Here is a 115343-nt window from a genome sequence, read left to right on the forward strand (position 1 = left end):
GCATTGACTGCCGCCGCGACAAGGGTGTCGGTCGCGCTGTACCAATAGGCATCGGCGTCATCACCCGCGTAGTAGCGAGGTCGCTTCGGTTCGTCCTCATGCCATTTCTTGGCCACCGGAATGCCGGAAATCATCACATGTTCGATGCGATTGTCGGCCATGGCCTTGAGCAATTTCGGCATGCCTGCGGTTTCCTGAAAAAAATCCACGTAATGCAGGTGCGCATCGCTGTAGGCATATTCGCGAGCTTCAGCGCACGCACTGCACAACACCCACATCCAGGCAAGGCTCAAGCGGTTCAGGGGCACGGGCGATCTCCAGAGTCATGAACAGCGTAGACCCGGTACATCGGTCGGGGTTCACCGGCAAGAAAGTGGAACGCGTAACAGTCGGAATGCTCTATAACTGCGAGGTCTTTTTCGATAGAACGACTTTCCCCCGCCTGCGAGGTATCCCATGACCGTTACCGTCAATACCGTTTCCGCCGAAGGTTTTCGCCATAGCGTGGAAATCGATGAGCACGAACTCTTCGCCGATGTGCCGACGTCCGCTGGTGGCGAAGGCTCCGCACCGGAGCCCCATGATTATTTCGATGCGGCCCTGGGCACCTGCAAGGCCCTGACCCTGAAGCTTTATGCAAAGAAGAAGGACATCCCGCTGACCGGCGTCACCGTCGAGGTCAAGCGCGACAACAGCGAGGAACTCAAAGGCAAGTATGCCCTTCACGTCAAACTGACCCTCAAGGGCGTGCTGACCGACGCCCAGCGCGAGGAACTGCACCGCGTGGCCGACCGCTGCCCGATCCACAAGCTGATGACCACCACCGAGGTCAGCATCGAAACCCATCTGTCTGAAGGTGCCTTCAGCCAATAGCAGCAACCGCCGGGCAAGCGGGTTATGCTCCACGCGTCACCCGCTCAGCCTGGAACGCACCATGAACACTCCGCTCGTGATCCGCCCCCGCGCCGAAGATGTCGAAGGCCAACCGATTCTTCGCCCGCTGCCGTCAGCCAAATGCCGTAACGTCGGACCTTTCGTGTTTTTCGACCACATGCTCGAAACCCGCTATGACGCAGGCAAAGGCATGAACATCCGTCAACACCCGCACATTGGCCTGTCGACCCTGACGTACCTGTTCGAAGGCAGCGTCCAGCACAAGGACAGCCTCGGCTCCGACCAGGTGGTGCAAGCCGGCGACGTCAGCTGGATGACCGCCGGCAGCGCCATCGCCCACGTCGAGCGTACGCCCGAGGCCCTGAAAGCCAGCGGGTTCACCTTGCACGGCCTGCAGATCTGGCTGGCATCGCCCAGGGAGCATGAGCAGGGACCGGGGCATTACAGCCATCACCCGGCGGCCACGCTGCCGGTCAGCGATAACCTCGGGGTGAAGATCCGCATGATCGCCGGTTCGGGCTTTTGCCTGGAGTCTCCGGTGCCGGTGCTTTCTCCGACCCTGTATGCCGAATTGACCCTGCAAACCTCGACGACTTTGTTGATTCCTACCGAACACGAGGAACGCGCGTTGTATGTGTTGCAGGGTGACGTGCAACTGGAGGGCGAAACGGTGGAACCTCATTCCCTGGTGATTTTGCCTGCCGGGGAAGAAATGACCCTGTTTGCCGACAGCGATTGCCATGCGGTGTTGTTCGGCGGCGCACCGCTGGATGGGCCGCGCCGGATCAACTGGAATTTCGTGGCCAGCGATCCGGCAGCCATCGACGACGCACGCCGGCGCTGGGCGGCTGGGGACTGGCCGACGGTGCCGGGAGAAGTCGAGCGGATCGAGCTGCCTTAAGATTTTATGCGAGAGTGAAGGCGCTTTCGCGAGCAAGCCCGCCCCCACGGGTTGATCGCTTCCAAGTGTGGGAGCGGGCTTGCTCGCGAAGGGGCCCGATCAGAATCCGCCCATAAAAAAACCCGCCGAAGCGGGTTTTTTTTTACAACTCGATCAAGCCGACAGTTCAACCAGCAGCTTGTTGAGACGGCGCACATAGGCCGCCGGGTCCTTCAAGCTGTCGCCGGCCGCCAGGGCCGCTTGATCGAAGAGGATGTGCGACAGGTCGCCGAAACGCTCTTCGCTCTGCTCGCCGTCCAGCTTTTCGATCAGCGGGTGAGCCGGGTTGAATTCGAAGATCGGCTTCGAATCGGGGACCTTCTGCCCGCTGGCTTCAAGGATCTGGCGCATCTGCAAGCCCAGGTCCTGTTCGCCGATGGCCAGGATGGCCGGCGAGTCGGTCAGGCGATGGGAAACCCGCACTTCGGCAACGGAGTCGCCCAGTGCCGTTTTCAGACGCTCAACCAGACCTTCCTTGGACTTGGCGACTTCCTCGGCAGCTTTCTTGTCTTCTTCCGAATCCAGATTACCCAGGTCGAGGTCACCACGAGCCACATCGACGAAGCTCTTGCCGTCGAACTCGCTGAGGTAGCTCATCAGCCACTCGTCGATGCGGTCGGTCAACAGCAGCACTTCGATGCCTTTCTTGCGGAAGACTTCCAGGTGCGGGCTGTCCTTGACGGCCTCGAATTTCTCGCCAGTGAGGTAGTAGATCTTGTCCTGACCTTCCTTGGCGCGTGCCAGGTACTCGGTCAGGCCGACAACCTGCTCGCCGTCGGTGCCATTGGTCGATGCGAAACGCAACAGGCCGGCGATTTTTTCCTTGTTGGCGAAGTCTTCCGCCGGGCCTTCCTTCATGACCTGGCCGAAGTTCTTCCAGAAGCCCTTGTATTGCTCCGGCTCGTTCTTCGCCAGTTTTTCCAGCATGTCCAGTACGCGCTTGGTCAGCGCCGACTTCATCGAGTCGATGATCGGGTCTTTCTGCAGGATTTCCCGCGACACGTTCAGCGACAGGTCATTGGAGTCGACCACGCCCTTGATGAAGCGCAGGTACAGCGGCAGGAACGACTCGGCCTGGTCCATGACGAACACGCGCTGCACGTACAGCTTCAGGCCCTTCGGCGCTTCACGCTGATACAGGTCGAACGGCGCACGCGCCGGGACATAAAGCAGCGAGCTGTACTCGAGCTTGCCCTCAACCTTGTTGTGGCTCCAGCTCAGCGGGTTTTCGAAGTCGTGAGCGATGTGCTTGTAGAACTCCTGGTATTCCTCATCCTTCACTTCAGTACGAGGGCGAGTCCACAGGGCACTGGCGCGGTTGACGGTTTCCCACTCGACGGCCGGTTGCTCTTCGCCTTCGGCCGCAGTCACTTCCTTGGGCAACTCGATCGGCAGAGCGATGTGATCGGAGTATTTCTTGATGATGTTGCGCAGGCGCCAGCCATCGGCGAACTCGTCTTCACCGGATTTCAGGTGCAATACGATGCGTGTGCCGCGCTCAGCCTTCTCGACGGTGGCGACTTCAAAATCGCCTTCGCCTTTGGAGGACCAGTGCACGCCTTCGCTGGCGGACGCACCGGCACGGCGGCTGAACACGTCAACCTGGTCGGCCACGATGAACGCCGAGTAGAAACCCACACCAAACTGACCGATCAGGTGCGAATCCTTCTTCTGGTCGCCCGACAGGTTTTTCATGAAGTCGGCGGTGCCCGACTTGGCGATGGTGCCCAAGTGGGTGATCACGTCTTCACGGCTCATGCCAATGCCGTTATCTTCGAGGGTGACGGTTTTTGCGTCCTTGTCGAAGCTCACACGGATTTTCAGTTCGGCGCCACCTTCCAGCAACTCAGGCTTGGACAGGGCTTCGAAACGTAATTTGTCGACAGCGTCGGAGGCGTTCGAGATCAATTCGCGAAGGAAGATTTCCTTGTTGGAATACAGCGAATGGATCATGAGGTGCAGCAGCTGCTTCACCTCGGTCTGGAAGCCCAGGGTTTCCTTTTGAGTTTCCACACTCATGGTCATCAAACTCCAATCAGATGGCAGTGGCCGCGAACCACAGCGGTTGGCGGCGGGTTGTCATCAAAGTTGGGGGCGGTGATCAGGATTTCAAGGGCTCATCGACCTTGAAATGGGCGCGCGCCGTGGCGATGGGGTCGGCTTCGGTGGTTTGCCAGGCGGTCACAGCCACGTTGGCGACGCGGCGCCCCTGGCGGCAGACCTGACACCGGGCCCAGGTGTCGCGAAACTGCCCGGCACGCAGGTAATCCAGCGAAAAGTCGATGATTTTCGGCACCTGCGGCGCGCCCGTGAGGATCAGCAAATGCAGGGCGGCCGCCAGCTCCATGAACCCGGCAATCACCCCGCCATGGATCGCCGGCAATAAAGGGTTACCAATGTTGTCCTTGTTCGCCGGCAGACGAAACAACAACTCATCGCCGACCCTGGAGCACTCGACGCCGATCAACCGGGCGTAGGGAATCAGCTGCAACAGTGCAGCGTAGTCTCCGTCGTTGTGCGCCTGTTGCAGGTGTTCGCGCAGACTCTCGATCATTTCCCGCTCCCCGCGATGGCACCGCCCAGCCCCTTGGCGCCTTTGACCCCCTTGCCCATGCGCATGAACGTACCCACGACATGGGCGATGGGCTGCTCGGGATCGTCCTGATAGGCAAACCCGCGGGCGAAGATCACGTCCGTGGTGACCCGATAGCATTGGGAGAAGCCATAGATGTCCTTATGCGGTTCGGCGGCGTGCATGTAGTCGATGCGCAGGTCCAGGGTCGGGCACACTTCGAATTCAGGCAGCACGCAAAGTGTCGACATGCCGCAGGCCGTGTCCATCAACGATGTCAGCGCTCCGCCGTGGATGACGCCGGTCTGCGTATTTCCGACGATCTGCGGGCTGTACGGCAGAATCACGGTAAGACCGTCATTGCTGGCGCTATGCACCCGCAGTCCGAGCACCTGACAGTGTCGCAGCGCCGAGAGAAATCGCGTTGCACGCTCAAAAACAAGGTTTTCAGCCATAGGGTTACAACTCTAGGTAATTGTCGGACTGCGAGCTGGACGCTGTAGGAAAAAGTTCCATCAAACAGCGGACTTATATATCTGAACAATTCAAGGAACTTATGCAGCAGGCCTGTGCTCGAAAGGCCAAGTAGATGATTTCCATAAGGAGAAACACCCCATGCGTAAGACTTTAGCTATTGCCTTGATGTTGACCGCTTCCCTCGGTCTCGCTGCCTGCGACAAAAAATCCGAGGACAAAGCTCAAGATGCCCAGGAACATGCTGAGCAAGCCCAGCAAGATATGAACAAAGCTCAGGATAAAGTGAACGACGCTGCGAAAGAAAACGCCGAAGCTGCCAAAGCTCAGGCTGAATCGAACGAAGCCGCTGCAAAAGAAGCGCCTAAAAACTGAATCGGTTTTCAGCGCGAAAAGAAAACCCGCCTATTGCGGGTTTTCTTTTGTCTGGGATTCGCTCTGTTAGAGCAAAATAGTTCTAAAAGTCGGACTAATCATCAACAGTAGCGAACACACTAAACCGATCACCCACACCAGACTTCGCTGCCAGGCCAGATCACGCCAGTAACACAGCAAGTACAAGATGCGCGCAATCACGAAAATGATTGCCAGCGAATCAATCAGCCATCCCGCCGTCTGCGTGGTATGGGCCATCAGTACCCCCACCGCAAACAATATGAATGCCTCGATACTGTTCTGATGCGCCGCCACCGCCCGCGCGCCAAATCCCGTCAATTCTGCCTGTTGCTGCCTGGGCAGGTGATTGTTGTACCCCCCCTGCTCTTTCATCGCCTTGGTCACCGGCATGCGGGCGACGTAAATCAGCAGGGCACTGATAAACACGCACCAGAACGGAATACTCATCAAGCAGCCTCCTTGTTCGCTTCAGGCAATGGCGCCTCTGTAGGGGTATAGACCATCACGTCGAGCACGTCGGAATGAAATTCCCGACGATAGAGCACCAGCACCACGCCGGCGCTCATCAGCATGAACAGCCATGGGCTGATGAACCAGGCGAGCATGGTCATGCCGAAATAGTAGGAGCGCAGGCCAAAGTTGAACTGGTTGGCGGCCATCGAAATGACTCGCGCGGCACGGGCGGCAAAGGCCTTGCGTTCCTGTTCCGAGACGTGCCGCTCGCCGATCATCGGGGCCGACCCCACCAGGATCGCCGCGAAGTTGTACTGGCGCATGCACCAACTGAAGGTGAAGAACGCATAGACGAACACCAGCGCCAGGCACAGCAACTTGATTTCCGACATGCCCTGGGAGGCCTGTTGCACCATCGGGATATCGGCCAGCAACGACACCGCCCTTTCCGACGCGCCCAGCACCGTGAGAATACCGGCCAGGATAATCAGGGTACTGGAGGCGAAGAACGACGCGTTGCGCTCCAGATTGCCGATGACGCTGGCATCGGCAATGCGGTTGTCACGCAGCAGCATGCGGCGCATCCAGTCTTCACGGTACAGGTGCAGCACACTGGCCAGACACGCCGTATCACGGCCTTTCCACGTCGCATAACGGGTGTAGCCACCCCAGCAGATGACGAACCAGGCGGCGGCAATAATGTGGATCAGGTTGGCTTGGATGAACGACATGCAGGTCCTTGTGATGAGTTTATGGTGCACATAATCCCTGTGGGAGCGGGCTTGCTCGCGAAGAGGCCCCTTCAGGCAACCTGTGTATTGAATGTTATGCCCTCTTCGCGAGCAAGCCCGCTCCCACACTTGATGGGTGCTCGGCAAAAATTCGACAAAAAAAATGCCCCGCATCAATCAATGCGGGGCATTTTCGCTCGAGCATGCCCGTCGCGACAGAAGTCAGCGCTTAAGCCAGCGCTTCCTCGCGCTTGCCCAGCAGGCGGTCGCAAGCAACGGCGACCACCAGGGTCATGACCGACGGCACCAGCCACGCCAGCCCCTGCTCGCTCAGCGGCAGGTGAGCCAGTTGGGTCGGCATCCAGTCCGCCAGGCCCGCGCCTTTGAGCGCATCGACCAGACCGAAAAGGAACGACACCAGCATGACCGGGCCCACAATGCGCCGCTGCTCATGCCAGAAGTCCTTGCAGAAGCTCAGAGCGACCAGTGCGATGCACGGCGGATAGATCGCGGTCAGCACCGGGATCGAGAACGCAATCAGCTTGGTGAGGCCCAGGTTGGACACCAGCAGGGAAAACGCCGCCAGGATGACGACCAGGGTCTTGTAGGACAGCGGCAGTACGCGACTGAAGTATTCGGCGCAGGCGCAGGTCAGGCCGACGGCGGTCACCAGGCACGCCAACGAGATCAACACCGCGAGGAAACCACTGCCCAGCGAACCGAAGGTGTGCTGCACATAGGCGTGCAATACGGCCGCGCCATTGGTCGCACCGGCCGCCACTTCATGGCTGCCCGAACCGAGACGGAACAGGCTGACGTACACCAGTGCCAGGCCGACACCGGCGATCAGGCCGGCAATCACTGCGTAGCGAGTGATCAAAACGGGGGACTCGACGCCACGGGAGCGGATGGCATTGACGATGACAATGCCGAACACCAGCGCACCCAGGGTATCCATGGTCAGGTAGCCATTGATGAACCCCTGGGAAAACGGCGCCGCCACATACTCCGGCGTGGCCACGCCGATGTCACCGGCGGGCAACGCAAACGCGGCGATGCCAAGAATGGCCAAGGCAATGATCTTCAGAGGCGCGAGGAAACGCCCGACGGTGTCCAGCAGGCGGCCCGGGTAGAGCGAAATGAAGAACACCAGCAGGAAGTACACAGCGCTATAGAGGAACAGGGCCAGCGGGCTCTCGCCGGTCAGCGGCGCCAGACCGACTTCAAAGGACACGGTGGCGGTGCGGGGCGTCGCGAACAGCGGCCCCACCGCGAGGTAGCAGGCTGCGGCGAGCAACCCACCGGCGATCTTGCCGATCGGGCTGCTCAGCGCGTCCATGGCCCCACCGACCTTGGCCAGGGCGACAACGGTGATCACCGGTAGCCCGACGGCGGTGATCAGAAAGCCCAGCGCCGCCATCCAGACATGAGGCCCGGACTGCAAACCGACGATAGGTGGGAAGATGATATTGCCAGCCCCGACGAACAGGGCAAATGTCATGAAACCAAGCGCCAGGATGTCCTGGCCTTTCAACACTTTCATTAAGGAAACCACACTACTGAATCGGAATTTAGAGAGGGATTTCCCTATGGGTGAGGGAAATGCTGTCGATCCGTTTAGGGCCGACCCGGTTGGCGTGAGCATGCCTTGTGGGCTTCACGCGAAAAAATCGCGGCTAGACTAACGAATCTGGCAGAAAAACGCACTGTTAGAGGGCAAACATTCTGATCTGCGACATCTTTGTGTCGCGTTTTAGTATGAAATTGTGTTTCGATCAAAAGTCCGCCATCGCGAGCAGGCTCGCTCCCACAATAGATTCGGGTACACAGTTCCACTGTGGGAGCGGGCCTGCTCGCGATGAGATCAACAAAAAAATAAAACCTGTAGAACGACAAAGGCCACCCGAAGGTGGCCTTTGTTTGGTGAAGCGTCAGCGAAGCACGAGGCTTACTTGACTTCCCAACCAGTCAGCTCGGCCAGGGCCTTGCCGATGTCTGCCAGCGAGCGCACGGTTTTTACGCCTGCGTCTTGCAGAGCAGCGAACTTCTCGTCTGCAGTGCCTTTGCCGCCAGAGATGATTGCGCCAGCATGGCCCATGCGCTTGCCCGGAGGAGCAGTCACACCAGCGATGTAGGAAACAACCGGCTTGGTCACGTGAGCCTTGATGTAGGCAGCCGCTTCTTCTTCAGCCGAACCGCCGATCTCGCCGATCATGACGATCGCTTCGGTCTTAGGGTCTTCCTGGAACAGCTTCAGGATGTCGATGAAGTTAGAACCCGGGATCGGGTCACCGCCGATGCCGACGCAAGTCGACTGACCGAAACCGGCGTCAGTGGTCTGCTTCACAGCTTCGTAGGTCAGGGTGCCGGAACGGGAAACGATACCGACCTTGCCTGGCAAGTGAATGTGACCTGGCATGATGCCGATCTTGCATTCGCCTGGAGTGATCACGCCTGGGCAGTTAGGGCCGATCAGGGTAACACCCAGCTCGTCGCACTTAACTTTCGCGTCCAGCATGTCCAGGGTAGGAATGCCTTCGGTGATGCAGACGATCAGCTTGATGCCGCCGAAAGCCGCTTCCAGGATCGAGTCCTTGCAGAAAGGAGCCGGAACGTAGATCACGCTGGCGGTGGCGCCAGTGGCCGCTACGGCGTCTTTCACGGTGTTGAACACTGGCAGACCCAGGTGCTCGGTGCCGCCTTTGCCTGGAGTCACGCCGCCCACCATCTGGGTGCCGTACTCGATGGCTTGCTGGGTGTGGAAGCTACCTTGCGAACCGGTAATACCCTGGCAGATAACTTTGGTGTCTTTATTGATCAGGACGCTCATTACTTGCCCTCCGCAGCTTTAACGACTTGTTGAGCAGCGTCGGTCAGGCTGGTAGCAGCGATGATGTTCAAACCGCTTTCTGCCAGTACTTTAGCGCCCAGTTCAGCGTTGTTGCCTTCAAGACGAACAACAACCGGGATTTTCACGCCGACTTCTTTCACTGCACCGATGATGCCTTCGGCAATCATGTCGCAACGAACGATGCCGCCGAAGATGTTAACCAGTACTGCAGCGACGTTGGTGTCGGACAGAATGATCTTGAATGCTTCGGTAACGCGTTCTTTGGTAGCACCGCCGCCCACGTCGAGGAAGTTGGCTGGCTTGCCGCCATGCAGGTTGACGATGTCCATGGTACCCATGGCCAGGCCAGCACCGTTGACCATGCAACCGATGTTGCCTTCCAGCGCTACGTAGTTCAGTTCGAACTTGGCAGCGTGCGCTTCGCGCGGATCGTCCTGGGACGGATCGTGGAAAGTCTTCAGCTTCGGCTGACGGTACATGGCGTTGGCGTCGATGTTGATCTTGGCGTCCAGGCAGTGCAGATCGCCGTCAGCCTTGATCACCAGCGGGTTCACTTCCAGCAGGGCCAGATCGTGATCCTGGAACAGTTTGGCCAGACCTACGAAGATCTTGGCGAACTGGGCAACTTGCTTGCCTTCCAGACCCAGTTGGAATGCCAGCTCGCGACCCTGGAATGGCTGTGCGCCAACCAGTGGATCGATAGTGGCTTTCAGAATTTTTTCTGGAGTGTCGTGAGCGATTTTTTCGATGTCCACGCCACCTTCGGTGGAAGCCATGAACACGATGCGACGGCTCGAACGGTCAACGACAGCGCCCAGGTACAGCTCTTTAGCGATATCAGTGCACGATTCAACCAGGATCTTGGTGACAGGCTGACCATTTGCGTCAGTCTGGTAAGTCACCAGACGCTTGCCCAGCCACTGCTGTGCGAAGGCTTTGGCGTCTTCTTTGTTGCGAACCAGCTTGACGCCGCCCGCTTTACCGCGACCACCGGCGTGAACCTGGGCTTTGACAACCCACTCGCTGCCACCGATTTTGTCGCAAGCTTCTGCTGCTGCTTCCGGGGTGTCTACCGCGTAACCGGTGGATACTGGCAGGCCGTACTCAGCGAACAGCTGCTTACCCTGATACTCGTGAAGATTCATGCTTATTACCGTCTTCGTTAGGTACTGCGCATTCGGTGCTGCACTCGATCGAGTGCCGCACCACCTGTGACTGCTGCTTGCGTAGCCGGGCTACGCAAGACTGCGTCCAGCGGATATTCCGCGGTGAGTCTTGCACGCAAGGCTCACGACGGGCCAAACCGCCGTGGTTTCTTATTGTTCCTTCGCTTAACGCTTCTTGCGGTTGGCAATGTGGATGGCGCCGCCATTCACCGCCAAAGCTGCTTCGTGCAAGGCTTCGGACAGGGTCGGATGGGAGAAAACCATCATGCCCAGGTCTTCAGCGCTGGTGCCGAATTCCATCGCGATCGCGCCTTGCTGAACCAGTTCTGCAGCGCTTGGGCCAATCACGTGGACGCCCAATACGCGGTCAGTCTTGGCATCGGCGATGACCTTGACGAAACCACCGGTATCGTTGGCGGCCATGGCGCGGCCGGAGGCTGCGAACGGGAAGCTGCCGACGTTAACGTCTACGCCTTCAGCTTTCAAGGCCTGTTCGGTTTTACCGACCCATGCGATTTCCGGGTGAGTATAAATAACCGAAGGGATCAGGTCATAGTTCATCTGGGCCTTGTGGCCCTTGATGCGCTCGACAACCATGATGCCCTCTTCCGAGGCCTTGTGCGCCAGCATCATGCCGCGAACCACGTCACCGATGGCGAAAACGCCCGGTACGCTGGTCGCGCAGTGGTCGTCGACGAACACGAAACCACGCTCGTCAATGTTCACACCGCTGTCGGCAGCCAACAGATCAGTGGTCACTGGACGGCGACCAACGGCTACGATCAGCTTGTCGAAGGTGATGGTCTGTTCGCCGTTGGAATCGGTGTAGTTCACCACGACTTCGTCGCCGTTCACTTTCGAACCGGTCACGCGAGCGCCCAGTTTGATGTCCAGACCCTGTTTGGTCAGGGTTTTCAGCGCTTCCTTGGAAACGGCGGTGTCCGCAGCCATCAGGAAGGTGTCCAGGGCTTCCAGGACAGTCACTTCTGCACCCAGACGCGACCATACCGAACCCAGCTCCAGGCCGATGACGCCGGCGCCGATCACGCCCAGGCGCTTCGGCACGGTCTGGAATTCCAGGGCGCCGGTGGAGTCAACGATGACTTTCTGGTCAACAGGCGCTGGCGGAATGTCGATCGGACGGGAGCCGGAGGCCAGGATCACGTTCTCGGCTTCGATGACTTCAACCGAACCGTCAGGCTTGGTGACTTCGACTTTCTTGCCGGCCAGCAGCTTGCCGTGGCCCTGGATCGAAGTCACGCCATTGGCCTTGAACAGGGTGGCAACACCGCCGGTCAGGTTCTTGACGATACCGGCCTTGCGGCCAACCATCGCAGCGACGTCCATCTTGACTTCGCCAGTGGAGATGCCGTGGACATTGAAGCTTTCTTTCGCTTCCTTGTACTTCCACGAGCTGTCCAGCAGCGCCTTGGATGGAATGCAGCCGACGTTCAGGCAGGTGCCGCCCAGGGCCAGTTTGCCCTCGCCATCGGTGTATTTCTCGATGCAGGCAGTGGAGAGACCCAACTGCGCGGCCTTGATGGCGGCCACGTAGCCGCCAGGGCCCGCACCGATCACTACTACGTCAAATTTCTGCGACATTCAAAAATTCCTCTTTAGCGAAAAGCTTCAAGCCACAGGCTGCAAGCCAGGCTGCCGCTTCAGGCAGCTTCAGGCTTGCAGCCCGTGGCTGCTTCTATCAGATATCCAGCAACAGACGAGCCGGATCTTCGAGCAGGTTCTTGATGGTCACCAGGAAGGTTACAGCTTCTTTGCCATCGATCAGACGGTGATCGTAGGACAGTGCCAGGTACATCATCGGACGGATAACGACCTGGCCGTTGATTGCCATAGGACGCTGGATGATGTTGTGCATGCCCAGAATCGCAGCCTGCGGCGGGTTGACGATCGGAGTCGACATCATCGAACCGAAGGTACCACCGTTGGTGATGGTGAATGTGCCACCGGTCATTTCGTCCATCGACAGCTTGCCGTCGCGGGCTTTCTTGCCGAAAGTCGCGATGCCGCCTTCGATTTCAGCCAGGCTCATCAGCTCGGCGTTACGCAGAACCGGAACCACCAGGCCACGGTCGCTGGACACGGCAACACCGATGTCGGCGTAACCGTGATAAACGATGTCGCCACCGTCGATCGAAGCGTTCACAGCCGGGAAGCGTTTCAGCGCTTCGGTGGCCGCTTTCACGAAGAACGACATGAAGCCCAGGCGCACGCCATTGTGGGACTTCTCGAACAGGTCCTTGTACTTCGAACGCAGGGCCATGACTTCGGTCATGTCGACTTCGTTGAAAGTGGTCAGCATCGCCATGTTCGACTGTGCTTCTACCAGGCGCTTGGCCACGGTGGCACGAACGCGGGTCATCGGTACGCGCTTCTCGATGCGATCGCCTGCAGCGAACACCGGAGCAGCGGCCGCAGGTGCAGCAGCCTTGGCAGGCGCAGCGGCCGGAGCGGCCTTCTTCGCGGCAACAGCAGCGACCACGTCTTCCTTGGTCACGCGACCGCCTTTGCCGGTACCGGTAACGGAAGCGATGGCGATGCCGTTTTCTTCAGCCAGCTTGCGAGCAGCTGGTGCAGCAACAGGATCGTCTTCGCCTTCGCCAGCCGGGGCAGCGGCCTGCGCGGCGGCCGGGGCAGCAGCGGCTGCAGGAGCAGCGGCGGCAGCGCCACCTTCCACGATCGAGCCCAGCACTTCGTCGGACAGAACGGTGTCGCCTTCGTTCTTGACGATAGCGCCCAGCACGCCGTCAGCAGTCGCCAACACTTCCAGCACAACCTTGTCGGTTTCGATGTCGACGATCAGGTCGTCGCGCTTGACCGCATCGCCCGGTTGCTTGTGCCAGGTGGCAACGGTGCCATCGGCAACCGATTCCGGGAAAGTGGGGGCTTTGATCTCGATAGCCATTATCTGTGGTTCCTTAAATTCGGTTTCAGGTGCGCGAAGGCGTTAAACAGTAAAGGCGTCTTGCAGCAGTTTTTCCTGCTGCTCGGCGTGCATCGATGCGTAACCGCATGCGGGTGCAGCAGAAGCCTCACGGCCCGCGTACTCGAGTACGAGAGACTGGTTGAGGTTGCTGATGCTGCGACGCATGTGGTGTTGGCTGCAGTACCACGCACCCTGGTTCATCGGCTCTTCCTGGCACCAGACGGCATGCTTGACGTTGGTGTAAGGAGCCAGGACTTCTTTCAAGTCGTCCTCAGGGAATGGGTACAGCTGCTCGATACGCACGATGGCGATGTCGTCACGGCCTTCGGCACGGCGTTTTTCCAGCAGGTCGTAGTAGACCTTGCCGCTACACAGAACAACGCGCTCGACCTTGTTCGGATCAATGGCATCGATTTCCGGGATAACGGTCTGGAACGAGCCTTCGGCCAGGTCTTCCAGGGTCGAGATGGCCAGCTTGTGGCGCAGCAACGACTTCGGCGTCAGCACGATCAATGGCTTGCGCAGCGGGCGAATCACCTGACGGCGCAGCAAGTGGTAGATCTGAGCCGGCGTGGTCGGTACGGCCACCTGAATGTTGTGCTCGGCACACAATTGCAGGTAACGCTCCAGACGAGCCGAGGAGTGCTCCGGCCCCTGACCTTCATAACCGTGCGGAAGCAGCATGGTCAGACCGCACAGACGGCCCCACTTGTGCTCGCCACTGGTGATGAACTGGTCGATGACCACCTGGGCACCGTTGGCGAAGTCGCCGAACTGGGCTTCCCAGATCACCAGCGCATCCGGCGTGGTGGTCGAGTAACCGTATTCGAAGGCCAGTACCGCTTCTTCCGACAGGTACGAGTCGTACATCTCGAAACGCGGCTGACCGTCGTACAGGTTCTTCAACGGTACGTAGGTGCTGGCATCTTTCTGGTTGTGCAGAACAGCGTGACGGTGCGAGAACGTACCGCGACCGATGTCCTGACCCGTCATGCGGATCGGGTGACCTTCGAACGACAGGGTGGCGTACGCCATGGTTTCGGCGAAACCCCAGTTGATCGGCAGGCCACCGGCTTGCATCTTCTGACGGTCTTCGTAGATCTTCGCCACCTGGCGCTGAACCACGAAGCCTTCCGGAATTTCCAGCAGCTTGGCGGACAGTTCCTGCAAGGTCTTGAGGTCGAAGCGCGTGTCGTGACGTGCAGTCCAGGCGTGGCCCAGGTATGGACGCCAGTCCACGAACAGCTCTTTGTTCGGTTCCTTGACCAGGCTTTTCACTACGTGCAGACCGTTGTCCAGCGCGTTGCGGTATTCGTCGACTTTCGCCTGAACACGCTCTGCGTCCAGTACACCGGCCTGGGTCAGACTTTCGGCATACAGTTCACGAGTAGTGCGCTGCTTGGTGATCTGCTGGTACATCAGCGGCTGGGTGCCGCTTGGCTCGTCGGCCTCGTTGTGGCCGCGACGACGGTAGCAGACCAGGTCGATCACCACGTCACGCTTGAACTGCATGCGGTAATCGATGGCCAACTGGGTCACGAACAATACGGCTTCCGGATCATCACCATTCACATGGAGGATCGGCGCCTGGATCATTTTCGCAACGTCGGTCGCGTACTCGGTGGAACGCGAGTCCAGCGGGTTGCTGATGGTGAAACCAACCTGGTTGTTGATCACGATGTGCACAGTGCCGCCGGTCTTGAAACCGCGGGTCTGGGACATCTGGAAGGTTTCCATCACCACGCCCTGGCCTGCGAAGGCCGCGTCGCCGTGGATGGAGATCGGCAGTACCTTCTCGCCGGTAGGGTCGTTACGACGATCCTGACGGGCACGAACCGAGCCTTCGACCACCGGAGAAACGATTTCCAGGTGGGACGGGTTGAACGCCATCGCCAGGTGGACTTCACCACCGGTGGTCATGACGTTGGACGAGAAGCCCTGGTGATACTTGACGTCACCGGAACCCAGCTCGACCTTCTTCTTGCCTTCGAACTCGTCGAACAGCTCGCGCGGGTTCTTGCCGAAGGTGTTGACCAGCACGTTCAGACGACCACGGTGGGCCATGCCGATGACGATTTCCTTGGTGCCGTAGGAACCGGAACGCTGGATCAGTTCGTCGAGCATCGGAATCAGGCTCTCGCCGCCTTCCAGACCGAAACGCTTGGTGCCCGGGTATTTGGTGCCCAGGTATTTTTCCAGGCCTTCACCGGCGGTGACACGCTCAAGCAGGTGGCTCTTGATGTCCGCGGAGTACGTCGGACGGCCACGCACGCTTTCCAGACGTTGCTGGAACCACTGGCGCTGCTCGGAATCGGTGATGTGCGTGAATTCAGCGCCGATGGTGCGGCAATATGTCTGCTGCAACGCTTCGTGAATTTCGCGTAGGCTCGCCTCCTCTTTGCCGATGAACAGGTCGCCGGCACGGAAGGTCGTATCAAGATCGGCATTGGTCAAGCCGTAGTGATTGATCGACAGGTCTGCTGGTGCAGGACGCTGCCACAGCCCCAGCGGGTCAAGCTGGGCTGCCTGGTGGCCACGCATACGGTAGGCCTGGATCAATCGCAGCACTTCAACTTGCTTCTTCTCGTGCTCACTGCTCACGCTCCCGGCGGAAACCGGTTGGGCGCGGCGCTGGTTCTTTGCCAGCAAGACGAAATGATCGCGAATTGTCGAGTGCGAAACATCGGTGGCAGAGTTGCCTTCGGTCGGCAACTTCTGAAAGTAGGTGCGCCACTCTTCTGGCACAGCGTTAGGGTCGTGCAGGTAGAGCTCATAAAGCTCTTCCACATAGGCAGCGTTACCTCCGGAAAGGTAGGCGCTGTTCCACATGCGCTGCATCACGCTTTCTTGCATGCTTGGTCACCCTCGGTTAGGGGAACACCACCGGCGTCGACACCGAGCAAACTTGCAGAAGTCCGAATGCAGCGACCAAAACAAGCCACCTAGGATCACGCTGATAGTCCGGGTACCAGCCCGGATGCCCCTGCTTGTCTCATTTCTTCAAAATAAGAGCCGCAGCCTTGCAAGCTGCTGCTCAGGTTAAAACTACGGCGCCGGTTGAAGCCTGCGCCGTAGCATCCACGGGTACAGCGGTACTGCTTTATACAGTGGCCGTTTTACAACGGCCGGGTTACAGCAGCTGAATCACACGCCGCTTTGCAGCAGCATGTTACGTACGTGACCGATGGCCTTAGTCGGGTTCAGGCCTTTCGGACAGACGTTGACGCAGTTCATGATCCCGCGGCAGCGGAATACGCTGAACGGGTCATCCAGCGAAGCCAGACGCTCGGCAGTCTTGGTGTCGCGGCTGTCTGCCAGGAAGCGATACGCTTGCAGCAGAGCGGCTGGACCCAGGAACTTGTCCGGGTTCCACCAGAAGGACGGGCAAGAGGTCGAGCAGCAGGCGCACAGGATGCACTCGTACAGACCGTCGAGCTTTTCACGCTCTTCAGGGGACTGCAGACGCTCGATGGCCGGAGCCGGCGTGTCGTTCTGCAGGTAAGGCTTAACCTTCTCGTATTGCTTGTAGAAGATGCTCATATCGACAACCAGGTCACGGATCACCGGCAAACCTGGCAGAGGACGAACGATCAACTTGTTGCCTTTAACAACGGCAGACAGCGGCGTGATGCAGGCCAGGCCGTTCTTGCCATTGATGTTCATGCCGTCGGAACCGCAAACGCCTTCACGGCAGGAACGACGGTAGGAAAAACCTTCGTCCTGCTCTTTGATCAGCGCGAGCACGTCCAGCACCATCAGGTCCTTACCACCGGTATCGACCTGGAATTCCTGCATGAACGGCGCAGCGTCCTGATCAGGGTTGTAGCGATAAACACTGACTTGCAACATGGCGGTCACCCTTAATAAGTCCGGACTTTAGGTTCGAAAGTCGGAACAGTCTTCGGCGAGAAGTTCACGGCACGCTTGGTCACGCGCTTGTCACCCGGGAAGTACAAGGTGTGGCACAGCCAGTTTTCGTCGTCACGGTCTTCGAAGTCTTCACGGGCGTGAGCACCGCGGGACTCTTTACGTACTTCGGCAGCGATGGCGGTAGCTTCAGCCACTTCCAGCAGGTTTTGCAGTTCCAGCGCTTCGATACGAGCGGTGTTGAACGCTTGCGACTTGTCGTTGATCTTGACGTTGGCAATGCGTTGACGCAGTTCGGCCAGCTGGGCGATACCCTTCTGCATGTATTCGCCGGTACGGAATACACCGAAGTAGTTCTGCATGCAGCTTTGCAGCTCGCGGCGCAGGGTGGCGACGTCTTCGCCATCGGTGCGCTCGTTCAGGGCGGACAGACGGGCCAGAGCAGCCTTGATGTTTTCTTCGGTGGCGTCGTCGTACTCGATACCGTCGGTCAGCGCCTTTTCCAGGTGCAGGCCGGCAGCACGGCCGAAGACCACCAGGTCGAGCAGCGAGTTGCCACCCAGGCGGTTGGCACCGTGAACCGATACGCAAGCCACTTCGCCTACTGCGAACAGGCCCGGGATAATGGCGTCGACGCCTTCGTCGGTCTGGGTGATCGCCTGGCCGTGAATGTTGGTGGCAACGCCGCCCATCATGTAGTGGCAGGTTGGAACGACCGGAACCGGCGCAACCACCGGGTCAACGTGAGCAAAGGTTTTCGACAGCTCGCAAATGCCTGGCAGACGGCTGTGCAACACTTCCTCGCCCAGGTGGTCGAGTTTGAGCATCACGTGGTCGCCATTAGGACCGCAACCGTTACCGGCGATGATTTCCTTGACCATCGAGCGGGCAACCACGTCACGTCCAGCCAGGTCTTTCGCGTTCGGAGCATAACGCTCCATGAAACGCTCGCCGTGCTTGTTGATCAGGTAACCACCTTCACCACGGCAACCTTCGGTCACCAGTACACCGGCGCCGGCGATACCGGTCGGGTGGAACTGCCACATTTCGATGTCTTGTACCGGCACGCCTGCACGCAGCGCCATGCCGACGCCGTCACCGGTGTTGATCAGGGCGTTGGTGGTCGAAGCGTAGATACGACCTGCACCGCCGGTCGCCAGCACGGTGGCTTTCGCACGGATGTAGGTGGTTTCGCCGGTTTCGATGCAGATGGCGATAACGCCGACGAACGCGCCGTCATTGTTCTTCACCAGATCGACAGCGTAGTACTCGTTCAGGAACGTGGTACCGGCTTTCAGGTTGCCCTGATAAAGGGTGTGCAGCAGCGCGTGACCGGTACGGTCGGATGCCGCGCAGGTACGGGCAGCCTGGCCGCCTTTGCCGTAGTCCTTGGACTGACCACCGAACGGACGCTGGTAGATACGGCCTTGCTCGGTACGCGAAAACGGCAGACCCATGTGGTCCAGCTCGAAAACGGCAGCCGGGCCTTCCTGACACATGTATTCGATAGCGTCCTGGTCACCGATGTAGTCGGAACCCTTGACGGTATCGTACATGTGCCAGCGCCAGTCATCGTTCGGATCCGCCGAGGCGATGGCGCAGGTGATGCCACCCTGAGCCGATACGGTGTGCGAACGGGTCGGGAAGACTTTGGTGATCACGGCAGTCTTGTGACCGCCCTGTGCCAGTTGCAGCGCAGCGCGCATGCCGGCACCGCCACCACCAATGATGATGGCGTCGAAAGAAATCGTTGGAATGTTAGCCATGACTCAGATACCCCAGAGAATCTGCACACCCCAGACGAAGTAAGCGAACATCGCAACGCCGCATACTGCCTGGAAAAGGAAACGTATTGCAGTCGCGGACTTGCCGAACGCCATTGGCGTCAGGTAGTCGGTCGCGATGGTCCACATGCCGACCCAGGCGTGAGCGCCGAGGGCAACGAGGGCCAGGAGACTGAAAATACGCATCCAGTTGCTGGCGAACAGTTCATGCCATTGGGCGTAGCCGATGCCAGGGTGGGCAACGACGTATCCGATCAGGAAAATGAAGTAAGCCGCGAGAACGACCGCCGACACACGTTGCGCCATCCAGTCATAGAGGCCCGAACGCGACAGGTTCGTGACGTTAGTTACCATATCCAAACTCCTGCCAGAACGATTACCACCACGGAAACGGCGATAACGATTTTCGAGCCCAGCTTGCCGCCTTCCAGCGTCTCACCGATGCCCATGTCCATGATCAAGTGGCGCACGCCGGCTACCAGGTGATACAGCAGAGCGGACAGGATGCCCCAAATCACTAGCTTGGCTAGCGGACTGGTCAGACACGCTTTCACCTCGCCGAAGCCTTCCTCGGAGCTCAGCGACTTGTCCAATGCATAGAGCATGATGGCAAGGCACACGAAGAGGATGACACCGGAAATACGGTGAAGAATGGACGTGTAAGCAGTGACTGGGAGTTTGATGGTCCTTAGGTCTAGGTTTACAGGTCGTTGGCTTTTCACGGCTTTTTTTTCACACTGAAGAGCCCCTAACAATCAGGGCAAAGTTGTTGGGGAGTGCACTGGTCAGGTAACCACCACCCAGGGAGGCGACCCCCAATAACGCAAGCCCAAAAGCCCTTGGCGGTCGGCTGCCGAGTATAGACAGTTAGGCTACTAATGACAACGCGTTCACCTTCCCCTAATAGCGGATTGCGCAAGTTGGATAAAAGGCGTAAATGGCAGTCAATTTCGAGGAAAAAGTACGGTTAAAGCCTTCTGGGGCAAGACTTTAGGCAAATTGACATTCGAATTTATCTCACTATAGTGGTGCGGGCCCTGCGTGGGGGGTCTGTCAGATGATTTCAAGCATAAATAGGAGGCCACATGGCTGACAAAAAAGCGCAGTTGATCATCGAGGGCGCAGCCCCCGTCGAGCTGCCCATTTTAACCGGCACCGTTGGTCCCGATGTTATCGACGTACGGGGCCTGACGGCCACGGGCCGTTTCACCTTTGACCCTGGTTTCATGTCGACCGCTTCCTGCGAGTCGAAGATCACCTACATCGACGGCGACAACGGCATCCTGCTGCACCGCGGCTACCCGATCGAACAACTGGCTGAAAAGTCGGACTACCTGGAAACCTGCTACCTGTTGCTCAACGGCGAGCTGCCGACCGCAGAACAGACGGCCCAGTTCGTCAGCACCGTCAAGAACCACACCATGGTTCACGAGCAGTTGAAGACGTTCTTCAACGGCTTCCGCCGCGACGCCCACCCGATGGCCGTCATGTGCGGCGTAGTCGGCGCCCTCTCCGCCTTCTACCACGACTCCCTGGACATCAATAACCCGCAGCATCGCGAGATCTCGGCGATCCGCCTGGTTGCCAAGATGCCGACCCTGGCAGCGATGGTTTACAAGTACTCCATGGGCCAGCCCATGATGTACCCGCGCAACGACCTGTCGTATGCAGAAAACTTCCTGCACATGATGTTCAACACCCCGTGCGAGATCAAACCGATCAGCCCGGTGCTCGCCAAGGCCATGGACCGGATCTTCATCCTCCATGCGGACCACGAGCAGAACGCTTCGACCTCCACCGTGCGCCTGGCAGGCTCTTCGGGTGCCAACCCGTTCGCCTGTATCGCCGCCGGCATCGCTGCACTGTGGGGCCCTGCCCACGGCGGTGCGAACGAAGCCGTGTTGACCATGCTCGATGAAATCGGCGATGTCTCGAACATCGACAAGTTCATCGCCAAGGCCAAGGACAAGAACGATCCGTTCAAGCTGATGGGCTTCGGTCACCGCGTTTACAAGAACCGCGACCCACGCGCCACGGTCATGAAGCAGACCTGCGACGAAGTGTTGAAGGAACTGGGCATCAACAACGATCCGCAACTCGAACTGGCCATGCGCCTGGAAGAGATCGCCCTGACCGACCCATACTTCATCGAGCGCTCGCTGTACCCGAACGTCGACTTCTACTCGGGGATCATCCTCAAGGCGATCGGCATCCCAACCAGCATGTTCACCGTGATCTTCGCCCTGGCGCGGACCGTCGGCTGGATCTCCCACTGGAAGGAAATGCTCTCCAGCCCATACAAGATTGGCCGTCCACGCCAGCTGTACACCGGCTACGAGTCGCGCGACATCACCAAGCTGGAAGACCGCAAGTAAGACCTGTCTTGCTGTACCGCGTTGAGTTGCACCCCAAACGGCCTCTATCTCGATAGAGGCCGTTTTTGTTTGCCCCTTTTGCCCCGCCTTTGTCCCTGCCCTGGACCTGCACCTGTACCTGTACCTGTACCTGTACCTGTAGGAGCGGGCTTGCCAGCGATGGTCGTTAACGATGACGCTGGCTGCCTGGATGCCTGCGTTGCCTGGACGTTTTTCGCGAGCATGCTCGCTCCTAAAAGGGTCGCGGTCAGGCTTGTTTGATAACGCACACAAAAAAGCCCCGGTCTCTCGACCGGGGCATTTCTTCAAACGTTGCTATCTGAACAACAGCGTCAAGCCTTAGTGCGACACCGCCCCACTTGCGCCCAGACCGGTCTGCGAGCGGACGAATTGCGGGAAGAACAGCGCCCGCTCGTTGTCGGCTGCAGTCGATTTGTCGGTGATCGAGAAGAACCAGATCCCCACGAAGGCAATGATCATCGAGAACAGCGCCGGGTACTCATACGGGAAGATAGCCTTCTCGTGATGCAGGATCTGCACCCAGATGGTCGGGCCGAGGATCATCAGGCCAACGGCACTGACCAGTCCCAGCCAACCGCCAATCATCGCACCGCGGGTGGTCAGCTTCTTCCAGTACATGGAAAGCAGCAGGACCGGGAAGTTGCAACTTGCCGCGATGGAGAACGCCAGGCCCACCATGAACGCGATGTTCTGGCTTTCGAACAGGATGCCCAGACCGATCGCCAGCACCGCCAGGGTGATGGTGGTGATTTTCGAGACGCGGATTTCATCCTTCTCGTTGGCCTTGCCTTTCTTGATCACGCTGGCATACAGGTCGTGAGACACCGCCGACGCACCGGCCAGGGTCAGACCGGCAACCACTGCCAGAATGGTCGCGAACGCTACCGCCGAGATGAAGCCCAGGAAGATACTGCCGCCCACGGCGTTAGCCAGGTGCACCGCCGCCATGTTGTTGCCGCCCAACAGTGCGCCAGCCGCATCCTTGAACGCCGGGTTGGTGCTGACCAGCAGGATCGCGCCGAAACCGATGATGAAGGTCAGGATATAGAAGTAACCAATGAAGCCGGTTGCGTACAGCACGCTCTTGCGTGCTTCCTTGGCATCGCTCACGGTGAAGAAGCGCATCAGGATGTGCGGCAGGCCCGCAGTACCGAACATCAGGGCCAGGCCCAGGGAGAACGCGGAGATCGGATCTTTCACCAGACCGCCCGGGCTCATGATCGCCTCACCTTTAGGGTGAACCTTGATCGCCTCGGAGAACAGCGTGCTGAAGTCGAAGTTCACGTGCTTCATGACCATCAGCGCCATGAAGGACGCGCCGGACAGCAACAGCACCGCCTTGATGATCTGTACCCAGGTGGTGGCCAGCATGCCGCCGAACAGCACGTAGGCGCACATCAGGATGCCGACCAGGATCACCGCGACATGGTAATCGAGACCGAACAGCAGCTGGATCAGCTTGCCGGCACCGACCATTTGCGCGATCAGGTAGAAAGCCACCACCACCAACGAACCGCAGGCGGACAGCGAGCGGATCTGGGTCTGGCCCAGGCGATAGGACGCCACGTCGGCAAAGGTGTATTTGCCCAGGTTGCGCAGGCGCTCGGCGATCAGGAACAGAATGATCGGCCAGCCCACCAGGAAGCCGATCGAATAGATCAGGCCGTCGTAGCCGGAGGTGAACACCAGCGCGGAAATACCCAGGAAGGACGCCGCAGACATGTAGTCACCGGCGATTGCCAGACCGTTCTGGAAACCGGTGATCTTGCCACCCGCCGCATAGTAGTCGGCGGCGGAGTTGTTTTTCTTGGACGCCCAGTACGTGATGTACAAGGTGGCGCCGACGAAGGCCACAAACATCAGGATCGCGGCGACGTTCAGCGGTTGTTTCTGCACGGCACCGGTCAGGGCGTCAGCCGCCCAGGCCCCCGGTGCGAAGGCTGCAACGCTCAAAAGAGCCATCAGACGCCGGATCATTGCTGAGCCTCCTTGAGAATCGCATTGTTCAGATCGTCGAATTCGCCATTGGCGCGTCGCACGTAAATGCCGGTCAGGACAAAGGCCGAGAGAATCAGCCCGACACCGATCGGTATACCCCAGGTGACGGATGACTCGGGACTGATTTTCGCGCCCAGCACATGCGGCCCGTAGGCGATCAGAAGAATGAATCCGGAGTAAAGCCCAAGCATGATCGCCGATAGAATCCAGGCGAACCTTTCTCGCTTGCTAACCAGCTCCTTGAAGCGCGGGCTGTTTTGAATCGAGAGGTAAATGCTGTCGTTCATTGTTTTTATCCTCGCAGCACAGATTATTGTTGGAACGGTATCCACTTTATTCGGCTGCGAGCCGGGTTCCAGACGACCTTAGTCTTAGAACGCCATGACAGAATCGCCATTCTTGAGCACGCTGAAATAAATGTGGGAGCGGGCTTGCTCGCGAAGGCGTCAGATCAGTTGACTAAGAGGTCGACTGAAAGAATGCCTTCGCGAGCAAGCCCGCTCCCACAGGGTCATGCGCCTACTGCGTATTACTTGGTCCAGTCAGCCACGCGATCCGGGTGCTTGGCGACCCAGTCCTTCGCGGCGGCGTCAGGCTTGGCGCCTTCCTGGATGGCCAGCATGACTTCACCGATCTCATCCTTGGAAGCCCACTGGAAGTTCTTCAGGAACTTGACCACTTCAGGTGCCTTGGCTTCCAGCTCCTTGCTGCCGATGCTGTTCACGGTTTCAGCCGCGCCGTACACGCCTTTCGGGTCTTCCAGGAAGCGCAGTTTCCATTTGGCGAACATCCAGTGCGGCACCCAACCGGTGACGGCAATGGATTCGTTTTTCTTCTCGGCACGGGTCAGTTCGGCAATCATGCCGGCGCCGGAGCTGGCCTTGAGTTGATAACCGGTCAGGTCGTAATCCTTGATGGCCTGCTCGGTCTTGAGCATCACGCCTGAACCGGCGTCGATGCCGACGATGCGTTTCTTGAAGCTGTCATCGGTCTTCAGGTCTTCCAGCGACTTGGCCTTGACGTATTCCGGCACGATCAGGCCGATTTTCGCGTCCTTGAAGTTCGGACCGTAGTCGACGACCTGGTCCTTGTTCTTGGCCCAGTAATCACCATGGGTCACCGGCAGCCAGGCCGACAGCATGGCGTCCAGTTTGCCGGTGGCGACGCCCTGCCACATGATCCCGGTCGCCACGGCTTGAAGTTTCACGTCGTAGCCGAGCTTCTGCTTGATCACCTCGGCCGCCACGTGAGTGGTCGCGACGCTGTCGGACCAGCCGTCAACGTAACCGATGCTCAGGGTCTTGGTTTCTGCGCTGGCGAATGTCGAGCTCATCGCAAATGCCAGAACGGCACCTGCGCCTAAAAGTCGTCGCATCTTCATCGTTACTTCCCCGAAATGCTGCGCTCGACGGGTGCCGAGCCGCGTCAACGTATTGTTATGGTGCACAGCGCCCCCATCACGCCTCACCGCAAACTCGCTCGATCATCAGCGGAGTACTGACGCCTTGATAATCAACCTGACGCCAACCTGAACCTGTGCTGCCAGCGACCTCAAGGCACCGAGAAACGACATCAGAACGCCATTAACTCCGCGCCATATAAATGCACCGGGCAATCCGCCCGAACTTTGCATGTCAAAATCATGCAGACCACCAAGCCTGAGACAAATGCAGGTAACATGCGCCGCTTTGCTCCCACACGGCCTGACCATGTCCGCGACCTCACGCTTTCCTTTTGCTGCCTATGTATTCGCCTGCCTGCTGGGCCTGTTCGGCCTGGGAGGATTCTGGTATGGGCTTGGCCAGCCAGTGGTCCTGCCGGACGTGGCCAGCGCGACGCACAAGTTGCAATGCGCTTCCTACACCCCTTTCGACAAGGACCAGTCGCCGTTTGACCAGCCTTTCAAGTTGCGCCCCGAGCGCATGGACGCCGACCTGGCCCTGCTGTCGACCCGCTTCGAGTGTATCCGCACCTACTCCATGACCGGCCTCGAGGCGCTGCCGGATCTGGCGCGCAAACATGGCCTGAAACTGATGATCGGTGCCTGGATCAACAGCAACCCGGTGGACACCGCCAAGGAAGTCGACCTGCTGATCGCCTCGGCCAACGCCAACCCGGACGTCGTGACCGCTGTGATCGTCGGCAACGAAACCCTGCTGCGCAAGGAAGTCACTGGCGCGCAACTGGCGCGGTTGATCAACAAGGTCAAAAGCCAGGTCAAGCAGCCGGTGACCTATGCCGACGTCTGGGAGTTCTGGCTCAAGCATCCGGAAATCGCTCCCGCCGTCGATTTCCTGACCATCCATTTACTGCCGTACTGGGAAGACGATCCCTCCAACATCGACGCCGCCTTGCAGCACGTAGCCGAAGTGCGCCAGGTGTTCGGCAACAAATTTGCGCCCAAGGACGTGATGATCGGTGAAACCGGCTGGCCCAGCGAAGGCCGCCAGCGCGAAACGGCGCTGCCAAGTCGGGTCAACGAAGCCAAGTTCATTCGCGGTTTTGTCGCCATGGCCGAACAGCAGGGCTGGCACTACAACCTGATCGAAGCCTTCGACCAGCCGTGGAAGCGCGCCAGCGAAGGAGCCGTCGGCGGCTATTGGGGCCTGTTCGATGCCGATCGCGAGGACAAGGGCGTGCTGGCCGGTCCGGTGACGAACGTGCCGTACTGGTCGCAATGGTTGATGGTGGGCGGTTTGATTTTCATCGGTACGCTGATCCTTGGCGGACGCGTGCGCGACACCCGTGCAGCCTTGGTGCTGCCACTGCTGGGGGCTCTCGCGGCCTGCGCGCTCGGCGCCTGGGGCGATCTGGCTCGGGTGACGACGAGGTTTGCCAGTGAATGGCTGTGGGTCGGGTTGCTGACCGTGCTGAACTTGGTGGCGCTGGCCCACGCAGCGCTGACGTTGAGCCTTCGCACCGGCTGGCGCGGCCGCGCGTTCAATGTGCTCGAACGTCGTTCAGGCGCATTACTGGCGCTGATCGGATTTGCAGCCGCAGTCTCGATGCTGGAACTGGTGTTCGATCCGCGCTACCGCAGCTTTCCCAGCGTGGCGTTCATCGTCCCGGCGCTGATCTACCTGGTCCGCCCGGTGAGCGTGCCGCGCCGGGAAATTGCCCTGCTGACCTTCATCATCGGTGCCGGCATCGCGCCGCAACTCTTCCGTGAAGGATTGGAGAATCAGCAGGCCTGGGGCTGGGCGCTGGTGAGTGGGTTGATGGTCGTGGCGTTGTGGCGCAGTTTGCGGGTTCGCAAGGCTTAAAATTTCGGTGACCCCGCTGGCCTCTTCGCGAGCAAGCCCGCTCCCACTCTGGACTCCAGTGCATGCAATATCCCGGTGGGAGCGGGCTTGCTCGCGAAGAAGGCCTATAAGGCAACGCGAGATTCGCGTACCAACCGCAAGCCCGCAATCACCACCGCAAACACCGCCAGCGTCGTGTTGTACAACGCCAGTGCCGGCAACCCGAGCACCAGTGCCAGCACTGCCAGCCACCACCCTCCCCGCCCCGGCAGCACGAAGCCGATCAGTGCGGCGGCCAGGGCGCCCCAGCCCAAGACCTTGAAGTGAATCATCAAGCCCAGGCTCGAACGGACCTGGCATTCCCAGCGGCTCGCCTCATCGACGCAGATACCGACCCATTGCGCATCCTCCATGAAGCCGTAACGCGCGCCATAACTGGCGGCCAGCCACAACGGCAGCAAAACGAGCAGAAGAATCACGGGCAGGCGGCGGGACATGAAGCGCTCCAATCATCGAAATCGGCCGCCAGCTTAATCGCCCAACAGCGTTAAGCAAACGCTAACAACAGTTAACTGGTCATCGAATCACTGCAAAGTGTATCGTCCAGCTACTATTACTCCGAAATCTGGCCTGTTGGGTGCCGAGGCATGGCACTTTGGCGCATTTGCCGTGGTCATAGCCTGCGAACTTCATTCGGCACCTTTCCTTAAGGGATTCAGTCATGCTCCGTTCCTTGCGCTTCGCCGCCTTGTTTAGCGGCCTTATATTGAGTGCGTCCGCACTGGCGGCTGATATCGACGCCGCCAGTTATGGCTACCCTTTGACCAACCCGTTTGAAGCCACGATCGCCACGACACCGCCCGACTTGCGTCCGGAGCTGCCGCTGGATGACGACATCAATCAATCGGACCATACCCTCGCGCTACGCCCGGAGCGCGAGTTCCAGTTGCCGGACAACTTCTGGCCGGTGAAAAAACTCACCTACCGCATCGCCACCCAGGACAAGCCCGCACCGCTGATCTTTCTGATCGCCGGCACCGGCGCACGCTACGACAGCACCCTGAACGAGTACCTGAAAAAGCTTTACTACAAGGCCGGCTACCACGTGGTGCAACTGTCGTCGCCGACCAGTTTCGACTTCATCAGCGCCGCATCGCGCTTTGCCACCCCTGGCATCAGCAAAGACGACGCCGAGGACATGTACCGCGTGATGCAGGCGGTGCGGGCGCAAAACCCGAAACTGCCGGTCACCGATTACTACCTGTCGGGCTACAGCCTGGGCGCACTGGATGCCGCGTTCGTCGCCCACCTGGACGAAACCCGCCGCAGCTTCAACTTCAAGAAAGTGCTGTTGCTCAACCCGCCGGTCAATCTCTACACCTCGATCACCAACCTCGACAAGCTGGTCCAGACCGAGGTCAAGGGCATCAACAACACCACCACCTTCTATGAGCTGGTGCTGAACAAACTGACCCGCTACTTCCAGCAGAAAGGCTACATCGACCTCAACGACGCGCTGCTCTACGACTTCCAGCAGTCCAAGCAACACCTGACCAACGAACAGATGGCCATGTTGATCGGCACCTCGTTCCGCTTTTCGGCGGCCGACATTGCCTTCACCTCGGACCTGATCAACCGCCGCGGCCTGATCACGCCGCCCAAGACGCCGATCACCGAAGGCACCAGCCTCACGCCTTACCTCAAGCGCGCGCTGCAATGTGACTTCGACTGCTATATCACCGAACAGGTGATCCCGATGTGGCGCGCCCGCACCGATGGCGGCAGCCTGCTGCAACTGATCGACCAGGTGAGCATGTATGCGCTGGAGGATTACCTGCGCAAGAGCCCGAAAATCGCCGTCATGCACAACGCCGACGACGTGATCCTCGGCCCTGGCGACCTCGGTTTCCTGCGCAGGACCTTTGGCGATCGCCTGACCGTCTACCCACTGGGCGGCCACTGCGGCAACCTTAACTACCGCGTCAACAGCGACGCCATGCTGGAGTTCTTCCGTGGCTAAATACCTCCTGCTTATCGCCGCGCTGCTCTGTGCAACCACCGCCAATGCCGACAACAGCAAAGCCAACGCACCCGTGGTCATCGACAGCGATGGCTTCAAAGAACCGTTGAGCAAGCTCAAGTTCAACCCGGGGCTGGATCAACGCGAATTCGAGCGTTCGACGCTGAGCGCACTGAACGTCTATGACCCGCTGGAAGAGTGGAACCGCCGCGTCTACCACTTCAACTACCGCTTCGACGAATGGGTCTTCCTGCCGGTGGTCGACGGCTATCGCTACATTACCCCGAGCTTCCTGCGCACGGGTGTCAGCAACTTCTTCAACAACCTCGGCGACGTCCCCAACCTGCTCAACAGCCTGTTGCAGTTCAAGGGCCAGCGCTCGATGGAAATCACCGGGCGCCTGCTGCTCAACACCACCATCGGCATCGCCGGCCTGTGGGACCCGGCCACCGCCATGGGTCTGCCGCGCCAGAGCGAGGACTTCGGTCAGACCCTGGGCTTCTACGGCGTCCCCGCCGGCGCGTACTTCGTCCTGCCGATTCTCGGCCCGTCGAACCTGCGGGATACCGGCGGTCTTGTGGTGGATTTCAGCGCCGAGAATGCGATCAACTTCCTCAATGTGGCCGAAGTCAGCTCCAACCACCCGGAAGTGTGGCTGCTGCGCGCCGTCGACAAGCGCTATCAGACCAGCTTCCGTTACGGTCAACTGAACTCGCCGTTCGAGTATGAAAAGGTGCGCTACGTGTACACCGAATCGCGCAAGTTGCAGATTGCCGAGTAACGATCACCCCGATGTTCGGTGGGAGCGAGCAGGCTCGCTCCCACCGTTGAGCCTGCCCGGCCTCAGCCTTTCAGCGCTTTCCAGCTCTTACTGACCGCCATCACCACCCCCAGCACCACCGCCCCCGCCACAATCCCCACCACGCCATTGAGCAACATCGACACGACAAACCCCGCCCCACCGACCCCGGCGCTGACACCCTCGACCCAGTGATGCACCACCGGCACGCCATGGGTCAGAATCCCGCCACCGACCAGAAACATCGCCGCCGTGCCAATCACCGACAGGCTTTTCATCATGTACGGAGCTGCCCGCAGAATTCCGTTGCCGATGCTCTTCGCCATCTGCCCGGACTTTTGCGTGAGCCACAATCCCAGGTCATCGAGCTTGACGATACCGGCCACCAGGCCATAGACGCCGACAGTCATGACAATGGCGATACCGGACAGCACGAGCACCTGCTGGGTCAGCGCAGCGCCTGCCACGGTGCCGAGGGTGATGGCGATGATTTCTGCCGACAGAATGAAGTCGGTGCGGATCGCGCCCTTGATCTTGTCTTTTTCGAAGGCCACCAGGTCCACCGCCGGATCGGCCACGGCCTCGACCCGCTCGGCATGCTCCGCCTGATCTTCGGCCTTGCTGTGGAGGAACTTGTGCGCCAGTTTTTCGAAGCCTTCGAAGCACAGGTAAGCGCCGCCGACCATCAGCAGCGGCGTGACCAGCCACGGAATGAACGCACTGATGGCCAATGCCGACGGCACCAGAATCAGCTTGTTGACGAACGAGCCCTTGGCCACCGCCCAGACCACGGGAATCTCCCGCTCGGCACGCACACCGCTGACCTGCTGGGCATTGAGCGCCAGATCATCGCCCAGCACGCCGGCGGTTTTTTTCGCGGCCATCTTGGTCATCAACGCGACGTCGTCCAGTACGGCGGCAATGTCGTCGATCAGCAACAGCAAGCTGCTTCCTGCCATGTATCGCCCTTCCTTCATTTGATCAATGCCCTGCAGCATAGCGTGGCCGAGCGCCGCACGGCGTATTCTTGAGCGGCGCCAAAGGCCGGTGCTACCATGCGCAACCGCCAGAACAGGCAAGGAACCCCCTGGTTTATGAGCACGATCCGCGATCGCAACAAACAACTGATACTGCGTGCCGCCAGCGAGGAATTTGCCGACAAGGGCTTCGCTGCGACCAAAACCAGCGACATCGCGGCCAAGGCGGGATTGCCCAAACCCAACGTCTACTACTACTTCAAGACCAAGGAAAACCTCTACCGCGAGGTTCTGGAAAGCATCATCGAGCCGATCCTGCAGGCCTCGACCCCCTTCAATCCGGAAGGCAAACCCAGTGACGTGTTGAGCGGCTACATCCGTTCGAAAATCCGCATCTCCCGCGACCTGCCCTTCGCCTCCAAAGTATTCGCCAGCGAAATCATGCACGGGGCCCCGCACCTGAGCGCCGACCTGGTGGAACAACTCAACAGCCAGGCCAGGCACAACATCGCCTGCATCCAGACCTGGATCGACCGCGGCCAGATCGCCCCCCTCGACCCCCACCACCTGATGTTCAGCATCTGGGCTGCGACCCAGACCTATGCCGACTTCGACTGGCAGATCACGGCGGTCACCGGCAAGGAAAAGCTGGACGAAGACGATTATGAAGCAGCGGCGCAGACGATTATCCGTTTGGTGCTCAAGGGGTGTGAGCCAGACTGAAGGACCGAGTTGCCTTCATTCGCGAGCAAGCCCGCTCCCACATTTTGAAACGCGGCCTCCTGTGGGAGCGGGCTTGCTCGCGAATGGGGCAACTCGGTATCCGATCAAACCCAGATCGCATCCCACAATGGATAGTCGCCAAGCTTTTCCACCGACCCCGCCCTCAATGGGTTAGCCACCACATACCTGGCAAGCTTCACCAGATCTTCTTCCTTGCGGAGTGCATGATCATGAAAGCCCTGCTGCCAAAGACTCCCCGATCTGCCAGTGACTGAATTGACCGCTCGGGCGCTTAAAGATTTGGCCTGACACATCAGTTGGCCCAGCGAGCCTTTGTTCAACTGAACCAACCAATGGAAATGGTCTGGCATGACCACCCAAGCCAGCGAGTCGGCGAAGCCGTCATCCTGTGCCTGTCTGAATTGATGAACCACCAATCTGCCAAGGCAATAGTCCCTGAAAACGGGCTCTCGTCTCAGGGTGTTGGCAGTCAGCAGATAAATTCTATTCTGCTCGGCATAGCGACCGATGCGCAGGCGATGTGAAGCTGATAGTTCAGGCATTCCCTTGCCCCTCTCCTATTGAAGTCATAAGAAGGCTAGGTCAGTGCCTGTGCATGATGCGCACGGGCTTTTAGCTGGATGTGTCTGCAAGATTGCTTTCGCGAGCAAACCCGCTCCCATAGTTGATTTGCGGTGCTCAGACATTTTGTGTCTGACACAGAACCTCTGTGGGAGCGGGCTTGCTCGCGAAAGCGGCCGCTCAATCAGCGAAGAATCAAGCCACCACCCCCGCATCCGCCCTCAACCCCACCCCCTCGATCGCATTGATCGCACACTGCTCATCCACATCCGACAGATCCCCGCTGATCCCCACCGCTCCCAGCACATTCCCTTCCTGATCCCGGACGAGCACACCGCCCGGGGCCGGGACGACGCTGCCCTGACCGAGGCTGTTCAGGGCAGCGATGAAGGCCGGGCGTTGCTGGGCGTCCAATGCCAGCAGGCGCGAGCCCTTGCCCAGGGCGATGGCGCCCCAGGCCTTGCCGATGGCGACATGCGGGCGCAGCAGGCTTGCACCGTCTTCGCGTTGCAAGGTGATCAGATGCCCACCTGCGTCCAGAACCGCAACGGTCAGCGGCGCGGCGCCAATTGCCCGCCCTGCGTTGATGGCTTCGTCAGCCAGTTTGACTGCGACTTTCAAGGTTAAAGCGCTCATGGTGCTGTCCTCATTTTGTTTTAGGGAAAGCGTTTGAGCTGCGAATTTCGCCGCAGCCACACGCAACAAATAGAACACAAGAGGCAATCGTTTTGTATACAATAATTCCTGATTAACGCTCATCGAGACGAAAAGCCGCAGCACAACGGCCTTCCGACGAATGAACCAGCTGCTTGAGAAAATGGGTTGACCGGCGCGGCCCGCCATGAATAAACTCAGCGCAAAGCCACTTGTATACAATTATAAAACGTAAAGAGGCACAAAACCATGAGCAAAATGAGAGCAATCGAAGCCGCCGTTCTGGTGATGCGCCGTGAAGGGGTTGAAACCGCCTTTGGCATTCCCGGCGCTGCGATCAACCCGCTGTACTCCGCCTTGCAAAAGGTCGGCGGCATCGATCACGTCCTCGCTCGCCACGTTGAAGGCGCCTCGCACATGGCCGAGGGCTACACCCGCACCAAGGCCGGCAATATCGGCGTGTGCATCGGCACTTCCGGCCCGGCCGGCACCGACATGGTCACCGGGCTCTACAGTGCCTCGGCCGACTCGATTCCCATCCTTTGCATCACCGGCCAGGCTCCCCGCGCCCGGATGCACAAGGAAGACTTCCAGGCCGTCGACATCACCAGCATCGTCAAGCCGGTGACCAAGTGGGCAACCACCGTCCTGGAACCGGGCCAGGTGCCCTATGCGTTCCAGAAGGCGTTCTACGAAATGCGCTCCGGCCGTCCAGGCCCGGTGCTGATCGACCTGCCGTTCGACGTGCAGATGGCGGAAATCGAATTCGACATCGACGCCTATCAGCCGCTGCCATTGGCCAAGCCGAGCGCCACCCGCGTTCAGGTCGAGAAGGCCCTGGCCTTGCTCGATCAGGCCGAACGCCCATTGCTGGTGGCCGGTGGCGGCATCATCAACGCAGACGCCAGCGACCTGCTGGTAGAGTTCGCCGAATTGACCGGCATCCCGGTCATCCCGACCCTGATGGGCTGGGGCACGATCCCGGACGACCACCCCTTGATGGTCGGCATGGTCGGTTTGCAGACCTCACACCGTTACGGCAACGCGACGATGCTCAAGTCCGACGTGGTGCTGGGCATCGGCAACCGCTGGGCCAACCGTCACACCGGCTCGGTGGATGTCTACACCGAAGGCCGCAAGTTCATTCACGTCGACATCGAGGGCACGCAGATCGGCCGGGTGTTCACCCCTGACCTGGGCATCGTCTCCGACGCTGCGGCGGCGCTGACGGTGTTCATCGAAGTGGCCCGCGAATGGCAAGCCGCCGGCAAGCTGAAGAATCGCAGCGCCTGGCTGCAGGACTGCCAGCAGCGCAAGGCCAGCCTGCACCGCAAGACCCACTTCGACAACGTGCCGGTCAAGCCGCAACGTGTCTATGAGGAGATGAACCAGGTGTTCGGCAAGGACACCTGCTACGTCAGCACCATCGGCCTGTCGCAGATTGCCGGCGCGCAATTCCTGCACGTCTACAAGCCGCGTCACTGGATCAACTGCGGCCAGGCGGGCCCGCTGGGCTGGACCATTCCGGCGGCACTGGGCGTGGTCAAGGCAGACCCGAGCCGCAAGGTCGTTGCGCTGTCCGGCGACTACGACTTCCAGTTCATGATCGAAGAGCTGGCCGTCGGCGCACAATTCAAGCTGCCGTACATCCACGTCGTGGTCAACAACTCGTACCTGGGGCTGATCCGTCAGGCACAGCGCGGGTTCGATATGGACTATTGCGTGCAGCTGTCCTTCGATAACCTGAACGCGCCGGAACTCAACGGTTACGGTGTCGACCATATCGCGGTGGCCGAAGGCCTGGGCTGCAAGGCGCTGCGCGTGTTCGAACCGGCTGACATCGCCCCTGCCCTGCGCAAGGCCGAGGCGCTGATCGAAGAGTTCAAGGTGCCGGTGATCGTCGAGATTATCCTGGAGCGCGTGACCAACATTTCCATGGGCACCGAGATCAACGCGGTCAACGAGTTCGAAGACCTGGCACTGGTCGGCAACGACGCGCCGACGGCGATTTCGCTGCTTGATTAACGACTGAATGCTCTCCCTGTGGGAGCGGGCTTGCCCGCGATGACGGTGGATCGGTCACATTGATACTGGATGTGACGCCGCCTTCGCGGGCAAGCCCGCTCCCACAGGGACCTCACTGATACACGGAGACCACCATGCCGCGTTTCGCAGCCAACCTGTCCATGCTGTTCACCGAGCAGGATTTTCTCGCCCGTTTCGAAGCCGCCGCCAAGGCCGGCTTCAGTGGTGTCGAGTACCTGTTCCCTTACGACTTCAGCTCCGCCGAGATCAAGGCCAGGCTCGATGCCAATGGCCTGACCCAGGTGCTGTTCAACCTGCCGGCCGGTGACTGGGCCAAAGGCGAGCGCGGTATCGCTTGCCTGCCGGATCGGGTCGAAGAGTTCCGCAATGGCGTCGACCTGGCCATCGCCTACGCACAGGTGCTGGGCAATAACCAGGTCAACTGCCTGGCCGGCATTCGCCCCCAGGGCGTCGATGACGCCACCGTGGAAAAGACCTTCGTCGCCAACCTCAAGTATGCGGCCGACAAACTGCAGGCAGCGGGTATCAAATTGGTGATGGAAGCGATCAACACCCGCGACATCCCGGGCTTCTACCTGAACAACACGGCCCAGGCCCTGTCGATTCGCGAGCAGGTCGGCAGCGCCAACCTGTTCCTGCAATACGACATCTACCACATGCAGATCATGGAGGGCGACCTGGCCCGCACCATGGCCGCGCACCTGGGCGAGATCAACCACATCCAGCTGGCCGATAACCCGGGACGCAACGAACCGGGCACGGGTGAAATCAACTACCGCTTCCTGTTCGAACACCTGGATCGCATTGGCTACCAGGGTTGGGTGGGTTGCGAATACAAGCCGCTGACCACCACCGAAGCGGGCCTGGGCTGGTTGAAAACCCACAACGCGATCTGAACGAACAACCCGAAACCCTGTGGGAGCGGGCTTGCCCGCGATGGCGGCAGCACACCTGACAAATACGTCGCCTGACACACCGCCATCGCTGGCAAGCCAGCTCCCACAGTGAACTTGATGCGTCTTCAGGACTGCATTGCAGCATCAGAATAAAAAGAGGAATTTCTCATGGCTAAAATCGGATTCATCGGCACCGGCATCATGGGCCACCCAATGGCGGCGAACCTGCAGAAAGCCGGTCACAGCCTGTTTCTGTCCGCGCACCACGATGCTGCCCCGGCCGATCTGGTCGCCGCGGGTGCCATCGCACTGGCCAACCCGAAGGAAGTCGCGCAGGAAGCCGAATTCATCATCGTCATGGTCCCGGACACCCCACAGGTGGACGAAGTGCTGTTCCGCGCCGACGGTGTAGCTGCCGGCGTCGGCAAGGGCAAGGTGGTGATCGACATGAGCTCGATCTCACCGACCGCGACCAAGGCCTTCGCCGCCAAAATCAACGAAAAAGGCGCGCAGTACCTCGACGCCCCGGTGTCCGGCGGTGAAGTCGGCGCCAAGGCCGCGACCCTGAGCATCATGGTCGGCGGCGAGTCGGATGCCTTCGAACGCGCCCTGCCGCTGTTCCAGGCCATGGGCAAGAACATCACCCTGGTCGGTGGCAATGGCGACGGGCAAACCGCGAAAGTGGCGAACCAGATCATCGTCGCGCTGAACATTCAGGCGGTGGCCGAAGCCTTGTTGTTCGCCTCGAAAAACGGTGCCGACCCGGCGAAGGTGCGTGAAGCGCTGATGGGTGGCTTCGCCTCGTCGAAGATTCTCGAAGTGCATGGCGAGCGCATGATCAAGGGCACCTTCGACCCTGGCTTCCGCATCAGCCTGCACCAGAAGGACCTGAACCTGGCCCTGCAAGGCGCCAAGGAGCTGAACATCAACCTGCCGAACACCGCTAACGCCCAGCAAGTGTTCAGCACCTGCGCCGCCATCGGTGGCAGCAATTGGGACCATTCGGCGCTGATCAAGGGCCTGGAACACATGGCGAACTTTTCGATTCGCGATCGGTAAACGTCCCCCCTTTTGTGGGACCCGCGACTCAGGGAATGCGGTATATCCGTTACACCGAGCTGACTTCATCGCGGGCAAGCCCGCTCCTACAGTGAATGGTGTGGGAGCGAGCCTGCTCGCGATGGGACAACTCGGTCCCACTGACATCTTGAACTGCCATGCCTGCCAATCACTTCAACACCCACTGCCCCGACTGGGCCGAAGCCTTGCTCAATGGGTTCAGTCAGATATTCCTCCAGCGCCATCCGTTCTGCGGCCTTTTGTGCCTGAGCGCGATCCTGTTCACCGCCCCTGCTTTATTGGGCGGCGCCCTGCTCGGAGGCGTGGCTGGCTTGCTCACCGCACAACGACGCAACTACGCCAAGGCTGACCGCCAGGCTGGCTTGTTCAGCTACAACGGCGTGTTGCTCGGCCTGTTGCTGAGCCTGCATTACCCCTGGTCGCCGATGATGCCGCTGCTGATCCTGGCAGCCGGCGGCTTGAGTGCGATGCTGACCCAGCAGTGGCTCAAGCGAATTCGCGTCAATCAAGGCATGCCCCTCTACACCGCGCCGTTCGTGGGGCTTGGCTGGCTGTTGCTGAGTTTTGCCGCGCCTTCAATGACCCCTCCGCTGATCGAGTTGAACACGGCGAATCTGGCTGCCTCCCCGTTCAGGGCGCTCGGTCAGGTGATGTTCCTCGAGCATCCGCTGGCGGGGGCGATGATTGCCGCCGGTTTGCTGATCGCCAATCGCCGGGCCTTCTGTTGGGCGCTGATGGCCTCGATGCTCGGTCTGGCTTCCAACCTGCTGCACCATGAAACCCACACCGCGCTGCTGGGACTGGGCGGCTACAACGCGGTGCTGGCCGCGCTCGCATTCAGCACGCAGCGCCGGCAACCCTGGCTGCCACTGCTGGGCATTGCCCTGGCATTGCTGTTGACCCCTCTGTTCGCTGCCGTTGGCCTGGCGACACTGACCGCCCCGTTCATCCTCGCCTGCTGGCTGATCCGCGCGGGCCTTCGAATGATCGGTACCCATATGCCCGATGGCACACCTTGCGCTCACAGCGACAATCAACCTAGGCTGCGCTGATCTTCGATTCAGGCGTTATCCATGGACAGCAGCAAGAACTGGCGTGAACAGCTCTACATAATGATTTTCCAGACCGACACCCGGGCCGGTCGGCGTTTCGACGGCATTTTGCTGTTGATCATCCTCAGCAGCCTGGTGATTGTGATGCTCGACAGCATCGACACCGTCCACAAGAACTACGCCGATGTGCTGGCGTATATCGAGTGGGGCTTCACGGCGATCTTTCTCGGTGAGTACATCCTGCGTCTGTACTGCTCGCCCAAGCCGATGCGCTACGCCTTCAGCTTCTACGGGCTGGTGGACCTGCTGGCCATCGTGCCAGGCATCCTCGCCCTCTATTACGCCGACGCCCAGTACCTGCTGATCATCCGGATCATCCGGATGCTGCGGATATTCCGCGTGCTCAAGCTCAGCCCGTACCTCAAGCAAGCCAACTACCTGATGGCGGCGCTGCGGGGCAGCAAGCAGAAGATCGTGGTATTCCTGGTCAGCGTCTGCACCCTGGTCACGGTTTTCGGCACCTTGATGTACGTGATCGAAGGCCCGGAGCATGGCTTCACCAGCATTCCGAAGGGTATTTACTGGGCTATCGTGACCCTGACCACCGTGGGCTTCGGCGATATCGTGCCGAAGACCCCATTGGGCCAGGTGATCTCGTCCCTGGTGATGATCACGGGTTACTCGATCATCGCCGTACCGACCGGGATCTTCACCGCCGAACTGGCCAACGCCCTGCGTGGCGAACAACTGCAGCACGATTGCCCGGTTTGCAAGAAAAACAGCCACGAACACGGCGCTGCGTTCTGTTCACGCTGCGGCAACGCGCTGTTCAAGAAACTGGAATAAGCAAAGTGCTTTTTAATCTTTAAGGGCCTATGCCCGCCCGGTTATAGTCGCTGGCAAAATGCCTCACCTTTAATCTCGAACAAGGAATGCGCAGTGAAAAAACTCTTTGGCGCCTCACTTCTGGCCGCAGGCCTGGCCCTGACCAGCGTGGCTCAGGCCGCACCGACCCTGCTCAACGTGTCCTACGACGTGATGCGCGATTTCTACAAGGACTACAACACTGCGTTCCAGAAACACTGGCAAGCCGAACACCAGGAAAACATCACCATCCAGATGTCGTTCGGCGGTTCCAGCAAACAGGCACGTTCGGTCATCGACGGCCTGCCGGCTGACGTCATCACCATGAACATGGCCACCGACATCAACGCCCTGGCGGACAACGGCAAACTGGTTCCGGATAACTGGGTCACGCGCCTGCCGAACAACAGCGCGCCCTTCACCTCGGCCACCGTGTTCATCGTGCGCAAAGGCAACCCGAAAGCCCTCAAAGACTGGCCTGACCTGCTCAAGGACGGCGTGCAAGTGATAGTGCCGAACCCGAAAACCTCGGGTAACGGCCGCTACACCTACCTGTCCGCCTGGGGCTACGTGCTGAAAAACGGCGGCGACGAGAACAAGGCCAAGGCGTTCGTAGGCAAGCTGTTCAAACAGGCGCCGGTGCTCGACACCGGTGGCCGCGCCGCCACCACGACATTCATGACCAACCAGATCGGCGACGTGCTGGTGACCTTCGAGAACGAAGCGGAAATGATTGCCCGCGAGTTCGGTCGCGACCAGTTCGAAGTCATCTACCCGAGCGTGTCCGCCGAAGCCGAGCCACCGGTGTCGGTGGTCGACAAAGTCGTCGAGAAAAAAGGCTCCCGCGCCGCTGCCGAGGAATATTTGAAGTACCTGTGGTCGCCTGAAGGCCAGGAAATTGCCGCCGCCAACTACCTGCGTCCGCGCGACCCGGCGGTACTGGCCAAGTACACCGATCGCTTCCCGAAAGTCGACTTCCTGTCCGTGGAAAAAACCTTCGGCGACTGGCGCACCGTGCAGAAAACCCACTTCAATGACGGCGGGATTTTCGACCAGATCTACACGCAGTAATCTGGAACCATGAAAAAAGGCGACCTTTCAAGGTCGCCTTTTTTTGTCGGTTTATCACCCGACGAGGCTGCCGACGCCCGACCGTCTTACAGTACGGGGTTGATGTAGGGTCCGCCTGTGAACTGGATAAACAACCGACGATACTCTTCATTTTCCGGGTCAATGATCAAGGCCTGACGCAAAAACTCGATGCCCTCCCGGATATTGTCCAACTGGCAGTTGAGGGCAAACGCCAGGTACAGGAAGTGGGCATTGAAGAAGTCGAACGACAAGGCGACCTTGACCATGTGCAGCGCCTTGCCCAGCTCTTGTGCCGTCAGGTGTGCATTGAACACTTCATTGAACTGCTTGATGTCCTTGTAGACCAGAGCGGACAACCCGACCTGCTTCCTGAGCACCACGGTGTGACCGTTCCCGACCTTGGAATCCGTCTCTTCAACGCATTCGATCAGCCAGTGGCCCAACCCGACGGAGTTCATCAGGTTGATCGCTCGGATCATGCTTTGCAGAGAGAACACCAGATAATGACAGCGCCACGTATCGGTGGGTACGGAGTCCATGTCGACACGCTTTTCATAGGTGTCGATCATTTGATCCAGGGAGGTCAACGCACGCGGTCGATCGGTAGGTTCGGCGGTGCGTTTCGGGAAAATGCAGAAGAACACGCCACCGTCCCTTACCACTCGCGACGATTCGACATAGGCCGCGAACAGGTTGGGGACATGCTCGATCACATGGGAGTTGATCAGGTAATCGAAGGTGTCGTCAGCGAAAGGTATCGCCAGGAAGTCGCCCAGCGCGTCGACCCTGGCGGAGGCTACGTTATAGTTCGCTTGCTCTTTCTTGTAATGACCGTAGTCCACCAGGTCCTGCGGATACAGGAAGGACTCGCCATCGGAAGGCCCCAGGTTGATGCAGTCCGGCAGGTAAAAGGCGTTGTGCGCGGCGGCACCGACCTCCAGACCTGAGCCCTGACAATACTTGCTGGCCAAAGCCATGCCCTGCACACTCATATCGACTCCAAATCCCTGGGAGACGGCTCCAGGCAGCATCTGAAAAAAACCGGGAAATCGTATCCACGTTCAAAGGCTATCGGCAAGCGGGAAAAAACATTGAGCACTATCAGCCCGACCCCACTTCCGCCACTTCGATCAGTCGCTTAGGCTGCGCGCCTTTCATTTGCTCAACGAGACACCTCATGACCCCAGCGAACCGGGTGCCCAATAGCGCCGCGACAATGACCCAAGGCATGGTGCTGCTGTTTGCCTTCTGCTGCGGCGCCATCGTCGCCAACATCTACTATGCGCAACCGATCATCGACCTGATCGCGCCGGACGTCGGCCTGAGCAGCACCCTGGCCAGCCTGATCGTGTCGCTGACCCAGATCGGCTATGCGTTGGGCCTGTTTTTCCTGGTGCCGCTGGGCGATCTGCTGGAGAACCGCCGGTTGATGATCATCACCACGGTGGTGGCCATCGCCAGCCTGTTGGGCGCTGCGTTCACCGATCAACCGAACGTGTTCCTGTTGATCTCGTTGCTGGTGGGGTTCAGCTCGGTGTCGGTGCAGATCCTGATTCCGCTGGCAGCGCATCTGGCGCCGGAAGAGACACGCGGCCGGGTCGTCGGCGGCATCATGGGCGGTCTGCTGTTGGGGATTCTGCTGGCGCGACCGGTGTCCAGTGTCGTGGCCGACCATTTTGGCTGGCGCGCGATGTTTGTGATCGCGGCGCTGTTGATGGCGGCGATCAGCATCGTGCTCGCCCTGACCATACCCAAGCGCCAGCCCGATCACAGTGCCTCTTATGGCCAGTTGCTAGGTTCGCTGTGGACACTGCTGCGACAACAGCCGGTCCTGCGCCAGCGGGCGTTTTATCAGGGCTGCATGTTCGCAACGTTCAGCCTGTTCTGGACCGCCGTACCGCTGGAACTGGCACGCAGTCATGGTCTGTCGCAAACCCAGATCGCGATCTTCGCCCTGGTGGGCGCCATCGGTGCCATCGCCGCGCCGATTGCCGGTCGCCTGGCCGACGCCGGGTACACCCGCATCGCTTCGTTGCTCGCCTTGCTGTTCGCCAGCCTGAGCTTCCTGCCCGCCTTCATCCATCCGGTCTACAGCGTCATCGGCCTGGCGGTCACCGGCGTGGTTCTGGATTTCTGCGTGCAGATGAACATGGTCCTGGGCCAGCGCGCGGTCTACGCCCTGGACGCCCAAAGCCGCAGTCGCCTGAACGCGCTGTACATGACCAGCATTTTCATCGGTGGCGCGTTCGGCTCCTCGGTGGCCAGTGCGGTGTACGAGCACGGTGGCTGGTTGTGGATCGTGATCGTGGGCAGCACCTTTCCACTGTTGGCATTGTTGCGTTTTTTGAGTGTTTCACAGAAGGCTTCGTTGGCGTCGGCATAGCGCAGCAAAAGCTCACGAGCAGGTCTGCTGATATCTCTGTTGACTCTGTCGACCTCTTCGCGGGCAAGCCCGCCAGCGCCATCAGCGGCAAACCGGTCTCGCTCCCACTTTCCGGTATTCAACAGGCACAAAAAAGGCGACCCGGAGGTCGCCTTTTCCTATTGCCCGAATTGCCGTCCCAGGCCACCCGGTACGCCGTGGATATCGGTATCTTCCCACGGCCCGCTGGGGCTGATCGAGCGGCTCCAGCCGTTGTTCCAGCGGTAATAGGTGCGCTGGCGATAGAAGGTGTTGGGCTGGTCATCCAGCACATACACGCCCATCTTCTGGTCCCAGTGGCTGTTGCCACCCGGCGGTGGCGCGAAGCTGGCGGAGGTACGTGGCAGCGGTTTGGCCGGTTTGGCGGGCACGCTCGGCTTGCCGGGCGCCGGGCTTGTCGAAGGCGTCGGGCTGGGCTGCGCGGGCGGAATCGGCGGCAGCGGTGTCGGCTCGGGTCGCTGGACCGCACACGCGCTTAACCCCAACACCAGACTGAGGAGAGTGATACGTGCGATAGCGGTCATGGCGGCTTTCCTGTTATTGGTCCGGGCTGTCGATGGTCAGTTTTTGCGCGGCGGTGGTGCTGCTGGCCAGAGGCTGGCTGCGACCGACCCATTCACCGGCAGCCGGTTGACCGGCGCGGGAGATGCGCGCAACCAGTTGGACTTCAGGGAAGTTGGACAGTTTCAACTGCGGCATCATTGCATCGGCATCGCCCAGCTCCACCGTCGCCGGCAAATCGGCCACGGTCAGGCGTTTGGCGGCCAGCGGTGCCGGGGGGCCGGAAACGGCGCGGGCGAAAATGAACACCGTGTCGCCCGGCTGAACCTTGGCCTTGAGTTCCGGTGCCAGATCGACGCTGACCTTGAGCAGCGCCGCCTTCGTGGCGACGGCAGCCTGGGCGACTTTGCCGCCACTGGCTTCGAGTTTTTCCGTGGCCCGGTCAATGCCGCCCTGCAGCGCAGCGCGGGAATTATCTTCCGGCGGCAATTGCGTCAGCAGGCGCGTCCAATAGTCGATGGCGTCCTGATAACGCGCACTCTCGAACGCGGCGATGCCCAGCAAGCCGAGGCTGGTCACCTCTTTCGGGTCGGCCTTCAACGCTTCATCGGTCAGGGCCTGGACCTTGTCCGACCATTTTTTGCCATCGGCGAAATACTGAGCCTGGGCCCACTGCCCCAACAGTTCGGGCTGACGTCCAGCCAGATTGACCGTGCGCTCGAAGATCTTCGCCGCGTCGGCAGGACGATCCTGCGCCATGTAGGTCCGCCCGAGGAAATACAGGCCTTCGGCCGAATCCGGTTGAGCGGCGACGGCGCGCTCCAGGCGCAGGGTCATTTCTTCCATCGATTGCGGCGCCTGGGCGAACTCACGGGTCAGTTCGACCTTGTCGCTGGCACCGAAATGCAGGTAAAGCCCCAGACCCAGCAGTGGCACGAGGACGGCAGCCAGCAGCGGTAACGTCTTGCCCAGGCGCGACACCCGCGACGCATCGGCGCCTTCGGTGTCGGCCAGCAGCTCACGCGCTGCTTCGGCACGGCCGCTGTCCATTTGCGCGTTATCGAGAACACCCTCCTGCTGCTGGGTCTGCAACTCGGCCACGCGCTCCTGATACAGCGCAACGTTCAGGGCAGTACGATCCTCTTCAAGCTGGGCCCGACGGCCGCGCAGAACGGGGATCAGCAGAAAACTCAGGGCAACCAGTAGCAGCAGACCTGCAGCGAGCCAGAAATCAATCATTCTTGGTTTTTATCCAACAGTTGGTCGAGGCGCTCACGCTCTTCAGAGGAAAGCTCGGTCCGGTTCTCGGCACGTTGTTGCACGCGCCGGCGGCGGACGATCACGGCGATGACCACCACGCCGCCCAGCAACAGGCCGGCCGGGCCAAACCAGAGCAACGCGGTCTTGGCCGTCAGGGCCGGTTTGTAACGGACGAAATCACCGTAGCGATCGACCATGAAGTCGATGATCTGCTGGTTGTCCTTGCCCTCGCCCAGCATGCGGAAGATTTCCTTGCGCAGGTCGGCGGCGATCGGTGCGTTGGAATCGGCGATGTCCTGATTCTGGCACTTGGGGCAACGCAGCTCTTTGGTCAGCTCGCGAAAACGCTCGCGATCGGCTTCCCTGGCGAACTCGTAGGTGTCGATGGCGGCGTGGGCCACGCCCGCGATGCTCAAGCCCAGAATGGCGGCGGCAATCCAGCGCTTCATGGCTTGGCCTCGTCGACCAGGGCCTGGTACTTGGCCGCCAGTTTTTCGCGCCAGACCTGCTCATCGATCACGCCGACGAACTTGTCGCGAATGATCCCTTTGGCGTCGATGAAGAAGGTTTCCGGCGCGCCGTACACGCCCAGGTTCAGGCCCAGGGTGCCCTCGTCATCGCGGATGTCCAGTTGATACGGGTTGTGGAACTCCGCCAGCCACTTCAAGGCGTCGGCGTTGACGTCCTTGTAGTTGATGCCGTAGATCACCACGCCCTTCTCGGCCAGTTTGTTGAGCACCGGGTGTTCGACCCGGCAGGAAATGCACCAGGTGCCCCACACGTTGACCAGCGCCGGCTTGCCGAGGATGTCGGCCTTGGTCAGGGTCCTGTCGCCCTGCACCGCTGGCAGCGAGAACTCGGGAAACGGCTTGCCGATCATCGCCGAAGGCAACTCGGCCGGGTCCAGGTACAACCCGCGATACAGGAAAACAGCGACCACCAGAAAAATCGCCAGTGGCAACAGCATCAACCAACGTTTCATGCAGTGGCTCCACTCATGCCCAATGCTTCGCGCACGCGGCTTTTTACCTTGACCCTGTAACGCCGATCCAACGCGGCCAGCACGCCCCCCAGGCCGGTGAGCAAACCGCCGAACCAGATCCAGCGCACGAATGGCTTGACGTGGACCCGCACCGCCCAGGCGCCGTCGCCCAGAGGTTCGCCGAGGGCGACGTACAGGTCACGGGTGAACCCGGCGTCGATCCCGGCCTCGGTCATCACCGAGTTCTGCACGGTGTAGAGGCGTTTTTCCGGGTGCAGCACGCTGACTTCCTTGCCGTCGCGGATCACCCGCACGGTGCCCTTGTCGGAGGTGAAGTTCGGGCCTTCGAAGTGTTTGGCGCCTTCGAAGAGGAACTGATAACCCCCCAGCTCCATCGATTCGCCCGGTGCCAGGCGCAGGTCGCGCTCGGCGCTGTTCTGGCTCGACAGCACGACGCCCAGCGCGCACACGGCGATCCCCAGGTGCGCCACCTGCATGCCCCAATAACTGCGGGTCAGGGTCGGCAGACCCTTGATCAGGCCCTTGTGGCGCGTCTTGTCGAAGACGTCGCGTACCCCGGCCAGCAATACCCACGCGGCGAGCATGAAGGTCGCGATCACCGCCCAGTTGAAATCGCCGTAAGCGACGCCCGCCACCACGGCCAGCGTGGCGCTGCCGAGCAACACCGGGGTCAGCATGCCGACCAGCCATTTGACCGGGGTGTCTTTCCAGCGCACCAGCACGCCGACCGCCATCACCACCATCAACACGGCCATCAGGGGAATGAACAGCGCGTTGAAGTAAGGCGGGCCAACGGACAGCTTGGCACCGGTCATCGCATCGAGGATCAACGGGTACAGGGTGCCCAGCAGAATCATCGACGCGGCCACCACCAGCACCAGGTTGTTGCCCAGCAACAGGGTTTCCCGGGACCAGAGGTTGAAGCCGACCTGGCTCTTGACCACCGGTGCGCGCAGGGCGAACAGCGTCAGCGAACCACCGACCACACACAGCAGGAACATCAGGATGAACACGCCGCGCTCAGGGTCGGAGGCAAACGCATGGACCGAGGTCAGTACGCCGGAGCGCACCAGGAACGTACCCAGCAGGCTCAGCGAGAATGCAGCGATGGCCAGCAACACGGTCCAGCTCTTGAACACGCCGCGTTTTTCGGTGACCGCCAGCGAGTGAATCAGCGCGGTGCCCACCAGCCATGGCATGAACGAGGCGTTTTCCACCGGGTCCCAGAACCACCAGCCGCCCCAGCCGAGTTCGTAATAGGCCCACCAGGACCCGAGCGTGATGCCGATGCCGAGAAAGGCCCAGGCGACGATGGTCCACGGACGCGACCAGCGCGCCCAGGCGGCATCGAGACGACCGCCGAGCAAGGCGGCGATGGCAAAGGCAAACGCCACGGAGAACCCGACATAGCCCATGTACAGCATCGGCGGATGCACGATCAGGCCGATGTCCTGCAGCAACGGATTGAGGTCACGGCCGTCGGCAGGGATCTGCGGCAGGATGCGCGAGAACGGGTTGGAAGTCAGGATCAGGAACAGCAGGAACCCGCTGCTGATCATGCCCATCACCGCCAGCACCCGTGCCAGCATCACCTGCGGCAACTGCCGGGAGAAGACCGAGACCGCAAAGGTCCAGCCGCCCAGGATAAATGCCCACAGCAACAACGAACCTTCGTGCGCGCCCCACACGGCGCTGAATTTGTAGTACCACGGCAACGCACTGTTGGAGTTGCTGGCCACGTAGGCGACCGAGAAGTCGTCGACCATGAAGGCGTAGGTCAGGCAGCCGAAGGCAAACGCCAGGAAGGCGAACTGGCCCCAGGCAGCCGGCTGGGCCAGGCTCATCCACAGGCGGTCACCGCGCCAGGCGCCGAGCAACGGCACCACGGCCTGAAACAACGCAAAACACAGGGCCAGGATCATCGCCAGATGCCCCAGCTCCGGGATAAAAAGACCGGAAGTCATCGATCAACCCTCCTTCACGGGCGTGGGCGCAGATTGACCGCTTTCTTTCAAAGCCTTGGTCACTTCGGGCGGCATGTATTTTTCATCGTGCTTGGCGAGCACTTCGTCGGCCACCACCACGCCCTCGGCGTTGAGCTTGCCCAGGGCGACGATGCCCTGCCCTTCGCGAAACAGGTCCGGCAGGATGCCGCGGTAGCTGACGGTCACGGATTTCTTGAAGTCGGTGACCACGAATTTCACGTCCAGCGAATCGCCGGAACGTTGCAGTGATCCTTGCTCGACCATGCCACCGGCACGGATGCGCGTGTCCAGCGGCGCTTCGCCATTGGCAATCTGGGTCGGCGTGTAAAACAGGTTGATGTTCTCTTGCAGGGCACTCAGGGCCAGCCCGACGGCGGCGCCGACACCGACCAGAATCGCGAGAATGATGATAAGACGCTTTTTGCGCAGCGGATTCACTTGCCGTTCTCCCGGCGCAAACGACGCGCCTCTTGTTGCAGATACCGCTTGCGGGCCAGGACCGGCGCCGCCACGTTCAGAACCAGCACCGCCAGGCAGATGCCATAGGCCGACCAGACATACAGGCCATGATGGCCCATGGCGAGAAAATCGCCGAATGAAGCAAAACTCATCGAGCGGCCTCCAGGCTGTTCTGCACTTCCGCCTTGACCCAACTGGCGCGGGCCTCGCGCTTGAGCACTTCAAGGCGCATGCGCAACAACAGCACCGCGCCGAAGAAGCAGTAGAAGCCCAGCACCATCAGCAGCAGTGGCAGCCACATCTCGGCCGGCATTGCCGGCTTTTCCGTGAGGGTGAAGGTCGCGCCCTGGTGCAGGGTGTTCCACCACTCCACCGAGTACTTGATGATCGGGATATTGATCACGCCGACAATCGCCAGCACGGCGCAGGCCTTGGCCGCACTGTCACGATTACTGATGGCGTTGCCCAGTGCAATGAGACCGAAGTACAGGAACAGCAGGATCAGCATCGACGTAAGTCGCGCATCCCAGACCCACCACGAGCCCCAGGTCGGCTTGCCCCAGATCGCGCCGGTGACCAGCGCCACGGCGGTCATCCAGGCACCGATGGGCGCCGCGCATTGCAGGGCGACATCAGCCAGTTTCATTTTCCACACCAGCCCGACGATGCCGCACACCGCGAGCATCACGTAGCAGGACTGGGCCAGCAACGCAGTGGGCACGTGGATATAGATGATGCGAAAGCTGTTGCCTTGCTGGTAGTCCGGTGGCGCGAAGGCCAGGCCCCAGACGGCGCCGACGCCTATCAGCAGCAATGCAGCGACGCTGAGCCAGGGCAACAGCTTGCCGCTGATGCCATAGAACCACTTGGGTGAGCCGAGCTTGTGAAACCAGGTCCAGTTCATTGCTGTTTCCATCACGGTTGCCACGCGTCATCACGAGCGGCGCTGGGTCATTCTTCAGTCAAAAGAAGTGATCAAAATTTGATCAGACCTCATTATTATTCGCCGACGCTGATCTTCAGGCCAGCAGCGATTGCAAAGGGTGTCAGGGTTATCGCCAGGGCGGTCAGGCTACCCAGCCACAGCAGATAACCGGTCGCCGGCATACCCATCAGGGCCGCCTGCAAGGCGCCACTGCCAAGAATCAACACCGGGATATACAGCGGCAGGATCAGCAGCGCCAGCAACAGGCCACCGCGCTTCAACCCTACCGTCAGCGCTGCACCCACCGCACCGAGCAGGCTCAGCACCGGTGTACCCAGCAACAGGGAAAGCAGCAACACCGGTAGACAGGCGGTCGGCAAGCCGAGCATCAATGCCAGCAGCGGAGCGAGCAAAACCAGGGCCAGGCCGGAGAAGACCCAGTGTGCCAGTACCTTGGCCAAAACCAGAAGAGGCAGAGGGTGCGACGAAAGGACCCACTGCTCGAGGGAACCGTCCTCGAAATCACTGCGGAAAAGCCCGTCCAGCGAGAGCAGAACCGATAAAAGGGCCGCGACCCAGACCAGTCCCGGAGACAAGGTTTGCAACAATTGAGACTCGGGACCGACGGCCAGCGGGAACAGCGCCACCACGATCGCGAAGAACACCAGTGGATTGGCCAGCTCCGCAGGACGGCGGAACAACAAACGCGCCTCACGGGCGACCAGCAGACCGAACACACTCATGCTGCCCAATTCCCCAGGTCAATGTCGCGATACCCGGCCGGCATGCGGCTCAACGTGTGGTGCGTGGTCAGCATCACCATGCCGCCGCGTTCGCAGTGGCCGGCCAGATGAGATTCGAGTTGCGCCACGCCTTGCTTGTCCAGCGCGGTGAACGGCTCGTCCAGGATCCACAACGGCGGACTGTCGAGGTACAACCGCGCCAGCGCCACGCGGCGTTGCTGGCCGGCGGACAGGGTGTGACAGGGAACGTCCTCGAAGCCGCGCAGTCCGACGGATTCGAGCGCGCTCCAGATCGCCTCATGGCTGGCCGGGTGATGCAGGGCGCAGAGCCAACTGAGGTTTTCCTCCGGCGTCAGCAGGTCCTTGATGCCGGCGGCATGCCCGATCCACAACAGATTGCGTGCCAGTTCGTTGCGCTGTTCGTTGAGCGGCTGGCCGTTGAGCAGGATCTGCCCGGCCGTCGGCTGCATCAGACCGGACAGCAAGCGCAACAGGCTGGTCTTGCCGCTGCCGTTGGGGCCGCTGATTTGCACCATTTCGCCACTGGCCAGTCTCAAATCGAGATTTTCGAACAGCAGTCGAAGGTCTCGCTCACAGGCGAGTGCGACGGTTTGCAGGACTGGACTGGTCAAGAGATCACGGGCCTTCAGGGTTCAAGTCGGCAGCGCAGCGGCCGCTAAAGGGGTGCAGCATAGTCGCAATGGCAGCCTGTTCTAGAGAGCTGCGTCAAACAATTGCAATGTTTTTGCCACTCTGCGAAAGACGGGCGGCATTATACATGCGATGCCCTACTCTAATGAGGGCTATTTCTTCAGGTTGTGACCGCGTATGACAGGCGAAATGAACATCCTCCCGCTCCCGCAGCCCACACCCGCGACCTCACGGCCGCTGGTGGTCAGCGGGGACCTGCTCAAGTTGCTGACACCCATGGAAGGCCTGATCACGCCCGGCCAGTCCGCCAAGGCTGAAGTGCTGTCGCTGAAGCAGGCTGATCAGACCTTCCAGTTGCTGCTCAAGGTCACCCTCGAAAGCGGCCGCCAGACCACGGTCCAGGCCACCAGCGGCCAACCGCTGCCCCAAGGCACCCACCTGGCGATCACCCAGCCTTCGGCGGGCAACCTGGCCGTGACGGTGCAACAGGCGATCGCTTCCAGCGTCGCCGCCCTCACCCGCATCGACACCGCACAACTGCCGGTGGGCACGCTGCTGCAAGGCAAGGTGCTGACGTCCCAGGTGCTGCCGCAAGTGCCGGGCCAGCCGACGGTCTTTCGCTCGCTGGTGAGCCTGCTCAATACCGCGTTGAGCGGCAAGACGCTGACCCTGGACAGCCCGACGCCCCTGCGCATCGGCACCTTGCTCAGCGCCCAGGTGCAAGACACCCAGACCCTGAAATTCGTGCCGCTGAGCAGCCGTCAGGAACAACTGGCGGTCGCCCAGCAACTGGCCAGCCAACAGAGCCGCCAAGGCTCGCTGGACGGACTGCTGAAATTACTGCAGAACCTGCCGGCGACCGACCAGACCTCCAGCGACCTGCGGGCAGCGGCGAGCAGGTTGCTCGCCGGCCTGCCGGACGTTCAGCAGTTGAGCACGCCCAAGGGCCTGGCGCTGGCCCTGGCCAACAGTGGCGCCTTCCTCGAGTCTAAGCTGCTGGGTGGACAGAATCCGGCACAGGCGCCGGACATGAAAGCTGACCTGCTCAGGCTGATTGCCCAAGTGACCCAGGGGTTGCCGGCCAATACCAATCTCGGCGCGATCCTTGCGGCGAACACCCTCGCCCAGGCCATGCCGAGTTTCGTGCGCAATGCCCTCGGCATGCTCGGGCAGGTCAGCGCCAAACCCTCGCCCACCGGTTTTCCGCTCCCGGAGCGGCTGTTGCAGAGCGCCGAAGGCGAAGACGATCTCGAACACCTGCTGCGCTTGGCTGCCGCAGCGGTTTCTCGCCTGCAAAGCCACCAGTTGTCGAGCCTGGAGCAGACCGGCGTGACCAGCGACGGTCGCCTGATGAGCACCTGGCAGCTGGAAATCCCGATGCGCAACTTGCAGGACATCGTGCCCCTGCAGGTCAAGTTTCAGCGCGAGGAAGCACCGGAGAAGGAACAGCCCCAGGAGCGCCGCGACGAACCCAAACAGCAATTGTGGCGCGTCGATCTGGCGTTCGACATGGAACCGCTGGGCCCGCTGCAGATCCAGGCGCAACTGATTCAGGGCAGCCTGTCGAGCCAGTTGTGGGCCGAACGGCCCTACACGGCGAGCCTGATCGAAAGCAACCTGGCCGCCCTTCGCCAACGCCTGCTGGACTCGGGCCTGAACGTGGGCGACCTCGATTGCCACCAGGGCAAACCGCCCCAAGGTCCGCAAACCCGTCTCGAACAACGCTGGGTCGACGAAACCGCATGAACAACACCAATGCCCCACGCCAGGCCATCGCACTCAAATACGACGGTAGCCACGCACCGACCCTGACCGCCAAGGGCGACGAGGAACTGGCCGAAGAAATCCTGCGGATCGCCCGCGACTACGAAGTACCGATCTATGAAAACGCCGAGCTGGTGAGACTGCTGGCGCGCATGGAGCTGGGAGACAGTATTCCGGAGGAGCTGTACCGCACGATCGCCGAGATCATTGCGTTTGCCTGGAACCTGAAGGGCAAGTTCCCGCAGGGTCAGGACCCGAATGCGCCGATGGTCGAGAAGGATGTGACCGACCGTGGGGATGACTATTAGGCCTTTGTAGGAGCGAGCATGCTCGCGATGGACGCCAGAACACCGCGGTGCATCAGGCAGCCAACGTTATCGTTCACGTCCATCGCGAGCATGCTCGCTCCTACAGGAAGCAGACGACTAGCTCTTGTGCAACTTGCTCATCAACTCCGCCTCAGCCTGGGTCAAACCGCAGGCCTGGGTCAGTTCATCGATGCTTGCGCCCATTCCGACCAGTCGCGCCGCCTGGGCAAACGACAGGCTTGAAGGGTCGCGCTGTTCCAGTTGAGCCAGCTTGTCCGGCAACGGAGCGACCACCGCGCGCAATTCGTGCAGGTCTTGCCCCATGCGCACAGTGCCGCTCTGGTAGTTGTCCACCAGCCTGGCCAGTTCCTTGATGCGTTGATCACGCAACGCATCGCCTTGGGCCTGTTGCGCGGCGATCTGCCGCTGACCCCGAATGTACGCCAGGAACATCGCCAGCGTGCCTGCCCAGAACAGGAACAGGACAATCACCGCAACCTCGAGAATCAATCAGATATTCTCCAGTTCCGACCATTCCTCTTCGCTCATCATCTTGTCCAGCTCGACCAGGATCAGCAGTTCGTTGTTCTTGTTGCAGACGCCCTGAATGAACTTGGCAGACTCTTCGTTACCCACGTTCGGCGCAGTTTCGATTTCCGACTGACGCAGGTAAACCACTTCGGCCACGCTGTCGACCATGATACCGACCACTTGCTTGTCGGCTTCGATGATGACGATCCGGGTGTTGTCGCTGATCTCGGCATTCATCAGGCCGAAACGCTGGCGAGTGTCGATCACGGTGACCACGTTGCCGCGCAGGTTGATGATGCCCAGCACGTAGCTTGGGGCACCCGGAACCGGAGCGATCTCGGTGTAACGCAGGACTTCCTGAACGCGCATCACGTTGATGCCGTAGGTCTCATTGTCCAGCTTGAAGGTTACCCATTGCAGGATCGGATCTTCGGAACCCTTTGCAGACGACGCCTTATCATTCATACCCTGACCCCTCGAAAAACCGCCCTGGCGGTGTGTGTTCGGTGCGATGGCAACTCATTTGCCCCGCGTGTTTTTTATGTTGGCTTGTGGACCGGCTTGCTGCCGCCCAGGTGTTTTGCGCCGCCACTGGCAATCAGCTCGGCCAGCGCGGCCACGTCGAGCAACGCACACATGTGTTCAATGACCGTGCCAGCCAGCCACGGTCGTTGGCCACGCTGGGTGCGCCATTTGATTTCGTTCGGGTCCAGGCGCAACGAGCGACTGACCTGATGCACCGCCAGCCCCCACTCGTAGCCCTGTACCGAAATGACGTATTGCAGGCCCTGGCGGAAATCATCGCGATAGCGGTCGGGCATGACCCAGCGCGCGGTATCGAGCACCTTCAGGTTGCCGGCCTGGCTCGGCAGGATCCCGAGAAACCATTCCGGCTGACCGAACAACGGCGTCAGCTCCTGGCCGGCCAGTGAATAAATCGAGCCCAGGCACACCAGCGGCACGGCGAGGGTCAGCCCGGCGACATCGAACAACAGGCATTCGAACGCGTCGGCAGCCCAGGCGGGACGACCATCGGTTTCTACCGGTGGCGGCGTGTTGCCAGGAGGCAGATGGACCTCGACGATCGGCGGCACCAGCGCTTGCAGCAACGGTGCGATGGTCGACACCGGAGCCAGGACCGGGGCCGGTCCATCGATCAGCGCCACGGGCGCTTTCACCACAGGCGCAGCGACCGGTGCTGCAACGGGAGCCGCAACAGGCGCCGCTTCCTGCGGCGACTTCTGCGCGTCCCGGGCCTGCTCTTCCAGCACCGCTGCCTGGAACTCGTCGAGGGCCGCTTCGACCTCGATCACCTCGGCAATCGTTTCGATTTCCGCTGGCGCCTCTTCGGTCGCGTCCATCAGCAAGTTGTCCAGATAGGACTGAAGTGCAAGCTGCGGACGGGACGTGATTTTTACCGGACGATTCATCTCACGCCACCTGCGCAACGGATTGCTGCGCGAGCAAATGCTTGAGCAGGGCACGATAGGCCAGCACCCCACGGCTCTTGCCGTCGAATTGCGAAGGAGTGACACCGGCACGGCTGGCGTCACGCAAGCGCGTGTCGACCGGAACATAGCCCTGCCAGATTTCGTCGGGGTACTTGTCGCGCAACACCCGCAGGGTGCCGAGTGACGCTTGCGTGCGGCGGTCGAACAGCGTCGGCACGATGCTGAAGGCCAGCGGCTGCTTGCGCGAGCGGTTGACCATCGCCAGGGTATTGACCATGCGTTCCAGGCCCTTGACCGCCAGGTGCTCGGTCTGCACCGGAATCACCAGTTGCTGACTGGCCGCCAGGGCATTGACCATCAACACGCCGAGCAAGGGCGGGCTGTCGATCACCGCGTAATCGAAGTCCTGCCACAGTTGCGCGAGGCTCTTGGCGATCACCAGGCCCAGGCCACTCTGCCCCGGTGACTGGCGCTCCAGCGTCGCCAGCGCGGTGCTCGATGGCAGCAGGGAAATACTGGCATGGCTGGTGGGCAACAGCAGTTGGCCGGGCAGGCCTTGCGGCACGCTGCCCTTGTGCAGGAACAGGTCGTAGCTGCTGTGCTCCAGGCTGTCTGGATCGTAACCGAAGTAACTGGTCATCGAGCCGTGGGGGTCGAGATCGACCACGACCACGCGCTTGCCCGCCTCAGCCAGCAACCCGGCTAAAGCGATGGAGGAAGTGGTTTTACCAACACCACCCTTTTGATTGGCAACGGCCCAGACTCTCATTCGGATTGTTCCTCCCGGCCGAACCGGTCGACCGAGAAATAGCTCAACGTGTTAATACGGGTGACGGAGAATTGACGGCGCTCTCTCGTACCGGTGGTTTGACCGGTGCAGGTGCAGTTTGTGTGCCAGCACGCTTCAACGCGGCATCCGGTTGCGCATTGGCGGTCCCGGTACCGGTCAGGCTGCGTCGCACATCAAGATTGCGTGACACCACCAGCACCACTCGGCGGTTGCGCGCCCTGCCCTCTGCCGTGGCGTTGTTGGCCACCGGCTGAAATTCGCCATAACCCACCGAGGCCATCCGACCGGGGTTCACACCCTGCATCGCCAACATGCGAACGATACTCGCCGAACGCGCCGAGGACAGCTCCCAGTTGGTCGGGTACTGCGCAGTGCGAATCGGTTGATCGTCGGTGAAACCTTCGACATGAATCGGGTTGTCGAACGGTTTCAGAATCGCTGCCACCTTGTCGATGATGTTGAACGCCACGTCGCTGGGCATGGCATCGCCACTGCCGAACAGCAGGCTGGAATTGAGTTCGATCTCGACCCACAACTCGTTGCCGCGTACGGTCATCTGATTGGAGCTGATCAAGTCGCCGAACGCCGCGCTGATGTCATCGGCGATGCTCTTGAGTGGATCGCTGGCTCCGGCGATGCCCGCATCAACCTGGTCGCTGTCTTTGACCAGCGGCTTGGCCGGGGTCACGGTCTTGGGCCGCTCTTCGCCGATGGGAATGGGTTTGAGCGAGCGGTCCGCATCAGTGAACACGCCGACGAGCGCCTGGGAAATGATCTTGTACTTGCCTTCGTTGATCGAAGAAATCGAGTACATGACCACGAAAAAGGCGAACAGCAAGGTGATGAAGTCGGCGTAGGAAACCAGCCAACGTTCATGGTTCACATGCTCTTCATGACGTCTGCGACGTGACACGGCTCAATCCCCCCATCAATCCATGAAGCCCTGAAGCTTCAACTCGATGGAGCGAGGGTTTTCACCTTCGGCGATCGACAGAATACCTTCGAGCAACATTTCGCGATAACGGGACTGGCGCAGTGCCACGGATTTGAGCTTGGCCGCAATCGGCAGCAGCACCAGGTTGGCACTGGCCACGCCGTAGATGGTGGCGACGAACGCCACGGCAATGCCGCTGCCCAGATTCGCCGGGTCGGCCAGGTTGCCCATGACGTGGATCAGGCCCATGACCGCACCGATGATGCCGATGGTCGGCGCATAGCCGCCCATGCTTTCGAAGACCTTGGCGGCCTCGATGTCGCGGCTCTCCTGGGTGTAGAAGTCCACTTCCAGAATGCTGCGGATGGCTTCCGGCTCGGCGCCGTCGACCAGCAGTTGCAGGCCCTTGCGCGAGTAGCTGTCAGGTTCGGCGTCCGCCACCCCTTCCAGGCCCAGCAGACCTTCCTTGCGCGCGGTCAGGCTCCAGTTCACCACGCGGTCGATGCCGCCGGCGAGGTCGACGCGAGGCGGGAACAGGATCCAGCCGAGAATCTGCATGGCACGCTTGAAGGCGCTCATGGGCGATTGCAGCAACGCCGCGCCGATGGTTCCGCCGAGCACGATCAGTGCCGCAGGACCGTTGGCCAGAGCACCGAGGTGACCGCCCTCGAGGAAATTGCCGCCGATAATGGCGACAAACGCCATGATGATCCCGATAAGGCTGAGGACGTCCATCAGATGCACGCCTCGACCAGGTGTTTGCCAATGTCGTCCAGGCCATACACCGCGTCGGCGAGCTCAGCCTTGACGATGGCCATCGGCATGCCATAGATCACGCAGCTCGCTTCATCCTGGGCCCAGATCGAGCTGCCACCCTGCTTGAGCAGACGCGCGCCTTCGCGGCCGTCGGCGCCCATGCCGGTCAACACCACCGCCAGAACTTTGTCACCGTAGGATTTGGCGGCGGAACCGAAGGTGATATCCACGCACGGCTTGTAGTTCAGACGCTCGTCGCCCGGCAGGATTTTCACCGCGCCACGGCCATCGATCATCATCTGCTTGCCGCCCGGCGCCAGCAGGGCCAGGCCCGGACGCAGTATGTCGCCATCTTCGGCTTCCTTGACGCTGATGCGGCACAGTTTGTCCAGGCGCTCGGCGAATGCCTTGGTGAAGGCCGCCGGCATGTGCTGGATCAATACGATCGGTGCCGGGAAGCTGGCCGGCAACTGGGTCAATACCCGCTGCAGGGCAACCGGGCCGCCTGTGGACGTGCCGATGGCGACCAGTTTGTAGGCCTTGCGCTTGGGCGCCGGCGACGATGGGGCGTGTGCCGGCGCATGAGCAGGGGCACGGACCGGCGCTGCAGCCGAACGCGCAGGCGCACTGCTGCCGTAACTGCCGACGCTGGAAGGCGCAGAGGTCGGGGCTGGCGCAGGCGTTGGCGCGGGCGCGCTGTAGGCGCTGACACGTCGATTGCTGCGCGAAATGCTGAGAATCTTCTCGCACAGCAGTTGCTTGACCTTTTCGGGGTTGCGCGAGATGTCCTCGAAATTTTTCGGCAGGAAATCCACCGCACCGGCGTCCAGCGCATCCAGGGTGACCCGGGCGCCTTCATGCGTCAGCGAGGAGAACATCAACACCGGCGTCGGGCAGCGCTGCATGATGTGCCGCACCGCCGTGATGCCATCCATCATCGGCATCTCGTAGTCCATGGTGATCACGTCCGGCTTGAGGGCCAGTGCCTGATCGATCGCCTCTTTACCGTTGGTCGCCGTACCGACGACCTGGATGTTGGAGTCCGCTGAAAGAATTTCCGAGACGCGGCGGCGGAAAAAACCCGAATCGTCCACCACCAGGACCTTGACTGCCATAAACACTCCGTTAGGCGGGAGCGAGGCTAGGTCGCCCCGCTCCCCCTGAATCAAATACGCCGTGCGGCGTAACGCTTGAGCATGCTCGGAACATCGAGAATCAGCGCGATGCGGCCATCACCGGTGATGGTGGCGCCCGACATGCCCGGGGTTCCCTGGAGCATTTTGCCCAATGGCTTGATGACCACTTCTTCCTGACCCACCAGTTGATCGACGACGAAGCCGATCCGCTGGGTGCCCACCGAAAGGATCACCACATGGCCTTCGCGCTGCTCTTCGTGAGCGGCGGAGCTGACCAGCCAGCGCTTGAGGTAGAACAATGGCAGTGCCTTGTCCCGCACGATCACCACTTCCTGGCCATCCACCACGTTGGTGGTCGACAGGTCGAGGTGGAAAATCTCGTTGACGTTCACCAGCGGGAACGCAAAGGCCTGGTTGCCGAGCATGACCATCAGCGTCGGCATGATCGCCAGGGTCAACGGCACCTTGATGACGATCTTCGAGCCCTGGCCCTTGGTCGAGTAAATGTTGATCGAACCGTTGAGCTGGGAAATCTTGGTTTTCACCACGTCCATGCCTACGCCACGACCCGACACGTCGGAGATCTCGGTCTTGGTCGAGAAACCCGGGGCGAAAATCAGGTTGTAGCACTCGGTGTCGCTCAGACGATCGGCCGCATCCTTGTCCATCACCCCGCGTTTTACCGCGATGGCGCGCAGGACGTTCGGGTCCATGCCCTTGCCGTCATCGGAGATCGACAGCAGGATGTGGTCGCCTTCCTGCTCGGCGGCCAGGATGACCTTGCCACCCCGAGCCTTGCCCGAGGCTTCGCGTTCTTCCGGCGACTCGATGCCGTGGTCGACCGCGTTGCGCACCAAGTGGACCAGCGGGTCGGCCAGGGCCTCGACGAGGTTCTTGTCGAGGTCGGTTTCTTCGCCGACCAGTTCCAGGTTGATCTCTTTCTTGAGCTGGCGTGCCAGGTCGCGAACCAGGCGCGGGAAGCGCCCGAATACTTTCTTGATCGGTTGCATCCGGGTCTTCATGACCGCGGTCTGCAGGTCGGCGGTGACCACGTCGAGGTTCGACACCGCCTTGGACATGGCTTCATCGGCGCTGTTGGCACCCAGGCGCACCAGACGGTTACGCACCAGCACCAACTCGCCGACCATGTTCATGATTTCGTCGAGACGGGCGGTGTCGACCCGCACGGTGGTCTCGGCTTCGCTCGCTGGTTTTTCCGCCGGTGGCGCGGCCGCCGCACGGGCAGGTGCGGGTGCAGCAGCAGGCGTCGGAGCGGCAGCAGGCTTGGGTGTTTCAGCTTTCGGCTCGGGGGCCTTGGCGGCCGCAGCCGGGGCCTTGGCAACAGGCGTAGCGACCGAAGAGGAAGCAGCGGCACCGCCGCCCACCTCGGTGAACTTGCCTTTGCCATGCAAATCGTCGAGCAGCGCTTCGAATTCGTGATCGGTGATCAGGTCGCTGCCCGCCGCTGCGGCATTTGGCGCAGCCGCAGCCGGGACGGACGCGATGGCCGACTCCAGTGCATCGACCGCAAAATTACCCTTGCCGTGCAACTGGTCGAGCAGTGCCTCGAACTCGTCGTCGGTGATGTCGGAGCTGTCGCCCGGCTCTTTCGGCGCGGCGGCGGTCGGGGCGGCTGGCGCTGCGCCCACCGCGTCGGCGGCGAACTGGCCCTTGCCATGGAGCTGGTCAAGCAGCGACTCGAACTCGGCATCGGTGATTTCATCACTGGCCGCGTCGGACGTTGCAACGGGAGCGGCGGCCGGTGCCTCGGCCTCGGCCTTGACGGCGTTCAGCGAGTCCAGCAGTTGTTCGAATTCGTTATCGGTAATATCGCCCGACTCGGCTTGGGCGGCCGGCGCTTGTGGTTCTTCCACCACTTCAGGCGCAGGCGCAGCTTCATCGGCCGATTGCGGCTCGGCCAGACGTGCCAGGGCGGCAAGCAATTCAGGCGTGGCAGCCGTGATCGGGCTGCGGTCGCGGACTTCGCCGAACATGCTGTTCACCGAGTCCAGCGCTTCGAGAACCACGTCCATCAGTTCCGAGTCGACGCGGCGCTCACCCTTGCGCAGGATGTCGAACACGTTCTCGGCGATGTGACAGCACTCCACCAGCTCATTGAGCTGGAGGAAGCCGGCGCCCCCTTTTACAGTGTGAAAACCGCGAAAAATTGCATTGAGCAAGTCTGCATCATCCGGCCGGCTTTCCAGCTCGACCAGTTGCTCGGACAGTTGCTCTAGAATCTCGCCGGCCTCAACCAGGAAATCCTGAAGGATCTCTTCATCGGCGCCGAAGCTCATTAAGGGTGTGCTCCTACAGGTCTAAAAACCCAAAAACCTAAATGGCCTGAATCTTAAAAGCCCAGGCTGGATAACAAATCGTCCACGTCGTCCTGACCGGACACAACGTCTTCTCTTTTATCGGCATGAATCTGCGGACCTTCACCCTGAGAGAGATGTTTTTGTGGATCTTTTTCTGCAAGCATCGCTTCACGGTCGTGTTCGATGCCCGCAAAGCGGTCCACCTGACTGGCCATGAGTACGAGCTTGAGCAGGTTGGCTTCAACTTCGGTCACCAATTGCGTGACACGCTTGATCACCTGACCGGTGAGGTCCTGGTAATCCTGCGCGAGCAGGATGTCGTTGAGGTTGCTCGACACCGCCCGATTGTCCGTGCTGCTGCGTGCCAGAAAACCGTCGACACGCCGTGCCAGCTCGCGGAACTCCTCGGCCCCGACTTCGCGGCGCATGAAGCGTCCCCAGTCGGTGCTCAGCGCCTGGGCTTCATCGCCCAGGCTGTTGACCAGCGGCGTGGAGCTCTCGACCAGATCCATGGTGCGGTTGGCAGCGGCCTCTGTCAGCTTGACAACATACCCCAGGCGTTCGGTCGCATCCGTGATCTGGGACACTTCCTCGGCTTGTGGCATGTGCGGATCGATCTGGAAATTGACGATCGCGCTGTGCAACTCGCGGGTCAGCTTGCCCACTTCCTGATACAGGCCGCGGTCACGGGTCTGATTGAGCTCATGGATCAGTTGCACCGCGTCGCCGAACTTGCCTTTTTCAAGGCTTTCGACCAGTTCGACCGCATGTTTTTTCAGGGTCGACTCGAAGTCGCCCTGTGAAGATTCTTTGTGGTCCATAGCTCCCCCGTGGCGCCGTGACTCAACCGATGCGTTCGAAAATCTTCTCGATTTTTTCTTTCAACGCCTGGGCCGTGAAGGGTTTGACCACATAACCGTTTACACCGGCCTGGGCCGCTTCGATGATCTGCTCGCGCTTGGCTTCAGCCGTCACCATCAGGACTGGCAGGTGCTTGAGTTTTTCGTCGGCGCGCACATGGCGCAGCAGATCGATACCGGTCATGCCGGGCATGTTCCAGTCGGTCACCAGAAAGTCGATGCTGCCGCTGTTGAGGACCGGAATGGCAGTGGTGCCATCATCCGCCTCGACCGTGTTGGTGAACCCAAGGTCACGCAACAGGTTCTTGATGATCCGCCGCATCGTTGAGAAGTCATCAACGATGAGGATTTTCATGTTCTTGTCCAATTCGACCTCCAAGCAGTCTTAAACGCGCCCAGCACCTGGACGCGCCATTTCAATCAATTCGGCAGAGCACTCAATGACTGTCTGGAGCACAACAGATCGAGACCGGCGTGGTTCAATTCCACACCAGCCACGTTCGCAGTGTCCCCACACTGCCTTCAGCGCGCTCGCCACTCCCCCAAACGCCCCCGCAAACGGGCCGCGCACTGGCTGTGTAACTGGCTGACCCGAGATTCACTGACCCCCAGGACTTCACCGATTTCCTTGAGATTCAACTCTTCGTCGTAGTACAGCGCCAACACCAGTCGCTCGCGCTCCGGCAAATTGGCAATCGCGTCCGCCAGCGCTGCCTGGAAACGTTCATCTTCCAGGTCGCGTGACGGCTCGAGATGAGCACTCGCGCCATCCTCATGCAGCCCTTCGTGCTCGCCGTCCTGCAACAGATCGTCGAAACTGAATAACCGGCTGCCCAGGGTGTCGTTCAAAATCCCGTAATAATCATCGAGACTCAATTGGAGTTCGGCCGCAACCTCATGATCTTTAGCGTCACGACCGGTTTTAGCTTCAATCGAGCGAATGGCGTCGCTGACCATGCGGGTATTGCGGTGGACGGAACGTGGCGCCCAGTCCCCCTTGCGCACTTCATCAAGCATGGCGCCGCGGATTCGAATGCCCGCGTACGTCTCGAAACTGGCGCCTTTGCTGGCGTCGTATTTGGTCGACACTTCGAGCAGGCCGATCATCCCGGCCTGGATCAGGTCTTCGACCTGGACACTTGCCGGCAAACGCGCCAGCAAGTGATAGGCAATGCGTTTGACCAGTGGCGCGTAACGCTCGATCAGCTCGTACTGCGCGTCACGCGCCGACTTCTTGTAGAGGTTGTAACCGCTGGCTGTCATAGCACGGGTCCTGCCGTTTGTTGCACGAGGCGCTCGACGAAAAACTCCAGGTGCCCACGCGGATTGGCGGGCAGCGGCCAGGTATCGACCTTTTGTGCGATGGCCTTGAAGGCCAGTGAGCACTTGGAACGCGGGAAGGCTTCATACACGGCGCGCTGCTTCTGCACCGCCTTGCGCACGCTTTCGTCGTAGGGCACCGCGCCGACGTACTGTAGAGCGACATCGAGGAAGCGGTCCGTGACCTTGGTCAACTTGGCGAACAGGTTGCGCCCTTCCTGCGGGCTCTGGGCCATGTTGGCCAGGACGCGGAAGCGGTTCATGCCGTAGTCGCGGTTCAGCAGTTTGATCAGCGCGTAGGCATCGGTGATCGAGGTCGGCTCGTCGCAGACAACCAACAGCACTTCCTGCGCGGCGCGCACGAAACTGACTACCGAGTCACCAATACCCGCAGCGGTGTCGATCACCAGCACATCGAGGTTGTCGCCGATATCGCTGAATGCCTGGATCAGGCCGGCATGCTGGGCCGGACTCAGATGCACCATGCTCTGGGTACCGGAAGCCGCCGGAACGATGCGGATGCCACCGGGGCCTTGCAACAATACGTCGCGCAGCTCACAGCGGCCTTCGATCACGTCGGCCAGGGTGCGTTTGGGGGTCAAGCCCAGCAGGACGTCGACATTTGCCAGACCCAGGTCAGCGTCCAGCAGCATGACGCGCCGGCCAAGCTCAGCCAGGGCCAGGGACAAGTTCACTGACACGTTAGTCTTCCCGACGCCACCTTTGCCGCCGGTCACCGCGATCACCTGTACGGGATGCATGCTGCCCATGTTATTTCATTACCTTGTCTTGCATAGACGGAGGCCACATTACTGGCTGCGCGTTCGCAAACGGAACAATGCCTGGCAGACCATCGATGTAGGTACAAAAAATGTTCATTACCTCAGCCGACCTGCTTGGTCGGGCTGTGGTAGATATCAGCGAACATGTCAGCCATGGCTTCTTCGCTGGGTTCTTCCTGCATTTGCACACTCACGGCGCGACTGACCAGTTGATGACGACGCGGCAGATGCAGGTCATCCGGAATCCGCGGGCCGTCGGTCAGGTAAGCCACCGGCAATTCATGACCAATCGCCAGGCTCAACACTTCGCCCAGGCTTGCCGTTTCATCCAGTTTAGTCAGGATGCAGCCAGCGAGCCCGCAACGCTTGTAACTGTGATAAGCGGCCGTTAGAACCTGTTTTTGGCTGGTGGTTGCCAATACCAGGTAATTTTTTGAGCGGATGCCACGACCGGCCAGGCTTTCGAGCTGCATGCGCAGGGCCGGATCGCTGGCCTGGAGGCCTGCGGTGTCGATCAGCACCACGCGCTTGCGCAACAGTGGGTCCAGCGCCTGCACCAGGGACTGGCCCGGATCGACATGGGTCACCGACACATTGAGAATCCGCCCAAGGGTCTTGAGTTGTTCCTGGGCGCCGATGCGGTAGCTGTCCATGCTGACCAGTGCAATGCTCTGCGCGCCGTACTTGAGCACGTAGCGGGCAGCGAGCTTGGCCAGGGTGGTGGTCTTGCCCATACCGGCAGGACCCACCATCGCAATCACCCCCCCTTCTTCCAGCGGTTCGACTTCCGGGGTGCTGATCATCCGCGCCAGGTGTGCCAGCAGCATGCGCCAGGCCTGGCGAGGTTCTTCGACGTCGGTAATCATTGCCAGCAGGTCGCGGGACAGCGGGCCGGACAAACCGATGCGCTGCAGGCGACGCCAGAGATTGGCCTGGGCCGGGGCATTGCCCTGCATCTGGCTCCAGGCCAGCGAGCCGAGCTGGACTTCCATCAGCTCGCGCAGGCTGTTGAGCTCGAAACGCATCGATTCCAGCGCCCTCGGGTCAACACCGGCAGGCGCAGGCGCCGGGGCGGGTGCGGCACGACGCGGCTCGGAGTAGGTCGGTTCGATCAGCGGCTCGGCAGCGGTCAGCGGCAGGCCGGCGAACAGTTGGCGATTGGTCGCGTTGTCGCTCTCGCCTTCGCTGCGCAGGCTCAACTCGGCCTGGGCGCTGACGATCCGCGACTGGGTCTTGCGCAGCTCATCCTCGAGCTCCATGTTCGGAACGCGAGGGGCCAGCGCCGACAGCTTGTAATCCAGGGCAGCCGTGAGTTCGACACCACCGGCGATCCGGCGGTTGCCGATAATGGCGGCCTCGGCGCCCAGCTCGTCACGAACCAGTTTCATGGCCTGGCGCATATCGGCGGCGAAAAAACGCTTAACTTGCATAAACCACTACCTCAGCCATTGGGCCCTACTGTCGCAACGATGGTCACTTGCTTGTTGTCAGGGATTTCCTGATAAGCCAACACATGCAATCCGGGCACTGCCAGCCGGCCGAATCGCGACAGCATCGCGCGGACCGGGCCGGCCACCAGCAGGATGACCGGTTGACCTTGCATTTCCTGACGCTGCGCCGCTTCGATCAACGAGCGCTGCAGCTTCTCAGCCATGCTTGGCTCCAGCAGTACGCCCTCTTCCGAGCCTTGTCCTGCCTTCTGCAGACTATTGAGCAAAATTTGTTCCAACCTTGGCTCCAGCGTGATGACTGGCAGCTCGGACTCAGTCCCTACAATGCTTTGGACGATTGCGCGGGATACGCCGACCCGCACGGCGGCAACCAGCGCGGCAGTATCTTGACTCTTGGCGGCGTTGTTCGCGATGGCTTCGGCGATGCTGCGAATATCACGCACCGGCACCTGTTCGGCCAGCAACGCCTGGAGAACCTTGAGCAACTGCGACAGCGACACCACGCCCGGCACCAGTTCCTCGGCCAGTTTCGGCGAGCTTTTGGCCAGCAATTGCATGAGTTGCTGCACTTCCTCGTGACCGATCAGCTCACTGGAGTGCTTGTACAGAATCTGGTTCAGGTGAGTGGCCACGACGGTACTGGCATCGACCACGGTATAACCCAGTGATTGCGCCTGCGCACGCTGGCTGATTTCGATCCAGACCGCCTCCAGCCCGAAAGCCGGATCTTTGGCGTTGATGCCGTTGAGCGTGCCGTAGACCTGGCCGGGGTTGATCGCGAGCTCGCGATCCGGGTAAATCTCCGCCTCCGCGAGGATGACGCCCATCAGGGTCAAGCGGTAGGCGCTGGGTGCCAGGTCGAGGTTGTCACGGATGTGCACGGTCGGCATCAGGAACCCGAGATCCTGGGAGAGCTTCTTGCGCACGCCCTTGATCCGCGCCAGCAGTTGCCCACCCTGGTTGCGATCCACCAGCGGAATCAGGCGATAACCGACTTCCAGGCCGATCATGTCGATGGGCGTGACGTCGTCCCAGCCCAGCTCTTTCGTTTCCATGGCACGGGCCGGCGATGGCAGCAGTTCCTGCTGGCGCTTGACCTCTTGCAGGGCCTGGACCTTGACGGCGTTCTGCCGCTTCCAGAACAGGTAGGCACCGCCTGCGGCCAGGGCCGCCATGCTCAGGAAGGACACGTGCGGCATGCCGGGCACCAAGCCCATCACCGCCATCAAACCGGCTGCAACCGCGAGGGCTTTCGGCGAGGCGAACATCTGGCGATTGATCTGCTTGCCCATGTCTTCCGAACCGGAAGCACGGGTCACCATGATCGCCGCCGCTGTGGATAACAACAGTGATGGCAATTGCGCCACCAAACCGTCACCAATGGTCAACAGGGCGTAAACCCGGCCGGCGTCGCCGAAGGTCATGCCATGCTGGAAGATGCCCACCGCCATGCCGCCGATCAGGTTGATGAACAGAATCAGCAGGCCGGCAATGGCGTCACCGCGCACGAATTTGCTGGCACCGTCCATGGAGCCGTAGAACTCGGCTTCCTGGGCCACTTCCGCGCGGCGGGCCTTGGCCTGGGGCTGATCGATCAGGCCGGCGTTCAGGTCGGCGTCGATTGCCATTTGTTTGCCGGGCATCGCATCGAGGGTGAAACGCGCGCTCACCTCGGAAATCCGCCCGGCACCCTTGGTCACCACGACGAAGTTGATGATCATCAGGATCGCGAAGACCACGATACCTACGACATAGTTACCGCCGATCACCACCTCGCCGAACGCCTGGATCACCTTGCCCGCCGCGGCATGACCGTCCTGGCCGTGGAGCATGACCACCCGCGTTGAAGCCACGTTCAACGCCAGACGCAGCAGTGTTGCCACCAGCAGGATCGTTGGGAACACCGCGAAATCAAGCGGTCGCAAGGCATAGACGCACACCAGCAGGACCACGATCGACAACGCAATGTTGAACGTGAAGAACACGTCCAGCAGGAACGGTGGCACCGGCAACATCATCATGGCCAGCATGATCAGCAGCAACAGCGGCACGCCCAGATTGCCCCGACTGAGGTCTGCCATGTTCGTGCGAGCAGTGCTGAGTAACTGAGTGCGATCCACCGGTTTTCCCCGTTCCTTTAAAGCAAACTTTTGACGCCTGAAGCTGGCGCACGGCGGCTACTGCAAGAAGCTGTCCAACTTTTGCAGAACGCGGGAATAGAGGGGTAGCTGATACCTGCAGGAGCGAGCTTGCTCGCGATGATGGCGTGCCGGTTAATACATACGTCGCCTGACACATCGCATCGCGAGCAAGCTCGCTCCTACAGAGAGGGGGATGTCAGAGTGTCAGGAGTCTCGTCGCAGATCCGGCGGAATCGGCAGATCATCCTTCAACGGATCCGGCCGCTTGCCCTTGCCCGCCTTGTACTGGCGAATCTGATAGACATACGCCAACACCTGGGCGACAGCGAGGTAGAGGCCGCCGGGAATTTCCTGCTCGAGCTCGGTGGAGTAATAGATCGACCGCGCCAGCGCCGGAGACTCCAGCAACATCACGTTGTTGGCCACCGCGATTTCCCGGATCTTCAAGGCCAGGAAGTCGCTGCCCTTGGCCAGCAGCACCGGTGCGCTGCCCTTGTCCGGATCGTACTTGAGTGCTACCGCGTAGTGGGTCGGGTTGGTGATGACCACGTCGGCCTCGGGAATCGCCGCCATCATGCGCCGCTGGGACATCTCGCGCTGCAACTGGCGAATCCGCTGCTTGACCTCCGGCCGACCCTCCTGGTCCTTGTGCTCGTCACGCACTTCCTGCTTGGTCATCAGCAGTTTCTTGTGGCCTTCCCAGAGCTGCACCGGTACGTCCACCGCAGCAATGATGATCAGCCCGCATGACATCCACAACGTGCTCCAGCCCACCACTTGCAGGCAGTGGATGATGGCCATCTCCATCGGCTCATGGGCGATTCGCATGAGATCATCGATGTCTGAAGACAACACGGTCAGGGCAACGATCAGGATGATCAGGAATTTCGCAAAGGCCTTGAGCAACTCAACCAGGGCCTTGACCGAAAACATCCGTTTGAGGCCCGCCAAGGGGTTCATCCGGCTGAATTTCGGCGCCAGAGAACCTGCGGCGAACAACCACCCCCCCAGCGATATGGGCCCTATCAGCGCCGCGAGCACCAGGCTGATCATGATCGGTTGAATGGCCAGCAGTGCGCCGAGCCCCGAGCTCATCAGGTACGTGCTCATTGAGCGCTGATCGAGGATGACTTCCCGCGACAGGGTGAAATTCTGTCGCATCAACTCCATCAAGTCTTGCGCCAGGGCACCGCCAAAGATCAACAGCGCAGAGGAGCCGACAAGCATGATCGCCAGCGTATTCAACTCCTTGGAGCGGACGATCTCACCTTTTTCGCGGGCGTCCCTTTTCTTTTTCTCCGTGGGGTCTTCTGTCTTGTCCTGACCGCTTTCGCTCTCTGCCATGACTCAGCGCACCCGTGCCAGTTCGCGTAAAAACTGCAGGGCCTCGGAGGCCAGCGGTTGATACTGATTGAGGATGTCCGCCAGGCCGACCCAGACAATGAACAGACCGAGCACCAGGGTCAGCGGAAAACCGATGGAGAAGATGTTCAACTGCGGCGCGGCCCGGGTCATGATGCCAAACGCGATGTTGACCACCAGCAGCGCGGTGATCGCCGGCAGCACCAGCATCAACGCGGCGGCCAGGACCCAGCCGAGCTTCCCGGCCAGCGACCAGAAATGGTTGACCATCAAGCCGCTGCCGACCGGCAAGGTGGTGAAACTTTCGGTCAGGACTTCGAACACCACCAGGTGGCCATTCATGGACAGGAACATCAACGTCACCAGCATGGTGAAGAATTGTCCAATGACGGCCACTGACACACCATTGGTCGGGTCGACCATGGAAGCAAACGCAAACCCCATCTGTATCGCGACAATTTGGCCCGCCACGACAAATGCCTGAAAAAACAGCTGCATGGCGAACCCGAGCACGGCGCCCACGAGGATCTGTTCGGCGATCAACAACAGGCCACTCAAGTCAAGAGGATTGACCACCGGCATGGGCGGCAACCCGGGAACGATCACGAAGGTAATCGCCAGCGCGAAGTACAGGCGCACACGAGTGGGAACCATCTTGGTTCCGAAGATCGGCATGACCATCAAGAGTGAGCCGACACGAAACAACGGCAACATGAACGTCGCCACCCAGGTACTGATCTGGGCATCGGTCAGTTGCAGCAGCGACGTCATGGCTTAACCGATGACCATCGGAATGTTGTGGTACAGCTGAATGATGTATTCCATGAAGGTCTGCACCAGCCACGGGCCGGCAACGATCAAAGTCACCAGCATCACCAGCAGGCGCGGCAGAAAGCTCAGGGTCTGTTCGTTGATCTGGGTGGCGGCCTGGAACATCGCCACCAGCAGGCCGACCAGCAGACTGGGAATGACCAACACCGCCACCATCAAGGTAGTCAGCCACAACGCTTCACGAAAGATGTCGACCGCGACTTCCGGCGTCATGGCGAAACACCGCCGAAGCTGCTCGCCAACGTGCCGATGATCAACGCCCAGCCATCCACCAGCACGAACAGCATGATCTTGAACGGCAGGGAAATGATCAGCGGCGAGAGCATCATCATACCCATGGCCATCAGCACACTGGCGACCACCATGTCGATGATCAGGAACGGAATGAAGATCATGAAGCCGATCTGGAACGCGGTTTTCAGCTCAGACGTGACGAACGCCGGCACCAGGATGGTCAGCGGCGCCTGATCCGGCGTCGCGATATCCGTGCGCTTGGACAGGCGCATGAACAGCTCCAGGTCGCTGCTGCGAGTCTGGGCGAGCATGAAGTCCTTGATCGGCACCTGGGCCTTGGCCACCGCATCCTGCGCCGTGAGTTTTTCCGCCAGGTAGGGTTGCAAGGCATCCTGGTTCACCCGGTCGAACACCGGCGCCATGATGAACAGGGTCAGGAACAGCGCCATGCCGGTGAGGATCTGGTTCGACGGCGTCTGCTGCAGACCCAGGGCCTGACGCAGGATCGAGAAGACGATGATGATCCGGGTGAAACTGGTCATCAGCATGACGAACGCCGGGATGAAACTCAGCGCGGTCATGATCAGCAGGATCTGCAGACTGACCGAATACTCCTGCGCACCCTCGGCATTGGTGCCCAGGGTGATGGCCGGAATCGACAACGGATCCGCAGCGAAGGCCAGCGGCGCAGCCAGCATCAGGGCCAGCGTCAACACGATGCGTAGCGCACCCATTACTTCTTATCCTTCTGATCCTTGCCCATCAGTTCCAGCAGACGCTGGGCAAATTCCGGGGTGGCTTTCTCGGTGACCGGCACTTGCACCGGCTCCTTGAGCACGTGCAACGCAGTGATGGTGCCGGGGCTCAACCCGAGCAGGATCTGCTCGTTGCCGACCTGGACCAGCATCAGGCGGTCTCGCGGACCCAGTGCGCGCGAGCCGATCAGCTCGATCACCTGCCCTTTGCCGGCCGGCCCGGCCTGCTGAACCCGGCGCAACAGCCAGGCCAGGAGGAAGATCAACCCCAGCACCAGCAGCAGACCGAGCACCAGTTGCGTCAGTTGCCCGGCCACACCACCGCTGACGGCAGGTGCAGCGACAGCGGTCGCCGCCGGCTCGGCCGCCAGGGCAGCACCCGACAGCGCCAGCGACAGCAGGAAACCCAGAACCGTTTTCACTCAGCGCAGCTTCTTGATGCGTTCGCTTGGGCTGATCACGTCGGTCAGGCGGATGCCGAACTTCTCGTTGACCACCACCACTTCGCCATGGGCGATCAACGTGCCGTTGACCAGCACGTCCAGCGGTTCACCGGCCAGGCGGTCCAGCTCGATCACCGAGCCCTGGTTGAGCTGCAGCAGGTTGCGGATGTTGATGTCGGTGCTGCCGACTTCCATGGAGATCGACACCGGAATGTCGAGGATAACGTCCAGGTTCGGGCCTTCCAGGCTCACCGGGTCGTTGTTCTTCGGCACGCTGCCGAACTCTTCCATCGGCATACGGTTCGAAGACGAGGTGGCAGCGTCGGCAGCCAGCAGCGCATCGATGTCGTCCTGACCGCCTTCACCAGTTTCTTCCAGGGCAGCAGCCCATTCATCAGCCAGTGCCTGGTCGTCCTGGGTATTCATCTCGTCAGCCATCATGTGTCCTCGGCAGGCAACCCTTGAGCGGGTTGCCGTCAGTTAATCGCGAATAGGTTGGCGCGCCGCTCAACGACGCTCGATCGGCTCGATCACTTGCAAGGCGAGGTTGCCTTTGTGCGAGCCCATCTTGACCTTGAAGGCCGGCACGCCATTGGCGCGCATGATCATGTCTTCGGGCATTTCCACCGGGATGACGTCCCCCGGCTGCATGTGCAGGATGTCGCGCAACTTCAACTGGCGACGGGCAACCGTGGCGCCGATCGGCACATCGACATCCAGCACGTCCTGACGCAAGGCGTTGACCCAGCGCTCGTCCTGGTCGTCGAGGTCCGACTGGAAGCCGGCGTCGAGCATTTCCCGCACCGGCTCGATCATCGAGTACGGCATGGTCACGTGCAGGTCGCCGCCACCGCCATCGAGTTCGATGTGGAAGGTCGACACCACAATGGCCTCGCTCGGGCCGACGATGTTGGCCATGGCCGGGTTCACTTCCGAGTTGATGTACTCGAAGTTCACTTCCATGATCGCTTGCCAGGCTTCCTTCAGATCGACGAAGGCCTGCTCCAGCACCATGCGCACCACACGCAGTTCGGTCGGGGTGAACTCACGCCCTTCGATCTTCGCGTGGCGGCCGTCGCCGCCGAAGAAGTTGTCCACCAGCTTGAACACCAGCTTGGCATCGAGAATGAACAACGCCGTGCCGCGCAAGGGTTTGATCTTGACCAGGTTGAGGCTGGTCGGCACGTACAGCGAGTGCACGTATTCGCCGAACTTCATCACCTGCACGCCGCCGACCGCCACGTCCGCCGAGCGACGCAGCATGTTGAACATGCTGATGCGCGTGTAGCGGGCAAAACGCTCGTTGATCATTTCCAGGGTCGGCATGCGTCCACGGACGATGCGATCCTGGCTGGTCAGGTCGTAGCTTTTGACGCTGCCGGGGTCGGCAGCGGTATCGGTCTGTACCAGACCATCGTCGACGCCATGCAGCAGCGCGTCGATTTCATCCTGGGACAGCAGGTCCTGCACGGCCATGTCGTGTTCCTACTGCAGTACGAAATTGGTGAAAAGCAACTGTTCGATGACTACTTTGCCGAGCTCTTTCTGCGCCACTTCCTGGACGCTGGCCGTGGCCTTCTGGCGCAGCATTTCCTGACCCACGGGCGACGCCAGGGTGGCGAAGTCCTGTCCGGAGAACAGCATGACCAGGTTGTTGCGGATGACCGGCATGTGCACTTTGAGCGCATCCAGATCGGCCTGGCTGCGAGCCTGCATGGTGATGCTGACCTGCATGTAGCGCTGACGACCATTCTGGTTGTAGTTGGCGACGAAGGCGGGGGCCATGGCCTCGAAAACAGCCGCTTGCTTGCCGACCGGCGCTGCATCGACCGGGGCTTCAGGCTTGCTCTGAGCGCCGTGCATGAAGTACCAGGTGGCACCCACCGACAAACCGATCGCCAGCAGAAAGGCCACTACGCCCACGATGATCAGCTTGAGTTTGCCTTTGGTTGCGGGGTCTTTTACTGCTGCAGCTTCGCTCTTCGCCATGCCAATAATCCGTCACTATTCGGGGGTTCACAGTCGCACGGATGGGTGAGAGCAAGTGTTATGCCAGAACGCTCACCATAAATGATTGTGGGAGCGGGCTTGCTCGCGATTGCGTCCTGTCAGACACCACTTCGATGCCTGACAGATTGCATTCGCGAGCAAGCCCGCTCCCACAAGGAAGGAGTGAATCAGTTCAGGCGTAGTAATCGACCGCGCTGGTGCCGATCACGCTGGTCGCCGTGGCGGCGGCTTCAGCGATGCCGGAGGCGAGTTCATCCTCTGGCACGTCAAGCCGGCCACCGCTGGCATTGGTCCGGCCGCTCTGACTCTGTTGAGCCTGCTCCTGACCTTGCTGCGAACCGCGAGACTGGTCGGAGACGTTGACGTCGACCTGCCCCATGCCCTGCTGCGCGAACATGTCGCGCAGGCGATGGATTTGCCCGTCCAGCGCCTCGCGAACGCTTGGATGAGCACTCATGAAGGTCACCTGGGTCTGCTGGTCCGGAACCATGTTCACGCGAATATCCAGCCGCCCCAGCTCGGCCGGCTGCAACTGGATATCGGCCGCCTTGAGATTGGCGCTGGACAGGTACATGACCCGATTCACCACTTCTTCGGTCCAGCCGTTCTGATGCATGGCGATCGGCTGATTCACCGGCAAGGCATTGGCGGTCTTTGGCGTAGCGGCCTGGGTCAGCGCCGCCAGACGGTTGGCGAAGTCGTCGACACGGGTATCGCTGCTGGCGGACTTCAGGTCCTTGAGGCCGTCACTGATCAGCCCGCCAAACGCTTTCTCTCCGCCCTGACTGGTGCTGTCCTTGTCGGCCTGCACATCGAGCATGCTCGCCATGCCGGCGGCGAAGTTCTGTGCCGACGTCGGTTCACCGTCGGCCTGGGCCTGGGCGGATGTCGGCGCCGCCTTGGGCTGTGCCTGACTGGCGGCCGAAATATGACCACCCTGCTCCATGGCCATACGCACGGCCGGCAGCGCGTCCAGCGGGTCGGCTTCCGGATCGAAATCGCTGTCAGCGGCAACGGCTGGCGGCGTGGTGACCACGGCAGAAGCAACAGGCGCTTCGACCTGCGGCTGCACGGTGGCAACCACCGGTGCCGCCTGCGGTGCAGGCTCCGTGACCACTGGCTGTATCACCGGCAGCAAGGCGGGATCGAGAGCCGGATCGACCGGCGCGGTATCCGCCACCGTCGGCGTGGCCGCGTCCGCATCAGCGTCAGCTGCGCCGTCGCTGGCCACCTTGTCGTCGACAGGTGCCGGTTTTTCGGCGGGCAAGGATTTGCCGCTATCGGCAACCGCTGACTCCGAGGCGGCAGGTTTATTGTTGCCCAGGTCCTTTTTGCCGGCGTTGTCCGGGGTCTTCTCCGGGGCCTTGTCTCGCGCCGGTTTCACCGGTCCGTCAGCCATGACAAAGGGCTTGTTCTGGGATTGATTGGCGTAGACCTGCGCGAAGCTGGACGCCTTGTCCCCGGGCTCTGCGGTCAGCGCCGATGAATTGGCGGAGGCGGCTTGAGTCTTGGCCTGCGCGGTGGCCTGAAGAAGAATATTGGGGGTAACGGGCATGCAAAGTCTCCGCTGCACTGAAATCGTAGGTACAGTTACGGAGATTGCTGCAAGGGTTGAGCCAGTTTTTACAGTACCGCGTTAAAAACGCTGGGCGGTCGCATTTTCACTGAGGGAGCGCTGGCGTTCCGCTTCATAGAGCGGGCGGATAATGGCGAACTCGCCATCGATTTCACCGATCAGCCGCTCGATGCCCTGCAATGGCTGCTGCTTGCTGCGCTGCTCGAGTTCATGACACAGCTGGGCCAGCCGAGTGGCGCCCATGTTGCTGCAACTGCCCTTGAAACTGTGCGCCGTGGCACCCAGGGTTTGCGCGTCGCCGGTCTCGTGCAACTGGCTCAAGCGTTCTTCGGAGTCGGCCAGGAAGGTATCGAGCAACATCGAATACTCATCGCCCATGACCTCTTGCAACGCACTGAGCACGTCGCGGTTCAGGTGTGTGTCAGCCACTTGTTCACTCCTTGATCAAGAATGCGTGGATTATGCCAGAGCCTCCCAGAAAAACTCCACGCAGGCGGTACGACCATCGTCGCACCAGTTGGCATTTCGCCCCAACTGACGAATCAGGCTTACCCCACGCCCCGACAAACGGATGCCGTCCAGCGGGCGCGCCATCACCCGCTCGACATCAAACCCCTTGCCGCTGTCTTCCACCCGAATCGTCAGGCAACCGCCTTCATCCTTGGGCGTGACCTGCAAATGCACCCGTACATACCCCTCCTGGAGCGCCTCCAGACGTGCATTGCGCTCCTGATAATAGCGGGTGAAGCCCGAGACATCGCGCTTGAGGCTTGAGTCCAGCCCCAGCACGCCATGCTCCAGGGCGTTGGAATACAATTCCGCCAGCACGCTGTACAGCGCTCCGCTTTGCGCACGCAGACCGTGAACCTCCAGCAGCAACTGGAGCAGATAGGGCAGCGGATTGAAACGCTTGAGGGTAGCGGCTCGAAACTCGAAACTCACCGACCAGTCCAGCGGACAGGACTGGCCGCTGTCGGAGTAGACCGGCGCCGGCGGATTCAATTGAGTCGCTTCGACCAGACTGACTTCAACCATGCTGACGTCGTCACGGGCCTCGCCGCGAAAATCCCGCAACGCCTGCTCGATGTCCTCGAATAGCCGGTCCGGATCGCGATTGGCGGCGAATACCTGCTGCAAGCGCTCCACGCCAAACAGGTGCTCATGGGCGTCGCAGGTGTCGATGACCCCGTCGGACAACAGGAACACCCGATCACCCAAGGCCATCGGATACACCTCGGTGCGATCATCGAAGGCTTGCGGGCTCAACACCCCGAGCGGCAAATGCCGGGCCTTCAGCGGGGTGCGCTGATCGTTGGCGATGCTGTGCAGATAGCCATCGGGCATACCGCCGTTCCAGACTTCCACCGAGCGCCGGTGGAAACTCAGGTTCAGCAGTGTCGCGCAACAGAACATGTCGACCGGCAGGATGCGCTTGAGCTTGGCATTCATCTCCCGCAGGGTTTCCGCCAGGCCGTACCCCTTGGCGGTCATGCCGTAGAACACCTCGGCCAGCGGCATGGCGCCGACGGCGGCCGGCAGGCCATGGCCAGTGAAATCGCCCAGCAGTACATGCATGTCGCCAGCAGGCGTGAATGCCGCCAGCAGCAAGTCGCCGTTGAACAATGCATAAGGCGATTGCAGATAACGAATGTTGGGCGCATTCAGGCAGCCGGAATGGGCGACCTTGTCGAAAACCGCCTTGGCCACGCGCTGCTCGTTGAGCAGGTAATCATGGTGCCTGGCGATCTGGTCCCGCTGCTCCAGCACCGTGGCCTGCAACCGGCGCAAACGGTCCATCGCCTTGATTTTGGCGGCCAGAATCACTTGGTTATAGGGCTTAGCCAGAAAGTCGTCACCCCCCGCCTCCAGGCAGCGGGCCAGGCCTTCGCTTTCGCTGAGCGAAGTCAGAAAGATGATCGGCACCAGGGTTTCCCCGGCCAGTTCCTTGATCCGTCGCGCCGCTTCGAACCCGTCCATGACCGGCATCATTGCGTCCATCAACACCAGTTGCGGTCGTTGCTGGCGAAACGCGTCGACCGCTTCGGCGCCATTGGCCGCCGTGAGCACTGCGTGGCCCTGGCGCCGGACGATACTCGACAGCAACATGCGATCGGCTGCACTGTCCTCGGCGATCAGGATCGTCAGCGCTTCGAGCGTGGCATACACGGCACTCACACCACGTCAAATATGTGTTCGAAGTTGGAAATGGCGAGAATCTTGCGCACATCCGCATTGGCGTGGGTCAACCTGATATCGGCATTCTCGCCACCGGCATGGTCACGCAGCAGCAAGAGCATGCCCAGTGCCGAACTGTCGAGGTAGGTAGCGTCTTTCAGGTTCACTTCGAAGAAATCGGGCTTTGGCTGGAGGTACTCGTAGGACTCCCTGAACGCCTGGTGCTTGGCGAAATCGAAACGCCCCTTGATCGAGATTGTCAGCTTTTGCCCATCGGGAGAGACTTCAGTCACAACTGACATTGCATGGCTTCCTTGTCATTAGTGAACAACGTTGTACAAGGTTTAGCACTTGGCGCAGATCGGGGCAAGGCTCGGGATGATGGCGGCGTCGGCTACGCCTTTGCGGTCTGCCTGATTCAATATGGATTTTCCCGCGGCAGGCGCTGGGACAATTCGTCCAGCAGTTTCTGTTCGCGCTTGTCTTCCAGTTGCCGGGCCTCATCGGCGTAGCGTTGCACCAGCTTGCGCAGCCCTTCGACCCGGGCGTAAGCCTGCTGCCAGGCTTCACGCCCCTTGTTCAGGTTGTTCTGATGCCAGACCAGGCTTTGGCGCTGTTGATCGATCGCCACGCCCAGTTGCGCAAGAAAGCCCTGATACCCCAGCAGCCATTGGCCCGAGACGCCGCTGCTGCCGCGAATGATCCACTGCTCCTGGTAGTCGAGGCGGAAGGCCTCGAGGTCGGCGAGCTTGCTTTCCGCCAGGCGAACCTGCCCCTGAAAATACCCCAGGCGCTGGACGGCGGTTTTTTCGGCCTTTTCGGCCATTTCCACCACCGGCGCCAGGCGCCCTGCCCGACTCTGCGCCATGACCGGTTAACCGCCAGCCGCCGGCGCGAAGATCGAGCCGAGGTAGGCTTCGCTCTCGCCCAGGCTGATGCTGTCGTTGAGCCCTTGGCGCAGGTACTTGACCAGTTGCGGTTGCAGGGAAATCGCCAGGTCGGTTTCCCGGTCACCACCGGCGACGTAGGCACCGACGCTGATCAGGTCGCGGCTCTGCTGGTAACGCGACCACAGCTGTTTGAAATATTGTGCCCGGGTCATGTGCTCCGGCGAGACCACCGACGGCATGACCCGGCTGATGGACGCTTCGATATCGATGGCCGGGTAATGCCCCTCTTCAGCCAGGCGCCGGGACAGGACGATGTGCCCGTCGAGCACGCCCCGTGCCGAGTCGGCAATGGGGTCTTGCTGGTCGTCGCCCTCGGACAGCACGGTATAGAACGCGGTGATCGAGCCGCCACCCTTCTCGGCGTTACCGGCGCGCTCCACCAGCTTCGGCAGCTTGGCGAACACCGACGGCGGATAACCCTTGGTCGCCGGCGGCTCGCCGATGGCCAGGGCGATTTCCCGTTGCGCCTGGGCAAAACGGGTCAGCGAATCCATGAGCAACAGGACGTTCTTGCCCTTGTCGCGAAAATACTCGGCGATCCGTGTGCAGTACATCGCGGCACGCATGCGCATCAGCGGCGCATCGTCCGCCGGAGACGCGACCACCACGGAACGCTTGAGGCCTTCTTCACCGAGAATGTGCTCGATGAATTCCTTGACCTCACGACCCCGCTCACCGATCAGCCCGACGACGATAATGTCGGCCTCGGTGAAACGCGTCATCATGCCCAGCAGCACACTCTTGCCGACGCCGGTACCGGCGAACAGCCCGAGTCGCTGACCACGACCGACGGTCAACAGGCCATTGATCGAGCGAATGCCCACGTCCAGCGGTTCGCTGATCGGGTGACGCTTGAGCGGGTTGATCGTCGGGCCGTCCATCGGTACCCAGTCTTCAGCCTTCATCCCGCCCTTGCCGTCCAGCGCACGACCGGCGCCGTCGAGTACCCGCCCGAGCATGCTCATGCCCATCGGCAAGCGACCGGTATCCGCCAAGGGCACCACCCGCGCACCCGGCGCGATGCCCGCCACACTGCCGACCGGCATCAGGAACACCTTGCTGCCGGAAAAGCCCATGACTTCGGCTTCGACCTGCACCGGGTGGTAACTGTCATCATTGATGACCATGCACCGACTGCCCATGGCGGCCCGCAAACCCTCGGCCTCGAGGGTCAGGCCCACCATGCGCAGCAAGCGGCCTTCAAGGATCGGCGCGCCGGCCAACTCCGTCGCCTCGGCGTAACCGCTCAGGCGCTTGGCGAAGCTGGTGCGTTCAAGGCGCATCGGGTTCTTCCGGCTCAGGCTCGGCGGCAGTCGCGGGCGCGACCGGCAGTTCCAGGCTCAGGTCCGGCGCAGCCGGGTGCAAGGCTTGCTCGTGCAGTTGATCGAACAGCTTGTCCATGATCCGCGCCACACGCGTTTCGACCGTGGCATCAATCCGGCTGTGCTCGGTCTCGACCCGGCAACCGCCGGGCAACAGGGCTTCGTCCTCGACGATGCGCCAGGTTTCTTCATGACGCTCGCGCAGCGCTTTGACCTGCTCGAAATCCTGCGGATTGATGTACAGGCGCACATTGCCCACGCCCAGCGGCAACAGCTTGAGGGCGTCGCGCATGACATGTTCGATCTGCGTCGAGTCAATGGCCAGCTCGCGCTGGATCACCTGGCGAGTGATGTGCTGCACCAGGTCGACCAGGGACTTTTCGATCTGCGTGTCCTGTTCGGCGATGGGCTCGAACAGGTTGATCATCAGTTGCTCGAGCGCCGCGACTTTTGGCGTCAGCGCCGCTTCGGCCTCCTGACGGACCTTGAGTGTGGTGCTGTGGAATCCCTCTTTCTCGCCGGTGGCGAAGCCTTCGTTGTAGGCCTCCTGGCGAATGGCTTCGAGCTCTTCGAGGGTCAGCGGCTGGACTTCCTCCAGCGGCACTTCCTCGACTTCCGGTGGTTCGGGCTCGGGTTCCGGCTCGGGCTCCGGGGCAGGCGGGTCGAAGCTGGGCAGCGACCAGACGTCAAAACCACTGACATCCCTGGCACGGATCAGGTCGGTGGGGGACTCATCATGTTTGGACGACATAGTGAAATTAGATCATCTCTTCGCCGCCCTTCCCGCCGAGAACGATTTCTCCGGCTTCGGCCATACGGCGAGCAATGGTGAGGATTTCCTTCTGTGCGGTTTCCACGTCGCTGACGCGCACCGGGCCCTTGGCCTCGAGGTCGTCGCGCAACAGTTCGGCCGCCCGTTTGGACATGTTCTTGAAGATCTTTTCCTTGACGCCTTCGTCCGAACCCTTGAGCGCCAGGACCAGCACGTCGGAGGACACTTCGCGCAGCAGCGCCTGAATGCCACGGTCGTCGACGTCGGCCAGGTTGTTGAACACGAACATGAGGTCTTCGATCTGACCGGACAGGTCTTCGTCGACTTCGCGGATCGAGTCCATCAGTTGACCTTCGATCGAGCTGTCGAGGAAGTTCATGATGTCGGCTGCGCGCTTGATGCCACCCAGGGTGGTGCGCGAGGCATTCGAGTTGCCGGAGAACTGCTTCTCGAGAATCTGGTTGAGCTCTTTCAGGGCCGCCGGCTGTACGGTGTTCAGCGATGACACCCGCAGGATGATGTCCAGACGGACCTTGTGGTCGAAGTTGCCGAGGACCTCACCGGCCTGGTCCGGGTCGAGGTACGCCACTACGATCGCCTGGATCTGCGGGTGCTCGTAACGGATCACGTCGGCGACCGCGCGCGGTTCCATCCATTTAAGGCTGTCCAGGCCGCTGGTGTTGCCACCCAGCAGGATGCGGTCGATCAGGCCGTTGGCCTTGTCTTCGCCCAGGGCCTGGGTCAGCATCTTGCGCACGTAGTCGTCGGAACCGACGCCCAGGCTGGTCTGGTCGCCGACGATGTCGACGAACTCGCTCATCACCTGCTCGACCTGTTCGCGATGCACGTTCCCCATCTGCGCCATGGCCACGCCCACCCGCTGAACCTCTTTGGGGCCCATGTGGCGCAGTACTTGTGCAGCATCGGTAGAGCCCAGGGACAGCAGCAGAATTGCGGCTTTGTCGACCCGGGTAAGTTTGGCGGCGACGGCTCGGTTATCACTCATCTGCGTTAATCCACTCTTTCACGACCTGGGCCACGCGACCCGGATCTTCTGCCACCAGACTCTTGATTGCATTCAACTGTGCGTCATAGCCTTCGCTCGGGCTCGGCAACAGAATGCTGGTCGGCCCACCCAGGCTGACGCGATCGTTGGCCAGTTCGCCATCCAGGCCGCCCATGCCGCCGAGCTCCACGTCGCTGCCAATGCCGGCCAGTTGCTTGCCCTTGCCACCGCCGGTGATGTTGTTGAGCACCGGACGCAGTACGCCGAACACCAGCACCAGGATGAACAGGACACCCAGCACCTGTTTGACGATGTCCCAGAACCATGGCTGGGAATAGAACGGAATGTCGGCAATCACCTCACCGCGATCGGCGGAGAACGGCATGTTGATCACGCTCACGCTGTCGCCACGGCTGGCGTCGAAGCCGACGGCGTCCTGCACCAGACGGGTGAAGCGCGCCAATTCGTCGGCGCTCCACGGCGCACGGGTGGTTTCGCCGTTGGCCGCATTGACCTTGACCTGATCGTCCACCACCACCGACACCGACAGGCGATTCAAGCGGCCCTGCTGTTGCCGGGTGTGGCTGATGGAACGGTCGAGCTCGAAATTCTTGGTGGATTGTTGACGTTTGTCCGCCGGGTACGGCGCCAGCATCGGCTGGCCGGTGGCCGGGTCCATGATCTGCTGACCGTTGGCGTCCAGCAGCGGCTGACCAGGCTGCACCATGCCAGCCTGCGCGGTCGCCCCGCCGGTGGTCTGCGGCGCGGAAGCCGGCGCTGGCGGCTGGTTGCTCAGAGCACCCGGCACACCTTGCGGGCCATTGCTCGCAGTACGCTGTTCGTTGACCGACTGCTCACTGCGCAACGCGGGCTGGTCCGGGTTGAACTGTTCGGAGGTCGATTCTACGGCACTGAAATCCACATCGGCCGACACTTCAGCCTTGTAGCGATCGTTGCCCAATACCGGTTGCAGAATGTTGTGCACACGCTGGGTCAGCATGCTTTCCATGCGGCGGCTGTAATCGAACTGCTTGCCGGCCATGGTCAGTTCGGAGTTTTCCGCCTGATCGGAGAGCAGGTTGCCCTTCTGGTCGACGACGGTGATCTGCGACTTGCTGAGTTCGGGAACGCTGGTCGCCACCAGATTGACGATCGCCATCACCTGGCCTGGCTCCAGCGAGCGGCCGGAATACAACTCGACCAGTACCGAAGCGCTTGGCTTGCGCTCATCGCGCACGAACACCGAGCTTTTCGGGATCGCCAGGTGCACACGGGCACCCTTGACGTTGTTCAGGCTGGAAATGGTCCGCGCCAGCTCACCTTCCAGGCCACGACGATAACGCGTGGCCTCCATGAACTGGCTGGTGCCCAGCCCCTGTTCCTTGTCGAGAATCTCGAAACCGATATTGCCGTCGCCGGTGGTGACACCCGCCGCCGCAAGCTTGAGTCGCGCACGGGACAGGTCATCGGCCTTGACCAGCAAGGCGCCGGAATTCGGTTCAACGGTATAGGGGATATCAGCCGAGGCCAGGGTGTCCATGACCTGTTTGGCATCCATACCGGCAAGGCTGCCGTACAGAGGCCGGTAGTCCGGCTGCTGAGACCACAACACCACGGCGAAGCCAATCGCCACGCTTGCAGCCAGGCCGACCAACAGGCCCACCTGACGCAACATGGTCATCTCGGAGAGGTTTTCCAGGAAGGACAAGCCGAACAGCGGCGGTTTGCCGTCTATCGGGGTGGCCTTGGCCGGAACATTATCGGCGACTGCTTCTGCCATGACTCAATCTCGTCCTTAAACCGGCATCTGCATGATGTCTTGATAGGCTTGAACCAGCTTGTTACGCACCTGGGTCAATGCCTGGAACGACACGCTGGCCTTTTGCGAGGCGACCATCACGTCCGTCAGGTCGACGCCGCTCTTGCCGATCTCGAAAGCCGTGGCCAACTGGCTCGACGCCTGCTGGGTATCGTTCACTTTATTAACGGCCTGACCGAGCATGTCGGAAAAGCTGCTGCCACTCATTTCAGGGACGGCGGCCGTCGACTTCGATGCAGACATGGCTTCCATTTGCATGGCACGCATATCCAGCATCAATCGATTGAATTCAATACCTTGGCTCATGTTCTACTCTCAATGGCGGCACGCATTTTTTTGACACTTACTCGGTGATACACAGGTGTTAGCAACAAGGGTGCCAGCTCGGACGATGGCGCGTACAAACAGCGCCCTGCAGGAGCGAGGGGGACCTGGGAGCATCAACTGGCGAACAGATAGGCCTCGACATCCATCCCGGCATCACGCATTTGCGCCAGCTTGTAGCGCAAGGTGCGCGGGCTGATACCCAAACGCTCGGCCGCCTCCTTGCGCCGCCCACGCTCGGAACGCAGCGTATCGATGATCATCTGGAATTCACGACGCCGCAGATCCTCCTCCAGCGCCCCGGCCGATTCGGCTTCGATCTCCACCGCACGTACCGGCGCTGGCGCCGCGCTCGGCAATGGCGCACAGGCGACCGGCCCGGCGAGACAGAAGTCCTGCGGTTGGATCAACCCGCCTTGCTGCAGGATCAGCGCACGCTGAATTGCGTTATCCAGCTCGCGCACGTTACCCGGCCACGGATAACCGATCAGACAGGCCTGCGCCTCAGGCGACAGCCTTGCAGCGGCATGCTTCATTTTATTGACGTGCTTGGCCAGCAGGCGCTCGGCCAGTGGCAGGATATCGGCGGTGCGCTCGCGCAGCGGACGCCAGGCCAGCGGGAACACCGACAGGCGATAATAGAGGTCTTCGCGGAAACGCCCCGCCGCCACCTCCCCGGCCAGGTCGCGGTTGGTGGTGGCGACCACGCGAATGTCCAGGGTGATCGGCTTGCGCGCACCCACGCGCTCGACCTCGCGCTCCTGCAAGACACGCAGCAACTTGGCCTGGAGCCCCAGGGGCATCTCGGAAATTTCGTCGAGCAGAATGGTCCCGCCGTCGGCCTGTTCGAACTTGCCGGCCTGGGCCGCAATGGCGCCGGTGAACGAACCTTTTTCGTGGCCGAACAGCGTGGCTTCGAGCATGTTGTCGGGAATCGCGGCGCAGTTGATGGCGATGAAAGGCTGACTGGCGCGAGGCGAATGCTGATGAATGTAGCGTGCCAGCACTTCCTTGCCGGTCCCGGACTCACCGGAAATCAACACGGTGGAATCACTGCGTGCCACTCGTCCGGCCAGCTCCAGCAATTGCGCGCTCGCCACTTCAACCGCAACAGGCCCCTCGCTGTCGGCCGCACCGAGACTGCCGAGGGCGTGACGACCCACCAGCTCCAGCAGCGCCCTGGGCTCGAACGGCTTGACCAGGTAATCCACCGCGCCTTGGCGCATGGCATCGACGGCGCGCTCGACGGCACCGTGCGCCGTCATCAGCAACACCGGCAATTGGGGCTGACGCGTACGTAACACGCCGAGCAACTGATGCCCATCCATGCCCGGCATGTTGACGTCGCTGAGCACCAGACTGAACGCTTCGCGCCCCACCGCCTCAAGCGCATCCTCCGCCGAACCGACGGCCTTGAAGTCATGCCCCGCCAGCACCAGCGTATCCGCCAGCGCCTCACGCAGCGCGCGGTCATCCTCGACCAGTAAAACCTTGATTGCCATGTCCTTCACTCCGCCCCCAGAGCGCTGAGTCTTTCACCGGAAAAAAGCGGCAGGATCACCTGCGCACGCGTGCCGCGACCGGGGCGCGAGCGCAAACGCAACTCTCCCTGATGAGCACGTGCCACGGCCTTGACCACGGTCAGGCCCAGACCGGTTCCGGTGGCTTTGGTGGTAAAAAAGGGCTCGCCAAGACGCGCCAGCACCTGGGTGTCGATACCGCCGCCACTGTCGCTGACCGACACCCGCAATTGATTGTCACGGGTGTAGAGATGGACTTTCAGGCGAACGTCATCGGCACTGGCCTGGATGGCGTTCTCGATCAGGTTCAGAATCGCCCCGACCAGGGTGTCGCGATTGCACAGCAACTCCCCCGCATGGCTGTCGCATTGCCAACGAATCGGCAGATCCTGGACGTGGGTCGAAGCGGCCGATTGCAGGGACTGCATCAACCCCTTCGGGGTGACACGATCGATCAGCGGCAATTCGCCGCGCGCAAATACCAGCATGTCGCGCACTTGATGTTCAAGTTCATGCAAACGCTCCTTCAGGCGCCCGGCAAAACGCTGCTGAGTGGCGACCGGCAGCTCCTGCTCGGTCAAATGACTGGCATAGAGCAACGCGGCGGACAACGGCGTGCGGATCTGGTGAGCGAGCGAGGCCACCATGCGGCCGAGTGACGACAGGCGCTCGTGACGGGCCAGTTGATCTTGCAGATGACGGGTTTCGGTCAGGTCGTTGAGCAACACCAGTTGACCGGGTTCGGCATCCAGCGAGCGGGTGGAAATCGACAAACGTCGACCATCCTTGAGGGAAATCTCATGGCCGTCGTCTTCGCGTGGCGCGAAACAGCGGGCAATGACGTGGCGCCACAATTCGCCTTCGAGGGGCAGGCCGAGCAATTCACAGGCCGCAGGATTGGCTTCGCACACGATGCCATGCGCGTCGATGACGATCACACCACCGGGCAACAGATCGAGGAGGTTTTGCAGACGGTTCGCCAGACGTTCCTTTTCGGCCAGTTCCTGCATGCGCTGGGCGCTGACCACCGCCAACTCACCCTTGAGCTCGGTGACCCGGGCTTCCAGCAAGCTATAGGAATCGGTCAGTTGGCTGGACATCTGACTGAACAGCGCGAACGCCTGCTCAAGGCCCTGCCGGCTGGCCTGCTCTACGGACGACGGATGCCCCGAGGCGTCAGGGACAGAAGACATCTGGGCGGCTTGGGGCATCGTGCTCTCTCGCGTGGCTGACCGTCAGTGAAACGGAACGTTGCGAGGGACTTAGCAATACCCGTGCCTAAAAAAAACCGCCTAGAAATGAAAGACTTGAAAAACAGGCGTCAATCATCCGCCTGTTCATCACCGTCGCGACGACTCATGCCGTACTTGCGCATCTTTTCCACCAGCGTGGTGCGACGAATCCGCAGCCGTTCGGCGGCACGCGCCACGATGCCATTGGCGTCGTCCAGCGCCTGCTGGATCAAGCCTTGTTCGAGGCCACCCAGGTAGTCCTTCAGGTCCAGCCCTTCGGGTGGCAGCATGGCACTGGTGGTGAAATCCGGCGTGTGACCGTTGATGGCCACCCGCTCCTCCAGATCGTTGCGCAGGCTGTCGACCAGTTGCTCGTCCTCGTCGTCGACGTAGCGGAATTTCTTCGGCAACTCGACCACGCCAATCACCCCGTATGGATGCATGATCGCCATGCGCTCCACCAGGTTGGCCAGCTCGCGGACGTTGCCCGGCCAGCCATGACGGCACAGCGACATGATCGCCGCGGAGTTGAAACGGATCGAACCGCGCTTTTCGTGTTCCATGCGCGAGATCAGCTCGTTCATCAGCAACGGGATGTCTTCGACACGCTCACGCAGCGGTGCCATCTCGATCGGGAACACGTTCAGGCGGTAGTACAGGTCTTCGCGGAAGGTGCCGATCTCGATCATGCTTTCGAGATTCTTGTGGGTCGCCGCGATGATGCGCACGTCGACGCTCTGTGTCTTGTTGCTGCCCACGCGCTCGAAGGTGCGCTCCTGCAGCACGCGCAGCAACTTGACCTGCATCGGCAGCGGCATGTCGCCGATTTCGTCGAGGAACAGCGTGCCGCCATTGGCGAGTTCGAATCGCCCGGCGCGACTGGTGATTGCCCCGGTGAAGGCGCCCTTCTCGTGGCCGAAGAGTTCGCTCTCCAGCAGCTCGGCCGGGATCGCCCCGCAGTTGACCGGAACGAACGGTGCTTCACGGCGCTTGGAATGGTAGTGCAGGTTGCGCGCAACCACTTCCTTGCCGGTCCCGGACTCGCCAAGGATCAGCACGCTGGCGTCGGTATCGGCCACCTGCTGCATCATCTGGCGGACGTGCTGAATCGCCCGGCTGGTGCCGACAAGGCTGCGGAACAGATTGGGTTCACGGTGACGACCGCGCTCGCGAGCCTGGTCATACATCTCGCGGTAGACCTGCGCACGGTGCAGGGAGTCCAGCAACTTGCTGTAGCTGGGCGGCATTTCCAGGGTCGACAGCACGCGGCGGCGCTGGTCTTCCGGCAGGTCGATGGAAGAATTATCGCCCATCAGCAAAATCGGAAGGAACTCATCCCAGGTGGAGAGTGTCTTTAACAAGCCCGGAAGTGCACCCGGCGCATTGACCGTGCCAATGAGGACACAGATCACTTCACGACTTGATGACAATGAGCCGACAGCCTGCTGCCAGTCATGGCTACCGCAGGGTAAATTTTCTTCGCCGAGAAAATTCAAGATTACCGCCAGGTCGCGGCGGCGGACGCTATCGTCATCGATCAGCAGAATTTTGGTTTCACGCCACATGCAATAGCAACTTCCCTAGTCAACCCAATGCCCAAAAATTCGGGGCAAGCTAGACGCTTGCAGACATCATATGTCTGTTGACGCCTGAAATCCGCAATCAGCCACTAGTTAAGTCAAAAAACCGTGCCCAGTCAAATTTATGGCGCACTCGCTTGGATTAACTGGGCTCAATCAACCAAACAGATGGTATACCTTCGCGGCGTTCTGCGCTTGATGGATCTGCGACATCTCTTCAACGATGGCCTGCCGCTCACCTGTCGCCGCCTCGAGCAGTTGCTTGTAGACCCCCAGCAACTCCTCAAGGTTGTCGCGCAGTGCCGCTTCGTCCAGCGAAGTTTCACTCAAGACGTCTTCCATGCAGGAACGGCAAGCCAGGTCCAACTCACCAATGGCTTCCCAGTTTCGCTGAGCCAGTGCATCCACCAGACCTTCGCGGGTTTGTTCGATTCGCTGCAATACAAGACTCATGGGTGATCTCCTTAAAACTGCGGAGCCGGCGTGCCGATGGCATCCCAACCGTCCTTGACCGTGCGCAGCAGGTCAGCGACTTCGTCGAGAATCTTCGGGTCGGCCTTGGCGTTGGCCTCGGTCAGGCGCTTCATCATGTATTCGTACAGATTGGCCAGCTCGCCAACCGAGTCCGATTGATTTTCCAGGTCCAGACCTTCGAGCAGACCACCGATGATGCCGATCGCCTTGCCGATCAGGACACCTCTGGACGGAATGTCCTTGCGCTCCATCGCGCCTTTGGCTTGCGCGATACGATCCAGGCCACCTTCCATCAGCATCTGCACGAGGCGATGCGGGCTGGCCTCGGAGGTTTGCGCCTGGGCGCCAATCTTCTGATATTGGCGAAGGGCTAACATTGGATTCATGTTTTACCTCATCAAAAAATCTTTTGGTTCGTATAACCAGTGTATCGACGATGCGTCAAAAAACTTTAGCTGCCAAACGCAAAAGCCCGGAGCGCTTGAAAACGCTGCCGGGCTTTTGGCGTTCTGGGCTGTCAGCTGTTCTTCTGCTGCGCGTTCATCGCCTCGAACATCGAAGTGATGTTGCTGGCAGTGGCCTTCAGCTTGCCGACCAGGGTATCCATGTCGTTGTACTTTTTGGTCAGTACCGCCGTCAGGGATTCGATGCGACGATCGAGTGCCAACTGGTCGTTGGCCAGCTTGGTCTTGGTCTTGTTCAGGGCAGTGGTACGGGTGTCGAGGATGCCGCCGGTCTCGGTGTAAGGCTTGATCGCCTTATCCATGCGGGCCAACAAGCCGTTGTCACCGGAAAACAGCGTCTGTACTTCGCCGCTGAGTTTCTTGTCGGTCATCGCCGAGTTGAACTTGGTGGTATCGAAGTTCAACGCACCGGTTTTCTGGTCCGTGGTGATGCCTAGCTGAGACAGCACCGTCAGCTTGTCACCGTTACCGGTTTCCGCCAGAGGCCCACGCATGGCCGCCAGGATCGAACGGGGCATGGCGTCACCGGTCAGCGCCGCCGGGATGGTCGGGTTGCCGTCATCGTCCAGGGAAGGCTTGGTCAAGGTGGTGATCGCATTCGCCACCGCGTTGTAGGCATCGACGAACTTCTGCACCGAGGCCTTCAAGCCGTCGTTGTTGGTCGCCACCACTACTCGCGTTTCACCGGTGGCAAGCAGATTCATCGAGAAACCTGAAACCGTACCGTCCAGCTTGTTGGTGGGGCTGGTGATCGGCAACCCGTCCAGAGAAAACTTTGCATCCTTGGCCAGCGCACCGACCGAGCCCGCCGAGGTCTTGGTAGCGTTTGCAGGGATGACCTGAGTTCCATCCACATCCAGACCGACGCCGCTCAGCGAGAGATCGCTGCCCTCGCCCGTGTTGGACGAACTCACCATCAGTCGTGAGCCGAAATTGTCGGTGACCACGGTGGCACTCAGACCACTGAACTGATACTTGTCGTTCAGGGATTTCGCGACGGACTCCAGTGTGGAGCCCGCTGGCACGTCAAGGTTATAGGTCTTTGCAGTTCCGCCTTTGACGCCCTGGGTGATGGTCAGCGTGCCGGCGGCGCCACCGTTCACCGACGCCTTGGAGCCACCGTCGAACGCCGCAGTGGCAATCTTCGAACCGGTTGCAAGCTGATCGACCTTGATGTTGTAGACGCCCGCCGCTGCCGTATTGTTGGCAACAGCAGTCAAAACCTTGGGATCGGAAGGCGTGGCGGAAAAACCGGTGAACTGAGGCTCAGTGGTATTGCCAAGGCTCTTCAGGGCCGCCTGGAAGGTGGCGAGCAGCGATTTCAGCGTACCCACACCAGAGATCGACGCCGTATTGGCGGTGGTGCCGCGATCGATCTGGCCTTGCTTGGCCGCTTTGTCGGCATTCACCAGCGCCTTGACGATAGCGCCAGTGTCGAGGCCCGAGCCTAAGCCGGTGCCTGGTAGAATTGGACTTGCCATGTAGATCTCCCTTCAGTGTCTCGCCGGTCTTTTGACCACTACAACGCCCAAAAGAACATAGCAACAAATTTCATGCCAGCTATCAGACTTTGGCGCTGAATAGCAGGCTGCTTGCGTCATTCAAACTGTTGGCCAACTTCAGGACTTCTTCGTTGGGGATCTGACGGATCACCTCACCGGAGTCGGTGGCAATGACTTTGACAACCACTTTGCCTGAAGGCTCATCGATCGAGAACTCCAGGTTGCGCTTGAGTGACTGAACGAACTTTTCTATTTCCTGGACAGCTGTCTTCAACTTGTCCTGATCACTTTTTGCGTCTTTAGGCTCATCCTTGACCAATGCCACAGGCGCAGCATCGGCTCGAGGCTTTTCCGCAGTCGGTTCAGCAACAGGCGCCGCCTGCTTGGCTGCAGGATAAGACAAGTTCAGCTTCACGCTCATATCCATGTCCATCACCTCTCTTTAATCGAAAAAGCGAGAGAGCGCGACAAGCGCACTCCCCCGCCAAAACTCACCGGCTATTACTGAAGCAGTTTCAGTACAGCGGATGGCAGTTGGTTGGCTTGAGCCAGAACCGAGGTGGAAGCTTGTTGCAGAGTTTGCTGCTTGGTCAGCTGTGCAGTTTCAGCAGCGAAGTCGGTATCTTGTACGCGACCCAGTGCAGCACTGGCGTTTTCGTTGATGTTCTGCAGGTTGGAGATGGTGCTGGTCAGACGGTTTTGTGCAGCACCGAGGTCAGCACGGCTGGCGTTGATGGTCTTCAGAGCGGTATCGATCGCGCCAACTGCAGCCGAGAAGTTGGTCTCAGCGATAGTGGTGGACGAACCGGCGATGGTGATGCCGGAAGTGATGCCCAGGCTCACGGCGTCGAACTTGCCGTTCAGGTCCAGAGTGATCTGGTTGGTAGCGCCAGTGTTGGAGCCGACCTGGAAAGTCATGGTGCTGGCGGAACCGTCGAGCAGGTTTTTGCCGTTCAGGTTGGTCGAACCGGCGATACGGGTCAGCTCGGCAGCCATTTGGCTGAACTCTTTGTTCAGAGCGTCACGGTCATCGGAGCTGTTGCTGTCGTTTCGGGATTGAACAGCCAGTTCACGCATACGTTGCAGGATGTTGGTTTGTTCCTGCATCGCGCCTTCAGCGGTCTGAGCGATGGAGATACCGTCGTTGGCGTTTTTGATCGCCATGGTCTGACCGCGGATCTGCGAGGTCATACGGGTAGCGATTTGCAGGCCGGCGGCGTCGTCTTTGGCGCTGTTGATTTTCAGACCGGAAGACAGGCGGGTCATCGAAGTCGACAGAGCATCGGAAGCTTTGTTCAGGTTTTTCTGAACGTTCAACGATGTAACGTTAGTATTTACGGTTAAAGCCATGACGAATTCCTCGTTGGTTGGGTACTGCGGCTTCCGGCCCTGGCAACCGCCGGGTGTGGCCTAGAGAACCTTCGTAATAGTTATCGTCGTCATGGCAGGTTGCTTGAGGGCTTTTTTAAAAAAAATTACTAGCAGACTGCCACCCCCTGTAAATCAAGGGCTTGGCGTAGACGGAGTTTGAAAAATGACGTCAAAAAAAACCACACGAAAGATTGAGGCCAAAAAAAAGCGCTGCCGGCAAGCCGGCAGCGCTATCGAAAAACCACTGATGGTCATTCGCGATAGAGGATCGCCGACCCCCATGACAACCCAACACCGAAACCACTGATGGCCACGCGTTTCCAGTCAGAGGTCAGAACGTGCTTTTCCAGCAACAGGGGAATGCTGGATGACACGGTGTTACCGGTCTCGACCATGTCCTTGATGAACTTCTCCGGCTCACCCTCGAAACGCCGAGCGACGGCATCGACGATCGCCGCACTGCCCTGGTGAATGCAGAACGCGTCGATCTCGCTGGCTTGCAAGTCCGACTCGTTGAGCAGCTCATGCAGGTGAGCTGGCACTTTGAGCAAGGCGAAGTTGAAGACCTGGCGCCCGTTCATGAAAAACACGCCATCACTGACCTTCAGATGAGGCGCACCGGAACCGTCGGTGCCGAACTTGGACTTGCCCAGCGACCACGGAGCGTCTTCGGCCATCCAGGTGACGGTGGCAGCATCACCAAAGAGCATGGTGGTGTTGCGGTCTTCGGTATCGACAATTTTCGAATACGGGTCTGCGGTGATCAGCAAGCCATTTTTTAAACCCGCGGCTTCCATGAAGCCCTTCATGGCGTAGATACCGTAGACGTACCCGGAACACCCCAGCGAGATATCAAACGCAGCCACATGGGTTGGCAGGCCGAGCTTGTCCTGCACGATCGCGGCGGTATGGGGCAGCCCCTCTTCGTCACCGTTCTGTGTCACGACGATCAGTGCGTCGATGGACTCGCGCTTCAATTCAGGATGGTTGGCGAACAGCGCATTGACAGCTTCAACACAAAGATCCGACGTTTCCTGCTCAGCGCTCTTGCGCGGCAGAAAAGCCGAACCGATCTTGCCCAGGATGAACTCTTCATCCTTGGCGAATTTGGCACCCTGAGCGTAGTTATCCACACCGGCCGCCGGCACGTAACTCGCTATGCTTTTTATGCCAATCATCATGGCTTCCCGATCAAAACAGCGACTAGGTTCACCCCGAAAAAGCTCAGGGGCGCATCAAAATGGTTGATTTCCGGGAGCGGACTCATCGCCCGCACCCAGGAACACAATACAGTGAAGATGCACTTTATGACTTACGCGTCACGCCGTTAAGCGCACGAATGTAATATTTCGCTTGCGCAGGGAAAGAATACTGCAAGAAAGGACTGACTTTCAGTGCTCTTCGCGCCGGTGTCTGAACGGTCCTGCGTCAGAAAGAACAAAGCCCCGAACGGGGCCTTGTAGGGGGAGGTATCAGGTAAAGCTCAGGTTGACCCGCCGCTGCCCGTAGACAACCCGCGCCGCCGGCATCAACTGGTGGGGGATCTCGACGAACGGAATATCCGAGTTGGTCAGCGCGATATCGACGAGCTGCACCATGATCGAATTCTTCCTGACCAGGATCACATCGGACCAGTCGGTACTGCTGACCGCCAGGGGGATGAAGTCCGAACGTTTGATGAAGCTGCTCATCGCTTCCAGTACGCCCAGGTTCTGCTTGGTGCCTTGCACGCTGTGGCAGCAATCGTTCAACAGGATGAAGCCGTCGTCGGCCACCAGTTCCTGGTAGTACATCAAGTCACGCAGGATGTATTCGTACTGATGGTTGGCGTCGATGTAGACCAGATCGAATTTTTCAATACCGCTTCTGGGCAGGATGTCGTCAATCGCGGCAATGGTTTCGGAACGGATCACCGTCACGTTGTCCTTGTCGGTGAAACGGGTCAGACACTCGTCATACAGCCTGTCAAAGGTGGCCATCTCATCCAGTGGGCCGCCGTAGTAGTAAGCATACTTTTCAACCGGTTCAAGCCAGTGCGGCAGTGGGTCAAAAGGGCTGTAGGCACTACTGGCAGCGGGGCTCCAGCTGTCGATCAGGACCATGTGTTGCGGGTTCAGCGCATTGTAAAGATTCAGCGCGTTCTCACCGCGAAGCACACCCAGCTCGGCGATCAGAGGCTGTTTGTCGTACGCGGTAAACACCGCCCGAAGAAGGTGATAAAAGGCTTCTCGGTGGGTAATGCAGACTTTCATACCGGCTCCTTTTGCTGCATGACTTCAGCCCAGGCAATGCTGGTGACGGGTCCAAGGGTGAAACCGGAACCTTCGACGGACAGGTTCCTGTTGTAGAAACGATCATGACCCAGCGCTTCGGTCCACTTCTCTGCGAACGCCTGGCGAGCCGCTTCGGACTGCGCCAGCACACCCGCCTGGATGATCTGGGCATGGGGGGTCCACACAGTCAGGTAGCCGGCCTGACCGACTCGCAGGCAAAGGTCGATATCACCGAACGCATCGGCGAACTGCTCGACATCGATGCCATCTGCCGCTTCGAAGAGTTGCTTGGAGATCATCAGACAGGCGAAGGAAACCGCCGAGCAGTTCTGCTCCACCGCCAGGCGATTCATGTAGCCATTGGCCGTCTTCGGCTCGCCTACGAACGGCGAACCCACCACGCCATTGAAACCGAGGATCAGACCCGCCTGCGTAACCTGGCCTTGCTCATCGACCAGTTTAGCGCCGGCGACGCCGACTTCCGGACGCAGCACCTGATTGAGCAGGGACTCGATCCAGTTGACGTTGACGACCTCCGCGTCTGCGGCCAAGGTCACCAGGTACTCACCCTGAGCGTGCTGGCTGGCGGTGTTGATCAGGTTGGCGGTTGTCAGACCGGGCGCGGCACTGAACAGGCGAACCCGTTTGGCATGCGGGCCCTGGCCGTCGAGCCAGTTACCCAGCTCGGCCGCGTACGAAGGATCGTCCGCCAGCAGCACTTCGTAACGATGGTAGCGAGTGCGCTGCAGGATACTGCGGATGCAGCGTTGCAAGGACTCGAGATCGCGGACGCCATGCAGGATGACCGAGACCATCGGGCGTTCAGTGAAGCGGTAGTCGATTTTGTGCGTGCCCGGCACCAGCGTGCCGACGTCGGCCTGATAACCACGGGTGGCCAGGTGACGCAACAGGACCCTGCGCTCATCGGCGTTGGTTTCCTGTTGTGGGGCATTGCAAATCAACAGGGGTTCGGCCAGGTGCGCGAAGCCATCCAGCCCGCCTTGCTCGATCAGGCGCAGCAGCAGGTCGAAGTCCAGTGCCTTCTTGAATTCGCGGGCATACCCACCCGCCTGAACCATGACTTCCCGGCGAATCAGCCAATGACGCGCCATCACACCCGGGTAGCTCTGCAGCAGATCGAGGTTGAACCCTGGACGGAAGACACCGGCCAGCGTCCCGTTCTCCTGGCGCTGGAATTCATCCATGGCCACGGCCCGAATCTGTTTGTCGCCCAGCAATTCGAGACTCGCCTGGTACAGGCCGCTTGGCGTCAGTTCATCACCTGCTTCCGCCAGCACCAACCAGTCGCAGTCCGTCTGCTCGGCCACCTGATTGATCTTGTCCACGTAGTTGCTTTCGTTGACCTTGACGAAATGCAGGGTGTTTTGCAGCGTGGTTTCAGCCGGCAGATCGCCGGTGGTGAAAACGACGATCTTGAACGCTCGGCAGTAGCTGTTCATGATGCTGTCGAAAGTCGCCTGCAGCTTGAAGATGTCGGCTTCCAGGTCCAGCAGCAGAATACCGAATGTCGGACCACCGGCGTGACGTGCCAGATGCCGGGAAATATCCTTGAGCTGAGCCGCACTCGGATCACGCGCCTCGAGCCACTGCAGCAGTTGACCGGACTGTGTGGCATCGAACAGCCGACCATTGTCTTCGAGCGTCGCCGCGCCCAGACGCTGGCCCCAGGCCAGAATTTTCTGCGCCTGCTCCTTGTCGCCATCGGCCTGCAGCGAGCCAGCCAGCTGCTGTACCACATCCTGATTGAATGCGTAGAGTTCAAAGGCCTTGAGCAAGCGCTCATTGAGCGGCTCGGCACTGGCATTGCGGTGAACGCGCGACCACTCCTTCTGCTTGAGCATCGTGGCCTCGAGCTCATCCAGTTGCACCTGGCTCGTCGGCACTGCGTGCAGGAGAAACTCCAGTGCACTCAGCACATCGAAAAATACCTGGTTATAGAACGGCAATTCGACGTATTGCGTCGGTTCGAAACGACGCACCGGCTCGCCGGATAGAGCATCCCAGGTCGACTCGAACAGCTTCTCGGTCACTTCACCAAAGGTCACGCTGCGTCGCTCGTGCAGCGCGTAGGGAATCGGCAACACGCGCGCCTTGGCGCCCGCAACCAATGCATCCGAATAGCCATTGCCGACCACGTTCGGGTTGAAACCCTGGCTCAACGAGGCAAACCAGCGGCGCAGGATGTCGGTGCGAGTGACCGCGTTGGCGAGGGATGCGCCATCAGTGCCCAAGAGCGCCAGACGCGCCACAGCCGAGTCGTCGCCAAAGTCCTCGCAACCCTTGCGGTCACGGCGATAGTAATCGACACGATCAGCATGGGCTTCGAACGCCAGGCTGTAACCCTGGCAAGTGCCGTAGTCGGCATTGGCGTCAAGGAAGGCCAGCGATTGGTCGAGCGCCTCGGGCAGCAGGAAACTTTCGACCTCGGCGACGGCCATGTAGGGCGTGGAAATGCGCTCGATCACTTTGCTCACGGTGATGGTGAAGTGTTCGAACCGTGGCGCGGGTGCATGCAGGTACTGCACGCTGGAGAACGTCGAGGCGATGCCGGCATCCGGTTGCGACGAAGAATCGACAACCAGGACGGCACAGGGCAAGGCGCTGTAGTAGCGCAATGCACGACGCAAGGCGCGTGGCTGCTCGTGAGCCAACAGCACCAGAGTCAACCGCTCGCTCAACGCAGCAGTTGTTCCATTCGAGAAATTGCTTTGCATATAAATTCCTATGACGAGCGGGTTGCCGAACCAGCGGCGTTATGTTCGTTTGGCAGTTTCACGTTGAGGTTATTCACTCCGGCAGCCAGCCATCGGCCCAGTACTGCAGGTTGTCGCCGCGCAACATGAAGTCGCGCAAAACCACTTCTCGCAATTCGTCGCCCATCCGATAACTGGCAGCAGGATCAGAAAGGTGCATGCGAATCGCTTGGAGCCATTCGTCCGTGCTGTTGGTCCGGATGCGGGTGCACGGCAGATGACCGCGATACGCTTCGGTATCGGAACAGATCACCGGATAGCCGCAGGCGCCGTATTCCAGCAGTCGCAGATTGCTCTTGCAGTCGTTGAAAATATGAAATTCCAGGGGTGCCAACGCGAGATCGAGGTTCAGGCTCGCGAGCTTCGCCGGGTATTCCGACAGTGCAACGCCTGGATGGAACTCATGGACATAAGGCTTGAGCATGTCCGGACACATCCCGAACAGCACCCACTCGACCTCATCGGCCAGTTCGCGCACGACGTCGGCAATCAGTTCCAAATCACCACGGTGGCTGGTACCGCCGCCCCAGCCGACACGTGGTTTTTTCGAGGTCCGGCGCCGACTGGTGAGTTGGCTCCACAGATACGGGGCCAGCATGTTAGGCACCACGCGAATGTTGTGGTGCATGTCCGCGAGTACGCCGGCCAGCGCATGGGTCGACACCACCACCCGGTCGCACATGGCGATGCCTTTGCGCATCAACGCTTCGATGTTCTCGGGCATGTTGCGCGTGTGTTCGTTCTTCTCGGGAATCCGGACGACGTAATCGTCCAGTTCGTAAATGCGCATGGCCTGTGAATAGTTTTTCAACTGGACGATGTCATTGATTTTGTTCGGGTTGTAGCGCCCCTGGAAAATAACGACATCGGGCGACTGACGCTCGACTTCGATGATCGACGGCGTGTCATAGGCCACCCGCCCGACGATTCGTCCCGCATTCTGCAACTCGAACAACGGCTGGCTGACTCGGTAGTGACCGATCGCCGAACTGTTGAGCGCCAGACCGAGAACAGTCGGCACATTGCGCGTACACAGCGGGTTCCACCCCGTGCGCGCGCCGGGATAGAGGCCGAAGCTGTCGCCACTCAAATTCAGGTTGCGGTTGTAGGCCGGATCATTGGCGATCTGTGGCAACCAGCGTCGGTAGAACGTCTCTTGTTCGAGTTCCAGTTGCTCCTTGCTGCGCTCTTCGGTCCGGGTCTGTACAGGCGGAACCAGCACCACATTCGAATAGGGTGTGGTAACGATCAGGTAACCTTCCCGGCCCACGCGCAGACAAAGTTCAAGCGCGTTGATGCCTTGTGTGCTGATGGTCTCTTCGTAACCGCCGACACTGTCGAACACCTGCCTGCGCACCAACAGGCAATGACCGCTGACGGCGCTCCAGTTCTGCACCACGTGCAGTCGCTGCATGTAGCCACCGGAGGCTACCGGCTCATTGACGAATGCCCGGCCCGCCAGACCATTGAGGCCCAGGACCAGACCGGCGTCGATCACGTTGCCTTGCAGGTTGAGTGTGCGTGGCCCGACGATCCCCACCTCCGGTCGCTGCCCATGATTGAGCAGCTCATCCAGCCAACGCTCTTCATGGGCCACACAATAGGGGCTGAGCAACAACAGATAATCGCCCCGCGCTTGTTGCGCCGCGAAGTTCCTGACGTGTGCATCGCTGCCCCTTTCGGAACAGCAATAGATGCGCAAGGTGTCGCTGCCCAGTTCTGCCATGGCCTCGAGCCAATGGCGCATCTCAGTGCTTTCACTGGCATTGTCGACAACGATGATTTCGTAACGGGTGTAGGCCGTCGTGCTGATCAGGCTGTTGATGCAACGTTCGAGCGCAGACAATTCGTCACGCACGTTGATGATGATCGACACCAGCGGACGCTCGCCATACTGATATTCGATCCGCGGGACCAGCTTCAGCACCGGCCCCGGATGCAACACATGACTGACCCCGATGCGCTGCAAGTGCGCCGTGATCAGACGCATGTTCTGTTCTATCACTTGGGGCAGGGATAACCATTGCGCGAAGGCGAACATCGATTCGACCTGCACTTCCGAGATATGCCCGATGGCATGCGTCCCGTCCGTTTCCACCAGGCGCCAGATCAGGTCATGTGGCGCCAGCTCACCCGCCTGCGAATCGAATCCGCCCAATGCGAGGAATCGTTGCCGCTCGAACGCCAGAGTGCGGCCAACATAGGGGTAACTGCGCATGAGGTCGAGGTTGAAATCGGGCTTGAACACCGGCTGCTCGGATTCGTCGTCCACCAGCGCACCTTCGTCGCTGTAGATGCAGGACGCGCCCGGCGCACCCACGATCCGATCGGCCAGAACCAGCAGCGCGGACTCGGTCAGCCGGTCGCCGGCACGCAACAGATAGAACCAGTCGGCCTCATCCAGTTGCGGCATCAATTGGTTGAGTTGCTGCGGCCAGTCCGATTGCAGTGGCAGACGCACAATCCGGTCATCCAGCTCGCCAGTGCCATTGGACAACAGCACGATCGATTCACAGGCGTAGGTCTGGGCCTCGAGACTCTCGAGGGTCACACGCAGCGCGTAGGCGTCTTCATCTGCATCGATGATCACCGGAACAATCGCAGGACGGTGCGCCCAACGTGCTATCTGCCGGGACAGCACTTGCTTGCGCGATGGCGTGAGGCGGCGGCAGTCAATCCATTGCGCATACAGGTCGGCATAGCTTTCAGTGTCGGTACCGACCTGAACCAGCATGATGCCCTGGCGCGTGGACATTATCGTGTAAAGATTGAGCTCGTCCCACTCTCGCGACTCCGGCGCCGTGAGTTCCTCCATCATCACGTAGCGAACCCAGTCAGTGGCCGGTGGGGCCTCGCCACCGCGTTGAGCGATCATCTGAGTCAGCCATTCCCATTCGACGGCCGCAGCAGAGACCATCTCCGGGCGCTTGCTCAAACGCTCCGGGTACAGGCGTTCGATGCTGCCAACGTTGCTGAGCTGCACCAGATTGCCACGCCGCAACAGACAGACGTACAACGCGAAATCGAGCACGGCGTTGAACCCGGCGTCGGCCAGGGCAGGCAGCAAGGTGGCGATGTCTTCGCGACGCATCAGTGCACAGGTGAAGCCGCCCAGAACATTGCGCGGTGTTCTCTCGAAGGCGGCCAGCAGATCATCGCCCTTGAACAACGCATCGAACGGCGTCAACCCGACGTTTTCCATGCGGATCGGCAAGACGTAGTTGTCGGCGTCGACCACGTGATGCTTGCTCACGACCAGGATCACCTCGCCATGCTCGCGCAAAATGGCGGCCTGCTGAGCGATGTCGTTCACCATCAGTTGATCGTCATCACACAGGAACTTGATGAACTCGCCCCGGCTCTCTTCGAAGCAACGCAGCAGGTTCTGCTGGAACCCCAGGCGTTCGGGGTTGCGCTGATAACGCACCTGCACGTGCGCAGGGACATTCAGTGACTCGACGATCTGTTCGATCTCGTCGGTACGGCAATCATCGCAGATGACGATTTCAAGGTTTTCGTAAGTCTGGTCGAGTGCACTTTGCAGTGCCTCACGGAAAAAACGCGGGTTGAACGCAGGGATGGCGATACTGACAAGAGGAGTAGGTTTCACACGCGTGATTCTCGACCGGTGGGTATCTGCTCCCGCGAGAGCAGACACCCTGAACCGTAAAAAATAGGTTCAGGGCCGCACGCAAGCATGCGACCCCTGCTCTGGATCAGACTTTGTTGAACAGGCCCAACTGGGCAATTTTGCTGAACGCCAGCTGGGAAGCTTGCAGCATGGTTTGCTGCAGGGTCAGGCGGGTCATCACTTCGGCCGGGTCCGAGTCACGGATCACCGATTGGGTCTGGGCATTCGCCAACACCAGCGCCTGGTTGGAATCGCTCTGAATATCCAGCGCCGAGCCACGACCACCAATCGAGCTCAGGCCGGCGGACACCTGGTCAATGCCGCTGGCGAGGTTGGCCATGCCTGCGGTCATGGCCGCCTGTTGTTTCTGCAGGGCAACAGCGTTACCCGTGGTCGGCGTGTTCAGCGCAGTCTTGAGCTGGCTCACGGTGTCCAGGATGTTCTGGGTCTCGTGGGTGTTGACCGCCACGTTGAACTGGTCACCGTTCTGCAAGGGATTGCCGGCGGTGTTGTCCAGCGTGAACTCCACGCCGGAGGCGGTCGCAGTGTTGCCGACCATGGTGCCGCTGGAAACCGGACGGCTGTCGGCGGTGATAGGTGCCGCGTACAGGTCGAAGGTGGTGTCGCTGGTGAACTTGAGCACCGCCGAGCCACTCGGGAAGCTGGCGTGGTAGGCAACCGGATCGGTAATGCGGGTACCGGTCGTCTGCACCGAGCTTGGGTTGCCCGGGCCGCGCGCGACGTTGAAGGTATCCGGCTTGGCTTCCAGGGTGAACGTACGACCGGCCAATGGAGCCGCCGGGTCGTTGAAGTTCAGGGACAGGTCGATACCGCGAAAGCTGATGCTCTGGTTCTTGCCCGTGGTGATCACACCGCCCTGAGTGGCTTCGTTGGTCACGTCGTTGCCCAGGTTGTCCCTGATCAGCAACTGCGTACCGCTGACGAACGAAATCTGATACGGCTCGCCACCGCGAAACTTGCTGTTGTACGTTACATTCGAGGTCACTTGCCCGTTGGACAGGGTTACCAGGCCGTCATTCATCGAACCGGTGACCTGGGTGCGAGCGGTGTTGATCGCCTGCTGGAACAGCTCCCAACCGGTGCTGTTGGTGGCCATCGACATGTTGTCGCCCACCGGCAGGTTCAGCGTCGACTGGTCGCCGTTGTAGGAGTAGGTGCCGTCAGAGTTACGGCTGAACGGCGCCACATCGCCCTTGGAGCCGGCAAAGATGTACTTGCCGTTCTCGTCCTTGGTGTTCATCAGGCTCAACAGCTGCTCTTCGATCTGGCCCAGTTCCGAGGCGTTGGCCTGACGGTCGGCGTCGGTGTAGCCGGCGTTGTTGGCGCCAATGGCCAGTTCCTTGGCGCGTTGCAGCACGTTGTTGATGCTGTCCAGCACCGACTCGGCCTGCCCCAGGGTCGCCTTGATGGTGTTGGTATTGGCCGCATACTGATCGAGCATCGAAGCCTGCTGACCCAATTGCAGCAGGCGGGAAGCGCCGACCGGATCATCGGCGGCGGTGTTGACGCGCACGAGGCTGCTGGCCTCTTCGCTGCTCTTGACCACGTTGGAGAAGTTCTTCTGATAGTTGGCAGCCGTGGTCTCGTAAAACTGGGCGGTAGAAATGCGCATGGACTACGACTCCTTAAAGGCTGTTGATCAGTGTGCTGAAGATTTCCTGCGCAGCCTTGATGATCTGCGAGGACGCGGTGTAGTACTGCTGATATTTGACCAGGTTGCCGGTCTCTTCATCGAGGTCGACACCCGACAGCGAGTCGCGAGCCCCCTTGGCGTTGGCCAGAATGGCTTCGGTGGCGGCGCTGTCGAGCTTGCCCTGGGCGGCCTTGGAACCGACACCTTCGACCAGCTTGCCGTAGGCGTCGGTCAGGGAGATGCCCTTGCTGGCGGAGCCGGTGTCCACGGTCTGCGCGGTTTGCAGGCCGGCCAGCGCCGTGCCGTTGCGGTTGTCCAGGGAACCTGGCTGGCTGAGCGAGACGTTGATCGAGGCGCCCGACGTCGGCGAGCCGGCGACGGTCATTTCGAAGGTCGCGGTGTACTGGGTCGCAGGCGGCGGCGGGATCGGCGCGCCCGTGGCATCCTTGAGCGGGATGGTCAGGTTGAGCGTGTTGTTCTCGTTCGGCTTGATGGTGCCGCTGCTGATCACACCGCCATTGGCATCCAGGAACTGGTAAGTCTGGCTGGTGCCGTCGGCCGACACGTCACCAAACACCACCTTGGTCGGCGTGGAGTACTTCAGGCCGTTCTGCATCGCCGTGGCGGTCGCCGTGTCGTAGATGTCGAACTTGGTGGTCAGCGTCGGCTGGCCGCTGGCCGGAATCGTCAGGGTGCCACTGTTGCCGGCGCCGATGGCCGCGCCCAGCGGGGCCGCGATGGCCAGACGCTTGGAGTCGGTCATCTCGGTCTTGATGTTCGTCGCCGCGTTGCGGGTCGGGGTGATCTTGAAGGTGTCGCCGGCGGTCGCGGTGTTGCCTGGAGCCGGCGTGCCGCCCTTCAGGTTCAAGGAGAAACCGTCGATCACCGGAGGTGGCGTCGTCGTGGTGCTGAAGCTGCCCATCGGCGTGTTGTCCGGCAGACGCTGGACGGTGTAGTCGGTGGCGCTGGTGAAGGTCACCTTGTAATCGTTGATGGTCAGCTTGCCGGTGTCTTCGATCGTGACGTCGAAATTGCCACTGCCGGCATTGTTGCCGAGGGCCGCGACGCTGCGCTGAGACATTTGCGCAGCGCTGTTGATGCTGTTGAACAGGTTCGAACCGAAGTCACCGTTCTTGTCGATGCCCTGGGCTTGCAGGCTGTTCATCTGATCGGCGACGACCAGGGCCACGCGACCCAGTTCGTTCATGGCCGGGTCCAGCACGGTGCTGCGATAGCGCAGCAGACCGCCGATCTCGCCACCGGTCATGATCGAGGTGATGTCGATGGTGCTCGAACCACGATTGAGCTGAATCCCCAGACGACCCGGATCGTCCTTGCTCGGGACCATTTCCAGTTTGCTGGCGGTGTTGCCCATGACCAACGGCTGGCCGCTGCCCAGGTAGATATCGAGGCTGCCTTCGCGCTCCACCACTTGCGCACCGGTAAAGGTCGACAGTTGGCGAACGGTTTCGTTACGGGCGTCGAGCAGCTCGTTGGGCATGCCGCCGGCACTGGAAATTTCCGAGATGCGCTGGTTCAACTGGGCCACGGTGGCGGCCAGCTTGTTGACCTGGTCAGCCATGTTCGTCAGGTTGCCGTTGATCGTGGCGTTCTGCTGATTCAACTGCGTGGACATCGAGTTGAAGCGGTTGCTCAAGGCCTGCGCATCGCTGAGCAGCAACTGGCGCGACGCATCGTCACCCGGCTTGGCGTTGACGTTCTGCACCGAGGCGAAGAACTTGGTCAGGGCGCCGTTCAGGCCGGTGCCGCTGTCCGACAGCAGCTTGTCCAGCGGCGTCACCTGGCCCAGGTAGGCAGCCGAGTCACTGTTGAGCGAAGTGGTGGTCTGCAACTGTGCATCGAGGTAGCTGTTGTAGACCCGACGTACATCGGCCAGCGTGGTGCCGGTGCCGATCCATACGTTGCCGAACTGCTGCGAGGCCTTGGTGCCTTGCACTGTTTGCTGGCGCGAGTACCCGGCGGTGTCGACGTTGGCAATGTTATTGCCGGTTGTCATCAATGAGGATTGACCAGCGGCCAGTCCCGACATCCCGATATTGAGCAAACTCATGGTTCAGACCTTAATCCTTGTGCCCTTATAAAGGCGTGGTGGAAGCGCCCGCCGCAGCGTAGTTCTGGTAACTCGTCATCTGCTTGGCTATCTGCGAAATCTTGCTTGCGTAGTCGGGGTCGGTTGCGTAACCGGCCTTTTGCAACTCGCGTACAAACTGTTCCGGGTTATCGGCCGACTTCACGACTTCTTGATAGCGATTATTGGTTTGCAGCAAGGTCACAAGGTCATGAAAGCTGTCCTTGTAGGAATCGTAGGAACGGAACTCGGCCGTCTCCTTGACCATCGCGCCATTCCTGAATTCGCTGGTGATTGCCCGCGCCGAATTGCCCGTCCAGTTACTGCTGGCCTTGATGCCGAACAGGTTGTGGCTGCTGCTGCCATCCTGGGCACGCATGACCGATTTACCCCAACCGGTTTCCAGCGCGGCCTGAGCCACGAGGTAGCGCGGATCGACACCAATGCGATCGGCCGCTTCCTTGGCCATCGGCAGCATGGTGTTGACGAATTCATCAGCGGAGCTGAAGGCTTTCTTCGCCGGCGCCAGGGGGATCTGCGCCATGGCCCGGCCGTGGATCTGCAGGCCACCGTTGGCGGCGGCCTGTGCGTTCGCCAGCCAGTCGCCATTGAACAGCGGACCTGAACCGGTGAGCGCGGTGCGATCAGGCAGTTGCGTGTTGCCGGTCGGCGCCACCGATGCCGGGGCCGTCGCCGAAGGAACAAGACCCGCCAGCAAACGATCGGCCAGCTTCGGCGGCAACGCCAGGCGCCGCTGATTGATCAGCGCCATGTCATTGCGATGCCCGCCCTCGCCCGCCGACTGTGGTGCGTGCACCGAACGCGAGGCCCACAATGGACGCTCGCCGTTGACCCGCGACAACGGCCCGTTGGCTCCCAGGGTCCCGGCGGCAACCGGTGTTTCCACCGCCGCTTTTGCCGCCGCCTGCTTGGCGGCCGATGCCGCTTCCGCTTCGCCCGGTGCCAATGGCTTGTTCTTCTGCATCTGGCGCATCAGCACGTCCGCCAGGCCGATACCGCCGCCTTCGCGTGACATGGAAACAGCCAGTTGCTGGTCGTACATTTCCTGGTACTGCTTGGCCGCCGGCGTGTTGAGCGGGTTGCCCTCGCCCAGGGTGTCGGTCGCTTTGCGCATCGACTTGAGCATTTCACCCAGGAACAGCGACTCGAATTCCTGCGCGACCTTGCGCAGGTTGGCGTCACTGTTCTTGTCGCCGACCTTGAGCTGGTTCAGGCGATTGAGGTCCGAGTAGGAACCCGAATCGCTGCTGCTGACCAGACCACTCTTGTACATGTCCATGGTCGCTGTCCTCAGATCACGATCAGGTCGGCTTGCAATGCGCCAGCCTGCTTCAGTGCTTCGAGGATGGCCATCAAGTCACCTGGCGCTGCGCCGACCTGGTTCACTGCACGCACGATCTCGTCGAGCGTGGTCCCCGGACCGAACTTGAACATCGGCTTGGCTTCCTGCTGGGCGTTGACCCGCGAGCGCGGCACGACCGCCGTCTGGCCATTGGACAGAGGCCCGGGCTGGCTGACGATCGGGTCTTCGGTGATGGTCACGGTCAGGCTGCCGTGGGTCACGGCGGCCGGGGAAACCTTGACGTTCTGGCCGATCACGATGGTACCGGTGCGCGAGTTGATGATGACTTTCGCCACCGCCTGGCCCGGATCGATTTCGAGGTTTTCCAGGATCGACAGGTAGTCGACGCGCTGGCTCGGATCCAGCGGCGCGCTGACCCGAATCGAACCGCCGTCGATGGCCTGGGCAACGCCCGGGCCGAGCATGTCGTTGATCTTGTCGACGATGCGCTTGGCCGTGGTGAAATCCGAACGGTTGAGGTTCAGGGTCAGGCTGTTGCCCTGGTTGAAACCGCTCGGCACCGAACGCTCTACCGATGCACCGCCCGGGATGCGGCCGGCCGACGGAACGTTGACGGTGATCTTCGAACCGTCGCGACCTTCGGCATCAAAACCGCCGACCACCAGGTTGCCCTGAGCGACCGCATAGACGTTGCCGTCGATGCCCTTGAGCGGGGTCAGCAACAAGGTGCCGCCACGCAGGCTCTTGGAGTTGCCGATCGAGGAAACCGTGATATCCACCTGCTGGCCGGGCTTGGCAAAGGCCGGCAGATCGGCGCTGACCGACACCGCCGCGACGTTCTTCAATTGCACGTTGCCCGACCCCGGTGGCACCTTGATGCCGAACTGCGAGAGCATGTTGTTGAAGGTCTGCAGGGTAAACGGCGTCTGGGTGGTCTGGTCACCGGTGCCGTTGAGCCCAACCACCAGGCCGTAGCCGATCAACTGGTTGGAACGCACGCCGGAGATGCTGGCGATATCCTTCAGGCGCTCGGCTTGAGCGCTGAAAGCGGAAGACAGCAACAGGGCGGCCACCATCAGGTGTTTAAGATTCAACGTAGCCACCTAGAAAGGGAACAGCGGGCTGAGGAAGAAACGGTCGAACCAGCCTGGCTGACTCGCATCGGCAAAGGCACCGGTACCCGAATAGGTGATGCGCGCATCGGCCACGCGGGTCGACGACACCGTGTTGTCGGTGGCGATGTCATCGGCGCGAACCATGCCGGCGATCCGTACCAGCTCATCGCCGGTATTGAGCGTCAGCCACTTCTCGCCACGCACGGCGATGATGCCATTGGGCAGCACGTCCGCGACGGTGACGGTGATGGAGCCGGTCAGGCTGTTGCTCTGCCCGGACTTGCTGTCACCCTTGGTGGCGCGGTCGGCGCTGTAGCCGGCATTCAAACTCAGGTCGTTGCTGCCGATCGGGTTATTGGTGGTCAGGCTGGAGCCGAACAACGAGGTCAGCCCCACACTGGTGTCACTGTTCTTGCCGATCTGCGAGTTGGCGTTCTTGCTCGCCTGGGTGCGCTCGTTCAGGGTGATGGTGATGATGTCACCGACCCGAAACGCCTTGCGGTCGCTGTACAGGTTCTGCTCGAACCCGGCCTGATAGATCGAGCCGTTGTTCGCGGCAGCCGGCAACGGCGTACGCGGCAACACCGGGGCATAGTAGGGATCATTGGGCTTGGGCGTCGGAGCGACGCACCCCGCCAAAGCGGTGACCCCACTCAATGCCAGGACAGATACAAAGCGATTCATGACCCTACCTCACGGTGTTGCAGGCGACCTCATGGCCGCCTCATAGACTTGATTACAGATTCTGCGTTACGAACGAGAGCATCTGGTCGGCAGTGGAGATCACCTTGGAGTTCATCTCGTAGGCACGCTGAGTGGTGATCATGTTGACCATCTCTTCAACGGTGCTGACGTTGGAGGTTTCCAGGGTGTTCTGCAGCGTGGTGCCGAAGCCGGCCAGGCCAGGTGTGCCGACTTGCGGCGCGCCGCTGGCGGCGGTTTCCAGGAACAGGTTATTGCCCACGGCTTGCAGGCCGGCCGGGTTGATGAAGTCGGCGGTCTGCAGGTTGCCGATCACCTGGGCGGCAGGGTTGCCGGCGACGGTGATGGACACGGTGCCGTCGCGACCGACCGTGAAGGTCTGGGCGTCGTTCGGGATCACGATGGCCGGCTCCAGCGCGAAGCCGCTCGCGTTGACGATCTGGCCGTTGGAGTCCAGGTGGAAGGTGCCGTCACGGGTGTAGGACGTGGTGCCGTCCGGTTGCAGGATCTGGAAGAAACCACGACCGTCGATGGCCATGTCCAGCGGCTGCTCGGTGGTTTGCAGGCTGCCGGCGTTGAAGTTTTTCTGGGTGCCGACGATCCGCACACCGGTACCCAGTTGCAGACCCGACGGCAGCTCGCTGTCCTGGGTCGACTGGGCGCCTGGCTGGCGCTTGATCTGATAGAGCAGGTCCTGGAACTCGGCGCGATCACGTTTGAAACCCGTGGTCGAGACGTTCGCCAGGTTGTTGGAAATGGTGGTCAGGTTGGTGTCCTGGGCGGACAGACCTGTTTTGGCAACCCATAGAGCCGGAAGCATTCGATTCTCCTCGTGCGCCTGTTTTACGGCGCGACGTTCTGATAATTAGCTGATCTGCAAGACCCGAGCCATGGCCTGGTCGTCTTCTTTGGCGGTGTTCATCATTTTGACGTGCAGCTCGAACTGCTTGGCCAGCGCCAGCACCGAGGTCATTTCTTCCACGGCGTTGACGTTGCTCGACTCCAGGAACCCGGACACCAGCTTGACGTTGGCATCGGCTTGCGCCGGCTGACCGTCCTTGGTGTGAATGGAACCGTCCAGGCCTTTGGTCATGTTCTTGAAATCCGGATTGACCAGCTTGATGCGGTCGACCTCGGCCATGACCCGAGGACCTTCGCCCATCGCACGAATGCTGACGGTGCCGTCCTCGCCGATTTCAACCTGCTGCTCCGGCGGCACGGAGATCGGCCCGCCATTGCCCAGCACCGGCATGCCGTTGCCGGCACGCAACACACCCAGCGCATCGATGTTCAGGCTGCCGGTGCGCACGTAGCTTTCACCGCCATCGGGGGATTGCACCGCGAGCCAGCCATTGCCCTGCACTGCGACGTCGAGGTCGCGACCGGTCTGCACCAGCGAACCCGCGGAGAAGTCGGTGGCCGGACGTTCCGACATGGCAAACGCACGCGCCGGAAAGCTGTCGCCGAACACCGGCATCGAACGCGCCTGCTCCAGGTCCCGCTGGAAACCGTTGGTGGAGATGTTCGCCAGGTTGTTCGCATGAGCCTTCTGCGCCAGAGCATTCTGGCTGGCGCCGGTCATTGCCACATAAAGGTACTTGTCCACACTCTTTCCTCTGCATGCCGGACGTTTGCCGCCCACTGCTGTATGGCTGAGCACCAAGCAATTTGCAGACCAACTTTTTTCTGGCGGGGCTGAGCCCGGTAAACAAAGGGTGTGCGAGGATCAATGGGCGACGAGGCACTGTCTGGAAGACGAAAAACCGGCGGTGTCATGCCGGTTAGTGGCAAGTCCCGTCAGGCCCTTGCCAGCGCGTCGCCCAGCACACTGACCACCTGATCCTGTTGCGCCCCGGTCAAGCCGAGCCACAGGGGCAGACGCAGCAGTCGCTCGGAATATCCATCCGTCACTTCCATCGAGCCCTGCACGCGGCCAAAACGTAGCCCGGCGGGCGAAGAATGCAGCGGCACGTAATGGAACACCGCATAGATCACGTGCTTCTTGAGTTCCTGGAGAACCCACTGGCGATCGATGCCAGGCGCCAGGAGTACGTAATACATGTGTGCGTTGTGCTGGCAGTTTTCAGGAACCACGGGGCGACGCAGCAACCCTCGCTCCTCGAACTCCGCCAACGCAGCGTGGTAGTGCTCCCAGATTGCCAGTCGGCTAGCAGTGATCGATTGCGCCTCTTCCAGTTGCGCCCAGAGGAAGGCTGCAATCAATTCACCGGGGAGGAACGAGGAGCCCACTTCCTGCCAGGTGTACTTGTCGACTTCACCCCTGAAGAATCGACTGCGATCGGTACCCTTTTCGCGGATGATCTCGGCCCGCAATGCCAGCTCAGGATCATTGACGAGCAACGCCCCGCCCTCCCCCGAAATCACGTTCTTGGTTTCGTGAAAGCTGAATGCGCCAAGGTCACCGATACTGCCCAGGGCCCGGCCCTTGTAGGTCGACATCACACCCTGTGCGGCGTCTTCGACCACCGCCAGCCCATGCTTGCGGGCAATGGCCAGGATGGTGTCCATCTCACAGGCCACCCCTGCGTAATGAACCGGCACGATCGCCCGGGTCCGAGGGGTGATCGCCGCCTCGATCAGACGCTCATCGAGGTTCAGCGTATCGGGACGTATGTCGACGAAGACCGGCACCGCACCGCGCAGCACGAAGGCATTGGCCGTGGAGACAAAGGTGAATGAAGGCAGAATCACTTCGTCACCGGGCTGGATGTCCAGCAGCAGCGCCGCCATCTCCAGGGCCGCCGTGCAGGAGTGGGTGAGCAAGGCCTTGTTGCACCCCGTCTGCTGCTCCAGCCAGCGATGGCAATGCTTGGTGAAGGGTCCATCACCGGCCAGCATGTTGCCGAACTTGGCCTGGGCGATGTAATCCAGCTCCCGGCCGGTCATGTGCGGCCGGTTGAAGAATATCGTTTCGTTGCTCATTGCGAACTTCCCTGGTGGGCGTGATAGTCAGTGGTACGCAGCACAGGCTTCAAAGCGTGCTGATCCGCCCACCGATCTGAGTGCCTTTATCAAGATTTTCATAGAAATACGGCGTAAAACCGGCCTTCTTCATCGCCCGTTGGGTGTCACCGATATCGTAGTCAAGCCGATGCAACTCGAACGATTCACCGTCCCAGGTCGCGAAACCCGCCCGAGGGTCGCCATCACGTGGCTGACCGACGGAGCCGGGGTTGCAGTAGAGCGCGTCTTCGCCACTCCACAAGCACTGGACATGGGTATGGCCGGAGGCGAAAAATCGGCCATCCAAGGGCATGAAATACTCTGACGATGGCCGCAGGTATTCCTCCAGCGGATCATTCCAGCCGCCATGCACGATGCTCACACCTTCCTGGATCGAGCGCTCGGCAAGCGACCCCAGCCATGCCAGGTTCTGTGCAGTGATGACGCCCTGCTGATAATCCAGGCAGGCGTTGGCGCTGTTGGAACGAGGGCAGCGCTCATGCCTGGCCAGATACCAGTCGTGGTTACCCATCACGGAAAAGACATTGCGTTCGCGCAAGGCTTCGCAGCACTCGTTGACCTGGCTGTAATAGCCGGCCGTATCGCCCAGGCAGATGATCCGCGACACACCCAGCTGATCGAGCCTGGCCAGCACCGTCCGCAGGGCACTGTAATTGCCGTGAACGTCAGAAATGATCCCGATCATAGACAATGAAGTCCTCTATAAAACGAACGGCGAAACCGCTGCGAATGGCGGGCTGGACCAGCGTCTTGCCGTCGAGGTAATGATCCAGGCACATGGCGGCCTCGTTGTAGCCGAAGGCACGACGGATCGAGCTGGTCGAGGAGATGCGCGGGTTGATCTCCAGCAGGCTCCAGGTACCGTCATGGCCACGCCGGAACTGCAAGTTGGTGGGCCCGGCCGGCTTGAAGGCACGGCACAGCCTGACGACCGTCTGATCCAGTGAGTCATGCTGCTCCACCCAGGCCTTGGCAGTGGAACCGTCGGAGGCCAGACGGCGTCGGAAGGTGATGGTCGGACCGGCATCGCCTTGGCCATCGCCGAATGCGGCCACGGTGAACTCATCAGCAGCGCTGCCAATGATCGGTTGCGCCATCAGATACTCGCCCAACAACGCCGCATGGGGGGTAAAGTCAGACTCCTCGCGAACCCAGACCAGCCCCTTGGACGCGTAGCTTCTGCGCGGCTTGAGCAAAAACGGCAGGCCCAGCGCCGCCTTGAGCGCGTGGAAATCCCCCGACAGCAGGCTGGGAATTCGGCTCGGATCCCCCAGCGCCACCAAGGCCTGATCCATCGCCCACTTGTCCCGGGAAAGCTCGATCAACTGCTGGTTGTTGAGCACGACCTGGCAGTCCAAGGTCGCCAGCAACGCCCGGTTATCCGACAGCCAATGAATATCCTGTTCAATCCCGGGAATCAGCAGGTCGACCTTGTGCCGGACCAGCGTCTCGCCCAGCCATTGGCCGTACTCCGCTGCAGAGGTCAAGGGCGCCTGCTCGAAGGCATCACTCCAGCCCCGACCGACAGCGTCATCGTAGATATCGGTGCCGACCAGACGAAGAGAGGGGTCGGCCGCACGCAACGATTTGAGCAGGCCGTAGCCCATGATGGCGCCTACGCCAGTCACCATGACGGTTTTCATCACTGATTCTCCCGGTGTGCTCTCATCAGTTCGAAGCCCCGGCGTATGCCTATCTGCGGAGCGAACCCGATGCGCTCGAACAATTCATGGGCAACGTCAAAGGGCGGCAGATCGGGAATGTCTTTTTTTTCCGCCAGGAAGCGGACATCCAGCGGCTTGCCGAATGCATCGAACGCCGCCTGGGCGATTTCGGAGAGACGGGGGGTTTCGGCATGCCCGCAGTTGTAAAAGCCATGAATGGACTGGTCTGCCAGCCGCGCGCAGATCTCGGCAAGATCACTCAGATGGAGGTAGTTGCGGCTGGCGTCGTTGCTGCCATACAGCTCGACGGTTTGCCCGGCCTGCGCCCTGTCGGCGATGGCATACAACAAGGGCTGATGGGTTCTGCACTGCCCTTGGCTGTCGTAGACCTGACTGAGGCGCAGCACGGTCAACGTCATGCCCCGCTGCTGGCAATACAGGCTCGCCACTTCTTCGGCATGGCGCTTGGAAAGCGCGTAGATGCCGAAGTAAGGGTCGGTCGCCTGATAACACGCCGAATGCGATGACAGCAGAATGAAATGACGCGCCCCGCATTGTTCGGCCAGGCGGCAGGCGGCCAGTGTACCCACGCTGTTCACCAGCTCCGCGCGGACCAGGTCGTCGGGCTGCCCACCGCCAAAATCGGCAGCGGCCAGCACCACCACGTCGAAGCGCTCGTCGACAGTGACGGGCTCCTGGCTGCTCAAATCGAACGCCACGTCAGCATCCCGCCGCCCCGCCAGCTTGACCTGGCCATGGCGCGACAACTCACGAGCCACCGCCTTGCCAATGACCGAGGTACTTCCAATGACCAGGCTTTTCATGACGGGGCGACGGTCGCTTCGAGCATCATGGCGCAACTGAGCTCCGGATAATCGATACCCACGGCGCACATGGCTGAAACGATGTCGGCACTCAGATCCAAGGCTTTCAACTGCCCGGTGGTGAACGGCTTGAGAAACACGCCCTCCTTGCGCTCCACCTGATAGCCGGCCGCTTCCAGCTCAGCGGTCAGGGATTGCAGCGAGTAGCTGCGTACATGACCCAGTTCCAGATCACCCTGCCCCAGCGCCATCGTGTCCTCGAGCAGCCCGGCAGCATGCCCGAACCGCCGATGCAGGGACTCGCCATTGGGCACCAGCACAAAACAACGACCACCCGGCGCAAGGTAGCGCTTGAACTTTTGCAGGACGGCCTGTGGATCATCGACATGCTCAAGGACAAAACCCATCACGATGAGATCAAAACGCTTGTCGGTGTCGAACGTCTCGAAATAACTCTCGACGATGTCGGCGGTATTGTCCGGGTACTGAGCCTTGAACTGCTCGATCACCGAGGCGGACCCATCGATGACCGTGTGCTCAGCGAAGAACTGCGAGAACCGGTGGGTACTGAAACCATGGCCGATACCGAGCTCCAGCAGGCTTTGCTGCTCGGTGCAGAGCGCCATGATGCGCCGGGGATACCAGTTCAGAATGATGTTGTTGTCATACGCATAGCCAAAGCTGTCGCTGTAGGCTGCGATGAAGGTATCAAGCTCGTTGCTCATGTCACAGGCACTCCACTGAGCGGCCAAGGTAATTTTCGAAAACCATCAATCGGCCAACCAGGCCCGACGCCAGGCGTGCAGGCGCTCGCCTTCGAGCAACCACTGGGCACGCACGGTCGATTGCAGCGCGTCCCCCAGCGTCGCGGAGGCGCCACGATCCTCCAGATGCAGGCGGATCGCCCGGATCCAGTCTTGCGCCTGGTTGCTCACCCGCGAAAGCGGCAAGACCTCGCCCCCGACGAACCCCTGGACTCGGCTGCAAATGACTGGATGGCCGCAGGCCGCGTGCTGCAGCACACGCAGGTCAGGGGAACAGGCATTGTTCAGAGTCTCTTCCATCGGCACCAGCGCCAGGTCAAGATTCAACGCAGCCAAGGCCACGGCCAGTTGGCGCTGCTCGACTGCCGGATGCAGCTCTGTCAAAAAAGGTTGCATGGACTCAGGGCAGTCACCGAGCACGACCCATTCCACTTCGCCCGCCAACGCTGGCAGCACATCGGCCAGCAATTGCGAATCCTTGCCACCCAACCAGCCCAGGCGCGGTTTGGCCCCCTTGCCCCGCTGGCTTTGCACGCGCCCCCAGGCCGCCGGCAGCAGGCTTTCCACCACGCGAATGTCGTCGTGCTCACCCTGCAGCAACTCGGCCAGCGCTGTCGTGCCCACCAGCACCCGATCGGCCTGCTGCATTCCGAAGCGCAGGCGCTCGAGCAACTCATCGGCAGAGTAATGACCCTGCAATTCCATATGGGGCAGATAACCGTCCAGGTCGTAGACAATGAACGCATTGGAGAACGCCCGCAGGCGTCGCAGCGCCGTCAGCCCGGCGTCATCCAAAGGGCGCTGCAACACCACGCTCGTCGGTGCCAGGCGCTCGACCTCAACGGGCGACAGCCAGCTGGAAACAGCCGCGCCTTCGACCTCCCCCGCTTCGAGCAATGCTTTGAGTGGTTGAGTCAGACGCGAATGTCCCTCAGCCTGCTGGTCGGTGACACAGGCCAACACCCTTGGCACGCTGCCTGGCGGCGTTTGCCAGATCAGGTCAATGTTTTCCAGCACGAAGCCCTCGCCAGCCCGCAGCGAGAGGTTGGTATTGTAGGACGGGTCACGGGCCAACTGCGGCAACCAGCGGGCGTACAACGCATCCTCCTGCTCGCTGCTGGCCGACGCCCGTGGCGCAGGGTCCAGCAACAGGCGCGCATGGGGCGTCCAGGTGTTGAGGTAACCGGCCTGTTGCAACCGTAGGCACAGGTCGACATCGGCCCAGGGTGCCAGCAACGGATCGGTGTCGAAGCCGTCCGCTTCAAGGAAAAGCGCCCGCCGCAGCATCAGGCATTCGGCGCCAATTGCGGAACAGTTCTGCTCCAGCCCCAGCCGCCCCATGTAACCTGCCGCCTGAGCTGACACCCCCTCGAAAGCTCGACCCACCGTGCCGCCCAAGCCCAGCACAAGGCCTGCCTGGCGGATGCGATCGTGGCTGTCCTGCAACTTGCCGCCCACCGCCCCCACTTCCGAACGCTGGGCGTGGTTGAGCAACGCCTGCAACCAATCGGGATTGAGCACGGCGCCATGCGCGTCGAGCCAGACCAGATACTCGCCGCGCGCTTCCTGCGCCGCAGCATTGCACATCGCCGCACGGGGTTGGCCCGGCATGAAACGCAACACCTGGATGTGGTTTCCACCCATCTGCTCGATCAGGCCCAGCCACTCCAGCAAGGCAGGGTCGTCGCAGCCTGGCTCGATCAGCAGAATCTCGTGGTCCACGGCGTGCGTCTGCGTCAGCAGGCTCTCGAGACAACGCTGGAAATTGGCCAACTGGCCTTCCAGATAAACCAGGATACTGACCGAGGTCTGCCGATCATGACCGTAATCGATGCGGTAACGGCCCGGTTGGTTTTCCAGCGGCATCGCTCGCGCCCGAACATAACCACGCCCCTGAAGGTGCGCCTCGATCACCGCGCGCTCATCTGCGCATGGCGACTGACGCACTTCGTTGGCAACCAACAGCGGTTCGCTGACATGGCCAATGCTCGCCACGCCTTGTTCGCCGATCAGGCGCAACTGATAAGCGAGTTCAAAAGCACTACCCGTGAAGGCGTCAAATCCGCGCAGGCTCAGCAGTGCGTCGCGACGATACAACCAGTGACGGGACAGACCGGTCGGGAACGCCAGGAGCAAATCCAGATTCAGATCGGGGCGCAATGAGAGGTCGACTGCGCCGCCCCCTGCACGCAACGCCTCGTCGGCGAACACGGCGAGGCAGCTGTCCGGCGCCTCGAGCATATTCACAGCCGTCATCAGAAGGCCCGGGGCGATGAACGTCTCTCCCGCCTCGACCAGCATCAACCAATCGCTCTGGCTGCCCTCGAGAAAGCCATTGATCACGGCCACCGGCTGCCCCGGATCGCAGGCCAGCCACTGAACGCGGGCACGTCCCGGATCAGTGCCTCCCAGGACGCACACTTGAACGTGCGGGTACAACTGCTCATCCAGGCTGTCCAGCGTGCGCGCCAGCGCCAACTGATCGCCGACATCGCGTACCAGGACGGCGAAGCTCGGCGCTGCCGGGCTGGCCAACCGCTCGTTGATCAGGCGCAATTGGGGTGGCAGCGGATAGCGTTGGCGCAACCAGTCGAGCATTCCCAGGCCGTTGCCCACTGCCTCGCGTGCGGCCGCCGCCTGGGTCTTGGCGATAAAACTGTCCAACTGCTCCCAGAACGACGCTGTACGCTCGACATAACGATGCAGGCCGTCACCCAGTGTTGCCCGGGCAATCTCCAGAGGCTGCGGCTGATCGAACATGGCAAAGCCGGTACTGCCGAAGAAACTGGTGTCGAGCACTTGCTGATCAATGCCGTGTCCGGGCATGAAGATCACCGGGCATCCGCACAGCACTGCCATCACGCACGTCATCGACCACTCGTAGCTGTACATCACTTGCGCATTGCGCAGCAGCTCGGCCAGCTCAGGCAGGGTCAGGGGATTGGCCATGCTCAGCAGTTGAATATCCGCCGGCAGTTGCGAATAGTCGATCTTCGCCAAGGGGTGCCGGTTCTGGTACAGGAACGCACCCTTGCGCAGCGTTCCAGGGGCTGGCGGAGAAAACATTTCGACATCGATGGCCGGCACGCACAACAGATCACCGTCGGGGTCCCCCCGGTGCTCGGCGAGTCGGGCGGCGTAATAGAAGATCAAGTCGGTGGCGGCGGCATCCATGCCTTTTCCGGAGAGGAATGCCTCGAAGTTCAGGAGAAAACGCGACACCACCGCACAGTTGAGCGGATTGCCCGGAATGACTTCGGGGTAGACGGCAATCGGCACCTTGCCCGCTGCCACATGGCGCTGGGAAATGGTCGAGGTGAGCAATGGCGTCTTGAGGTCGGGATTGACCCCCTCGGTGCCGCAGATGTACGCCTCGCGCCCGCTGAGGTTGAGCATGTGGCACAGATAATGGAGCGTGACGACACCCGACGAGGTCTCACGGTAGGCAGGCGCGAGGAAATAATAAGGATGCTCGGGCTTGGCATACATCAGTTTCAGGCGCGCCAATGCCTGTTCGAGCGAATGAACGTCTAGCTGCGCCAGGTCCGACATCAGGTGCAATCTCCAGAATCAAATCAAACAAGGGTGACTGACCAAGCCCTCTCAGGCAGCCCCTTTCTTCAGAAAATCCGGTGCGTGCGCGCCGGTATTGAACAGCAGGTCGATCACACTGAGCGCATGCTGGAAATCGCCATACACCTGGGGGTATTCGGGGTAACCGGCATAACTCATGTACGAGACCGTGATGCCGTGGTCGGCGAACGCCGCTTCGTCGAGGTAGTGACTGGCCGCTGGCCCCGAGAGGTATTGGTCCGCACCGAGCGCGTGACACAGGTGG

General features: G+C 60.6%; 109 protein-coding genes (2 of these 109 cut by a window edge). 17 read left to right on the top strand and 92 right to left on the bottom strand.

What is annotated here, in order from left to right:
* Positions 1-278 carry the beginning of an amidohydrolase family protein gene (locus QIW53_RS06580; RefSeq protein ID WP_371049078.1) on the bottom strand. It extends 715 nt beyond the left edge of the window, so 278 of the gene's 993 nt are visible here — the first part of the coding sequence; its start codon is at positions 276-278; its stop codon lies off the left edge, out of view.
* Between the two features lie 178 nt (positions 279-456).
* Between QIW53_RS06580 and QIW53_RS06585 the strand changes: the two genes are divergently transcribed.
* Both QIW53_RS06585 and QIW53_RS06590 read left to right on the top strand, forming a co-directional pair.
* Positions 457-873, top strand: a complete 417-nt coding sequence (locus tag QIW53_RS06585; protein WP_371048833.1) for an OsmC family protein — start codon at positions 457-459, stop codon at positions 871-873.
* Positions 874-934: 61 nt separating this feature from the next.
* Positions 935-1795 carry a pirin family protein gene (locus QIW53_RS06590; RefSeq protein ID WP_371048834.1) on the top strand — a complete coding sequence of 287 codons (861 nt, stop codon included), beginning with the start codon at positions 935-937 and terminating at the stop codon, positions 1793-1795.
* A 153-nt stretch (positions 1796-1948) separates the two neighbouring features.
* On the opposite strand, the gene htpG is transcribed toward QIW53_RS06590, so the two are convergent.
* The 3 genes from htpG to QIW53_RS06605 form a co-directional block, all read right to left on the bottom strand.
* Complete coding sequence (htpG, locus tag QIW53_RS06595; RefSeq protein ID WP_371048836.1) at positions 1949-3853, bottom strand: molecular chaperone HtpG; 1905 nt, start codon at positions 3851-3853, stop codon at positions 1949-1951.
* Positions 3854-3935: 82 nt separating this feature from the next.
* Positions 3936-4388: a PaaI family thioesterase gene (locus tag QIW53_RS06600; protein WP_371048838.1), complete on the bottom strand. Its 453-nt coding sequence runs from the start codon at positions 4386-4388 to the stop codon at positions 3936-3938.
* Positions 4385-4861 carry a PaaI family thioesterase gene (locus QIW53_RS06605; RefSeq protein WP_371048839.1) on the bottom strand — a complete coding sequence of 159 codons (477 nt, stop codon included), beginning with the start codon at positions 4859-4861 and terminating at the stop codon, positions 4385-4387. Before QIW53_RS06605 ends, QIW53_RS06600 begins: the two co-directional genes overlap by 4 nt.
* Before the next feature lie 160 nt (positions 4862-5021).
* On the opposite strand from QIW53_RS06605, the gene QIW53_RS06610 reads away from it, so the two are divergent.
* Positions 5022-5255 carry a hypothetical protein gene (locus QIW53_RS06610; RefSeq protein ID WP_371048840.1) on the top strand — a complete coding sequence of 78 codons (234 nt, stop codon included), beginning with the start codon at positions 5022-5024 and terminating at the stop codon, positions 5253-5255.
* 66 nt (positions 5256-5321) lie between these two features.
* Here QIW53_RS06610 and QIW53_RS06615 read toward each other — a convergent pair whose 3' ends face one another.
* From QIW53_RS06615 to sdhC, 12 genes are all read right to left on the bottom strand, one after another.
* The gene (locus QIW53_RS06615) at positions 5322-5723 is read right to left on the bottom strand and encodes an MAPEG family protein (protein WP_371048841.1); all 402 of its coding nucleotides are present in this window, start codon (positions 5721-5723) and stop codon (positions 5322-5324) included.
* Positions 5723-6460 (bottom strand): DUF599 domain-containing protein, encoded by a 738-nt coding sequence (locus QIW53_RS06620; RefSeq protein ID WP_371048842.1) that lies wholly within the window; start codon positions 6458-6460, stop codon positions 5723-5725. The genes QIW53_RS06615 and QIW53_RS06620 overlap by 1 nt, the downstream gene beginning before the upstream one ends.
* 229 nt (positions 6461-6689) lie before the next feature.
* A complete protein-coding gene (gene brnQ, locus QIW53_RS06625; protein ID WP_371048843.1) occupies positions 6690-8003 on the bottom strand; it encodes a branched-chain amino acid transport system II carrier protein in 1314 nt (437 codons plus the stop codon).
* 405 nt (positions 8004-8408) lie between these two features.
* On the bottom strand, positions 8409-9290 hold the full coding sequence (gene sucD / locus QIW53_RS06630) for a succinate--CoA ligase subunit alpha (protein WP_371048844.1): 882 nt from the start codon (positions 9288-9290) through the stop codon (positions 8409-8411).
* Complete coding sequence (sucC, locus tag QIW53_RS06635; protein ID WP_003223015.1) at positions 9290-10456, bottom strand: ADP-forming succinate--CoA ligase subunit beta; 1167 nt, start codon at positions 10454-10456, stop codon at positions 9290-9292. Before sucC ends, sucD begins: the two co-directional genes overlap by 1 nt.
* 186 nt (positions 10457-10642) lie before the next feature.
* The gene (gene lpdA / locus QIW53_RS06640; RefSeq protein WP_371048845.1) at positions 10643-12079 is read right to left on the bottom strand and encodes a dihydrolipoyl dehydrogenase; all 1437 of its coding nucleotides are present in this window, start codon (positions 12077-12079) and stop codon (positions 10643-10645) included.
* Between the two features lie 97 nt (positions 12080-12176).
* Positions 12177-13400: a 2-oxoglutarate dehydrogenase complex dihydrolipoyllysine-residue succinyltransferase gene (gene odhB, locus QIW53_RS06645; protein WP_371048846.1), complete on the bottom strand. Its 1224-nt coding sequence runs from the start codon at positions 13398-13400 to the stop codon at positions 12177-12179.
* A gap of 42 nt (positions 13401-13442) precedes the next feature.
* The gene (locus tag QIW53_RS06650) at positions 13443-16274 is read right to left on the bottom strand and encodes a 2-oxoglutarate dehydrogenase E1 component (RefSeq protein WP_371048847.1); all 2832 of its coding nucleotides are present in this window, start codon (positions 16272-16274) and stop codon (positions 13443-13445) included.
* Positions 16275-16565: 291 nt separating this feature from the next.
* A complete protein-coding gene (locus QIW53_RS06655; RefSeq protein WP_192302072.1) occupies positions 16566-17270 on the bottom strand; it encodes a succinate dehydrogenase iron-sulfur subunit in 705 nt (234 codons plus the stop codon).
* Between the two features lie 11 nt (positions 17271-17281).
* Positions 17282-19054, bottom strand: coding sequence for a succinate dehydrogenase flavoprotein subunit (gene sdhA, locus QIW53_RS06660; RefSeq protein WP_371048848.1), 1773 nt, complete (start codon positions 19052-19054; stop codon positions 17282-17284).
* A 3-nt stretch (positions 19055-19057) separates the two neighbouring features.
* Entirely contained in the window at positions 19058-19426 is a 369-nt protein-coding gene (gene sdhD / locus QIW53_RS06665; RefSeq protein ID WP_027922414.1) for a succinate dehydrogenase, hydrophobic membrane anchor protein, read from the bottom strand.
* Positions 19420-19794, bottom strand: a complete 375-nt coding sequence (sdhC, locus tag QIW53_RS06670; protein WP_042955706.1) for a succinate dehydrogenase, cytochrome b556 subunit — start codon at positions 19792-19794, stop codon at positions 19420-19422. Before sdhC ends, sdhD begins: the two co-directional genes overlap by 7 nt.
* Before the next feature lie 363 nt (positions 19795-20157).
* Between sdhC and gltA the strand changes: the two genes are divergently transcribed.
* Entirely contained in the window at positions 20158-21447 is a 1290-nt protein-coding gene (gene gltA / locus QIW53_RS06675) for a citrate synthase (protein ID WP_371048849.1), read from the top strand.
* Between the two features lie 339 nt (positions 21448-21786).
* On the opposite strand, the gene QIW53_RS06680 is transcribed toward gltA, so the two are convergent.
* The 3 genes from QIW53_RS06680 to QIW53_RS06690 form a co-directional block, all read right to left on the bottom strand.
* Entirely contained in the window at positions 21787-23445 is a 1659-nt protein-coding gene (locus QIW53_RS06680; RefSeq protein WP_371048850.1) for a cation acetate symporter, read from the bottom strand.
* Positions 23442-23753: a DUF485 domain-containing protein gene (locus QIW53_RS06685; protein ID WP_371048851.1), complete on the bottom strand. Its 312-nt coding sequence runs from the start codon at positions 23751-23753 to the stop codon at positions 23442-23444. Before QIW53_RS06685 ends, QIW53_RS06680 begins: the two co-directional genes overlap by 4 nt.
* 242 nt (positions 23754-23995) lie before the next feature.
* Positions 23996-24847, bottom strand: a complete 852-nt coding sequence (locus tag QIW53_RS06690) for a glycine betaine ABC transporter substrate-binding protein (protein WP_371048852.1) — start codon at positions 24845-24847, stop codon at positions 23996-23998.
* A 286-nt stretch (positions 24848-25133) separates the two neighbouring features.
* On the opposite strand from QIW53_RS06690, the gene QIW53_RS06695 reads away from it, so the two are divergent.
* Positions 25134-26729, top strand: coding sequence for a glycoside hydrolase family 17 protein (locus QIW53_RS06695; RefSeq protein ID WP_371048853.1), 1596 nt, complete (start codon positions 25134-25136; stop codon positions 26727-26729).
* 104 nt (positions 26730-26833) lie between these two features.
* Here QIW53_RS06695 and QIW53_RS06700 read toward each other — a convergent pair whose 3' ends face one another.
* Entirely contained in the window at positions 26834-27205 is a 372-nt protein-coding gene (locus QIW53_RS06700; protein ID WP_371048855.1) for a hypothetical protein, read from the bottom strand.
* Between the two features lie 224 nt (positions 27206-27429).
* Here QIW53_RS06700 and QIW53_RS06705 point away from each other — a divergent pair, with 224 nt between their 5' ends.
* Both QIW53_RS06705 and QIW53_RS06710 read left to right on the top strand, forming a co-directional pair.
* Positions 27430-28728, top strand: a complete 1299-nt coding sequence (locus tag QIW53_RS06705; protein ID WP_192302080.1) for a serine/threonine protein kinase — start codon at positions 27430-27432, stop codon at positions 28726-28728.
* On the top strand, positions 28721-29509 hold the full coding sequence (locus QIW53_RS06710; protein WP_371048856.1) for an MlaA family lipoprotein: 789 nt from the start codon (positions 28721-28723) through the stop codon (positions 29507-29509). Before QIW53_RS06705 ends, QIW53_RS06710 begins: the two co-directional genes overlap by 8 nt.
* Before the next feature lie 62 nt (positions 29510-29571).
* On the opposite strand, the gene QIW53_RS06715 is transcribed toward QIW53_RS06710, so the two are convergent.
* Positions 29572-30486, bottom strand: coding sequence for a DUF808 domain-containing protein (locus QIW53_RS06715; protein ID WP_371048857.1), 915 nt, complete (start codon positions 30484-30486; stop codon positions 29572-29574).
* A gap of 135 nt (positions 30487-30621) precedes the next feature.
* On the opposite strand from QIW53_RS06715, the gene QIW53_RS06720 reads away from it, so the two are divergent.
* On the top strand, positions 30622-31227 hold the full coding sequence (locus tag QIW53_RS06720) for a TetR/AcrR family transcriptional regulator (RefSeq protein ID WP_371048858.1): 606 nt from the start codon (positions 30622-30624) through the stop codon (positions 31225-31227).
* A gap of 104 nt (positions 31228-31331) precedes the next feature.
* Here the strand turns inward: QIW53_RS06720 and QIW53_RS06725 are convergent, their stop codons facing one another.
* Both QIW53_RS06725 and QIW53_RS06730 read right to left on the bottom strand, forming a co-directional pair.
* On the bottom strand, positions 31332-31790 hold the full coding sequence (locus QIW53_RS06725) for an REP-associated tyrosine transposase (RefSeq protein WP_371048859.1): 459 nt from the start codon (positions 31788-31790) through the stop codon (positions 31332-31334).
* Between the two features lie 214 nt (positions 31791-32004).
* Positions 32005-32445 (bottom strand): GlcG/HbpS family heme-binding protein, encoded by a 441-nt coding sequence (locus QIW53_RS06730; protein ID WP_371048861.1) that lies wholly within the window; start codon positions 32443-32445, stop codon positions 32005-32007.
* Between the two features lie 267 nt (positions 32446-32712).
* Here QIW53_RS06730 and gcl point away from each other — a divergent pair, with 267 nt between their 5' ends.
* The 6 genes from gcl to QIW53_RS06760 all read left to right on the top strand — a co-directional run bounded on the left by gcl (position 32713) and on the right by QIW53_RS06760 (position 39472).
* Positions 32713-34488, top strand: coding sequence for a glyoxylate carboligase (gcl, locus tag QIW53_RS06735; protein WP_371048863.1), 1776 nt, complete (start codon positions 32713-32715; stop codon positions 34486-34488).
* Positions 34489-34622: 134 nt separating this feature from the next.
* Complete coding sequence (gene hyi / locus QIW53_RS06740) at positions 34623-35405, top strand: hydroxypyruvate isomerase (protein ID WP_371048864.1); 783 nt, start codon at positions 34623-34625, stop codon at positions 35403-35405.
* 168 nt (positions 35406-35573) lie between these two features.
* Positions 35574-36464, top strand: a complete 891-nt coding sequence (locus QIW53_RS06745; protein ID WP_371048865.1) for a 2-hydroxy-3-oxopropionate reductase — start codon at positions 35574-35576, stop codon at positions 36462-36464.
* Between the two features lie 158 nt (positions 36465-36622).
* Positions 36623-37537 (top strand): urea transporter, encoded by a 915-nt coding sequence (locus tag QIW53_RS06750; protein ID WP_371048866.1) that lies wholly within the window; start codon positions 36623-36625, stop codon positions 37535-37537.
* A 21-nt stretch (positions 37538-37558) separates the two neighbouring features.
* Positions 37559-38383 (top strand): ion transporter, encoded by an 825-nt coding sequence (locus QIW53_RS06755; RefSeq protein ID WP_371048867.1) that lies wholly within the window; start codon positions 37559-37561, stop codon positions 38381-38383.
* Between the two features lie 93 nt (positions 38384-38476).
* A complete protein-coding gene (locus QIW53_RS06760; protein ID WP_371048868.1) occupies positions 38477-39472 on the top strand; it encodes a sulfate ABC transporter substrate-binding protein in 996 nt (331 codons plus the stop codon).
* Positions 39473-39558: 86 nt separating this feature from the next.
* Here the strand turns inward: QIW53_RS06760 and QIW53_RS06765 are convergent, their stop codons facing one another.
* On the bottom strand, positions 39559-40485 hold the full coding sequence (locus tag QIW53_RS06765; protein ID WP_371048869.1) for a methyltransferase domain-containing protein: 927 nt from the start codon (positions 40483-40485) through the stop codon (positions 39559-39561).
* Positions 40486-40670: 185 nt separating this feature from the next.
* On the opposite strand from QIW53_RS06765, the gene QIW53_RS06770 reads away from it, so the two are divergent.
* The gene (locus QIW53_RS06770) at positions 40671-41876 is read left to right on the top strand and encodes an MFS transporter (protein WP_371048870.1); all 1206 of its coding nucleotides are present in this window, start codon (positions 40671-40673) and stop codon (positions 41874-41876) included.
* Positions 41877-42034: 158 nt separating this feature from the next.
* On the opposite strand, the gene QIW53_RS06775 is transcribed toward QIW53_RS06770, so the two are convergent.
* From QIW53_RS06775 to ccmA, 10 genes are all read right to left on the bottom strand, one after another.
* Entirely contained in the window at positions 42035-42439 is a 405-nt protein-coding gene (locus tag QIW53_RS06775; RefSeq protein WP_371048871.1) for a hypothetical protein, read from the bottom strand.
* A gap of 13 nt (positions 42440-42452) precedes the next feature.
* Complete coding sequence (gene ccmI, locus QIW53_RS06780; protein WP_371048872.1) at positions 42453-43655, bottom strand: c-type cytochrome biogenesis protein CcmI; 1203 nt, start codon at positions 43653-43655, stop codon at positions 42453-42455.
* On the bottom strand, positions 43652-44125 hold the full coding sequence (locus tag QIW53_RS06785) for a cytochrome c-type biogenesis protein (RefSeq protein ID WP_201189702.1): 474 nt from the start codon (positions 44123-44125) through the stop codon (positions 43652-43654). The genes ccmI and QIW53_RS06785 overlap by 4 nt, the downstream gene beginning before the upstream one ends.
* Positions 44122-44658, bottom strand: coding sequence for a DsbE family thiol:disulfide interchange protein (locus tag QIW53_RS06790; RefSeq protein WP_371048873.1), 537 nt, complete (start codon positions 44656-44658; stop codon positions 44122-44124). Before QIW53_RS06790 ends, QIW53_RS06785 begins: the two co-directional genes overlap by 4 nt.
* Positions 44655-46643 carry a heme lyase CcmF/NrfE family subunit gene (locus QIW53_RS06795; protein ID WP_371048874.1) on the bottom strand — a complete coding sequence of 663 codons (1989 nt, stop codon included), beginning with the start codon at positions 46641-46643 and terminating at the stop codon, positions 44655-44657. Before QIW53_RS06795 ends, QIW53_RS06790 begins: the two co-directional genes overlap by 4 nt.
* A 3-nt stretch (positions 46644-46646) precedes the next feature.
* On the bottom strand, positions 46647-47102 hold the full coding sequence (ccmE, locus tag QIW53_RS06800) for a cytochrome c maturation protein CcmE (RefSeq protein ID WP_371048875.1): 456 nt from the start codon (positions 47100-47102) through the stop codon (positions 46647-46649).
* Positions 47099-47275 carry a heme exporter protein CcmD gene (gene ccmD / locus QIW53_RS06805; RefSeq protein WP_064679077.1) on the bottom strand — a complete coding sequence of 59 codons (177 nt, stop codon included), beginning with the start codon at positions 47273-47275 and terminating at the stop codon, positions 47099-47101. The genes ccmE and ccmD overlap by 4 nt, the downstream gene beginning before the upstream one ends.
* Entirely contained in the window at positions 47272-48027 is a 756-nt protein-coding gene (locus QIW53_RS06810; RefSeq protein WP_371048876.1) for a heme ABC transporter permease, read from the bottom strand. Before QIW53_RS06810 ends, ccmD begins: the two co-directional genes overlap by 4 nt.
* A gap of 95 nt (positions 48028-48122) precedes the next feature.
* Positions 48123-48791, bottom strand: coding sequence for a heme exporter protein CcmB (ccmB, locus tag QIW53_RS06815; RefSeq protein WP_371048877.1), 669 nt, complete (start codon positions 48789-48791; stop codon positions 48123-48125).
* On the bottom strand, positions 48788-49423 hold the full coding sequence (gene ccmA, locus QIW53_RS06820) for a cytochrome c biogenesis heme-transporting ATPase CcmA (protein ID WP_371048878.1): 636 nt from the start codon (positions 49421-49423) through the stop codon (positions 48788-48790). Before ccmA ends, ccmB begins: the two co-directional genes overlap by 4 nt.
* Positions 49424-49619: 196 nt before the next feature.
* Here ccmA and fliK point away from each other — a divergent pair, with 196 nt between their 5' ends.
* Together fliK and QIW53_RS06830 are read left to right on the top strand one after the other, a co-directional pair.
* Positions 49620-51188, top strand: coding sequence for a flagellar hook-length control protein FliK (gene fliK, locus QIW53_RS06825; protein WP_371048879.1), 1569 nt, complete (start codon positions 49620-49622; stop codon positions 51186-51188).
* Positions 51185-51514, top strand: coding sequence for an EscU/YscU/HrcU family type III secretion system export apparatus switch protein (locus QIW53_RS06830; RefSeq protein ID WP_371048880.1), 330 nt, complete (start codon positions 51185-51187; stop codon positions 51512-51514). Before fliK ends, QIW53_RS06830 begins: the two co-directional genes overlap by 4 nt.
* 117 nt (positions 51515-51631) lie before the next feature.
* Here the strand turns inward: QIW53_RS06830 and QIW53_RS06835 are convergent, their stop codons facing one another.
* From QIW53_RS06835 to QIW53_RS07120, 58 genes are all read right to left on the bottom strand, one after another.
* Positions 51632-52024, bottom strand: coding sequence for a DUF2802 domain-containing protein (locus tag QIW53_RS06835; protein WP_371048881.1), 393 nt, complete (start codon positions 52022-52024; stop codon positions 51632-51634).
* Complete coding sequence (locus QIW53_RS06840; RefSeq protein WP_192302106.1) at positions 52025-52510, bottom strand: chemotaxis protein CheW; 486 nt, start codon at positions 52508-52510, stop codon at positions 52025-52027.
* 74 nt (positions 52511-52584) lie between these two features.
* On the bottom strand, positions 52585-53475 hold the full coding sequence (locus tag QIW53_RS06845; RefSeq protein WP_371048882.1) for a CheW domain-containing protein: 891 nt from the start codon (positions 53473-53475) through the stop codon (positions 52585-52587).
* A gap of 1 nt (position 53476) precedes the next feature.
* The gene (locus QIW53_RS06850) at positions 53477-54265 is read right to left on the bottom strand and encodes a ParA family protein (protein WP_371048883.1); all 789 of its coding nucleotides are present in this window, start codon (positions 54263-54265) and stop codon (positions 53477-53479) included.
* 43 nt (positions 54266-54308) lie between these two features.
* Positions 54309-55199 carry a flagellar motor protein MotD gene (gene motD, locus QIW53_RS06855; protein WP_371048884.1) on the bottom strand — a complete coding sequence of 297 codons (891 nt, stop codon included), beginning with the start codon at positions 55197-55199 and terminating at the stop codon, positions 54309-54311.
* Positions 55200-55214: 15 nt separating this feature from the next.
* A complete protein-coding gene (locus QIW53_RS06860; RefSeq protein ID WP_192302110.1) occupies positions 55215-55955 on the bottom strand; it encodes a flagellar motor protein in 741 nt (246 codons plus the stop codon).
* On the bottom strand, positions 55955-57091 hold the full coding sequence (locus QIW53_RS06865) for a protein-glutamate methylesterase/protein-glutamine glutaminase (RefSeq protein ID WP_371048885.1): 1137 nt from the start codon (positions 57089-57091) through the stop codon (positions 55955-55957). Before QIW53_RS06865 ends, QIW53_RS06860 begins: the two co-directional genes overlap by 1 nt.
* A 50-nt stretch (positions 57092-57141) precedes the next feature.
* Entirely contained in the window at positions 57142-59409 is a 2268-nt protein-coding gene (locus QIW53_RS06870; protein ID WP_371048886.1) for a chemotaxis protein CheA, read from the bottom strand.
* Positions 59410-59462: 53 nt separating this feature from the next.
* Positions 59463-60251, bottom strand: coding sequence for a protein phosphatase CheZ (locus QIW53_RS06875; protein ID WP_192302113.1), 789 nt, complete (start codon positions 60249-60251; stop codon positions 59463-59465).
* Positions 60252-60273: 22 nt separating this feature from the next.
* Positions 60274-60645, bottom strand: coding sequence for a chemotaxis response regulator CheY (locus tag QIW53_RS06880; protein ID WP_003183998.1), 372 nt, complete (start codon positions 60643-60645; stop codon positions 60274-60276).
* 167 nt (positions 60646-60812) lie between these two features.
* Positions 60813-61553, bottom strand: a complete 741-nt coding sequence (fliA, locus tag QIW53_RS06885) for an RNA polymerase sigma factor FliA (RefSeq protein WP_007894214.1) — start codon at positions 61551-61553, stop codon at positions 60813-60815.
* Positions 61550-62380, bottom strand: coding sequence for a flagellar synthesis regulator FleN (fleN, locus tag QIW53_RS06890; protein ID WP_008001746.1), 831 nt, complete (start codon positions 62378-62380; stop codon positions 61550-61552). Before fleN ends, fliA begins: the two co-directional genes overlap by 4 nt.
* Before the next feature lie 113 nt (positions 62381-62493).
* The gene (flhF, locus tag QIW53_RS06895) at positions 62494-63822 is read right to left on the bottom strand and encodes a flagellar biosynthesis protein FlhF (RefSeq protein ID WP_371048887.1); all 1329 of its coding nucleotides are present in this window, start codon (positions 63820-63822) and stop codon (positions 62494-62496) included.
* An 11-nt stretch (positions 63823-63833) separates the two neighbouring features.
* Positions 63834-65963, bottom strand: a complete 2130-nt coding sequence (gene flhA / locus QIW53_RS06900; protein WP_371048888.1) for a flagellar biosynthesis protein FlhA — start codon at positions 65961-65963, stop codon at positions 63834-63836.
* A 225-nt stretch (positions 65964-66188) separates the two neighbouring features.
* Entirely contained in the window at positions 66189-67328 is a 1140-nt protein-coding gene (gene flhB / locus QIW53_RS06905) for a flagellar biosynthesis protein FlhB (RefSeq protein ID WP_371048889.1), read from the bottom strand.
* A 3-nt stretch (positions 67329-67331) separates the two neighbouring features.
* Positions 67332-68117, bottom strand: coding sequence for a flagellar biosynthetic protein FliR (fliR, locus tag QIW53_RS06910; protein WP_371048890.1), 786 nt, complete (start codon positions 68115-68117; stop codon positions 67332-67334).
* Between the two features lie 3 nt (positions 68118-68120).
* On the bottom strand, positions 68121-68390 hold the full coding sequence (gene fliQ, locus QIW53_RS06915; protein ID WP_123465775.1) for a flagellar biosynthesis protein FliQ: 270 nt from the start codon (positions 68388-68390) through the stop codon (positions 68121-68123).
* The gene (fliP, locus tag QIW53_RS06920) at positions 68387-69145 is read right to left on the bottom strand and encodes a flagellar type III secretion system pore protein FliP (RefSeq protein WP_371048891.1); all 759 of its coding nucleotides are present in this window, start codon (positions 69143-69145) and stop codon (positions 68387-68389) included. Before fliP ends, fliQ begins: the two co-directional genes overlap by 4 nt.
* Positions 69145-69588, bottom strand: coding sequence for a flagellar biosynthetic protein FliO (gene fliO / locus QIW53_RS06925; RefSeq protein WP_371048892.1), 444 nt, complete (start codon positions 69586-69588; stop codon positions 69145-69147). The genes fliP and fliO overlap by 1 nt, the downstream gene beginning before the upstream one ends.
* Positions 69589-70047: a flagellar motor switch protein FliN gene (gene fliN / locus QIW53_RS06930; RefSeq protein WP_371048893.1), complete on the bottom strand. Its 459-nt coding sequence runs from the start codon at positions 70045-70047 to the stop codon at positions 69589-69591.
* 69 nt (positions 70048-70116) lie between these two features.
* The gene (fliM, locus tag QIW53_RS06935; protein ID WP_371048894.1) at positions 70117-71085 is read right to left on the bottom strand and encodes a flagellar motor switch protein FliM; all 969 of its coding nucleotides are present in this window, start codon (positions 71083-71085) and stop codon (positions 70117-70119) included.
* Positions 71086-71094: 9 nt separating this feature from the next.
* Positions 71095-71598: a flagellar basal body-associated protein FliL gene (gene fliL / locus QIW53_RS06940; protein ID WP_371048895.1), complete on the bottom strand. Its 504-nt coding sequence runs from the start codon at positions 71596-71598 to the stop codon at positions 71095-71097.
* 193 nt (positions 71599-71791) lie between these two features.
* Positions 71792-73174 carry a flagellar hook-length control protein FliK gene (locus QIW53_RS06945; protein WP_371048896.1) on the bottom strand — a complete coding sequence of 461 codons (1383 nt, stop codon included), beginning with the start codon at positions 73172-73174 and terminating at the stop codon, positions 71792-71794.
* An 81-nt stretch (positions 73175-73255) separates the two neighbouring features.
* Positions 73256-73624, bottom strand: a complete 369-nt coding sequence (locus QIW53_RS06950) for an Hpt domain-containing protein (RefSeq protein WP_371048897.1) — start codon at positions 73622-73624, stop codon at positions 73256-73258.
* 30 nt (positions 73625-73654) lie between these two features.
* Positions 73655-75370 carry an ATP-binding SpoIIE family protein phosphatase gene (locus tag QIW53_RS06955; RefSeq protein WP_371048898.1) on the bottom strand — a complete coding sequence of 572 codons (1716 nt, stop codon included), beginning with the start codon at positions 75368-75370 and terminating at the stop codon, positions 73655-73657.
* A complete protein-coding gene (locus QIW53_RS06960) occupies positions 75367-75672 on the bottom strand; it encodes an STAS domain-containing protein (protein ID WP_371048899.1) in 306 nt (101 codons plus the stop codon). Before QIW53_RS06960 ends, QIW53_RS06955 begins: the two co-directional genes overlap by 4 nt.
* A gap of 116 nt (positions 75673-75788) precedes the next feature.
* Positions 75789-76238 carry a flagellar export protein FliJ gene (gene fliJ / locus QIW53_RS06965; protein ID WP_371048900.1) on the bottom strand — a complete coding sequence of 150 codons (450 nt, stop codon included), beginning with the start codon at positions 76236-76238 and terminating at the stop codon, positions 75789-75791.
* A gap of 6 nt (positions 76239-76244) precedes the next feature.
* Positions 76245-77603: a flagellar protein export ATPase FliI gene (gene fliI, locus QIW53_RS06970; protein ID WP_371048901.1), complete on the bottom strand. Its 1359-nt coding sequence runs from the start codon at positions 77601-77603 to the stop codon at positions 76245-76247.
* Positions 77593-78393: a flagellar assembly protein FliH gene (fliH, locus tag QIW53_RS06975; RefSeq protein ID WP_371048903.1), complete on the bottom strand. Its 801-nt coding sequence runs from the start codon at positions 78391-78393 to the stop codon at positions 77593-77595. The genes fliI and fliH overlap by 11 nt, the downstream gene beginning before the upstream one ends.
* Before the next feature lie 7 nt (positions 78394-78400).
* Entirely contained in the window at positions 78401-79420 is a 1020-nt protein-coding gene (fliG, locus tag QIW53_RS06980; RefSeq protein ID WP_192302130.1) for a flagellar motor switch protein FliG, read from the bottom strand.
* On the bottom strand, positions 79413-81200 hold the full coding sequence (fliF, locus tag QIW53_RS06985; RefSeq protein WP_371048904.1) for a flagellar basal-body MS-ring/collar protein FliF: 1788 nt from the start codon (positions 81198-81200) through the stop codon (positions 79413-79415). The genes fliG and fliF overlap by 8 nt, the downstream gene beginning before the upstream one ends.
* 15 nt (positions 81201-81215) lie before the next feature.
* Positions 81216-81545 (bottom strand): flagellar hook-basal body complex protein FliE, encoded by a 330-nt coding sequence (gene fliE, locus QIW53_RS06990; RefSeq protein WP_371048905.1) that lies wholly within the window; start codon positions 81543-81545, stop codon positions 81216-81218.
* A gap of 134 nt (positions 81546-81679) precedes the next feature.
* A complete protein-coding gene (locus tag QIW53_RS06995; protein ID WP_371048906.1) occupies positions 81680-83065 on the bottom strand; it encodes a sigma-54-dependent transcriptional regulator in 1386 nt (461 codons plus the stop codon).
* A gap of 5 nt (positions 83066-83070) precedes the next feature.
* The gene (locus tag QIW53_RS07000; RefSeq protein WP_371048907.1) at positions 83071-84294 is read right to left on the bottom strand and encodes a sensor histidine kinase; all 1224 of its coding nucleotides are present in this window, start codon (positions 84292-84294) and stop codon (positions 83071-83073) included.
* 110 nt (positions 84295-84404) lie between these two features.
* Complete coding sequence (locus QIW53_RS07005; RefSeq protein ID WP_371048908.1) at positions 84405-85880, bottom strand: sigma-54 dependent transcriptional regulator; 1476 nt, start codon at positions 85878-85880, stop codon at positions 84405-84407.
* 171 nt (positions 85881-86051) lie between these two features.
* Complete coding sequence (locus QIW53_RS07010) at positions 86052-86348, bottom strand: flagellar protein FliT (RefSeq protein WP_371048909.1); 297 nt, start codon at positions 86346-86348, stop codon at positions 86052-86054.
* 11 nt (positions 86349-86359) lie between these two features.
* Positions 86360-86755 (bottom strand): flagellar export chaperone FliS, encoded by a 396-nt coding sequence (gene fliS / locus QIW53_RS07015; RefSeq protein WP_371048910.1) that lies wholly within the window; start codon positions 86753-86755, stop codon positions 86360-86362.
* Between the two features lie 131 nt (positions 86756-86886).
* Positions 86887-88314, bottom strand: a complete 1428-nt coding sequence (fliD, locus tag QIW53_RS07020; protein WP_371048911.1) for a flagellar filament capping protein FliD — start codon at positions 88312-88314, stop codon at positions 86887-86889.
* 82 nt (positions 88315-88396) lie between these two features.
* Positions 88397-88762 carry a flagellar protein FlaG gene (locus QIW53_RS07025; RefSeq protein WP_371048912.1) on the bottom strand — a complete coding sequence of 122 codons (366 nt, stop codon included), beginning with the start codon at positions 88760-88762 and terminating at the stop codon, positions 88397-88399.
* Positions 88763-88836: 74 nt separating this feature from the next.
* The gene (locus QIW53_RS07030; protein WP_371048913.1) at positions 88837-89685 is read right to left on the bottom strand and encodes a flagellin domain-containing protein; all 849 of its coding nucleotides are present in this window, start codon (positions 89683-89685) and stop codon (positions 88837-88839) included.
* 272 nt (positions 89686-89957) lie between these two features.
* Positions 89958-90884 (bottom strand): ketoacyl-ACP synthase III, encoded by a 927-nt coding sequence (locus tag QIW53_RS07035; RefSeq protein WP_371048914.1) that lies wholly within the window; start codon positions 90882-90884, stop codon positions 89958-89960.
* A gap of 294 nt (positions 90885-91178) precedes the next feature.
* Positions 91179-91958: a class I SAM-dependent methyltransferase gene (locus QIW53_RS07040; protein WP_201189748.1), complete on the bottom strand. Its 780-nt coding sequence runs from the start codon at positions 91956-91958 to the stop codon at positions 91179-91181.
* Complete coding sequence (locus QIW53_RS07045; RefSeq protein WP_371048915.1) at positions 91955-94714, bottom strand: glycosyltransferase family 2 protein; 2760 nt, start codon at positions 94712-94714, stop codon at positions 91955-91957. Before QIW53_RS07045 ends, QIW53_RS07040 begins: the two co-directional genes overlap by 4 nt.
* Positions 94715-94787: 73 nt before the next feature.
* Positions 94788-98363, bottom strand: a complete 3576-nt coding sequence (locus QIW53_RS07050) for a glycosyltransferase (RefSeq protein ID WP_371048916.1) — start codon at positions 98361-98363, stop codon at positions 94788-94790.
* A 106-nt stretch (positions 98364-98469) separates the two neighbouring features.
* A complete protein-coding gene (locus QIW53_RS07055) occupies positions 98470-100017 on the bottom strand; it encodes a flagellar hook-associated protein 3 (RefSeq protein ID WP_371048917.1) in 1548 nt (515 codons plus the stop codon).
* Positions 100018-100030: 13 nt separating this feature from the next.
* Positions 100031-102109: a flagellar hook-associated protein FlgK gene (flgK, locus tag QIW53_RS07060; RefSeq protein ID WP_371048918.1), complete on the bottom strand. Its 2079-nt coding sequence runs from the start codon at positions 102107-102109 to the stop codon at positions 100031-100033.
* A 25-nt stretch (positions 102110-102134) separates the two neighbouring features.
* Positions 102135-103427 (bottom strand): flagellar assembly peptidoglycan hydrolase FlgJ, encoded by a 1293-nt coding sequence (flgJ, locus tag QIW53_RS07065; RefSeq protein WP_371048919.1) that lies wholly within the window; start codon positions 103425-103427, stop codon positions 102135-102137.
* Between the two features lie 11 nt (positions 103428-103438).
* Positions 103439-104527, bottom strand: coding sequence for a flagellar basal body P-ring protein FlgI (locus QIW53_RS07070; protein ID WP_371049079.1), 1089 nt, complete (start codon positions 104525-104527; stop codon positions 103439-103441).
* 27 nt (positions 104528-104554) lie between these two features.
* Positions 104555-105250 (bottom strand): flagellar basal body L-ring protein FlgH, encoded by a 696-nt coding sequence (gene flgH / locus QIW53_RS07075; protein ID WP_201189760.1) that lies wholly within the window; start codon positions 105248-105250, stop codon positions 104555-104557.
* 52 nt (positions 105251-105302) lie between these two features.
* Positions 105303-106088 carry a flagellar basal-body rod protein FlgG gene (gene flgG, locus QIW53_RS07080; protein WP_192302164.1) on the bottom strand — a complete coding sequence of 262 codons (786 nt, stop codon included), beginning with the start codon at positions 106086-106088 and terminating at the stop codon, positions 105303-105305.
* Positions 106089-106133: 45 nt separating this feature from the next.
* Complete coding sequence (locus QIW53_RS07085; protein ID WP_371048920.1) at positions 106134-106874, bottom strand: flagellar basal body rod protein FlgF; 741 nt, start codon at positions 106872-106874, stop codon at positions 106134-106136.
* A 191-nt stretch (positions 106875-107065) separates the two neighbouring features.
* Complete coding sequence (rffA, locus tag QIW53_RS07090; RefSeq protein WP_371048921.1) at positions 107066-108211, bottom strand: dTDP-4-amino-4,6-dideoxygalactose transaminase; 1146 nt, start codon at positions 108209-108211, stop codon at positions 107066-107068.
* A 49-nt stretch (positions 108212-108260) separates the two neighbouring features.
* On the bottom strand, positions 108261-108938 hold the full coding sequence (locus QIW53_RS07095) for a metallophosphoesterase family protein (RefSeq protein WP_371048922.1): 678 nt from the start codon (positions 108936-108938) through the stop codon (positions 108261-108263).
* Positions 108919-109896, bottom strand: a complete 978-nt coding sequence (locus QIW53_RS07100; RefSeq protein WP_371048923.1) for an ATP-grasp domain-containing protein — start codon at positions 109894-109896, stop codon at positions 108919-108921. Before QIW53_RS07100 ends, QIW53_RS07095 begins: the two co-directional genes overlap by 20 nt.
* The gene (locus QIW53_RS07105; RefSeq protein ID WP_371048924.1) at positions 109896-110741 is read right to left on the bottom strand and encodes an NAD-dependent epimerase/dehydratase family protein; all 846 of its coding nucleotides are present in this window, start codon (positions 110739-110741) and stop codon (positions 109896-109898) included. Before QIW53_RS07105 ends, QIW53_RS07100 begins: the two co-directional genes overlap by 1 nt.
* Positions 110738-111466 carry a methyltransferase domain-containing protein gene (locus QIW53_RS07110; protein WP_371048925.1) on the bottom strand — a complete coding sequence of 243 codons (729 nt, stop codon included), beginning with the start codon at positions 111464-111466 and terminating at the stop codon, positions 110738-110740. The genes QIW53_RS07105 and QIW53_RS07110 overlap by 4 nt, the downstream gene beginning before the upstream one ends.
* A gap of 45 nt (positions 111467-111511) precedes the next feature.
* Positions 111512-115057, bottom strand: coding sequence for a glycosyltransferase (locus tag QIW53_RS07115; RefSeq protein WP_371048926.1), 3546 nt, complete (start codon positions 115055-115057; stop codon positions 111512-111514).
* 51 nt (positions 115058-115108) lie between these two features.
* Positions 115109-115343 carry the 3' end of a WbqC family protein gene (locus QIW53_RS07120; protein ID WP_371048927.1) on the bottom strand. 467 nt of this gene lie beyond the right edge of the window, so only the last 235 of its 702 coding nucleotides appear in the window; its start codon lies off the right edge, out of view; it ends in the stop codon at positions 115109-115111.

The organism is Pseudomonas fluorescens, from assembly GCF_041354075.1.
GTDB classification, from domain to species: Bacteria; Pseudomonadota; Gammaproteobacteria; order Pseudomonadales; family Pseudomonadaceae; genus Aquipseudomonas; species Aquipseudomonas fluorescens_CE.

What these genes read in the sequence shown, in the direction of transcription:
- QIW53_RS06585 (WP_371048833.1), top strand. Translation starts at nt 457, where the DNA reads ATGACCGTTACCGTCAATACCGTTTCCGCCGAAGGTTTTCGCCATAGC.
- QIW53_RS06590 (WP_371048834.1), top strand. Translation starts at nt 935, where the DNA reads ATGAACACTCCGCTCGTGATCCGCCCCCGCGCCGAAGATGTCGAAGGC.
- htpG (WP_371048836.1), bottom strand. Translation starts at nt 3,853, where the DNA reads ATGAGTGTGGAAACTCAAAAGGAAACCCTGGGCTTCCAGACCGAGGTG.
- QIW53_RS06600 (WP_371048838.1), bottom strand. Translation starts at nt 4,388, where the DNA reads ATGATCGAGAGTCTGCGCGAACACCTGCAACAGGCGCACAACGACGGA.
- QIW53_RS06605 (WP_371048839.1), bottom strand. Translation starts at nt 4,861, where the DNA reads ATGGCTGAAAACCTTGTTTTTGAGCGTGCAACGCGATTTCTCTCGGCG.
- QIW53_RS06610 (WP_371048840.1), top strand. Translation starts at nt 5,022, where the DNA reads ATGCGTAAGACTTTAGCTATTGCCTTGATGTTGACCGCTTCCCTCGGT.
- QIW53_RS06615 (WP_371048841.1), bottom strand. Translation starts at nt 5,723, where the DNA reads ATGAGTATTCCGTTCTGGTGCGTGTTTATCAGTGCCCTGCTGATTTAC.
- QIW53_RS06620 (WP_371048842.1), bottom strand. Translation starts at nt 6,460, where the DNA reads ATGTCGTTCATCCAAGCCAACCTGATCCACATTATTGCCGCCGCCTGG.
- brnQ (WP_371048843.1), bottom strand. Translation starts at nt 8,003, where the DNA reads ATGAAAGTGTTGAAAGGCCAGGACATCCTGGCGCTTGGTTTCATGACA.
- sucD (WP_371048844.1), bottom strand. Translation starts at nt 9,290, where the DNA reads ATGAGCGTCCTGATCAATAAAGACACCAAAGTTATCTGCCAGGGTATT.
- sucC (WP_003223015.1), bottom strand. Translation starts at nt 10,456, where the DNA reads ATGAATCTTCACGAGTATCAGGGTAAGCAGCTGTTCGCTGAGTACGGC.
- lpdA (WP_371048845.1), bottom strand. Translation starts at nt 12,079, where the DNA reads ATGTCGCAGAAATTTGACGTAGTAGTGATCGGTGCGGGCCCTGGCGGC.
- odhB (WP_371048846.1), bottom strand. Translation starts at nt 13,400, where the DNA reads ATGGCTATCGAGATCAAAGCCCCCACTTTCCCGGAATCGGTTGCCGAT.
- QIW53_RS06650 (WP_371048847.1), bottom strand. Translation starts at nt 16,274, where the DNA reads ATGCAAGAAAGCGTGATGCAGCGCATGTGGAACAGCGCCTACCTTTCC.
- QIW53_RS06655 (WP_192302072.1), bottom strand. Translation starts at nt 17,270, where the DNA reads ATGTTGCAAGTCAGTGTTTATCGCTACAACCCTGATCAGGACGCTGCG.
- sdhA (WP_371048848.1), bottom strand. Translation starts at nt 19,054, where the DNA reads ATGGCTAACATTCCAACGATTTCTTTCGACGCCATCATCATTGGTGGT.
- sdhD (WP_027922414.1), bottom strand. Translation starts at nt 19,426, where the DNA reads ATGGTAACTAACGTCACGAACCTGTCGCGTTCGGGCCTCTATGACTGG.
- gltA (WP_371048849.1), top strand. Translation starts at nt 20,158, where the DNA reads ATGGCTGACAAAAAAGCGCAGTTGATCATCGAGGGCGCAGCCCCCGTC.
- QIW53_RS06680 (WP_371048850.1), bottom strand. Translation starts at nt 23,445, where the DNA reads ATGATCCGGCGTCTGATGGCTCTTTTGAGCGTTGCAGCCTTCGCACCG.
- QIW53_RS06685 (WP_371048851.1), bottom strand. Translation starts at nt 23,753, where the DNA reads ATGAACGACAGCATTTACCTCTCGATTCAAAACAGCCCGCGCTTCAAG.
- QIW53_RS06690 (WP_371048852.1), bottom strand. Translation starts at nt 24,847, where the DNA reads ATGAAGATGCGACGACTTTTAGGCGCAGGTGCCGTTCTGGCATTTGCG.
- QIW53_RS06695 (WP_371048853.1), top strand. Translation starts at nt 25,134, where the DNA reads ATGCAGGTAACATGCGCCGCTTTGCTCCCACACGGCCTGACCATGTCC.
- QIW53_RS06700 (WP_371048855.1), bottom strand. Translation starts at nt 27,205, where the DNA reads ATGTCCCGCCGCCTGCCCGTGATTCTTCTGCTCGTTTTGCTGCCGTTG.
- QIW53_RS06705 (WP_192302080.1), top strand. Translation starts at nt 27,430, where the DNA reads ATGCTCCGTTCCTTGCGCTTCGCCGCCTTGTTTAGCGGCCTTATATTG.
- QIW53_RS06715 (WP_371048857.1), bottom strand. Translation starts at nt 30,486, where the DNA reads ATGGCAGGAAGCAGCTTGCTGTTGCTGATCGACGACATTGCCGCCGTA.
- QIW53_RS06720 (WP_371048858.1), top strand. Translation starts at nt 30,622, where the DNA reads ATGAGCACGATCCGCGATCGCAACAAACAACTGATACTGCGTGCCGCC.
- QIW53_RS06725 (WP_371048859.1), bottom strand. Translation starts at nt 31,790, where the DNA reads ATGCCTGAACTATCAGCTTCACATCGCCTGCGCATCGGTCGCTATGCC.
- QIW53_RS06730 (WP_371048861.1), bottom strand. Translation starts at nt 32,445, where the DNA reads ATGAGCGCTTTAACCTTGAAAGTCGCAGTCAAACTGGCTGACGAAGCC.
- gcl (WP_371048863.1), top strand. Translation starts at nt 32,713, where the DNA reads ATGAGCAAAATGAGAGCAATCGAAGCCGCCGTTCTGGTGATGCGCCGT.
- hyi (WP_371048864.1), top strand. Translation starts at nt 34,623, where the DNA reads ATGCCGCGTTTCGCAGCCAACCTGTCCATGCTGTTCACCGAGCAGGAT.
- QIW53_RS06745 (WP_371048865.1), top strand. Translation starts at nt 35,574, where the DNA reads ATGGCTAAAATCGGATTCATCGGCACCGGCATCATGGGCCACCCAATG.
- QIW53_RS06750 (WP_371048866.1), top strand. Translation starts at nt 36,623, where the DNA reads ATGCCTGCCAATCACTTCAACACCCACTGCCCCGACTGGGCCGAAGCC.
- QIW53_RS06755 (WP_371048867.1), top strand. Translation starts at nt 37,559, where the DNA reads ATGGACAGCAGCAAGAACTGGCGTGAACAGCTCTACATAATGATTTTC.
- QIW53_RS06765 (WP_371048869.1), bottom strand. Translation starts at nt 40,485, where the DNA reads ATGAGTGTGCAGGGCATGGCTTTGGCCAGCAAGTATTGTCAGGGCTCA.
- QIW53_RS06770 (WP_371048870.1), top strand. Translation starts at nt 40,671, where the DNA reads ATGACCCCAGCGAACCGGGTGCCCAATAGCGCCGCGACAATGACCCAA.
- QIW53_RS06775 (WP_371048871.1), bottom strand. Translation starts at nt 42,439, where the DNA reads ATGACCGCTATCGCACGTATCACTCTCCTCAGTCTGGTGTTGGGGTTA.
- ccmI (WP_371048872.1), bottom strand. Translation starts at nt 43,655, where the DNA reads ATGATTGATTTCTGGCTCGCTGCAGGTCTGCTGCTACTGGTTGCCCTG.
- QIW53_RS06785 (WP_201189702.1), bottom strand. Translation starts at nt 44,125, where the DNA reads ATGAAGCGCTGGATTGCCGCCGCCATTCTGGGCTTGAGCATCGCGGGC.
- QIW53_RS06790 (WP_371048873.1), bottom strand. Translation starts at nt 44,658, where the DNA reads ATGAAACGTTGGTTGATGCTGTTGCCACTGGCGATTTTTCTGGTGGTC.
- QIW53_RS06795 (WP_371048874.1), bottom strand. Translation starts at nt 46,643, where the DNA reads ATGACTTCCGGTCTTTTTATCCCGGAGCTGGGGCATCTGGCGATGATC.
- ccmD (WP_064679077.1), bottom strand. Translation starts at nt 47,275, where the DNA reads ATGAGTTTTGCTTCATTCGGCGATTTTCTCGCCATGGGCCATCATGGC.
- QIW53_RS06810 (WP_371048876.1), bottom strand. Translation starts at nt 48,027, where the DNA reads ATGAACTGGACCTGGTTTCACAAGCTCGGCTCACCCAAGTGGTTCTAT.
- ccmB (WP_371048877.1), bottom strand. Translation starts at nt 48,791, where the DNA reads ATGAGTGTGTTCGGTCTGCTGGTCGCCCGTGAGGCGCGTTTGTTGTTC.
- fliK (WP_371048879.1), top strand. Translation starts at nt 49,620, where the DNA reads ATGACAGGCGAAATGAACATCCTCCCGCTCCCGCAGCCCACACCCGCG.
- QIW53_RS06830 (WP_371048880.1), top strand. Translation starts at nt 51,185, where the DNA reads ATGAACAACACCAATGCCCCACGCCAGGCCATCGCACTCAAATACGAC.
- QIW53_RS06840 (WP_192302106.1), bottom strand. Translation starts at nt 52,510, where the DNA reads ATGAATGATAAGGCGTCGTCTGCAAAGGGTTCCGAAGATCCGATCCTG.
- QIW53_RS06845 (WP_371048882.1), bottom strand. Translation starts at nt 53,475, where the DNA reads ATGAATCGTCCGGTAAAAATCACGTCCCGTCCGCAGCTTGCACTTCAG.
- QIW53_RS06850 (WP_371048883.1), bottom strand. Translation starts at nt 54,265, where the DNA reads ATGAGAGTCTGGGCCGTTGCCAATCAAAAGGGTGGTGTTGGTAAAACC.
- QIW53_RS06860 (WP_192302110.1), bottom strand. Translation starts at nt 55,955, where the DNA reads ATGGACGTCCTCAGCCTTATCGGGATCATCATGGCGTTTGTCGCCATT.
- QIW53_RS06865 (WP_371048885.1), bottom strand. Translation starts at nt 57,091, where the DNA reads ATGGCAGTCAAGGTCCTGGTGGTGGACGATTCGGGTTTTTTCCGCCGC.
- QIW53_RS06870 (WP_371048886.1), bottom strand. Translation starts at nt 59,409, where the DNA reads ATGAGCTTCGGCGCCGATGAAGAGATCCTTCAGGATTTCCTGGTTGAG.
- QIW53_RS06875 (WP_192302113.1), bottom strand. Translation starts at nt 60,251, where the DNA reads ATGGACCACAAAGAATCTTCACAGGGCGACTTCGAGTCGACCCTGAAA.
- QIW53_RS06880 (WP_003183998.1), bottom strand. Translation starts at nt 60,645, where the DNA reads ATGAAAATCCTCATCGTTGATGACTTCTCAACGATGCGGCGGATCATC.
- fliA (WP_007894214.1), bottom strand. Translation starts at nt 61,553, where the DNA reads ATGACAGCCAGCGGTTACAACCTCTACAAGAAGTCGGCGCGTGACGCG.
- fleN (WP_008001746.1), bottom strand. Translation starts at nt 62,380, where the DNA reads ATGGGCAGCATGCATCCCGTACAGGTGATCGCGGTGACCGGCGGCAAA.
- flhF (WP_371048887.1), bottom strand. Translation starts at nt 63,822, where the DNA reads ATGCAAGTTAAGCGTTTTTTCGCCGCCGATATGCGCCAGGCCATGAAA.
- flhB (WP_371048889.1), bottom strand. Translation starts at nt 67,328, where the DNA reads ATGGCAGAGAGCGAAAGCGGTCAGGACAAGACAGAAGACCCCACGGAG.
- fliR (WP_371048890.1), bottom strand. Translation starts at nt 68,117, where the DNA reads ATGACGTCGCTGCTGCAACTGACCGATGCCCAGATCAGTACCTGGGTG.
- fliQ (WP_123465775.1), bottom strand. Translation starts at nt 68,390, where the DNA reads ATGACGCCGGAAGTCGCGGTCGACATCTTTCGTGAAGCGTTGTGGCTG.
- fliP (WP_371048891.1), bottom strand. Translation starts at nt 69,145, where the DNA reads ATGGGTGCGCTACGCATCGTGTTGACGCTGGCCCTGATGCTGGCTGCG.
- fliN (WP_371048893.1), bottom strand. Translation starts at nt 70,047, where the DNA reads ATGGCTGACGAGATGAATACCCAGGACGACCAGGCACTGGCTGATGAA.
- fliM (WP_371048894.1), bottom strand. Translation starts at nt 71,085, where the DNA reads ATGGCCGTGCAGGACCTGCTGTCCCAGGATGAAATCGACGCGCTGCTG.
- fliL (WP_371048895.1), bottom strand. Translation starts at nt 71,598, where the DNA reads ATGGCGAAGAGCGAAGCTGCAGCAGTAAAAGACCCCGCAACCAAAGGC.
- QIW53_RS06945 (WP_371048896.1), bottom strand. Translation starts at nt 73,174, where the DNA reads ATGCCCGTTACCCCCAATATTCTTCTTCAGGCCACCGCGCAGGCCAAG.
- QIW53_RS06960 (WP_371048899.1), bottom strand. Translation starts at nt 75,672, where the DNA reads ATGTCAGTTGTGACTGAAGTCTCTCCCGATGGGCAAAAGCTGACAATC.
- fliJ (WP_371048900.1), bottom strand. Translation starts at nt 76,238, where the DNA reads ATGGCGCAGAGTCGGGCAGGGCGCCTGGCGCCGGTGGTGGAAATGGCC.
- fliI (WP_371048901.1), bottom strand. Translation starts at nt 77,603, where the DNA reads ATGCGCCTTGAACGCACCAGCTTCGCCAAGCGCCTGAGCGGTTACGCC.
- fliH (WP_371048903.1), bottom strand. Translation starts at nt 78,393, where the DNA reads ATGTCGTCCAAACATGATGAGTCCCCCACCGACCTGATCCGTGCCAGG.
- fliG (WP_192302130.1), bottom strand. Translation starts at nt 79,420, where the DNA reads ATGAGTGATAACCGAGCCGTCGCCGCCAAACTTACCCGGGTCGACAAA.
- fliF (WP_371048904.1), bottom strand. Translation starts at nt 81,200, where the DNA reads ATGGCAGAAGCAGTCGCCGATAATGTTCCGGCCAAGGCCACCCCGATA.
- fliE (WP_371048905.1), bottom strand. Translation starts at nt 81,545, where the DNA reads ATGAGCCAAGGTATTGAATTCAATCGATTGATGCTGGATATGCGTGCC.
- QIW53_RS06995 (WP_371048906.1), bottom strand. Translation starts at nt 83,065, where the DNA reads ATGGCAATCAAGGTTTTACTGGTCGAGGATGACCGCGCGCTGCGTGAG.
- QIW53_RS07000 (WP_371048907.1), bottom strand. Translation starts at nt 84,294, where the DNA reads ATGCCCCAAGCCGCCCAGATGTCTTCTGTCCCTGACGCCTCGGGGCAT.
- QIW53_RS07005 (WP_371048908.1), bottom strand. Translation starts at nt 85,880, where the DNA reads ATGTGGCGTGAAACCAAAATTCTGCTGATCGATGACGATAGCGTCCGC.
- QIW53_RS07010 (WP_371048909.1), bottom strand. Translation starts at nt 86,348, where the DNA reads ATGAGTCTTGTATTGCAGCGAATCGAACAAACCCGCGAAGGTCTGGTG.
- fliS (WP_371048910.1), bottom strand. Translation starts at nt 86,755, where the DNA reads ATGAATCCAATGTTAGCCCTTCGCCAATATCAGAAGATTGGCGCCCAG.
- fliD (WP_371048911.1), bottom strand. Translation starts at nt 88,314, where the DNA reads ATGGCAAGTCCAATTCTACCAGGCACCGGCTTAGGCTCGGGCCTCGAC.
- QIW53_RS07025 (WP_371048912.1), bottom strand. Translation starts at nt 88,762, where the DNA reads ATGGATATGAGCGTGAAGCTGAACTTGTCTTATCCTGCAGCCAAGCAG.
- QIW53_RS07030 (WP_371048913.1), bottom strand. Translation starts at nt 89,685, where the DNA reads ATGGCTTTAACCGTAAATACTAACGTTACATCGTTGAACGTTCAGAAA.
- QIW53_RS07035 (WP_371048914.1), bottom strand. Translation starts at nt 90,884, where the DNA reads ATGATTGGCATAAAAAGCATAGCGAGTTACGTGCCGGCGGCCGGTGTG.
- QIW53_RS07040 (WP_201189748.1), bottom strand. Translation starts at nt 91,958, where the DNA reads ATGAAAGTCTGCATTACCCACCGAGAAGCCTTTTATCACCTTCTTCGG.
- QIW53_RS07045 (WP_371048915.1), bottom strand. Translation starts at nt 94,714, where the DNA reads ATGCAAAGCAATTTCTCGAATGGAACAACTGCTGCGTTGAGCGAGCGG.
- QIW53_RS07055 (WP_371048917.1), bottom strand. Translation starts at nt 100,017, where the DNA reads ATGCGCATTTCTACCGCCCAGTTTTACGAGACCACGGCTGCCAACTAT.
- flgK (WP_371048918.1), bottom strand. Translation starts at nt 102,109, where the DNA reads ATGAGTTTGCTCAATATCGGGATGTCGGGACTGGCCGCTGGTCAATCC.
- flgJ (WP_371048919.1), bottom strand. Translation starts at nt 103,427, where the DNA reads ATGGACATGTACAAGAGTGGTCTGGTCAGCAGCAGCGATTCGGGTTCC.
- QIW53_RS07070 (WP_371049079.1), bottom strand. Translation starts at nt 104,527, where the DNA reads ATGGTGGCCGCCCTGTTGCTGTCTTCCGCTTTCAGCGCTCAAGCCGAG.
- flgH (WP_201189760.1), bottom strand. Translation starts at nt 105,250, where the DNA reads ATGAATCGCTTTGTATCTGTCCTGGCATTGAGTGGGGTCACCGCTTTG.
- flgG (WP_192302164.1), bottom strand. Translation starts at nt 106,088, where the DNA reads ATGCTTCCGGCTCTATGGGTTGCCAAAACAGGTCTGTCCGCCCAGGAC.
- rffA (WP_371048921.1), bottom strand. Translation starts at nt 108,211, where the DNA reads ATGAGCAACGAAACGATATTCTTCAACCGGCCGCACATGACCGGCCGG.
- QIW53_RS07095 (WP_371048922.1), bottom strand. Translation starts at nt 108,938, where the DNA reads ATGATCGGGATCATTTCTGACGTTCACGGCAATTACAGTGCCCTGCGG.
- QIW53_RS07100 (WP_371048923.1), bottom strand. Translation starts at nt 109,896, where the DNA reads ATGAAAACCGTCATGGTGACTGGCGTAGGCGCCATCATGGGCTACGGC.
- QIW53_RS07105 (WP_371048924.1), bottom strand. Translation starts at nt 110,741, where the DNA reads ATGAAAAGCCTGGTCATTGGAAGTACCTCGGTCATTGGCAAGGCGGTG.
- QIW53_RS07110 (WP_371048925.1), bottom strand. Translation starts at nt 111,466, where the DNA reads ATGAGCAACGAGCTTGATACCTTCATCGCAGCCTACAGCGACAGCTTT.
- QIW53_RS07115 (WP_371048926.1), bottom strand. Translation starts at nt 115,057, where the DNA reads ATGTCGGACCTGGCGCAGCTAGACGTTCATTCGCTCGAACAGGCATTG.